The 115,343-nt window shown below is 43.5% G+C and carries 116 protein-coding genes and 1 riboswitch (1 of these 117 running past the window's edge); of the genes, 17 read left to right on the forward strand and 99 right to left on the reverse strand.

Features of this window, described 5'->3' with window-relative positions; all coding sequences use genetic code 11:
* Nucleotides 1–484 precede the first annotated feature (484 nt).
* Entirely contained in the window at nt 485–1,306 is an 822-nt protein-coding gene (locus tag JFU01_RS07705) for a hypothetical protein (RefSeq protein ID WP_195856492.1), read from the reverse strand.
* 63 nt (nt 1,307–1,369) lie between these two features.
* On the opposite strand from JFU01_RS07705, the gene proC reads away from it, so the two are divergent.
* Nucleotides 1,370–2,167 carry a pyrroline-5-carboxylate reductase gene (gene proC / locus JFU01_RS07710; protein ID WP_230086961.1) on the forward strand — a complete coding sequence of 266 codons (798 nt, stop codon included), beginning with the start codon at nt 1,370–1,372 and terminating at the stop codon, nt 2,165–2,167.
* A gap of 120 nt (nt 2,168–2,287) precedes the next feature.
* Here proC and JFU01_RS07715 read toward each other — a convergent pair whose 3' ends face one another.
* Nucleotides 2,288–2,743 (reverse strand): Fur family transcriptional regulator, encoded by a 456-nt coding sequence (locus JFU01_RS07715; RefSeq protein WP_111862395.1) that lies wholly within the window; start codon nt 2,741–2,743, stop codon nt 2,288–2,290.
* A gap of 183 nt (nt 2,744–2,926) precedes the next feature.
* On the opposite strand from JFU01_RS07715, the gene JFU01_RS07720 reads away from it, so the two are divergent.
* The gene (locus JFU01_RS07720; RefSeq protein ID WP_230086962.1) at nt 2,927–3,700 is read left to right on the forward strand and encodes an FUSC family protein; all 774 of its coding nucleotides are present in this window, start codon (nt 2,927–2,929) and stop codon (nt 3,698–3,700) included.
* A 123-nt stretch (nt 3,701–3,823) separates the two neighbouring features.
* The gene (locus JFU01_RS08925; RefSeq protein WP_230086963.1) at nt 3,824–4,042 is read left to right on the forward strand and encodes a hypothetical protein; all 219 of its coding nucleotides are present in this window, start codon (nt 3,824–3,826) and stop codon (nt 4,040–4,042) included.
* Nucleotides 4,043–4,116: 74 nt separating this feature from the next.
* Here JFU01_RS08925 and pulA read toward each other — a convergent pair whose 3' ends face one another.
* Together pulA and JFU01_RS07730 are read right to left on the reverse strand one after the other, a co-directional pair.
* A complete protein-coding gene (gene pulA, locus JFU01_RS07725) occupies nt 4,117–6,120 on the reverse strand; it encodes a type I pullulanase (RefSeq protein ID WP_195856493.1) in 2,004 nt (667 codons plus the stop codon).
* A 188-nt stretch (nt 6,121–6,308) separates the two neighbouring features.
* Nucleotides 6,309–7,523 carry a hypothetical protein gene (locus JFU01_RS07730; RefSeq protein ID WP_195856494.1) on the reverse strand — a complete coding sequence of 405 codons (1,215 nt, stop codon included), beginning with the start codon at nt 7,521–7,523 and terminating at the stop codon, nt 6,309–6,311.
* 150 nt (nt 7,524–7,673) lie between these two features.
* On the opposite strand from JFU01_RS07730, the gene JFU01_RS07735 reads away from it, so the two are divergent.
* A complete protein-coding gene (locus tag JFU01_RS07735; RefSeq protein WP_041705902.1) occupies nt 7,674–8,261 on the forward strand; it encodes a DUF402 domain-containing protein in 588 nt (195 codons plus the stop codon).
* Nucleotides 8,262–8,702: 441 nt separating this feature from the next.
* On the opposite strand, the gene mutY is transcribed toward JFU01_RS07735, so the two are convergent.
* From mutY to JFU01_RS07760, 5 genes are all read right to left on the reverse strand, one after another.
* On the reverse strand, nt 8,703–9,917 hold the full coding sequence (mutY, locus tag JFU01_RS07740) for an A/G-specific adenine glycosylase (RefSeq protein WP_195856495.1): 1,215 nt from the start codon (nt 9,915–9,917) through the stop codon (nt 8,703–8,705).
* Nucleotides 9,914–10,930 (reverse strand): RecX family transcriptional regulator, encoded by a 1,017-nt coding sequence (locus JFU01_RS07745; RefSeq protein WP_195856496.1) that lies wholly within the window; start codon nt 10,928–10,930, stop codon nt 9,914–9,916. The genes mutY and JFU01_RS07745 overlap by 4 nt, the downstream gene beginning before the upstream one ends.
* 49 nt (nt 10,931–10,979) lie before the next feature.
* Nucleotides 10,980–11,837, reverse strand: coding sequence for a hypothetical protein (locus JFU01_RS07750; protein ID WP_195856497.1), 858 nt, complete (start codon nt 11,835–11,837; stop codon nt 10,980–10,982).
* A 368-nt stretch (nt 11,838–12,205) separates the two neighbouring features.
* Complete coding sequence (locus tag JFU01_RS07755) at nt 12,206–12,463, reverse strand: helix-turn-helix domain-containing protein (RefSeq protein ID WP_013669101.1); 258 nt, start codon at nt 12,461–12,463, stop codon at nt 12,206–12,208.
* Nucleotides 12,464–12,722: 259 nt separating this feature from the next.
* On the reverse strand, nt 12,723–13,070 hold the full coding sequence (locus JFU01_RS07760; protein ID WP_060778629.1) for a helix-turn-helix transcriptional regulator: 348 nt from the start codon (nt 13,068–13,070) through the stop codon (nt 12,723–12,725).
* Nucleotides 13,071–13,312: 242 nt separating this feature from the next.
* On the opposite strand from JFU01_RS07760, the gene JFU01_RS07765 reads away from it, so the two are divergent.
* The 3 genes from JFU01_RS07765 to JFU01_RS07775 all read left to right on the forward strand — a co-directional run bounded on the left by JFU01_RS07765 (nt 13,313) and on the right by JFU01_RS07775 (nt 16,801).
* The gene (locus tag JFU01_RS07765; RefSeq protein WP_440201603.1) at nt 13,313–14,584 is read left to right on the forward strand and encodes a uracil-xanthine permease family protein; all 1,272 of its coding nucleotides are present in this window, start codon (nt 13,313–13,315) and stop codon (nt 14,582–14,584) included.
* Nucleotides 14,585–14,745: 161 nt separating this feature from the next.
* Nucleotides 14,746–15,759: a UDP-glucose 4-epimerase GalE gene (gene galE / locus JFU01_RS07770; RefSeq protein WP_195856499.1), complete on the forward strand. Its 1,014-nt coding sequence runs from the start codon at nt 14,746–14,748 to the stop codon at nt 15,757–15,759.
* A gap of 160 nt (nt 15,760–15,919) precedes the next feature.
* Nucleotides 15,920–16,801 (forward strand): LysM peptidoglycan-binding domain-containing protein, encoded by an 882-nt coding sequence (locus JFU01_RS07775; RefSeq protein WP_230086964.1) that lies wholly within the window; start codon nt 15,920–15,922, stop codon nt 16,799–16,801.
* A 110-nt stretch (nt 16,802–16,911) separates the two neighbouring features.
* Here JFU01_RS07775 and JFU01_RS07780 read toward each other — a convergent pair whose 3' ends face one another.
* Nucleotides 16,912–17,907 carry a D-2-hydroxyacid dehydrogenase gene (locus JFU01_RS07780; RefSeq protein WP_013669562.1) on the reverse strand — a complete coding sequence of 332 codons (996 nt, stop codon included), beginning with the start codon at nt 17,905–17,907 and terminating at the stop codon, nt 16,912–16,914.
* Between the two features lie 248 nt (nt 17,908–18,155).
* Between JFU01_RS07780 and JFU01_RS07785 the strand changes: the two genes are divergently transcribed.
* A complete protein-coding gene (locus JFU01_RS07785; RefSeq protein ID WP_195854485.1) occupies nt 18,156–18,689 on the forward strand; it encodes a TIGR00730 family Rossman fold protein in 534 nt (177 codons plus the stop codon).
* A gap of 69 nt (nt 18,690–18,758) precedes the next feature.
* Here the strand turns inward: JFU01_RS07785 and JFU01_RS07790 are convergent, their stop codons facing one another.
* From JFU01_RS07790 to JFU01_RS07815, 6 genes are all read right to left on the reverse strand, one after another.
* Nucleotides 18,759–19,787, reverse strand: a complete 1,029-nt coding sequence (locus JFU01_RS07790) for a lipoate--protein ligase (protein ID WP_195856500.1) — start codon at nt 19,785–19,787, stop codon at nt 18,759–18,761.
* Nucleotides 19,788–19,805: 18 nt separating this feature from the next.
* Nucleotides 19,806–20,678 carry an SIR2 family NAD-dependent protein deacylase gene (locus tag JFU01_RS07795; protein ID WP_195856501.1) on the reverse strand — a complete coding sequence of 291 codons (873 nt, stop codon included), beginning with the start codon at nt 20,676–20,678 and terminating at the stop codon, nt 19,806–19,808.
* On the reverse strand, nt 20,679–21,491 hold the full coding sequence (locus JFU01_RS07800) for a protein-ADP-ribose hydrolase (RefSeq protein WP_195856502.1): 813 nt from the start codon (nt 21,489–21,491) through the stop codon (nt 20,679–20,681).
* 70 nt (nt 21,492–21,561) lie between these two features.
* Nucleotides 21,562–21,894, reverse strand: coding sequence for a glycine cleavage system protein H (locus tag JFU01_RS07805; RefSeq protein ID WP_060778637.1), 333 nt, complete (start codon nt 21,892–21,894; stop codon nt 21,562–21,564).
* A 248-nt stretch (nt 21,895–22,142) separates the two neighbouring features.
* Complete coding sequence (locus tag JFU01_RS07810; protein ID WP_195856503.1) at nt 22,143–23,420, reverse strand: mechanosensitive ion channel; 1,278 nt, start codon at nt 23,418–23,420, stop codon at nt 22,143–22,145.
* A 174-nt stretch (nt 23,421–23,594) separates the two neighbouring features.
* Nucleotides 23,595–24,596: an LLM class flavin-dependent oxidoreductase gene (locus JFU01_RS07815; RefSeq protein ID WP_195856504.1), complete on the reverse strand. Its 1,002-nt coding sequence runs from the start codon at nt 24,594–24,596 to the stop codon at nt 23,595–23,597.
* A 153-nt stretch (nt 24,597–24,749) separates the two neighbouring features.
* Here JFU01_RS07815 and JFU01_RS07820 point away from each other — a divergent pair, with 153 nt between their 5' ends.
* Nucleotides 24,750–25,973 carry an NADH-dependent flavin oxidoreductase gene (locus JFU01_RS07820; RefSeq protein WP_195856505.1) on the forward strand — a complete coding sequence of 408 codons (1,224 nt, stop codon included), beginning with the start codon at nt 24,750–24,752 and terminating at the stop codon, nt 25,971–25,973.
* Between the two features lie 61 nt (nt 25,974–26,034).
* On the opposite strand, the gene JFU01_RS07825 is transcribed toward JFU01_RS07820, so the two are convergent.
* The 8 genes from JFU01_RS07825 to JFU01_RS07860 form a co-directional block, all read right to left on the reverse strand.
* Nucleotides 26,035–27,291, reverse strand: a complete 1,257-nt coding sequence (locus JFU01_RS07825) for an amidohydrolase family protein (protein WP_111862386.1) — start codon at nt 27,289–27,291, stop codon at nt 26,035–26,037.
* A 105-nt stretch (nt 27,292–27,396) separates the two neighbouring features.
* The gene (locus JFU01_RS07830; RefSeq protein WP_195856506.1) at nt 27,397–28,398 is read right to left on the reverse strand and encodes a YhdH/YhfP family quinone oxidoreductase; all 1,002 of its coding nucleotides are present in this window, start codon (nt 28,396–28,398) and stop codon (nt 27,397–27,399) included.
* Between the two features lie 211 nt (nt 28,399–28,609).
* Nucleotides 28,610–29,404 carry a metallophosphoesterase family protein gene (locus tag JFU01_RS07835; RefSeq protein ID WP_195856507.1) on the reverse strand — a complete coding sequence of 265 codons (795 nt, stop codon included), beginning with the start codon at nt 29,402–29,404 and terminating at the stop codon, nt 28,610–28,612.
* Between the two features lie 14 nt (nt 29,405–29,418).
* Nucleotides 29,419–30,195, reverse strand: a complete 777-nt coding sequence (gene phnE, locus JFU01_RS07840; RefSeq protein ID WP_195856508.1) for a phosphonate ABC transporter, permease protein PhnE — start codon at nt 30,193–30,195, stop codon at nt 29,419–29,421.
* A gap of 3 nt (nt 30,196–30,198) precedes the next feature.
* Nucleotides 30,199–30,978 carry a phosphonate ABC transporter, permease protein PhnE gene (gene phnE, locus JFU01_RS07845; RefSeq protein ID WP_195856509.1) on the reverse strand — a complete coding sequence of 260 codons (780 nt, stop codon included), beginning with the start codon at nt 30,976–30,978 and terminating at the stop codon, nt 30,199–30,201.
* Nucleotide 30,979: 1 nt separating this feature from the next.
* Nucleotides 30,980–31,744, reverse strand: coding sequence for a phosphonate ABC transporter ATP-binding protein (gene phnC / locus JFU01_RS07850; RefSeq protein ID WP_195856510.1), 765 nt, complete (start codon nt 31,742–31,744; stop codon nt 30,980–30,982).
* Between the two features lie 61 nt (nt 31,745–31,805).
* Nucleotides 31,806–32,726 carry a phosphate/phosphite/phosphonate ABC transporter substrate-binding protein gene (locus tag JFU01_RS07855; protein ID WP_198434224.1) on the reverse strand — a complete coding sequence of 307 codons (921 nt, stop codon included), beginning with the start codon at nt 32,724–32,726 and terminating at the stop codon, nt 31,806–31,808.
* 333 nt (nt 32,727–33,059) lie between these two features.
* A complete protein-coding gene (locus tag JFU01_RS07860; protein ID WP_195856512.1) occupies nt 33,060–33,980 on the reverse strand; it encodes an L-lactate dehydrogenase in 921 nt (306 codons plus the stop codon).
* A gap of 161 nt (nt 33,981–34,141) precedes the next feature.
* On the opposite strand from JFU01_RS07860, the gene JFU01_RS07865 reads away from it, so the two are divergent.
* The gene (locus JFU01_RS07865) at nt 34,142–34,846 is read left to right on the forward strand and encodes an RluA family pseudouridine synthase (RefSeq protein ID WP_195856513.1); all 705 of its coding nucleotides are present in this window, start codon (nt 34,142–34,144) and stop codon (nt 34,844–34,846) included.
* 765 nt (nt 34,847–35,611) lie between these two features.
* On the opposite strand, the gene JFU01_RS07870 is transcribed toward JFU01_RS07865, so the two are convergent.
* Nucleotides 35,612–36,328: an NADPH-dependent oxidoreductase gene (locus JFU01_RS07870; protein ID WP_195856514.1), complete on the reverse strand. Its 717-nt coding sequence runs from the start codon at nt 36,326–36,328 to the stop codon at nt 35,612–35,614.
* 161 nt (nt 36,329–36,489) lie between these two features.
* Here JFU01_RS07870 and JFU01_RS07875 point away from each other — a divergent pair, with 161 nt between their 5' ends.
* The gene (locus tag JFU01_RS07875) at nt 36,490–37,089 is read left to right on the forward strand and encodes an SOS response-associated peptidase (protein WP_195856515.1); all 600 of its coding nucleotides are present in this window, start codon (nt 36,490–36,492) and stop codon (nt 37,087–37,089) included.
* An 84-nt stretch (nt 37,090–37,173) separates the two neighbouring features.
* Here the strand turns inward: JFU01_RS07875 and JFU01_RS07880 are convergent, their stop codons facing one another.
* The 3 genes from JFU01_RS07880 to JFU01_RS07890 all read right to left on the reverse strand — a co-directional run bounded on the left by JFU01_RS07880 (nt 37,174) and on the right by JFU01_RS07890 (nt 40,820).
* Complete coding sequence (locus tag JFU01_RS07880; RefSeq protein WP_195856516.1) at nt 37,174–38,181, reverse strand: ornithine cyclodeaminase family protein; 1,008 nt, start codon at nt 38,179–38,181, stop codon at nt 37,174–37,176.
* Between the two features lie 129 nt (nt 38,182–38,310).
* Nucleotides 38,311–39,279: an ABC transporter ATP-binding protein gene (locus JFU01_RS07885; protein WP_195856517.1), complete on the reverse strand. Its 969-nt coding sequence runs from the start codon at nt 39,277–39,279 to the stop codon at nt 38,311–38,313.
* Nucleotides 39,279–40,820 (reverse strand): ABC transporter permease/substrate-binding protein, encoded by a 1,542-nt coding sequence (locus JFU01_RS07890; RefSeq protein ID WP_269775746.1) that lies wholly within the window; start codon nt 40,818–40,820, stop codon nt 39,279–39,281. Before JFU01_RS07890 ends, JFU01_RS07885 begins: the two co-directional genes overlap by 1 nt.
* Nucleotides 40,821–41,103: 283 nt before the next feature.
* Between JFU01_RS07890 and JFU01_RS07895 the strand changes: the two genes are divergently transcribed.
* On the forward strand, nt 41,104–42,975 hold the full coding sequence (locus tag JFU01_RS07895; protein WP_195856518.1) for a flavocytochrome c: 1,872 nt from the start codon (nt 41,104–41,106) through the stop codon (nt 42,973–42,975).
* A gap of 334 nt (nt 42,976–43,309) precedes the next feature.
* Nucleotides 43,310–43,972: an endonuclease III gene (nth, locus tag JFU01_RS07900; protein WP_195856519.1), complete on the forward strand. Its 663-nt coding sequence runs from the start codon at nt 43,310–43,312 to the stop codon at nt 43,970–43,972.
* 138 nt (nt 43,973–44,110) lie between these two features.
* Here nth and JFU01_RS07905 read toward each other — a convergent pair whose 3' ends face one another.
* Together JFU01_RS07905 and JFU01_RS07910 are read right to left on the reverse strand one after the other, a co-directional pair.
* The gene (locus tag JFU01_RS07905; protein ID WP_195856520.1) at nt 44,111–45,040 is read right to left on the reverse strand and encodes a diacylglycerol/lipid kinase family protein; all 930 of its coding nucleotides are present in this window, start codon (nt 45,038–45,040) and stop codon (nt 44,111–44,113) included.
* Between the two features lie 90 nt (nt 45,041–45,130).
* The gene (locus JFU01_RS07910) at nt 45,131–46,321 is read right to left on the reverse strand and encodes an oxidoreductase (RefSeq protein WP_198434225.1); all 1,191 of its coding nucleotides are present in this window, start codon (nt 46,319–46,321) and stop codon (nt 45,131–45,133) included.
* A gap of 307 nt (nt 46,322–46,628) precedes the next feature.
* On the opposite strand from JFU01_RS07910, the gene JFU01_RS07915 reads away from it, so the two are divergent.
* Nucleotides 46,629–47,771 carry an MFS transporter gene (locus JFU01_RS07915; RefSeq protein WP_195856522.1) on the forward strand — a complete coding sequence of 381 codons (1,143 nt, stop codon included), beginning with the start codon at nt 46,629–46,631 and terminating at the stop codon, nt 47,769–47,771.
* Nucleotides 47,772–47,975: 204 nt separating this feature from the next.
* Here JFU01_RS07915 and JFU01_RS07920 read toward each other — a convergent pair whose 3' ends face one another.
* Both JFU01_RS07920 and JFU01_RS07925 read right to left on the reverse strand, forming a co-directional pair.
* Nucleotides 47,976–51,695: a YPDG domain-containing protein gene (locus JFU01_RS07920; protein ID WP_326831900.1), complete on the reverse strand. Its 3,720-nt coding sequence runs from the start codon at nt 51,693–51,695 to the stop codon at nt 47,976–47,978.
* Between the two features lie 54 nt (nt 51,696–51,749).
* Entirely contained in the window at nt 51,750–54,359 is a 2,610-nt protein-coding gene (locus JFU01_RS07925) for a Rib/alpha-like domain-containing protein (protein WP_195856524.1), read from the reverse strand.
* A 472-nt stretch (nt 54,360–54,831) separates the two neighbouring features.
* Between JFU01_RS07925 and JFU01_RS07930 the strand changes: the two genes are divergently transcribed.
* Nucleotides 54,832–56,034, forward strand: coding sequence for an MFS transporter (locus JFU01_RS07930; RefSeq protein WP_195856525.1), 1,203 nt, complete (start codon nt 54,832–54,834; stop codon nt 56,032–56,034).
* A gap of 188 nt (nt 56,035–56,222) precedes the next feature.
* Here JFU01_RS07930 and rpsI read toward each other — a convergent pair whose 3' ends face one another.
* The 62 genes from rpsI to JFU01_RS08240 form a co-directional block, all read right to left on the reverse strand.
* Nucleotides 56,223–56,615 carry a 30S ribosomal protein S9 gene (gene rpsI, locus JFU01_RS07935; protein WP_013668580.1) on the reverse strand — a complete coding sequence of 131 codons (393 nt, stop codon included), beginning with the start codon at nt 56,613–56,615 and terminating at the stop codon, nt 56,223–56,225.
* A gap of 13 nt (nt 56,616–56,628) precedes the next feature.
* The gene (gene rplM / locus JFU01_RS07940) at nt 56,629–57,072 is read right to left on the reverse strand and encodes a 50S ribosomal protein L13 (protein WP_013669478.1); all 444 of its coding nucleotides are present in this window, start codon (nt 57,070–57,072) and stop codon (nt 56,629–56,631) included.
* A gap of 139 nt (nt 57,073–57,211) precedes the next feature.
* Nucleotides 57,212–57,373: a hypothetical protein gene (locus tag JFU01_RS07945; protein ID WP_013668826.1), complete on the reverse strand. Its 162-nt coding sequence runs from the start codon at nt 57,371–57,373 to the stop codon at nt 57,212–57,214.
* A gap of 56 nt (nt 57,374–57,429) precedes the next feature.
* On the reverse strand, nt 57,430–58,389 hold the full coding sequence (locus JFU01_RS07950; protein WP_195856526.1) for a serine hydrolase: 960 nt from the start codon (nt 58,387–58,389) through the stop codon (nt 57,430–57,432).
* Between the two features lie 83 nt (nt 58,390–58,472).
* Complete coding sequence (locus JFU01_RS07955) at nt 58,473–58,664, reverse strand: hypothetical protein (RefSeq protein ID WP_013669932.1); 192 nt, start codon at nt 58,662–58,664, stop codon at nt 58,473–58,475.
* 99 nt (nt 58,665–58,763) lie between these two features.
* Nucleotides 58,764–59,558: a tRNA pseudouridine(38-40) synthase TruA gene (truA, locus tag JFU01_RS07960; RefSeq protein WP_195856527.1), complete on the reverse strand. Its 795-nt coding sequence runs from the start codon at nt 59,556–59,558 to the stop codon at nt 58,764–58,766.
* A 102-nt stretch (nt 59,559–59,660) separates the two neighbouring features.
* Nucleotides 59,661–60,455: an energy-coupling factor transporter transmembrane component T family protein gene (locus JFU01_RS07965; RefSeq protein WP_013670109.1), complete on the reverse strand. Its 795-nt coding sequence runs from the start codon at nt 60,453–60,455 to the stop codon at nt 59,661–59,663.
* On the reverse strand, nt 60,445–61,323 hold the full coding sequence (locus tag JFU01_RS07970; RefSeq protein WP_195856528.1) for an energy-coupling factor ABC transporter ATP-binding protein: 879 nt from the start codon (nt 61,321–61,323) through the stop codon (nt 60,445–60,447). The genes JFU01_RS07965 and JFU01_RS07970 overlap by 11 nt, the downstream gene beginning before the upstream one ends.
* Nucleotides 61,299–62,138, reverse strand: coding sequence for an energy-coupling factor ABC transporter ATP-binding protein (locus JFU01_RS07975; RefSeq protein ID WP_195856529.1), 840 nt, complete (start codon nt 62,136–62,138; stop codon nt 61,299–61,301). The genes JFU01_RS07970 and JFU01_RS07975 overlap by 25 nt, the downstream gene beginning before the upstream one ends.
* A 65-nt stretch (nt 62,139–62,203) precedes the next feature.
* A riboswitch (FMN riboswitch) is annotated at nt 62,204–62,329 on the reverse strand.
* Nucleotides 62,330–62,380: 51 nt separating this feature from the next.
* Complete coding sequence (locus tag JFU01_RS07980; RefSeq protein ID WP_195856530.1) at nt 62,381–64,264, reverse strand: acyltransferase family protein; 1,884 nt, start codon at nt 64,262–64,264, stop codon at nt 62,381–62,383.
* Between the two features lie 210 nt (nt 64,265–64,474).
* Nucleotides 64,475–64,855, reverse strand: coding sequence for a 50S ribosomal protein L17 (gene rplQ / locus JFU01_RS07985; protein WP_013669270.1), 381 nt, complete (start codon nt 64,853–64,855; stop codon nt 64,475–64,477).
* Nucleotides 64,856–64,882: 27 nt separating this feature from the next.
* Nucleotides 64,883–65,827 (reverse strand): DNA-directed RNA polymerase subunit alpha, encoded by a 945-nt coding sequence (locus JFU01_RS07990; RefSeq protein ID WP_111852571.1) that lies wholly within the window; start codon nt 65,825–65,827, stop codon nt 64,883–64,885.
* 76 nt (nt 65,828–65,903) lie between these two features.
* Nucleotides 65,904–66,299, reverse strand: a complete 396-nt coding sequence (gene rpsK, locus JFU01_RS07995; RefSeq protein WP_013669034.1) for a 30S ribosomal protein S11 — start codon at nt 66,297–66,299, stop codon at nt 65,904–65,906.
* Nucleotides 66,300–66,330: 31 nt separating this feature from the next.
* On the reverse strand, nt 66,331–66,696 hold the full coding sequence (gene rpsM, locus JFU01_RS08000) for a 30S ribosomal protein S13 (RefSeq protein ID WP_060778667.1): 366 nt from the start codon (nt 66,694–66,696) through the stop codon (nt 66,331–66,333).
* A gap of 25 nt (nt 66,697–66,721) precedes the next feature.
* Nucleotides 66,722–66,835 (reverse strand): 50S ribosomal protein L36, encoded by a 114-nt coding sequence (gene rpmJ, locus JFU01_RS08005; protein WP_013669541.1) that lies wholly within the window; start codon nt 66,833–66,835, stop codon nt 66,722–66,724.
* Nucleotides 66,836–66,858: 23 nt separating this feature from the next.
* Nucleotides 66,859–67,077 carry a translation initiation factor IF-1 gene (gene infA, locus JFU01_RS08010; RefSeq protein ID WP_013669764.1) on the reverse strand — a complete coding sequence of 73 codons (219 nt, stop codon included), beginning with the start codon at nt 67,075–67,077 and terminating at the stop codon, nt 66,859–66,861.
* 99 nt (nt 67,078–67,176) lie between these two features.
* A complete protein-coding gene (locus JFU01_RS08015; protein WP_070558382.1) occupies nt 67,177–67,830 on the reverse strand; it encodes an adenylate kinase in 654 nt (217 codons plus the stop codon).
* Between the two features lie 20 nt (nt 67,831–67,850).
* Nucleotides 67,851–69,149, reverse strand: a complete 1,299-nt coding sequence (gene secY, locus JFU01_RS08020; RefSeq protein WP_060778669.1) for a preprotein translocase subunit SecY — start codon at nt 69,147–69,149, stop codon at nt 67,851–67,853.
* The gene (rplO, locus tag JFU01_RS08025; protein ID WP_013669395.1) at nt 69,149–69,589 is read right to left on the reverse strand and encodes a 50S ribosomal protein L15; all 441 of its coding nucleotides are present in this window, start codon (nt 69,587–69,589) and stop codon (nt 69,149–69,151) included. Before rplO ends, secY begins: the two co-directional genes overlap by 1 nt.
* Nucleotides 69,590–69,612: 23 nt before the next feature.
* On the reverse strand, nt 69,613–69,795 hold the full coding sequence (rpmD, locus tag JFU01_RS08030; RefSeq protein WP_013669956.1) for a 50S ribosomal protein L30: 183 nt from the start codon (nt 69,793–69,795) through the stop codon (nt 69,613–69,615).
* 11 nt (nt 69,796–69,806) lie between these two features.
* The gene (gene rpsE, locus JFU01_RS08035; protein WP_013668649.1) at nt 69,807–70,313 is read right to left on the reverse strand and encodes a 30S ribosomal protein S5; all 507 of its coding nucleotides are present in this window, start codon (nt 70,311–70,313) and stop codon (nt 69,807–69,809) included.
* 20 nt (nt 70,314–70,333) lie between these two features.
* Nucleotides 70,334–70,699, reverse strand: coding sequence for a 50S ribosomal protein L18 (gene rplR / locus JFU01_RS08040; RefSeq protein ID WP_013669422.1), 366 nt, complete (start codon nt 70,697–70,699; stop codon nt 70,334–70,336).
* Between the two features lie 42 nt (nt 70,700–70,741).
* Nucleotides 70,742–71,281, reverse strand: coding sequence for a 50S ribosomal protein L6 (rplF, locus tag JFU01_RS08045; protein ID WP_064292994.1), 540 nt, complete (start codon nt 71,279–71,281; stop codon nt 70,742–70,744).
* Nucleotides 71,282–71,315: 34 nt separating this feature from the next.
* A complete protein-coding gene (gene rpsH / locus JFU01_RS08050) occupies nt 71,316–71,714 on the reverse strand; it encodes a 30S ribosomal protein S8 (protein ID WP_060778671.1) in 399 nt (132 codons plus the stop codon).
* Nucleotides 71,715–71,743: 29 nt separating this feature from the next.
* Nucleotides 71,744–71,929 carry a type Z 30S ribosomal protein S14 gene (locus JFU01_RS08055; RefSeq protein ID WP_041705886.1) on the reverse strand — a complete coding sequence of 62 codons (186 nt, stop codon included), beginning with the start codon at nt 71,927–71,929 and terminating at the stop codon, nt 71,744–71,746.
* Between the two features lie 18 nt (nt 71,930–71,947).
* The gene (gene rplE, locus JFU01_RS08060) at nt 71,948–72,490 is read right to left on the reverse strand and encodes a 50S ribosomal protein L5 (protein ID WP_013669078.1); all 543 of its coding nucleotides are present in this window, start codon (nt 72,488–72,490) and stop codon (nt 71,948–71,950) included.
* Between the two features lie 25 nt (nt 72,491–72,515).
* Nucleotides 72,516–72,824, reverse strand: coding sequence for a 50S ribosomal protein L24 (rplX, locus tag JFU01_RS08065; RefSeq protein WP_195856531.1), 309 nt, complete (start codon nt 72,822–72,824; stop codon nt 72,516–72,518).
* Nucleotides 72,825–72,851: 27 nt separating this feature from the next.
* On the reverse strand, nt 72,852–73,220 hold the full coding sequence (gene rplN, locus JFU01_RS08070; RefSeq protein ID WP_013669368.1) for a 50S ribosomal protein L14: 369 nt from the start codon (nt 73,218–73,220) through the stop codon (nt 72,852–72,854).
* Nucleotides 73,221–73,247: 27 nt separating this feature from the next.
* Nucleotides 73,248–73,514 carry a 30S ribosomal protein S17 gene (rpsQ, locus tag JFU01_RS08075; RefSeq protein WP_013668808.1) on the reverse strand — a complete coding sequence of 89 codons (267 nt, stop codon included), beginning with the start codon at nt 73,512–73,514 and terminating at the stop codon, nt 73,248–73,250.
* Nucleotides 73,515–73,546: 32 nt separating this feature from the next.
* The gene (gene rpmC, locus JFU01_RS08080; protein WP_013670083.1) at nt 73,547–73,741 is read right to left on the reverse strand and encodes a 50S ribosomal protein L29; all 195 of its coding nucleotides are present in this window, start codon (nt 73,739–73,741) and stop codon (nt 73,547–73,549) included.
* Nucleotides 73,734–74,162 carry a 50S ribosomal protein L16 gene (rplP, locus tag JFU01_RS08085; protein WP_013669835.1) on the reverse strand — a complete coding sequence of 143 codons (429 nt, stop codon included), beginning with the start codon at nt 74,160–74,162 and terminating at the stop codon, nt 73,734–73,736. Before rplP ends, rpmC begins: the two co-directional genes overlap by 8 nt.
* 2 nt (nt 74,163–74,164) lie before the next feature.
* Nucleotides 74,165–74,815, reverse strand: coding sequence for a 30S ribosomal protein S3 (gene rpsC / locus JFU01_RS08090; RefSeq protein ID WP_013668835.1), 651 nt, complete (start codon nt 74,813–74,815; stop codon nt 74,165–74,167).
* 3 nt (nt 74,816–74,818) lie between these two features.
* Nucleotides 74,819–75,175, reverse strand: a complete 357-nt coding sequence (gene rplV, locus JFU01_RS08095; protein WP_013669907.1) for a 50S ribosomal protein L22 — start codon at nt 75,173–75,175, stop codon at nt 74,819–74,821.
* Nucleotides 75,176–75,197: 22 nt separating this feature from the next.
* Nucleotides 75,198–75,476 carry a 30S ribosomal protein S19 gene (gene rpsS, locus JFU01_RS08100; protein WP_013668682.1) on the reverse strand — a complete coding sequence of 93 codons (279 nt, stop codon included), beginning with the start codon at nt 75,474–75,476 and terminating at the stop codon, nt 75,198–75,200.
* A 34-nt stretch (nt 75,477–75,510) separates the two neighbouring features.
* Complete coding sequence (gene rplB / locus JFU01_RS08105; protein WP_195854509.1) at nt 75,511–76,347, reverse strand: 50S ribosomal protein L2; 837 nt, start codon at nt 76,345–76,347, stop codon at nt 75,511–75,513.
* Nucleotides 76,348–76,358: 11 nt separating this feature from the next.
* Nucleotides 76,359–76,661 carry a 50S ribosomal protein L23 gene (gene rplW / locus JFU01_RS08110; RefSeq protein ID WP_195854508.1) on the reverse strand — a complete coding sequence of 101 codons (303 nt, stop codon included), beginning with the start codon at nt 76,659–76,661 and terminating at the stop codon, nt 76,359–76,361.
* Nucleotides 76,661–77,284, reverse strand: a complete 624-nt coding sequence (gene rplD / locus JFU01_RS08115; RefSeq protein ID WP_195856532.1) for a 50S ribosomal protein L4 — start codon at nt 77,282–77,284, stop codon at nt 76,661–76,663. Before rplD ends, rplW begins: the two co-directional genes overlap by 1 nt.
* Nucleotides 77,285–77,306: 22 nt before the next feature.
* On the reverse strand, nt 77,307–77,942 hold the full coding sequence (rplC, locus tag JFU01_RS08120; RefSeq protein ID WP_195856533.1) for a 50S ribosomal protein L3: 636 nt from the start codon (nt 77,940–77,942) through the stop codon (nt 77,307–77,309).
* A 44-nt stretch (nt 77,943–77,986) separates the two neighbouring features.
* The gene (rpsJ, locus tag JFU01_RS08125; protein WP_013668846.1) at nt 77,987–78,295 is read right to left on the reverse strand and encodes a 30S ribosomal protein S10; all 309 of its coding nucleotides are present in this window, start codon (nt 78,293–78,295) and stop codon (nt 77,987–77,989) included.
* 430 nt (nt 78,296–78,725) lie between these two features.
* Nucleotides 78,726–80,141: a L,D-transpeptidase family protein gene (locus JFU01_RS08130; RefSeq protein ID WP_195856534.1), complete on the reverse strand. Its 1,416-nt coding sequence runs from the start codon at nt 80,139–80,141 to the stop codon at nt 78,726–78,728.
* A 178-nt stretch (nt 80,142–80,319) separates the two neighbouring features.
* The gene (gene tuf / locus JFU01_RS08135; RefSeq protein ID WP_060778677.1) at nt 80,320–81,504 is read right to left on the reverse strand and encodes an elongation factor Tu; all 1,185 of its coding nucleotides are present in this window, start codon (nt 81,502–81,504) and stop codon (nt 80,320–80,322) included.
* Between the two features lie 136 nt (nt 81,505–81,640).
* A complete protein-coding gene (gene fusA / locus JFU01_RS08140) occupies nt 81,641–83,734 on the reverse strand; it encodes an elongation factor G (RefSeq protein ID WP_060778678.1) in 2,094 nt (697 codons plus the stop codon).
* Between the two features lie 102 nt (nt 83,735–83,836).
* Nucleotides 83,837–84,307, reverse strand: a complete 471-nt coding sequence (rpsG, locus tag JFU01_RS08145) for a 30S ribosomal protein S7 (protein WP_013668505.1) — start codon at nt 84,305–84,307, stop codon at nt 83,837–83,839.
* Nucleotides 84,308–84,333: 26 nt separating this feature from the next.
* Complete coding sequence (rpsL, locus tag JFU01_RS08150) at nt 84,334–84,747, reverse strand: 30S ribosomal protein S12 (protein ID WP_013669654.1); 414 nt, start codon at nt 84,745–84,747, stop codon at nt 84,334–84,336.
* Between the two features lie 340 nt (nt 84,748–85,087).
* A complete protein-coding gene (locus JFU01_RS08155) occupies nt 85,088–86,779 on the reverse strand; it encodes a hypothetical protein (RefSeq protein WP_195856535.1) in 1,692 nt (563 codons plus the stop codon).
* A gap of 319 nt (nt 86,780–87,098) precedes the next feature.
* Complete coding sequence (gene lysS / locus JFU01_RS08160; protein WP_195854505.1) at nt 87,099–88,601, reverse strand: lysine--tRNA ligase; 1,503 nt, start codon at nt 88,599–88,601, stop codon at nt 87,099–87,101.
* 89 nt (nt 88,602–88,690) lie between these two features.
* Nucleotides 88,691–89,740, reverse strand: a complete 1,050-nt coding sequence (gene dusB, locus JFU01_RS08165; RefSeq protein ID WP_195856536.1) for a tRNA dihydrouridine synthase DusB — start codon at nt 89,738–89,740, stop codon at nt 88,691–88,693.
* A 219-nt stretch (nt 89,741–89,959) separates the two neighbouring features.
* Entirely contained in the window at nt 89,960–90,817 is an 858-nt protein-coding gene (locus JFU01_RS08170) for a pyridoxal-phosphate dependent enzyme (protein WP_195856537.1), read from the reverse strand.
* Nucleotides 90,818–90,896: 79 nt separating this feature from the next.
* Nucleotides 90,897–91,778, reverse strand: a complete 882-nt coding sequence (hslO, locus tag JFU01_RS08175; RefSeq protein ID WP_195856538.1) for an Hsp33 family molecular chaperone HslO — start codon at nt 91,776–91,778, stop codon at nt 90,897–90,899.
* Between the two features lie 226 nt (nt 91,779–92,004).
* A complete protein-coding gene (gene ftsH / locus JFU01_RS08180; RefSeq protein WP_195856539.1) occupies nt 92,005–94,152 on the reverse strand; it encodes an ATP-dependent zinc metalloprotease FtsH in 2,148 nt (715 codons plus the stop codon).
* A 65-nt stretch (nt 94,153–94,217) separates the two neighbouring features.
* Nucleotides 94,218–94,751 carry a hypoxanthine phosphoribosyltransferase gene (hpt, locus tag JFU01_RS08185; protein ID WP_195856540.1) on the reverse strand — a complete coding sequence of 178 codons (534 nt, stop codon included), beginning with the start codon at nt 94,749–94,751 and terminating at the stop codon, nt 94,218–94,220.
* Between the two features lie 105 nt (nt 94,752–94,856).
* Nucleotides 94,857–96,275, reverse strand: coding sequence for a tRNA lysidine(34) synthetase TilS (gene tilS, locus JFU01_RS08190; protein ID WP_195856541.1), 1,419 nt, complete (start codon nt 96,273–96,275; stop codon nt 94,857–94,859).
* A gap of 91 nt (nt 96,276–96,366) precedes the next feature.
* Nucleotides 96,367–96,825, reverse strand: a complete 459-nt coding sequence (locus JFU01_RS08195; protein ID WP_195856542.1) for a S1 domain-containing RNA-binding protein — start codon at nt 96,823–96,825, stop codon at nt 96,367–96,369.
* A gap of 17 nt (nt 96,826–96,842) precedes the next feature.
* Complete coding sequence (locus JFU01_RS08200; RefSeq protein ID WP_195856543.1) at nt 96,843–97,295, reverse strand: FtsB family cell division protein; 453 nt, start codon at nt 97,293–97,295, stop codon at nt 96,843–96,845.
* A gap of 76 nt (nt 97,296–97,371) precedes the next feature.
* On the reverse strand, nt 97,372–97,653 hold the full coding sequence (locus JFU01_RS08205) for an RNA-binding S4 domain-containing protein (protein WP_013669260.1): 282 nt from the start codon (nt 97,651–97,653) through the stop codon (nt 97,372–97,374).
* Nucleotides 97,654–97,662: 9 nt separating this feature from the next.
* Nucleotides 97,663–99,288: a putative polysaccharide biosynthesis protein gene (locus tag JFU01_RS08210; protein ID WP_195856544.1), complete on the reverse strand. Its 1,626-nt coding sequence runs from the start codon at nt 99,286–99,288 to the stop codon at nt 97,663–97,665.
* Between the two features lie 2 nt (nt 99,289–99,290).
* Nucleotides 99,291–102,836 carry a transcription-repair coupling factor gene (mfd, locus tag JFU01_RS08215; RefSeq protein ID WP_230086967.1) on the reverse strand — a complete coding sequence of 1,182 codons (3,546 nt, stop codon included), beginning with the start codon at nt 102,834–102,836 and terminating at the stop codon, nt 99,291–99,293.
* Between the two features lie 21 nt (nt 102,837–102,857).
* A complete protein-coding gene (gene pth / locus JFU01_RS08220; RefSeq protein ID WP_195856546.1) occupies nt 102,858–103,421 on the reverse strand; it encodes an aminoacyl-tRNA hydrolase in 564 nt (187 codons plus the stop codon).
* A 468-nt stretch (nt 103,422–103,889) separates the two neighbouring features.
* Entirely contained in the window at nt 103,890–104,879 is a 990-nt protein-coding gene (locus JFU01_RS08225; protein ID WP_060778693.1) for a ribose-phosphate diphosphokinase, read from the reverse strand.
* A gap of 85 nt (nt 104,880–104,964) precedes the next feature.
* Nucleotides 104,965–106,350, reverse strand: a complete 1,386-nt coding sequence (gene glmU / locus JFU01_RS08230) for a bifunctional UDP-N-acetylglucosamine diphosphorylase/glucosamine-1-phosphate N-acetyltransferase GlmU (protein WP_440201602.1) — start codon at nt 106,348–106,350, stop codon at nt 104,965–104,967.
* A gap of 62 nt (nt 106,351–106,412) precedes the next feature.
* A complete protein-coding gene (locus JFU01_RS08235; RefSeq protein WP_195856547.1) occupies nt 106,413–107,726 on the reverse strand; it encodes a DEAD/DEAH box helicase in 1,314 nt (437 codons plus the stop codon).
* 2 nt (nt 107,727–107,728) lie between these two features.
* Nucleotides 107,729–108,841 carry a metallophosphoesterase gene (locus tag JFU01_RS08240; RefSeq protein ID WP_195856548.1) on the reverse strand — a complete coding sequence of 371 codons (1,113 nt, stop codon included), beginning with the start codon at nt 108,839–108,841 and terminating at the stop codon, nt 107,729–107,731.
* Nucleotides 108,842–109,034: 193 nt separating this feature from the next.
* On the opposite strand from JFU01_RS08240, the gene uvrC reads away from it, so the two are divergent.
* Nucleotides 109,035–110,855 (forward strand): excinuclease ABC subunit UvrC, encoded by a 1,821-nt coding sequence (gene uvrC / locus JFU01_RS08245; protein WP_195856549.1) that lies wholly within the window; start codon nt 109,035–109,037, stop codon nt 110,853–110,855.
* Nucleotides 110,856–110,931: 76 nt separating this feature from the next.
* On the opposite strand, the gene JFU01_RS08250 is transcribed toward uvrC, so the two are convergent.
* From JFU01_RS08250 to JFU01_RS08270, 5 genes are all read right to left on the reverse strand, one after another.
* Nucleotides 110,932–112,884 carry a DUF975 family protein gene (locus tag JFU01_RS08250; RefSeq protein ID WP_195856550.1) on the reverse strand — a complete coding sequence of 651 codons (1,953 nt, stop codon included), beginning with the start codon at nt 112,882–112,884 and terminating at the stop codon, nt 110,932–110,934.
* 21 nt (nt 112,885–112,905) lie between these two features.
* Nucleotides 112,906–113,742, reverse strand: coding sequence for a hypothetical protein (locus tag JFU01_RS08255; RefSeq protein WP_195856551.1), 837 nt, complete (start codon nt 113,740–113,742; stop codon nt 112,906–112,908).
* 14 nt (nt 113,743–113,756) lie between these two features.
* Nucleotides 113,757–114,101 (reverse strand): barstar family protein, encoded by a 345-nt coding sequence (locus JFU01_RS08260; protein WP_195856552.1) that lies wholly within the window; start codon nt 114,099–114,101, stop codon nt 113,757–113,759.
* A gap of 11 nt (nt 114,102–114,112) precedes the next feature.
* Nucleotides 114,113–114,559 carry a ribonuclease domain-containing protein gene (locus JFU01_RS08265; RefSeq protein ID WP_195856553.1) on the reverse strand — a complete coding sequence of 149 codons (447 nt, stop codon included), beginning with the start codon at nt 114,557–114,559 and terminating at the stop codon, nt 114,113–114,115.
* Between the two features lie 131 nt (nt 114,560–114,690).
* Nucleotides 114,691–115,056 carry a thiol reductase thioredoxin gene (locus tag JFU01_RS08270; protein WP_195856554.1) on the reverse strand — a complete coding sequence of 122 codons (366 nt, stop codon included), beginning with the start codon at nt 115,054–115,056 and terminating at the stop codon, nt 114,691–114,693.
* A gap of 141 nt (nt 115,057–115,197) precedes the next feature.
* On the opposite strand from JFU01_RS08270, the gene JFU01_RS08275 reads away from it, so the two are divergent.
* A protein-coding gene (locus tag JFU01_RS08275; RefSeq protein ID WP_195856555.1) for a glycosyltransferase family 2 protein crosses the window boundary here: on the forward strand, nt 115,198–115,343 show its 5' end (the start). It continues 799 nt past the right edge of the window; the window shows 146 of its 945 coding nt (coding positions 1–146); the start codon lies at nt 115,198–115,200; its stop codon lies off the right edge, out of view.

The raw sequence follows: 115,343 nt of genomic DNA on the forward strand, positions 1-115,343 counted from the left end.
AGCGTTGATAGCTCATTTGTTTGCTGACTAGTTATAGTCTGGTCTAGACTTATTGTTTGAATTGTTGGTTCATCAACAAAATGTTGATGCCCTACACATTTGGTTCGTCTTCTTTGTTCAGTTTTCAAAGGTCTAAATCTTGCTGCCTTCTGTGACAGCGACTTAATCAGTATACCATAGCTTTCGAACGCTTGTCAACAACTTTTTAAAAGTTTTTTTGAGCAGTTGAAATTGGTTAATCAATTAAGTTTTACCGATCAGTTTTATCTGATCAGCAATAATTATTATAGCTCATTGCTAAGTTGTTTGTCAACAAGTTTTTTGATTTATTTTCTTAAGTGTTTTAAGGGACAAATCATTTCTTGTGAGAAACAACTTTTATAGAATACCAAGTCCCCCATTGATTGTCAATAACTTTCTCCAAGTTTTTTCATAATTTATTACTCTTAGCTGTTCATATCCTACATAAACACTAGTCCTATCCCTATTTAGGCAAGTTCTTTTCCTTAAAACCGGTAAAATGATAAGCCATAATGAGCTGTCCGATACTTAATAGGATCACTAGAAGTGCCATTAGACGATTATTTAAGTGAAAGTAGCCCCATAAGCTTGCCAGGAGGCTAGGTAGAATTAATGAAAGTAAACTGGCGCCGTAGCACTCCTTCAGATTATAAAAATCCAAGCGCTGAGCTAGCCGCAAGCGGTTGAGGACCACAGCAGCTAATAGACTATATAAGATAAGAAACAGTAAAAAGAGAATATGACGCATGCCGACAAATAAGTATTTCTGGTTCTTACGATAATTTTTCTGATAGTTTTGATAGAACTGTTCCAGTAAATCCTGACTACTTAGCTTGGTCTGTGTGTTTCTATTATAAGGAGCGGAAAAGTCATCGCCTTCTCGAGGTTGATAGACCATCATATCTTCTAGAAAGATTAAGGCCGAGGGGTTATTCAGGAAAAGACTGTCTAATTCTTCCAGTTCAGGTAGAATCCCGATACTTATTGCTGGCGCATCTATTTTTTCCTTCTTCTCCTTAGCCCCATCTCGGGGAACTAATTGCCCTTCTTGGAGTTCATAGTCTTTTAGCTTCTGGTCAACACGCTGACTGGGAAAGTCGGCTAATAATTCTTGGTAACTTTGGTCAAAGACTTCATTATTTACCCCCTCAAAGCGCCAAGCAAAGGGTAAGGTTAAAACTAGGCTTAGGGTAAGAATGACTATGACCATTCCAAAAGTGTTGAGTGAGCGTCTTTGTCGATAGACATAGGCAGAAGTAAAAATATTTTTTAAAGAAGAGCGCATGAAGGGTTCCTTTCTGCTATGATATTTTCAGAAAATACTTGTAAGTGATAGGAGTGCGTATCTATGAAAACCATTGCCGTTATTGGAGCTGGGAATATGGGCCAAGCCCTCATTGCCGGCTTACAATCCAGTGACCACCAAGCTCAATTAGAAATTAAGGCCGCTACTGCTAGCCAAGCGAGCGCAGATAAAGTTGCAAAACATTTTGACATTGCCTGCTCAACTGATAACCAGCCCTGTGCCCAGGATGCTGACCTCGTCATTGTGGCAGTGAAACCTTATCTAATGGACCAGGTGTTGGACGAAATCAAGGACAGTCTCAAAGCGGATGCCATTATCGTCACCGTAGCAGCTGGTTATAGCTTAACCCAAGCAAGAGCAATTCTTGGTAAAGAACAAGCCATTGTCCGCATTATGCCAAACACTGCCGTAAAAATCGGCCAAGGGGTGATTGCGATGACCGCTAATGACCAGGTTTCCGCTAAAGACTACCAAGCTGTTAAAGACTTATTCCATGGGCTGGGTTTAGTCGCTGAAGTCAGTGAAGATCAATTTGCCACCATCACGGGACTGTCTGGCTCTAGCCCAACCATTGTTTACATGCTGATTGAGGCCATGTCAGACGCCGGATGTCAACAAGGACTCCCCCGGTCTCAAGCCCAAAGCTTAGCAGCCCAAACCGTTCTGGGAGCAGCAGCCATGGTCGTAGAAACTGGCCAACACCCCGGTCAACTGAAGGATGCGGTCTGCTCCCCTGCTGGCACCTCCATTGAATGCGTTCGTAAGGCAGAGGAAAAAGGCTTACGAACCGCTGCCATGGAAGCTGTCATCGCTGCTTGCCAAAAAGCCAAGGGCAAGTAAGCCAGCTAGCGCGCACATAGAACTCAATTGACAACAAGAAATTAGCTACTTGAAGCAAGAAGGGCTATCCCAGGATAGCCTTTTTTTTATTTTTTCAACTTAAGGCTGCTTAAGCTAAGTCTAATCGATACCTTGGCAGTCAGAGCAGATTCCGTAGAACTCCAGGTGGTGGCCAGTAATTTCAAATTGAGTAGCCTCTACCGCATAGTCTTCCACTTCAGTCAGGGCTTGCTCAACTTTAGCCGCATCGGGATAATAGACATCGACGATTTTTCCGCAGTTTTGACAAATGATGTGATAGTGCTTTTTCAAGAAGAAATCGAAATGGGTGGCCCCATCATTGGCACGCACTTCCTTGACAAGATTAATATCGGTAAAGATGTTCAAAGTGTTATATACCGTTGCTAAACTCACCGATTGATCTTCTTGGGAGAGCTCTTGATAGACTTGTTCAGCAGTAGGATGATGGTCAGCCACAATCAGATGTTTTAATATTTTTTTTCGTGGGGAGGTTAGGCGAATACGGCGTTCACGCAAATAAGCGACCGCATCGACATATAATTGCTCATAATCCATGTGTTGTCTTCCTTTCCATCAGCCCTTTAGCTAATTATAATTGAAAGCCTGTAAAATATCATATTTTTCCCTTAAGTTGTTAAAATTCTCACTTATGCTTATTGAAGAAAATCATGCTATGCTATATAGTAATTCAAGGTCTTAATGGTATCGATTAAAATAGAAAAGGACGATTAAAAACCAATGAAATTAGGTGCTCGCACGATAAAAACCGGCATTGGCGTCATGCTAGCCATGGTTATCTCTAGCCTCCTACCCCATATTGAGATTATGCAACCAACATTTGTTGCGGTTCTAGGGCTGCAACAATCCGTTAAAAAAACCTGGTATACCCTATTTAGGCGGGGAGCTGCTGCTTTCTTAGGTGGCTTAACCGCCGTGGTCATGTCTTACTTCTTTGGAAATAGTCCCATTGTGGTTGGTCTGACCGTCATTATTTTTATCGCTATTATGAATGCCATCCAACTCCAAGACGTGATCTCCTTGGCCACAATTACCGTAGTTATCATCATGCTACAGCCTGTCGGTAACGTCAATGACTTAATCGGCATTGCGACTTCCCGGGTGATTGAAAACATCCTCGGTGTGGTCATCTCCTTCTTGGTGAATGTCTTTATCATGCCACCTAAGTATGACAATGTCCTCTACAAGGAAATTTCGGACACTTCTTCAGAAGTATTGATTCGACTGCGAGCCATCTTGAGAAAAAATGGCGAATATTCTTCCCTAACTTCAGACTTGGACTGGGCCTATAAGCGGATCAACTATATTCGCGATCTCTTCCAACTTTCCAAAGAAGAACCCATTTGGTTTGCCAGTCGCAGGGTATCAAGGAAACGGCAGTTGGTGGTTTATCGGAGTTTCATCCAATCTTTATTAGATATGACTAATTTACTCCATACTATCCACACCCATACGAATATTCTCTTTGTGATTGATGATGACCTGCGGATTTAAATACGTGAGCGGATTGAAACTCTCTGTGCCGCCCATGAGCAGATCTTCCTTAAATTTGACGGCCGCATCTCACCGGCTGAAGTCAACTTCTTCCAGCCTACTAAGATTCGCCGCCAGGAGTTGATGAATCATATCATCAAGGAAACCGACCTCAACCGAGGCCCAGAAACAGAATCCTTGAACTACCGGATTGAGAAGAGCAACTCCCTAATCTTAATCACCGGAGCCATGATCAAGGTCGAGAGTTCTCTCATCCATCTTAATACCCTGGTCCGCTCCTACCATACCCACCACGAAGAAGACCATGACCATTACGCCTTAAAAGATAAATTAGATAGTTAAAAAGACTCGAGCTGATCAGTCGGTAATGACCTGACAATGATAGGCTCGAGTTTTTCTTTTAATCGATAAATTGGCTAAGATTTTTCTGTTCCTTGCTGTTTCAAAATACTTAGCGACAGTTCCTCAACGACAAGGGGGTGTTCATTACTTAACAAAGGCTTTTCTTCATCGGCAGCGAGAAAATGATAATCTTTTGCCAAAAGCTGCCAATCACCATCTGGCAAGGTAAAACGAATGGTATTGGTCTGTCCATTAAATACCAGCAGGTAATCAGCGTCTTCTTCATGGTAAAGAAGAGCAATAATTTGAAAATCAGCCTTCAAAACCTTCACTGCCTGGTCAATGCTTTCGAAATCAGACAGGTGGAAAACTGGGTGAGCCTGGCGAAAAGCAATCAAATCCCTCAGATAGTCCACGGCATTCCGGTGTTTATCGCGCAAGGACCAGTCAATCTGGTTGATACGGTCCCCTTGGCGGTAGGAATTACGAACACCTTGCTTAGTCCGGAAGAATTCCTGGCCAGCATGCAAGAAGGGGATGCCTTGACTTAGGAGAACCAGGCTATTGGCGAGCAGTTGCCGCTTTTGCCGTTTGGCTTGGCTTTCAAAGCTATGGCTAATGGCTAGTTTATCCCATAAAGTCCAGTTATCATGGGCAGCCACATATTTTACCAATTGTAGGGGCGACTTAACATTAATGGCCAACTTATTCAGCCGCTCCCCACCCAAAAAACTGGCTAAGAGGGTCCGCTCCACAGAAAACTTACCACTGGCATAGCCGGTATCCATGCCCTCCCCTTGGTCAGAGCCCTTGACACTGTCACGAAAATGGTCGTCAAAATAGGCAATCCGGGGAGTCTTATAAGCATTGGCAAGGCAAGCCTTGTCTTCATCGGGCAGGGAGGTCCCTAAGTTCCACCCTTCCCCTAAGATAAGGATACTTGGATCAATGGCATCTAAAGCTTGGCGGACTCGATTCATGGTCTTGACGTCATGGATCCCCATTAAGTCAAAGCGAAAACCATCAATATGGTACTCCTTGGCCCAGTAGCATACCGAGCGGACAATATACTCTCGCATCATCCTTCTTTCTGAGGCGGTATCATTCCCCACACCCGTCCCATTACTAATGGTGCCATCGGGGTCGCGACGAAAATAATAATTAGGGACAGTCAGTTCCAAGGGGTGGTTTATGTAATCATAGACATGGTTGTAGACCACATCCATAATGACACGAATGCCCGCTTGATGGAGGGATTGGACCATGGTTTTCATTTCTCTAATCCGGCAGATGGGGTCGGCAGAATCCGTGGCATAGGAACCTTCAGGAACATTGTAATCAGCAGGATCGTAACCCCAATTATAATTATCGCTATCCTCGATCCCTTCAATCACCGTCTTAAAGTCAGCCATGGGCAGGAGCTGAACGTGGCTGATTCCTAAGTCCTTTAGGTAGTCAAGGCCTGTACTCTGTCCTTGGGGCGTTTTAGTTTCTTTTTGACTGAGGCCCAGAAATTTACCCTGCCACTTGGACTTGACACCTGAATTATCCGCACTAGTCAAATCTCTCACACTGGCTTCATAAATCACCGCTTGAGAAAGACTCTTTAGAGCGGGCGCTCGGTCTTGATCCCAATTGGTGGGGTTAGTCCGAGACAAATCAACCACCACACTGCGCTGGCTATTCTGAGTTGCTCCAAGGGCATAAGGGTCTCTCGTAAAATTGGTTTTCCCATTAGGAAAGGACACCTTATAAAGGTAGGCAGTTTTGTGCCAATCACCAGGAAGATCTAGGCTAAAAACACCTCGTTCTTGACGTTGCATAGGATGATATTGGGGTTGCAGATTACTATATAAGTCCTGGAAAATGAGCAGGCTGACTTCATTGGCCAGGGGCGCCCAAAGCCGAAAACTGGTCGCCTCTGGCCGGTAGTTAGCCCCTAACCGGGCTTGACTAGCAAAACAGTCATCGAATTCTGGATCTCTGACTAGGTCATCCATGGCTTGGTCTAAGCTAGAGCCTTGGGGAGGGATCCCCTGGAGAATTTTATCTAAACGTTCTTCTAGTTGATTTTTCACTTAATAACCTCTTCGTATGCTTCTTACTCACTCATCTTCTCCTTCATTATAACCAGGATGGGCGCATTTAGCTATCTTGGCTATTGGAAAGAAGCCATAAAAAAAGCAGTCAGCTTTTCACTAATTGCTAGCTAGAGCTGACTGCTACTGTTAAAATCGCGTTCAAAACGACTGATACAAGGATTAAACTATTGTCCCTGTCCACCATACGGGTTGGCCGGTGCTGGATTATTATTCCCAGCAGCTGGCGCTTGAGGAGCTGGGGCCTGTCCTTGCCCATTGGCTGGTTGTTGGTTAGGGGCCACTTGGGACTGCTGTTGCTGTTGTTGTCTTTGGGCTGCTTGAGCTTGACGGTCCGCTTCCGCTTGAGCCGCTTCTCTTTGCTTAGCCTCTTCTTGTCTTTGTGACTCAGCAGCTTGACTTTGACGAGCAGCCGCTGCTTCAGCCTCAGCTTGGGCCGCTTGGGCTTCTTGAGCCTCCGCCTTCTTCTTATCTCTAATACTTTGACTTTCCTTAGCCATGGATTCTTCTAAGGCAGCCTTGTCATCATTTTTGCCTTGGAAGCCGTGACTTAGGTCAAAGTGTTCTTCCTGCAAGGCTCGACCAAAGAGATCAGCTAAGGCTTTAAAGCCTTGGTCATTGAATAGACCTGACTCTTGGTCATAGATCTTCTCAGGGTCAAAGTTCTTCGCTTCGAAAGCCTTATTGAGGTCCATGATATTTATATGCGACTCTTCTAAGGCTTGAATTAAGCGGACTAAGAAGCTGCCGTATGTGCCCTGGCCATTAGCCGCTTCACTATAAGATGGTAAAGCCAGGAAAACAATATTAGTTTCTGGGGAAGCAATCCGTAGATGGCCATAGACTTGTTTCAAATTAACTAAGGTATCTTCAAGACTTCTTCCTTGGGCAAAGTCCACTTCACTGGTCAAGGGAAGAATTAATAAATGTGGTTTTTCCTTAGCCACTTGGTCAACCAGGTCACTCGTTAATAAGGACTGGCTGCTGTGGCCCGCATAGTCATAAGCTTGAACGTTTAAATCCAAGTCCGCTGCTTGGCCTTTCGACTTAATGAGCTCGCTTAGCCATTGGTCACTTTCTCCTTGAACCTTAACCGTAGCCACTTTGGCTTGGGTTCCTGCTTGGTTAATATAGGCTAAATAATCGCTAAGAGTCGCTTCTTGACGCTTATCTTCAAAACGTTTAGCTGCCTGACTGTGATCACTGGTTTTTGGCGCTTGACTTTCTACCTGGCTACTTGCTTGGCTTTTTGACTCATAGGCGACATTATTTTGCCCTGTTTGTCTTTGCTTACCAATCAGGTAAAAAGCAGCCACTAAGAGGACAGTAATTATTGTCGCAATAATAGCTATCTTACGCTGTTGATCTCTAGATGTGTTCATCTAACTTGCTCCTCTCCTTCTTCTTAAAAGATTGTAACATGAGACAGCTTTAAAAACGAGAAAAAAATATTTTACCTATACACTATTCCTTAAGCTATGTTATACTATTTTTGACTTTGGTTTTTCCAAGTGAAGAAAGTAGGTCATGTGATGTATCATCCAAAAGAAGGAGAATTCATCACAGTCAAAAGTTATAAACATGACGGCTCACTCCATCGGACATGGCGCGACTGTTTGGTCCTAAAAACAAGCGAACAAAGTATTATTGCTTGTAACGACCACACCCTCGTTACCGAATCTGATGGTCGCCGTTGGGTGACACGTGAACCCGCTTTACTCTATTTTCATAAAAAATATTGGTTCAATATTGTCACCATGTTAAGGCAAAACGGTGTCTCATATTATAGTAACCTAGCTTCTCCCTATGTCATTGATGAAGAAGCTTTAAAGTATATCGACTATGATTTAGATATTAAAATTTTCCCTGATGGGGAAAAACGCCTGTTAGATATTGACGAGTATTTAGAACATGGTCATGAAATGCATTATTCTAAAGAATTAGATATAATCATTAAAAGCCATCTCAAAGAGTTAGTACGCTGGATCGAGGAAGAAAAAGGTCCCTTTTCTAAACCTTATGTCGATCTCTGGTACGAACGCTACTGTCAGCTGACCCAACGTCGTAAGCGACGGAAGAAAAGCTACAAATATAAGAAGAAAAAGCGGATTCAGTCGTAATAAGATCATCAGACTGTGATGATTAAGCAGATAGCGTCATACGCTATACCTTTTCAAGTGATTAAAGTCTTGATAAAAAACGTCGACACCATGGAGTGATCGACGTTTTTTTAGATTAATACTATTTATAACAATTACTAAAAATGTTTATTTTGACCATTTAATGTAGAGCAGTAGTGGCGCTTTGAATTTGGTCGTTAGCCATGATCAAGCAAGCGATGTGAAATACGGATAGTAGGTGCACACCGTACTATCCGTTTGAAGCTCGCTAGGTGAGAGAAGAAGAGGAAAACAACGTTGCATGCGCAACCTTGAACTATATCTCTAAGTCGCTTTGCTCCAAGAGCTATAGCTGCTCGAACCGATGCCATGGCTTTTCAACGACCAAATATCAAAAGCAGAACGAATGCTCTTCTATATTGCCTATAAATAGCCTACTTTCTATTGATCAAGATAATCTTTTAAGACTTGCCAGATCTTCATTTGGACGGTGGGATAAGCATGCTGGTTAAGGTCATGCAAGAAAACCCAATCATTATCTTCTTGGTCTTGCCAGACTTTTTCGGCTGCGGGAGATAATTTAGCATAGTAGAGGTCAATCTCCCAAAGTCGGTGAGAAAAGACATGGCGGACATGGCCGATGGATTTTTTCATTACGACTGGTCTAAGATCATAAACTGCCTCTGCTTCAGCAACCAGGTTTTGGTAAGGCTGGCGCTCTTCTCCCCCTTGCTGGTCACTTTCTTCTTGATTAGCTACTTCAAAAAGCGGAACCGTCCACAAATTAGCCAAGAGACCCTGGCTGGGACGCTTTTCAATCAGATACTGACCTTGACTATTCTCCAGCAAAAGTGCTTGGTAGTGAATAGTTTTGGATTTGGTTTTGGATAATTTCACCGGATAATCCAACTCGGTTCCGGTTAAGGTAGCTAGGTTAAAGTCTTTGATGGGACTAATATCACTCAAGGGCTTCTTAGCGGTTTCGTAACTACTCCCCAAATCCATTAGCGCCTGGTTAAAGTCCCCTGGCCGTTCATCGCCCATCACATAAGCCACTACTTCACGGAAGATAGCGTGGTTCTTTTGCCGGCTAATATCAGCGTTAATGGTAAAGAGGCGGCTGAAAACTCGCATGGCATTTCCATCAATGGCGGGGACGGCCTGACCAAAAGCAATAGAAGCAATGGCGCCAGCCGTATAAGGTCCAATTCCGGAAAGTTTCTTCAGTTCCTTAGCAGTTTGGGGAAATTGCCCTCCATAGTCATTCACAATCTCCTGAGCTGCCCGGTGGAGGTTTTTAGCTCTAGAGTAATAGCCTAGTCCGGCCCAAAGTTTCAGTAAGTCATCTTCTTCTGCCGCTGCCAGGTCCTCGACAGTGGGGAAGGCTTGTAAAAAGCGTTGGTAGTAAGGAATAACAGTATTGACCTGGGTTTGCTGCAACATAATTTCTGAGATCCAAATCCGGTAAGGGTCCTTACTCTCCCGCCAAGGCAGGTGGCGACCCTCCCTATCATACCAATCAAACAAGGTTTTTCGAAATGTTTGGTTGGTTTGTTCTCCCCAGACTTCAACTCCCGAGATGGTCGGTCCTAAATCAACAATGGCTGATTGTCCGATCCAATCCTTAGGGGAAAAATCTTGATTACTTCCGCTCACAGTTCTCCTTCTTCCTCTGCCTGCCTTATAGCCGCATCGATGGCTTCACTCTTAAAGCCACGGCCAAAAAGCATGGTTTTTACTTTGAAACGTCGTTCTTTCTCATCCAAATTCCGGTACTTCTTCCAATAGCGCTTAAAATACTTATTTAAAGCCGCACCCTCATCACGGTCGAGCTGGTCAGACTCTTTTAGTTGGGATAAAACTTGGCTAATTAAGTCATTATTGTAGCCCTTCTTATAGAGAAATTGCTGCAATTTCTCCCCTGCCTTTAGGTTGGAATTCTTTCTAAGTAAGCTAGGCAATTTCTTTTTAGCCAAGTGTTGAGCATTTTCCATTTGATCAGCCTCACTATACTCCAGCAAGGCTTGGTCAATGGTGTCTTCACTAAGCCCCTTTTCCTTCAGTTCCATAGCAATCACCTTGGGGCCTTTTCGGTTGATAGTCTTAGCCGTTCGGGTATAGGACTGGCCGTAATAGAGGTCGTTAACTAGGGATAAGTCTTCCAATTTTCCCATGACCTTATCAATCGTCGCTTGGGAATAGTCTTCCTTAGCTAAACGTTGGCTAACTTGCTTTTTTGACCGTAAACTATGGCTTAAATAGTTTAGGGCAATCTGATAGGCCCGGTTATCGCGTTCGCTGGCCAGGATATTTTTGCTTTCCTCTTGGCTTAAGTGCTGCCCCTTAGACAGGGCATAACGAACTAGGGTATCTTCACTAATCCCAAAAGCAAAGTCACCGTCAAGGTAGACATTATAACGTTTCTTATGACGTTTTTGGGCTTCAATCATGGTGATCTTGCCTGCTAAAACCCTCTCCTGGTCTTGGTCTAAGTCTTCTGGGTCAGAGGACGTAGCTGGTTTCTTAGGACGATAACCGCTTTTTTTAGTCTTTCTTTTTGGCCTGGTCAGCTGGGCACTTTCATCGGCTAGGGCTCTGACTCTTTTTGGGCTGGACTTCTTCTCCGGACTGATCTCACTTAATTTTACTGGCTGATTATCTTCTAGCATGTTTCCACCATTCCATACGCTTAGTCTGAGCTAGATTTCAATAATTTTTCTAGATCAGACTTTTTTCACTTTGCTGTTCTTGATAATATTCTTTGAAAAATAAATAAGACTGCATTTTCTCTATCGGATCTTCGATTAAAGGATTCGATAGGAGGTCTAGATAATAACTCTGCCACAAGTGATAGGCAAATTCAAGTTGGGCTTTGATTTGTACATTTTTAACCGGTAAAACTAAGGAAGTCGATGCAACCGTTTCAATGGTCACCGGCCGGCCTCCTACCGGGAAGAAGTGAAAGTATTTCACCAAGTTGAGGTTTAAGTAGCCGTGAAAATTTTGATTGCGATAGCGCAGAGGCATCAATAAGTGCTTCCCCAGAAAGAAAGGCCTAAGCCAAGTATTTCCCAGGTCCACTGGCTCTTGAACCAGTCGATCATTCATTTGCGTTTTTAGGGTTGATTTTAATAATTGGTCCAAAGTACACCGACTCCGGTACAAGAAGCCCTCACTGGTTAAGATCAAAGACCCCTTTAAATAGGCTTTATCTGTGTGATTTTTTAGCAAACGGCCTTTGACTTCTAAAACCATTAGGGTATCCTCACGAAAATGCCCGATACTCCGCGGAACTTCCTGAGCTATCCGATAGGCTCTAATCAGGTCGTCAGCCTCCACTAAAGAAAGGTACTTATGCGGTAAATTCAAGGCATGGTGCTGGCAATGGTCACTATCCTTATTTGAAATAAGGGAAGAATTGTCAGATGACCGAGTTGCTTCTGGGGCCTCATTAGCTAGTGTCGACTTAGCTGGTGACTCTAGTGATTGGGCCTCACTGGTATTTACAGCAGCAGGATCTTCTCCCACTTGAGACGGGGACATATGGCAAGACGTTAGCGACATGTTTTCCAACATTTCTGGTACTCCTTCATTGTATTAGTTCTCAGTTATTGAGAAACCATTTTTAAGATAGCATATATTCTTCCAGTAAAGACTATCTTTACTTAACGCTAATCCATTTTTTACCAGGAATTTACAAAACTTCCTTTTAAACGCTTACATCCGCCTTTTTACCTAAAATTTACCCTGATTTTACAAAAGCCCCCTTGTTTGCCTAGTTCTCTTTGAGCATTTCTTCTGCCTTTACATAGTGGTCGTTGAATAGCTAACTAGCAAGCATATCATTTTAAAGTATTAAAAAACAACAAATCCCTAGATTAGATTCTAGTTATTTGTTGTTTCAAGGTCTTACGCACCTAGCTATTCCGTCTTTGATATCAGTTTTAGAAGTGCACATCGACAACGAGGTGGCCACCTACAGCATTAACAATTTCTTGTAGGGTACCTAAACTAATATTTTGTTGACGTGATTCAACCCGTGAGATATAACTTTGCTTACGCCCAGAAATATCCGCTAATTGAGCCTGGGATAGCCCCTTTTCTTGACGGATTTTTAGCAACACATCAGAAGCCTTAATACTTGCTTGTTGTCTTGCAATATTTTTTTCATCAAGGGATAGGTCTTCTCTATGCGTATCCATATTCATCCCCTCCTAAATATTTCACACAACTCATCATAATATTTTTAATAAACATATATCCTATATTTATATTATACATAAATCATAAGATAATGCATAGATATAAACTTTGGACGAGCTATCTCAAATATTTATAAATTCCCAGCAAAGTGAACCCGTCAAGAAAATAAGGGGAACAGGAAAGCCAACCAATAGATATAAGCGCTTGACATGGCCTAGAAAGTAAATTTATCAAAGTGCTTGTAGGGCTACAAAAGGACTAGTCTTCTTGGCCTAAGTGACTGAGCAAATAGGTCACTAAGCAGCCTGCTCCAAAACCAAGCAAGAGATGACTCCAGTTAAAGCGCTTCACTTCTTCATCATCCAAACGCGTTGGAATTACCCGGCCGGTTGCTTCAGAAATATCCTGGATATCCTCATTTAACAATTCTTCCATCGGTTGATCAAAAATCGATGATAGTAATATTAAGTTTTCCACGTTGGGATAGCTTTTATTATTTTCCCAATTAGACACTGTTTGTTGGGTGGTTTTTAGATAACTCGCCAATTGTCCTTGGGAAATATTATTTAACTCACGTTGTTCTTTAATTATTTGACCAATTTTCATCTTGCCACTCCTCAATAATAGACAATAATTCTCATTCTTTATTAGTATACAAGATTATTGGTAGGAGGACAAATGCTTATTCTTATTCATTAAGGCTTGATTTTCTTAGCTAGCCCTTGTCAAGGCTGAAGAATTGGTGTATAATTTCGAAGATTTGGGCTAAATTAGCCGCTTTATTTTAGCTTAGGGGATTTCCCTTGTGATTTTTGGAAGGAGATACTATGACATCAGCAGAAAATTTTATGAAAATGAATTATGACATCGAGGATCAGCCCCCACGTGGTGAGGGACTGCTCCTAAGTTTCCAACACGTCTTCGCTATGTTCGGTGCAACCATTTTGGTTCCCTTAATCTTAGGCCTACCGGTATCGGTTGCTCTCTTCTGTAGTGGGATTGGTACCTTAATTTACCACTTTGCCACCCAAAATAAGGTGCCTGTTTATCTGGGCTCATCCTTTGCCTTCATTGGCGCTATGGCCCACGCTATTGAACAGTTAGGTGGCGATATTTCTGCGGCTCAAACTGGGGTCATGCTAGCCGGCGGGATCTATGTCTTAGTGGCTCTTTTGGTTAAGATGTTAGGGAGTAGCTGGATTGACCGCCTCCTGCCTCCAATTGTTATCGGTCCAATGATCATTGTCATCGGTTTGAGTCTGTCCTCATCGGCTGTCACCAACGCAGGATTCACTCCAGATGGGACCTGGCAACAAATGTTGACTGCCCTAATTACCTTCCTGATCTGTGCCTTTGTTAATGTTTATGGACGGGGATTTATTCGAGTTATTCCTTTCTTGATTGGTTTAGTTGGTGGTTACATTGTGGCTGCCTGCCTAGGACTAGTCGATATTAGCCCAGTGGCTGACGCCGCTTGGTTTGAAATCCCTGATTTCTATTTACCTTTTAAGACACCATTCTTTAACAGCTACCAACTTAACTTTGGCCCTGAAGCCATTGCCATTTTACCAGTGGCTGTGGTTACCATTTCAGAACACATCGGTGACCATACCGTTTTAAGTGAAATTTGTGGTCGCCAATTTCTCAAGAATCCTGGCCTCCACCGGACCTTGATGGGTGACGGGATTGCGACCTCGGTTTCTGCCTTCCTAGGTGGACCTGCCAATACCACTTACGGAGAAAATACTGGGGTTATTGGCCTCACCCGAGTGGCTTCGGTTTCCGTTATCCGTAATGCCGCTCTCTTGGCAATCATGCTCAGTTGCTTGGGTAAATTCACCGCCCTCATTTCAACCATTCCAGCAGCTGTCCTCGGTGGCATGTCTATCCTCCTCTACGGGGTCATTGCAAGTAACGGCCTCAAAGTCTTAATTGAAGCCCGGGTAAACTTCAACCAAGTCCGCAACCTGGTCATCGCCAGTGCCATGTTAGTTCTCGGTCTTGGTGGCGCAGTGCTTAAATTAGGGGCCTTTACCCTTTCTGGAACCGCCCTCGCTGCTATGGTAGGTATTATTCTTAACTTACTCCTACCTGAAATCAAAACCCTGAAGACGAAATAGAAGTGATTAAATAGCTGGGATAGCTCTTCTCAGCTATTTTTTAATCGTCATTTTTCTAGTAATATTTAAAAAAATCTTTGAAAGAAGCCCTTCGTATCAATGGTATAATAAGAACAATCAGTGAATTTTACCAAGTAATTAAATGAATAAAGGAGAGACTTATGTCCATTTTAGTTACAGGCGGAGCGGGCTATATTGGTTCGCACACCGTTATTGAATTAATCAACTCTGGCTACGAAGTTGTTATTGTCGATGACTTCTCTAATAGTAAGCCAACCGTTCTTGACCGCATCGAAAAAATTGCTGGTAAGCGTCCGACTTTCTATGAAGCAAATATCTTAGATGGGGATGCCTTACGCCAAATCTTTGAGAAAGAATCCATCGATGCTGTTATTCACTATGCAGCCTTTAAAGCGGTCGGTGAATCGGTTGAAAAGCCAATTGACTACTATCACAACAATATGGGTGGACTCCTTCAAGTATTAACAGTGATGAAGGAATTTGATGTCAAAGAATTTGTCTATTCTTCAAGTGCCACGGTCTATGGGATGAATAATGTCTCCCCCCTAACCGAAGACTTGCCAACCAGTGCTACCAATCCATACGGCTATAGTAAGGTCATGGGCGAACAAATCTTAAAAGATACCTACAAGGCTTACCCTGACTGGTCCATTATGATCTTACGCTACTTCAACCCTATCGGGGCCCACGAAAGCGGCCTGATTGGTGAAGACCCACAAGGCGTTCCTAATAATATCATGCCTTATATCACCCAAGTAGCCATTGGTAAGTTAGAAAAATTACATGTTTTTGGTAATGACTACGATACCCATGATGGTACTGGAGTCCGCGATTACCTCCACGTGGTTGACTTGGCTAAGGGCCACGTCGCAGCTATCGACTACGCCAATAAACATCAAGGCCTTGAAATTGTCAACTTAGGCACCGGTCAAGGCTATTCCGTTCTGGACTTAGTCAATACCTTCCAAGAAGTCAACCAAGTTGAGCTTCCTTATGTTATTGACGAACGCCGGGCTGGTGATGTAGCTGAATGTTATGCTGACCCATCCTACGCTAAAGAGCTACTGGGTTGGGAAGCAGAAGAAGATTTAGCTGATATGTGCCGGGATTCCTGGCACTGGCAAGAAACCTGCCCTAACGGTTACGAAGATTAAAAATCAAGAAAGAGTTTGTCTAAATGACAAGCTCTTTTTTCTTGGCTAATTTCCATCAGAAAGCCACTCTTGGATTAAGGAAAGCTTGGCAGTAGCTTGCATGTTTACTCTAAAATGTTTAAACTAGAGAAAACCTGCTTAAATGAAGAAAGGAAAGCCTATGTCAGATTCACAAGGGCCCAGTTTTTCCTGGCACAAGTTGGTCCAGGAAATCCTAGCCACCCTCAAATCCCTCATTAAGATGCTGGCCCGCCTCGTTTATTATCTCATTGATCAGCTGACCCGCATCCTGCTACCGCTCTTTCGAAGAATTGACCGAGTCCTGCCCCAAGGAAATAGCCAAAACAAGGATCAAGGCAGTCCGTTCAAGCGCCAAGTCCAAGAAAAAGTCAATAGCCAACTCCAGCCTGGCTTAAATCCTCTTAAAAACTTTTGGCAAAAACTATCCCTCCCCCTCCAATGGGGAGGAGTCCTTGGACTCTTAGGGCTGGTCTTCTTCCTAGCAAGCCCTAGTTATCAGGGGGCGGCTAGTGATAACCTCTTAGGTCTCAAGGCACAATCCTCACAACTAGCTGGCCAAGACCATTACCAAGCTGATAACTGGGAGATTGACCAAGACGATGTCTCAGTTTATCATGGGCCAGAGGAAAAGGAGCCAGCCGACCAGGCCTTGACCACTAAAGACCAGAACCAAGCCCCAGCTATTCTCGACGAAAAAGTCGCCCAGTATGAGTCTAAACGAGCTCGTTACCCAAGAAGGGTAACAAAAATAAAGCGATCAGAGGAAGAAAAAACGACGGATTCCAAGCTGACACAAGAATCCATTGAGCCAGATAGCTCAAATCCTGGCAGTGAGTATCCCTCCCAGTCTCCTAAGACAGAAGAGAGCCAGGTCCAAGCTGGAGGCAGCTACCAAGTCCAAGCCGGCGACAGTCTCTACCGCATTGCCCAAGACCATGGCATGACCGTAGACGAGCTCATGGACTTAAACGGCATGACTAGTCCTGCGCTTATGCCTGGTCAAAGGATTAAAGTCAAATAAGACAGAAGGCTTCCCCCTCTACTATTTGATAAAGCAAAAAAGACTAGCCACATAGCTTTAACAGCTAGGGCTAGCCTTTTTTATTTTTTCTATATTTTATCTATTACTGATTAGTTAACACGTAATTCAGTATCGCCAGTTTCAATCACTGATTTTGTAGCATTCAAGGCATGGAAGACCATGTTTTGAACGGATTCATCAGTATAGTAGGCAATATGTGGGGTGTAGGATACTGCTGGGTGGTGTAATAAACGTAAGAAAGTTTGGTCAACAATCCCCTTATGTGACCAGTCATGTTTGACATAGTCGAATTCGTTTTCATAGGTGTCTAACATAGCAGCTTGTAAATGACCTGCATCAAGAGCGTCAAGTAAAGCGTCAGTGTCAATTAAAGCCCCACGACCAGCATTGATAATCACAGCGCCTTCCTTACATTGTTTGAGTAAGTCAGCGTTAAATAAATGATAGGTATCATCAGTTGAAGGTAAGTGAAGGGAAATAATGTCGGCTTCTTTCACACATTCTTCTGGTGTGTCACGGTATTCCAATAAGTCCCCTAATTTGTCATTTGGATAGAGGTCGTAACCAAGGATCTTGCAGCCGAAGCCTTTGAAAAGACGAGCAGTTGCTTGACCAATACGGCCAGTACCTAAGATAGCAACGGTCTTAGTCCCTAAACGTTGGCCACGGATATAGAGAGATTCTCTGAAATCATGGTGGTTAGAATGGTCTCTAACGGTATATAATTTACGGATAGCGTTTAAGGCTTGTGCTAGAGTGTATTCAGCAATGGATTCTGGTGAATAAGCTGGCACATTAGAAATGATCACATCATTTTCAGCAGCTAATTCAAGGTTGTAAGGGTCGAAACCAGCCATACGTTGAGCAATGTTCTTAATACCAAAGCTCTTTAAAACTGGGTAAACACTGTCTTCTAGAGGAGTATATTGGTAGGTAGATACCCCATCGTAGCCTTCACAACGGTCAACAGTTGCTTCAGAAAGAATATCTGCGTCAAGGGTCAATTCAACATTGTTGTCTTCGCCCCATTTTTTAGCGAGATCTTCTTCTTGTTCGCTGACACCATACATATAAATCTTAGTCATCACTTTCATCCTTTCATAAGTGTGAACCTTCACATTATTAATCTATTTCGCATAGATTATATATTCACATGGATAATTTTAAAAGAGGCAAAAGCCTTTGTCAAGCGATTTTTAGCGGTTCTTTTTAAATGATTTAAATAAAATATACAATTGTGAATTAATTAGACAATTCGCACTTTTTTACATTAGGCCTGGCTTTAGTTATACTGGTTAAAGCACTTATTCTCATCGATAAAAGGAGATTAATCATGAAAATTACGGTTTACTGTGGGTCCAATTTAGGGATCAATGAACGCTATGAACACCTGATCTGGCAATTAGGTGAATGGATTGGCCAGAACAATCACCAGTTGGTCTATGGTGGTGGTCGGACTGGTTTAATGGGGACCATTGCCACTGCTGCCAGCCAAAGCGGAAGTCAAGTCATTGGAATTATCCCCCTAGTCCTAGTCGAGGCCGAAGTCGCCAATTACGATATCCATCACTTAGAGGTCGTTGATACCATGAATCAACGCAAAGAAAAACTGATGGAATTAGCCGACGCTATGATTGTCTTTCCTGGAGGCTTAGGCACCATGGAAGAACTCTTCGACAGTTTGGTCTGGAAACGACTGGCTAAAAAGCAAACCCCCATCATCATTTACAATGTGGACCACTTCTATGACGTCCTCCACTCCCTCCTCAAGACCATGGTCTCCGAAGCCTTCATGCCCCAAGAAGAATTAGAGCAAATCCACTTTGTTTCTTCCCTAGCTGAAATCGAGACGATTCTCAACCACTAAAAAAAGCGATTTTCTCACTTTTGCTTATCAATCATTTGATAAGGCTTTGAGAAAATCGCTTTTAACTTATTAAGAGAGAATAAGGTCAACGAGTAGTTCAGGCGTCATGTGACTGATATAGTTTTCCAGTTGAACATCTTCCAGAGCCTTTAATAGGTCGTCCCGACGCATCTTCACACCAATTAATTGCTCTTCTAATTCAGCAATATCGGCTTGGCCAAAGAAGTCGCCCCAGATCTTGCATTGGCTAATCTTGCCCTCCTCAACCTCAATAGAAATTTCGACCGTTCCTACTTGGTCGAAGTGGTCATCACGGTTGTAAGTGTATTGCGGAGCTTTGCCATAGTTCCAATCCCAATTCTTATATTTTTCCTTGGCTAATTGGTCAATCCCTTGCCAATCTTCCTCGGTTAATTCATATTGCTTAATTTGTCCGAAGTCCTCTACACCAAAGAGTCGGCAAACTAAGGCCTCAAAGAGCTCATCCATGGACATGGCTTGAAATTCTGGGGCCAAGGCTGGACGAATCGGTGCTACCCGACTCTTGACCGACTTAATCCCCTTAGAAATAATTTTCTTTTGGTTAGGATTTAAGGCCTTCACCATGGCTTCAGCATCAATATCAAAGAGGAGGGAGAAACCACCATAGACCCGGTCACCGACTAAGGTCATGGCAGCGCCCGACACCTTCTTATCGCCTAGGTACATGTCATTACGACCCTTGGTGTGTAAACCTTCGACCCCCATGTCCTCTAGAGCCTTGATGCCAGGTTGGTACATTTTTTCAAAATTACCAAATAAATCATTGGATTTGTGGTCAGCTAAGAAGCAGACATTGATGGCGCCACGGTCACAGTAAACTGCTCCACCACCAGTATCGCGGCGGACCACTTGAATATTTTCTTGGTCGATATAGTCTTGGTTGACCTCAGCCCGGGCATTTTGGTACTTACCAATTTCTACTTTAGGGTCACACATATAAGGAAAGAGAATGTCCTCATCCAAGAAAATATGGCTTTGGGCATAAACTTGAGCTGCCAGGGCCAGGGCCCCATCATAAATCCGTTGACCATCACGTTTTAAATCAATTAAATACATTTTCTATCACTTATCCTTTTAAAGTCCACATAATGTTTGTTGAATATCGTCAGTCAAGCGCAAGCTTTGGTCTTTAATGGATGGTGGAATATGGTAAGGTTTTTGGTTCATCATCACATAAAGGGCTTTGGGATTTTCCTTGGTCCACGCTTGGAAGGGTTGGCGAATAAATTGTGGGGTGGTGTTTCCCACACCAATTTCTAAATAAAGTATCTTGTCATATTGGTTTTTCTTAACAAAGTCTTCATAAGCTGCTTGGTGGACCTGCCAGTCCTTATCCTCTACCATACCATTTTCTGCTGTCCGTTTATTTAACTCCAAGGGGGCCCCACAATTTGGACAATAAGGAACAAGTTCACTAGGAATCCGCATATTTTCTTGTTCCTTAGCCATACGGTAGAGCAAGGCGTCATCGCGGTAGGTCACTGGCTGGCAATGCTTTTTACACTGCATGAGAACATACTTCCCTTGGTAGTAATGCACCTTATCCATGTCATAGCCAGCCTTAGGAAAGGCGTTATCAGCATTGGTGGTAATAATAAAGTAATTTTTACCTTGAAGGTATTGGTTAAAATGTTGGTAGGCCTTACCAGGTTTTTGTTCAATCCCATTCATAATGGCAAAGCGACTGGCAAAAGCCCAATATTCTTCCAAACTGGGGTAATCGTAAAGTGATGCTTGCAGCATATCAAACAAATTAAACTTTTCAATAAAGTCAGGAAAGGCCTGTTCAAAGCGCTCCCCCACATAGGTAAAGCCGTCAGCAGCTGACATACCTGCACCAATCCCCACCAGGATAGCCTGGGCTTCTTCCATTAACCCCCGCAAAAGGTCTGATTCATTACTATGATTTTGGCTTAATGCTTGCCAAACTGTTTCTTTATCACTCATCTACTCTTCCCCTTCTAGTCTGTCAATTAAGTCCTGATATAAATGAAGGTCTTGGTCCAGATAAACATTGAAAATCACTTGCAAGGAGGACCCGCTTTCCTTTAAATAGTCTCTCACTGTATTGAAGGCAATTTGAGCAGCGAGGTCATTTGGAAAGTGGAACTCACCCGTAGAAATACATGGGAAGGCTAAGCTCTTCAATCCCAGTCGATCAGCCTCTTTTAAGCAGGAAAGATAGGACTGCTTGAGGAGGTTTTGGCGGATGGGACTGACCCGGTCAGATTCAATTCTGGGGCCCACGGTATGGAGGATATACTTAGCCGGCAAGTGGTAAGCTGATGTTGTCTTGACCTTGCCAACCGGCTCATTGTGGCCCTGGTCTTCCATGATATCGTTCAATGCTAGCCGCAAACGGACACCGGCGCGGGTTTGGATGGTATTATCAATGCACTTATGGTTAGGGATAAAACACCCTAATAGAAAGGAATTCGCTGCATTGACAATCCCATCAACTGCTAAGCGGCAGATATCCCCTTGCCAGAGATAAATCCGGTCTAAGGCTGGTTCTAATTGGTCCAGACTAACGGTCCCTTCTTGGTCACGCCAACGCTTTAAATACTCATCTTCTAAGTCCAGGTAATCCTCACTAATAGGCCAGGCGGGACGGGTATTAATCAGAGCCCGCCACTTGTCATGCATGGAATAATCCCCATAGTCAGGACTATCTTCAACCTTCCTTCTGAGATAATATTTATCACTTCGCTCGGCTTCTAGGTAATCAATCATTTGCCTTAGCAATTCTTCTGCTGTCAAGATACTCCCCCCAATAAAAAAATCCTATGCTAAAGGTGTGACCTCTAGCACAGAATCATTCAATATCACCCTAAGCTTCTTCTAAAGCGTCAAATTCAGCTGGGTCGACATCTTTTAAGCGAACAATCCAGTTTTCTTCGCTTTTAGCAGAATTCAATAGGGATGGTTGGTCAACCACTTCAGTATGACGTTCAACCACTGTTCCCTTAAGGGGTGATTGGATTTCCATCACGGTTTTTGATGCTTCAATGTTCAATAAGGCAGCATCTTTTTCGACTTGGTCTTCTTGGGCAAATTCCGCATAACCCACCGTACCGATATCATCTTGTAGTTCAGGAGTCATGGATACCGTATAAAGATCGCCATTTTGTTCTACAAATAAGTAATTTCCACGTTTTGTCATTCTTCATTCTCCTTTTTATTTAAATTTATCGTTAGAGCAAATCACTTGTCCAACTTATCCTTAACTATTCTAGCACAGAAGTGAGGGAGACCCAAAAATTTAAATCTCTTTTAAGTGATTAGATAAATGATAATTTTCTTTGTAGAGAACATCGTTTTTATTAAGTAAAAAAAGTCAAATTTTACTTTTAAGGACAGAAAAAAAGACTGTGACAAAAGCCACAGTCTCACTTTATTTATCGCTTATTTTTAGAATTGAGAGTGGTCACCATCTTGGTCCTTCTTGTCTTCTTCACCCTCATGTAATTTACGATCAAGGTGTTCTAATTGCTTCTTAGCAAAGTCGCGGCCACCTAAACCAAATGCTAAGGCAAAGGCAACTGCTGCTCCACCAACAATGAACATGAAACCAGTATTAACAATGGTTTGAGCAAATTGTAATTGGTCAAGAGCCATGAAGATAGCCAGAGCAATTAAACCATATTGAACAATATTAGCTAATATATTGGATCCGGTTGATTCTTTGAGGAATTGGGATAAGAGATTTCCACCCACAACCCCTAAGATCAGAATGATCACAGCGGATAATACTAATGGTAGGTAGGCAATAATTGCAGCACCAATAGTATTTAAGACTTCTAATTGAAGGACATTTAGAGCCTCAACAAAGAAGAAGATTACAATGACTGCTTTGACGATGTTGGCAACGATCGCTGATAATTTCACGTTGACATCGCCACTAGTATTAAGATACTTGGTATATTTATTGATATTAGCTGCTTCCAGTAAGTTTTCGATCAAGTCGCCAACTAACTTAGAAACTAGGCCACCCATAGCAATTAAGATCGCTGCTACCAAGATATTTGGAATAGCCGCTAACATCATATTTAAGACATTAATAATTGGACGGCTAATCGATTCAATACCTAAAACTTCTAAAGCTGCGGTTAATAGTGGGATGAAGAGTAAAACGTAAACAATGGTTGCGCCAACTTTGGCTAATTTATTACCACTTGGTGCAGCATCCACTTGGTCTTGAACCGTTTCACCAACAGCACCTTCAGATTTATTAACCAGTTTATTCATCCAACCATCGATGTCAACCTTTTCGAGCAGGCCTTGTACCAAGTCGCGAACAAATCCGCAGAGGTAGAAAGCCAATACCAAGATAAGTCCAGAACCAATAATATTTGGAATGAAAGCAAAGAACTTATCGAACATATTGGTGATTGGTTCGAGAACGCCACCGATATTTAAACCATTTAAAATCGCCGGTAAGAAGAATACAAAAACCAAGTAATAACCGACACTGGCTACTGTTTTAATAACACCCTTGGCATCTGACTCATTCTTGGCCACTCCCCATTTTTGGAAAGTGCGGTCAGCGTGAATGGCACGCAGGCCTTTGACAATCAATTTACGTACAATTACCGCAATAATCCAGGCAATAAGGATTAAGAGAATAGTCCCTAGGATATTAGGAACTGCTGCGATAATTGGATCTAATAAAGTATGTAAGAAATCCATTATAATCTCCTCCTAATACAAAATATTACTATTTTTATTACCTTAATTATATCAACCTTTAATAATATTTTAAAATAATATGAACTTTCCCTTTAAAATTTACACAAAGCGACAAATATTTTGTACTTAATAAAGATGTTTTATCATTATAAGAAAATATTTTTGTTCCTAACCCTACTTGATCCCCAAATAGTGAGCCAGAAGTTCAAGTGTCTGCATTCGCTTGTCAATTCCTGGAACTAGGGGCATAATCAGAGCTTCGTCGGCATCTAAGTACTTGATCCAGTCCTTCAGCTGGCTGGCTACTTGGCTGGCCTTACCATGGAGCATCCGACTGCGGTTGCTCTTAATTTTTTCAGCCATCTGACTGGTGATTTCGGTTGCTCTGGCCGTTTTGATGGATGGCATCCGTTGGTAGTAAGAAAACTGATCTTGACCTAAAAGCCATAAATCCAGCGACCGGGTCAAGTCTTCCGCCTCTTCTTCTTGGTCAGCAGTCGCTACAAAGGCTGAAAACATGGCCTTAGGTTCCTGTAATAATTGTGAGGCTTTAAAGTGCTTACGGTAAGTGGCAATGGCTTGCCTTCCCACTTCAAGAGCATCCTCTCTGGCATAGGGGAAGATGCCATAGACATAGGCACAGCCTGCTTCAGCGGCCCACTTGGCCCGGCGAACACTAGTGGATAAGAGCCACATTGCCGGTAAGTCTTCCACTTGAGGATTGGCTAGAATCTTAGTTTGCCCATTCTCACTTTGGGTGAGATAGTCATAGACTTGTCTTAAGTCTGCTTCGTAAGAAGGTATCTTGTCACCAGCCCGTTCCAGCGCCTTCCTGACGATTGGTGTCCCCATGTTATTACCTACGCCTAAGTCAATCCGCCCTGGGAAATAAGCCTCCATCACCTTAAAGTTTTCCACCACCTTATAGGGGCTGTAATGGGGCAACATGATGCCTCCCGACCCAATCCGAATACGTTGAGTGTGGTTGAGCAACTGCATCATAATGACTTCAGGACTTGAAGAGGCAAAGGCAGGAACATTATGGTGTTCAGCCATCCAAAAGCGCTGGTAACCCAAGGCTTCCGCCTTTTGAGCTAACTGAATCGTATGGGCTAAGGCCTGGCTGGCGGTTTCGCCTTCATCAATCACTGCATAATCTAAAACACTTACTTTCACCCGATAGACCTCCTTTATTTCATTCACTTATAGTATAACACGGCATGGCTAAGAACATTCACTGGACCCTAGAGAAGATTCACACTTAGCTTGACTTGGCATTTTAAGCTAAAAGCCATAGAATATAATTAATAAAATCATTAGGAGGTTATTATGAAGCAAGCAATGAACCCTAAATACCAAGCCTTATTCCAGCCACTGACCTTGCCCAATGGGATTGAATTGGCTAACCGCTTTTCTTTGAACCCCTTGACGACTAACTCGTCGACTCGGGAAGGTTTTGTAACCGATGAAGACATCAATTACGCCAAAAGACGTAGCCAGTCAGCTCCCTTACAGGTCACCACGGCAGCCTATATTGAAGACTATGCCCAATTGTTTGAATTTGGCCCCAGTGTCCGCGATGATCGTTTTATTGAGGGACTCAGTCAACTGGCCAAGGCCATGAAAAGGGACGGCGCCAAGGCCATCCTCCAATTGACCCATGCTGGGCGTTTCGCTAAGGCTACCCTAAAAGACTACCATGTGGTTTACGGACCTAGCTATATGCATCTTAAGAGTCCAGTCGAACATGACGTCTTAGCCATGAGCCAGCGTAAAATCGACCATGTCATCCAACAATATAAAGAAGCCACCAGACGGGCCATTGAAGCCGGTTTTGATGGGGTAGAAATTTCTAACGCCCAACGGTTATTGCCCCAACAGTTCTTCTCTCCCTTCTCTAACCAAAGAGAGGACCATTATGGCCCCCAAAATCTCGAAAACCGGGCCCGCTTTGGGGTTGAGGCCACCCAAGCCATCCAAGAGGCGATTGATGAATCCGGAGTGAAAAACTTTATCCTGGGCTTCCGCGGCACCCCAGAAGAAACCCGGGGCAATAAAATCGGCTATACTGTCGATGAATTCAATGACTATTTTGACCGTCTCCTAGATGTTGCCGACATCCAATACTACGCCATTGCTAGCTGGGGGCATGACATTTATTTAGAAAAAGTTCGTAGCGACAAGCATAAAGGCGAGTATGTCAACCAAGTGGTTAAAGACCATATCAATGGTCGGGTACCTGTCATTGCTACTGGAGGGATTAATTCTCCTGATAAGGCCCTAGCTGCCCTAGAACATGCGGACATGGTAGGACTATCTTCTGTATTTGTCACTGAACCTGACTTCGTGACTAAATTGGCCCAAGGTCAAGAAGATGCTATCGATATTAGTCTCCACCCTGAAGACTTAGCCGACCTCGCCATCCCCCAAGGGGCCTTTAAGGACTTAGTTGAATTTATGGACTATGGCGGTTCCTTGCCACAAGCCACCCGTCAAGACCTCCGCCAATTAAACCAACAAGATACCACTTCTTACTTTAAGGATTATCAATAAAAGGCAAAGAAAAAGCAGACGCCCAGTTTTAAGAGCGTCTGCTTTTTTAGACTGATCATCATTAAATGTCTAAGCCAATTTCATATTCACGTGGTTTCTTCTTGAAGAGGTATTCGCCGTTGCGAACCGAAGCCAGGCACTCTACCCGGTTACGGACCGCTTCAAATGGGCTTGGCGCATCTAAGACGATGAAGTTGGCTGGTTTATCAGCTGCTAGGCCATATTGGTCTTCGATGTGGAGGGTTTTAGCCCCATTATAGGTAATTAAATCCAAGACCCGTTCAAAGTCTTCGTCAGACATAATTTGGGCGGCATGAATCCCATTATCTAAGATATTCATCATGTTTCCATTACCAGCTGGGTACCAGGGGTCGACAATGGAGTCTTGTCCAAAGGAAACATTAATATCATTGTGGAAGAATTCCGCAACCCGGGTCAAGCCACGACGTTTTGGATAGGAGTCTGACCGACCTTGTAGGTACATATTTTCCGTGGGTTGGGAGGTAAAGTTCATCTTCGATTGTTGGAAGAGTTGCATGAGACGGAAGAAATAAGCGTCATCTGCTGAACCTAGTGAACAGGTATGGCTAGCCGTGGTTCTAGGACCATAACCTTCTGTTAAGACCAAGGCATTAAGTAACTGAACGAAGCGGGACTCAGGGTCATCGGTTTCGTCACAGTGAACGTCAATCAGCTTGTCATATTTCATGGCTAGTTCCACAATTTTGTGGATGGATTTTTCCCCTAATTCTCTAGACCATTCAAAGTGAGGAATCCCACCTAAAACATCGGCCCCCATTTTCAAGGCTTCTTCCATCAATTCTAAACCTTGACCATTACCATCTTTATAGGCAAATACCCCTTCTTGAGGGAAGGCAACCACTTGGATCGTGACCTTATCTTTTAATTCATCACGGACTTCCAACATGGCTTCGATATTTTTTAATTCAGGATCGGTACAGTCCGTTTGCGCCCGAATATATTGGGTCCCGTATGCCATGACGTCGCGGACTGCTTGGTACATCCGTTCCTTAGCTTCTTTTTTGCTTTGTCCTAATTTAATGTGGGACCAGCGAGCAATCCCTTCATAGAGGGTCCCGGTCGCATTTTCAGAGTTATCCGCTTTGCCGGTGAAATAGTAGTCTAAGTGCAGGTGAGAATCCACATAAGGTGGGATAACTAATTTACCCCCTAAGTCAATGACTTCATCTGCTTCACCTAAATCCTTACCAAAAGCAGTAAATTTACCGTCTTCAACCATAAATTCATTGGCATCTGCTTGCTTATAAATTACTGCATTAGTAAATTTTTTCTTCATAGCATAACCTCCATTAATTTAATCGTTACACTTCCATCCTACTCTATTTTCACTCTTTTTGAAAGTTTATTATCCAAAGCTAGTCTAGTCTGGCTCAGTCAGTTCTTAAGCATCCTTGAGGTCAATAATCGTTCTTCCCATATGTTGACCGGCCTTTAGGGCTTCAACCGTCTCCTCAATATCGTCTAGGCCAATACTGTCATAGGATAAAAGGTCAACCACCTTCCAGTCAGTGGCAAGTTTATTCCATAATTCCTGCCGGTAATGGATATCAAGCTCTTGGCTATTAATCCCCAGCAAGTTGACCCCTCTAAGGATTAAGGGAAGCACCGTAGTCTCCAACTGATTGCCCCCTGCATTCCCACACAGGGTCATCGATCCCCACTCACGAATAAAGGTCATGGCTTGGGCAGCAACCTGGCCCCCAACCGTATCTAAGACAAAGTCAAAGCGGCGTTTATTCAAGGGCTTGTCCCCTTCTAAATCCGCTGGCCAGATCACCTGACTAGCTCCTAATCGTTTAACTAATGCCTCTTGGTAGTCCTTCCTTATCAAAGCGCTAATATTTTTGAACCCTAGCTTATGCAGGATGGCTAGGGCGATACTCCCTACTCCACCACTAGCGCCAGTGACCAGAATTTCAGGCTGTTGGTCAAGGTCCATACCGTGTTTGAGCAGACTATCGACCGAATAAGCAGCGGTTAGTCCAGCTGTCCCATAGATCATGGCTTCTTTTTCACTTAGTCCCTCTGGCAAACTTACCAACCAATCATAGGGCACTTTGAGGTATTGGCTATAACCGCCGTTATGGGTCACTCCCGCTTGTGAACAAGTATTAATCACTTTTTCTCCTATCTTGGCCTCAGGATGGCTGGTCTCAATGATTTCTCCACTAGCATCGATGCCGGGAATGAGTGGATAGGAACGAATCACGCCTCCTTGGTGCTGGGTGGCTAGCATATCCTTATAATTCATCGATGAGTAGGACAGTTTGACAACCGTATCGCCCTCATCCACCGGCTGGTCTCCCAATTGGTAATCTTCCAAAGCATAAGAGGTTTCATCGCCATCGCTACGCACAACAACAGCTTTAAAAGTCTCCTTCATCTTAATCCCTCCAGATTCTTATATAGGCTACTATTTTCTACTTGCAGTATGTCAAGAAGGCCATTAAAAATCAAGGGAAGCGCTTTCTTCTTTGGAGGGGGTAAAAAGAGCCTACAAACTAGTCATAGGCTCCTATTCATTCTCCATTGAAATAAGCATCTCTCTATCCTTACAGCAAATACCATTACCAATCTAGCCATTGTTTAAAAAATTAAAACTGAACTTCTTTAATAATTTTTCCTGTATATAATGAATAGACAGTGTTATTTATTATTTTTCGATCTTTAATAGTATAAATATTAGCCCCATAATTTTCATCAAATCGAACTTTTCCATCACTCATATCTTGACCAGCAAAAGCAATAGCATCAGCTGTAAAATAAGGAATACCTTGATAATAATCCGCAAATTGGTGATGAGTATGCCCTGTCAATATCCCCATCGTTGGATTGTCACATAGGATTTGTCGAAAAGCCTTGGGAGCTTCTAAAGCTGGGATATCTGCTTGTCTTTTAATCAAATGATGATGCATCATAAGGAGAGCTGGTTCATTATTTAGCTTTCGATATGTTTCCTTTAACCAATTTAAGCGCTCCTTGTCTATATAACCATTTGATAATCCATATTGAGAATTATCAAAGCTAATGATTGAAAAATTTTCTAAGTTAAAAACTTTACAATAAGGTCTATTGTCTTCTTGATTCAAAAATCCTTTATAAAAATTTTCCTTGATATCATGATTACCTAAAGCAACAAAGTAAGGAACTGCTAATAGACTATCTAACAAAATTTTTAACTGCTGATAATCCTCCACCGTACCATCATCACAAAGATCTCCAGTGATTACTACATAATCATATTCAATGCCTCTATTCTTCAATAAATCAATTAAATGGGTCAATTTCAATTGTGGATGCTGCATCGATTGAAGCATTTGCAAATATTGAGTTGAGGAATCAGAATATTTCACTTTAAAATGAATGTCAGACAAATGCAAAATTTTCATAAATTTACACAACCTTACCGTAGTCTATTCCTTATCATTCCTGCTAATTGATCAATTAGATAAACTGTAATAATTACACCAATTAATATAATGCTTACAGTTGGCCAATTTCGCGCTTGGATAGCAAAAATTAAAGGCGCTCCAATTCCCCCAGCTCCTACTAACCCTAGAGTCGAAGCACTTCTAACTGCAATTTCAAAATGATTCAATACTAGCGAGCCGCACATAGGTAGTACTTGGGGAATTCGTGCATAAAATAGAATTTGCCAAAAATTAGCCCCCACAGCCTCCATCGCTTCCACTGGTGTGTCGTCTGCATTTTCTATTTCTTCAGTAAATAACTTTCCGATCATCCCAATCTGATGAATACCGATTGCCATTACACCGGCAAAGGGCCCTGGCCCTACCATCTTAACAAAAATCATCGCATAAACTAGTTCAGGGAAGGCACGTAAAATATTTAATATTAACTTACCCAATTTAGCTACCCAGGGAGCATTTTTCCAAAAAGCTGAGACACTAAATAAAACAAAAGGTAAGGATAAAATTGTACCAATAAAAGTTCCTAGAAAAGCTATTCCGATAGTAATTAATAAAAGCGAGACTAAATCTTCACCACTACCATCATAAATAAAGGACCAATCTGGCGTCAAAAGCCCACTCATAACATTGCCTATATTGGCAAGTTTAAAATTCTCTAAAGCTGAGTAATCTATAGTTATGGCAGATATTACAAATATAAGCACTAAAATTAAAATATAAATCCAGTTTTTATTTTGACTTTTAATCATTGATTAGCGCACCCGCTTTCTAATTGCTTCGCTGACGGTATCAGTAAGCCAAACAATAAGTAAAATCATTAAAATGATCATGGATACTCTTTCATATTGCAATAGTGCTAGTGATGAATTTAGGATTACACCAATTCCCCCTGCACCAACATAACCTAAAACTGTGGAAGCTCTAACATTAACTTCAAATGCATAAAATGAATAGGAAATAATCGAAGCTACAATTTGAGGGAAAATTGCCCAAAATATCATTTGAATCCGATTTGCACCTACGGCATAGGTTGCTTCAATTGGCAAGTAATCAATTGTTTCGATACTTTCATAAATCAACTGTGACACCATTCCAAAAGTAAAAATAGCAACTGTCATTACACCAGTAAATTCACCTATACCAATTATCGCTACTAGTAATGCAGCTAAAAGAAGATTAGGGATTGTTCGAATAATACCTAGCAAAAACCGAAAAATAGATGTAATAATTTTATTATCTGTAACTACAGTCGTTGCCAGTAAAGAAAAAGGAATCGCTACAAGAACACCAAGAACTGTACCCACAACAGACATGGCCAAAGTTTGAAACATTGGTCCAATTAACTCTGGAATATAGGAAAAATCTGGTTTTAAAAAACGACTTAAAAAGCTCGTCATTTGTTTAGTATTTGTAAACAGACTAGAAAAATCAGCGTCTGTAATGGAAACACTGGCTAATAAACATATAATTACAATAAAGAGGATGAAAAGGTTATGGTAAAGATTATAGTGGACCGTATCTTTAAGCTTCACCCTAAACACTTCCTTCCATCACTTTTGCAATATCTTGCCCATATATCTTTGATAATTGATCATCCGTTAATTCATTTGGACTCCCATCAAAAATAATTTTCCCTTTTTTAAAACCCAGTATTCTAGTGGAAAATTGTTTTGCCAGTTCAACCGAATGAATATTAACCAATACTGTTTTTCCCAAGGTAGTATTAATATTTTTTAAGTCACTCATAACCCGTTGTGACGTTATTGGGTCAAGAGAAGCAACAGGTTCATCCGCTAAAATAATCTTAGCCTGTTGAACTAAGGTCCTTGCAATTGAAACCCGCTGCTGTTGACCACCACTTAGTTCATCACAACGGGAATGCAATTTATCACTTAATTCAACCCGTTTCAAGGCATCTAAACATAACTCATAATCTTCTTGAGTAAATAAACCCAGAATACTTTTCCATGTTGAATAATAGCCTAGACGACCTGATAAGACATTTTTTTGAACAGTGCTTCTTTTTACTAAATTAAAGCTTTGTGCAATCATACCAATATCGCGACGAAGCATACGAAGCTCTTTCTTAGAAGCATTTGTCATTGATTTACCACCAATTATAATTTCGCCTTTAGTGATATCGATTAATCGGTTAATCGAGCGCAAAAATGTACTTTTACCCGCTCCACTCAGCCCAATAATAGATACAAATTCCCCATCTTTTATTTGAATATTTATATTATCTAAGCCTTTTACACCATTAGAGTATTCTTTACTAACATCTTTGAATTCCAGCATAGTATCCTATCCTCCTATAAAAAAACACACCAAATCCATTTGGACATGGTGTGATTCTGAATTATTCTGCTGCTGCTTGAATATATTTTTGAATGGTATCGTAAGCAGCTTCATTGGCTTCAGCATAGCCCTTATGTCCCCATAATGACATCACTTCTTTAGTTTTTTCGTCTTTTGGCATATCTAAAAAGGCTTGTTTAATTTTATCTTTTAACTCTTGATCCATATCTGTTTGAACAGCAATAGCATCATTTGGAATATCACCTTCTGTTAGGTATAAAACACGTAAGTCTTTTAGTAAATCATTATCTGGAAAACTGTCTTGGAAAACGTTTCTTGCACCTTCAAAGACAAAAGCTGCATCCTGTTGACCGTTTAACAAAGCGGTCATTTGACTAGGAATATCATTAACAGTCGTTAATGTGGATTCAACAGTGGGATCGATACCTTCTTGTTTTAATTCTGCAACTGGATAAATATAACCACTTGCTGAGTTTGGACTAAGTGTAGCAATACGTTTACCTTTTAAATCCGTAAATTCTTGTATATCGCTATCAGCTGGTACCAATACTTCACCTTTAAAGCTACTCCGAGTTTCACCTTCCTCTGGCAAACCAGTCTCACGGTTATAAGCACCTAACTCAGACGTTAAAATAGCTTCAGCAGCGCCTTGCTCACGTGCTTGTACATAAGCAGCTGGTGGCATAATACCTAAATCTACTTGCCCAGAAGCCATTGCTTCTACGATCGTTGAATAATCAGTTGCTAAAGTTACAGTGACATCAGCATCTAATTTTTCAGAAAGATATTCTTCAAATGGTTTAGCCTTTGCTTCCATTGATCCATCATTATTAGTAGGTACAAATTGGACATTAATTTCAGGGCGTTCATTGCCAGATTGGTCAGAAGACTCCTGATTTCCACAAGCACCTAAGAAAAAGAAACTCACAAGCAATAAGGTTAAACGCTTCAATTTCTTCACTACATATACATTCCTTTCCTCATACGCTAACATATTATCAACTACGTCAGTATATCAGGACTATGTAATATTCACGTAAATTGTTTGTTAACTTTGAGTAAATACATTGCTTGTTATTTTGTTATTGATAAACTTTTTTCCTTAACTTTGATTAGTAAATAATAATAAAAAAGCACACCAGTTTTTCACTAGTGTGCTGTTAAAACGTGCTCCAGGCGCAGAGCAAGCGCCCGCTTCAGAAAATGGCGACAAGTTCTCTTTAAGAATACTTACTCCATTTTCTTTCAGCGGTCTTGCTCTTTGACGCGCTTGTCGCACTGTCTGTTAATAATTCTAATCTTCGACTTTAGATTTTTCTTTGATGGTGTCAGCGGAATTTTGTAATTTGGCAAGCTCTTCATCAGTTAAGTCTAATTGACTTTGTTTAACAATCCCTGCTTTACCAACGATAGCTGGATAGGAGAGATAGGTGCCATATTCTTCACGGTAGTTAGAAACAGGTAATTCTTCATGACTATCGGAAAGAACCGCATCGACTAAGCGGTCAGCTGCTGCTGTAATCCCATAGTTGGTATATTTCTTACCTGAGAAGACCACGTAACCGCCATCACGGGTTTCTTGGTCGACATCTTCTAAGCTGAAGTCGACTTTTTCTAATAGCTTGTAAATGCTTTGGCCCATGACTTTAACGGTTGACCAAGCCACAAATTGGGAGTCCCCGTGTTCCCCTAAACTGTAACCTTGGACTGATTTAGGATGAACATCAAATAATTTACCCACAGCCCGTTGTAAACGTGCAGAATCCAACAAGGTCCCGGTTCCAATAACCTTTTCCTTGGCTAGACCGGTAACTTCTTGGTACAAGTTACAAATCGCGTCATTAGGGTTAGTAATGACCACTAAGACCCCAGAAAAGCCTGATTCTTTAATCGTTTGGCCAACTTTTTTCACTTGTTCACGGTTGTGTTTTAACTCACCGAAGCGGTCAGGGTTGTCGCCACCAATTAAGCCAATGTTCCCTAAAGCAGAAACAATAACTTCTGCTGATTTGAGGGCTGCTTGATCATTGACATTGATTTTGACGCTGTGGTTTAAGTTACTCATAGCATCTTCAAAGTCTAAGGCATCTGCCTTCACCTTTGCTTCATTGGTATCAAATAAAGTCAATTCATCAACATGGCCATTAAGGATTAATTGATGGGCAACAGTAGACCCAACATTTCCCATTCCAAAAACTGCTACATGACGTGACATCCAATCACTCCTTTCATTTATTGTTACATACTATACCACACTTTTTGACTTTGAAGCGGTAAATTTTCAGAAAATTCTTTCTTTTTGGCTTTTTCTATTCTATGAATTAAAAGCCAATCTAGTATATACTGGTAATTGACCATCAAGGAAAGGAAGAGATCATGCCGATCCCCATTATTTACGAAGACAACCACCTGCTCATTGTGGAAAAACCAATCAATATGCCGGTCCAAGAAGATGCTAGTGGAGACCTAGACCTACTGTCAGCGCTCAAGGTATTTATTAAGGAAAGGGACCATAAACCTGGCAATGTCTACTTGGCCCTGCTCCACCGCCTGGATCGTCCAGTGGGTGGGGTGATGGCCTTTGGGAAGACCTCCAAGGCCGCTAGCCGCTTATCGGATGATTTTAGAAGGCATAGGGTCAAGCGCGACTACCTAGCTGTGGTTCAAGACCAAAATTTGACGCTAAAAAATCAAGAAACCTGGACCGATTACCTCTATAAAAACCGTAAAAAGAATAAGGTCAGCGTGGTTAATAAGGCCGACAAGCGCGGTAAAAAGGCTGTCCTTGACTACCAATTATTGAAACAAAGAAAGCAAGTCGCCCTGGTCAAAGTCCGCCTCCATACTGGACGCTCTCACCAAATTCGCGTGCAATTTCAAAGCCGCCAGCACTCACTCTGGGGCGATCAAAAATACGGTCAAAAATATAGTCACAAGGGCCAACAAATCGCGCTCTGGGCCCAGCATTTAAGCCTCATTCATCCCACCAAAAAAGAAATAATGACTTTTAACAGTACCCCGCCCCTCAGTAAAGAGCCCTGGAATATATTCAAAGACCAGTTCACTACTGATGAAGATTGATATTTCATGACGTAAAAAAGAGCACCCCAGCGATGGGGCGCTCTCCTCGTGTTGTGACTGTCACACTCTCTCAAACCTGCTCCAAGCGCGAGGTGAGCTCCATTTCAGAAGTCCTTGCAAATCCTCTTTGAGGATTTACTGCGTACTTCTTCCAATGGTCTCCCCTCTTTTTGCGCTTGCCGCACTCTATTCCAAACGTGCTCCGGGTGCAGATCGATCTCCACTTCACTAAAGTGCAAGAAATTTTTTCAAGAATTTTTGCTCTTTAGCTCCAGTTGCTATAGCTGTTCGAAGCGTTAGCGAGTTACAGATATAGTATGCCTAGCTCTATCGATCTTTGACGCACTTGTCGCACTCTCTTTAAACGTGCTCCAGTCACAGGACGAACGTCCATTTCAAAAACTGCCAACGCTCAGACTAGCTGAGCTTATGACAGTTTTCTCCAATGGTTTCGTCCTCTATTGTGACTGTCGCACTCTTTATAGTTGAGTTCGGAAGGGTGAGGGGATGTCCTTTCAGAAAAGTTGAACGATCAATCAAGTTGAGTTCGACCGCCAGCCTTGAAGTCACTTCAGAAAATTCCAACGCACAGTCGTGCTGTGCTTATGGTATTTTCTTCCAGTGATTCAAGTCTTTGATGGCGTTCTCACATCCTTATATCTGATCTTATCATCTTTTCTTCCAAGGAATCTCCCTCCCTGGTCCTTCCTCACATCCTTTATTCAATGGGTTGGATATTGAAGCCTTGTTTGCCTAGGTCTTCGATTAGTTCTTCCCGTCGACTTTGCCGGAGGTTGGATTTTTCACGACTTGTTCATAGAAGGAGTCGACCCGCCGGTTAGTGTCACGTAAGTCATAGTAGGTGGTCATTTCTTGGTCATAGGCATCCATGATTTCCTTAGCATTGTCTGGATAATGGTAGGTGTCTTCAAAGATTCGCATTTCCTTAGGAATCCTAGGCTTCAATTGGGGTTCTTGGTTAGGATGACCAAAAGCCAATCCTAAAACAGGCGCCGTTAATTTGGGAAGCTGTAGAATATCAATCATGGCACCCATGTTATTTTGAATGCTACCCAAAAAGACAGCTCCCATGTCTAAGGATTCCACAGCGTTATTCACGTTTTGCGCCATCAAGACAGCATCACTATAACCTTGGAAGAAGCGTTCTAATTGGTGGGAAGAAGCCGTATCTGCGTCGTGTTCCTTTGCAATTTGGGTATTGCGATATAGGTCTACAATAAAAATCCATAGCTCAGGAGCCCGGGCAACATAGTCCTGGTTACATACTTCGGCAATTTGGGCTTTCTTATCAGGATCTTTGACCCGGATAACGCTGGCATACTGCATCCCGGTTGAAGTTGCGGTATGGATCGCTACCTCTTCTAATTGTGAAATCACTTGGTCACTAATCTGGTCTTGGGTAAATTCGCGAATAGTGCGGTGGTTCAATTGTTGTTCAATCAATGAGTTTTGCTTGTTCATCCAAAAACCTCCTTATATACTATATGGTAAAGTTTAGCAATTGGCTTAGTCCTTGTCCACTGAAGAAGTCTATCCGCTCACTAGTAAAAACTTACAGTTATCTAAAAATTGCAATAAATTCGTGGTACTTCATTTAAAATAATCATTGAGGAGGAATCAACATGTGCGGTCGTTATGAATTTAACCAGGAAGAAGCCTTACTCAAGCACTTCTACCAACGGGCCAATGACCCCGACATCCAAACTGGGACCCTCTACCCTGGCCAGGTTGTTCTCACCCTGAGCGCCAACCCGGACCAGTCCGTCCATGCGCGCGGCATGGAGTGGGGTTATGCAGGTTTTAATAAGGGGCAATTATTGATCAACGCCCGTTCGGAAAGTATCGCGGATAAGGCAACTTTTAAAGCCGATTTTCACTATCGTCGCTGTCTCTTCCCTATGTCTAGCTACTATGAGTGGACCAAGGACAAAGAACGCTACCGTTTTTCCAGTAATGACATTCTCTATGTGGGTGGCTGTTATCAAAGGCCAAGATCAGATCAAAGCCATCCCCGGGCCGTGCTCATGACCCAAGCGGCTAATCCGCTGGCTCAGGAAGTCCACCACCGCATGCCCTATTTTGTCCAAGCCAAAGATATCCGGTCTTGGCTCAATGACTATGACTTCGCCCGCCACTACCAGGAGTCTAACGCCCAACTCTTCATGGAAAAGGAAACCGATAATAAAGACTTCCGCAACATGACTCTCAACCTTAAAGATTAATAAAAAGAAAGGCTGCGTAGCCCTCCCTTTAGTCATTTTTCTGACCTGAAAGGAAACTGTCGCAGCCTTTTTGTTGACTTATTATTAATAAGGGTTGAAGGAGAAGGTGGAACCGATATTTTCAGCTTCTGCTTCTTTGGCTAATTGACCAGCAATGGCAATGTCTAAGGCACCGATACCGATTGGTACACAGATAGTGGTCCCCTTACGTAGGCCTGGTAAGGTTAAACGACCTGAAGCTAATTGACCAATGGTTGCGTCAATATCATCTTCATCAATAATTGACTTAGTTGCTGCATCCGCTAAAGCGCCACGGTGTAAGGCTTGGCCAATGTGGTCAACCACAATGTGGTCAGAATAGTTAATCAGGTGGTTACCGATTTCATGACCGGAACCAATTGGAATAATGACCGTGTCACCAGAAACGTCTTGGTAGTCAAGTAAGGCTTCTTGTGATTTGGTTGCTGTGATCACGATATCGGCGTCACAAGCTTCCTTGACATCAGTCACATAGTCAATATCGCCATCCACTAAGTCTTCATGTTCAGCGATAAATTCCTTAACGCCTTTGTCATGGTAGTGCCAGAGGTTAACGTGTTTAATATTAAACCAGTCAGCAATGGCATGGAGTTGCATGGAAGCTTGCATCCCGGTACCGAAGAGGGCTAAGTTAAGGTCAGACCCTTTCTCAAAGCCTAGGTACTTAATAGCAACAGCCGTTTGAGCACCAGTTCTGAGGTTAGTAATTAAGGTCCCATCCATCACTGCTTTAAAGGTCCCTAATTGAGGATCAATTAATAGAATGAGCCCATTAATGTAAGGATAGCCGGCCTCTTTCCGTTTGCCATCGAAACCACCGACCCATTTTAAACCGGCAACATCTAAGCCACCAATATAAGCGGGCATAGCATTCATATACCCTTCATATTCAGGCCAATCACTGTTGTTTCCTAGGTCTAAGGTGACCTTGGTTGGGTTCTTCACCCGACGTTCCCCTACCTCTTGGAAGGTTTTTTCGACAATTTGATTCACCTTGTCCATGGTCAACATTTTCTTAATGGTTTCTTGGTCCAATAATCGTGTTTCTGTCATATAACAACTTCCTTTCTATAACAATATCCACTTATATAGTAACAATAATTCAGAAAAAAGTTATAAAAAAGCCCTTGGCCAATTTCAATGGCTAAGGGTTGGGACAATTTTTGGGTTAAAATTAATCGATTATTTTTTCTCTTCAGCCAGATAAGTAAAGACCTCCGAGCGACTTAAGCAAGCAAGGCTTTTCCCCTCATGAATAATAATTACCGCTTCCTCTTGGGCCAGAAGCTGGTAGAGATCAGTCAGGGAGGCTTGGCTATCGAGCTGGGGCAGGTCTTTAGCCATTGCTCCATTCGCTTCTCTTTTTATCGCTGGCAAAGCCTGTATGAGTGAAGCGACTGAAGTCGGCTCTTCTGCCACTAAACTCCCCTGTTTAAAAAAGTGGCGGACAAATTCATTGGCTGGCTTGGCTTTGATATTTTTAGGGCTATCAACCTGGACTAGGCGCCCGGCTTGCATGATGGCAATCCGGTCTCCCAAGCGCAAAGCCTCATCCATGTCATGAGTAACAAAGACAATGGTGGTTTTGATTTTGTGGTGGAGGTCCAGTAAAAGTTCCTGGAGGGACTCCCTAGAAAGTGGATCTAAGGCAGAAAAGGGCTCATCCATCAGAATTAAAGGCGGTTTAGCAGCAATAGCCCGGCAGATCCCCACCCGCTGCTGTTCACCCCCAGAGAGTTCGTGGGGATAACGTTGACTATATTTTTCCGATTCTAAGCCAACCTGGTCGAGGAGCTCTCTAGTTCGGGCTTGTCGTTCCTGTTTAGCCATGCCGATCATTTCTGGGATAGTTTCGATATTCTCTTCAACCGTCATGGTGGGAAAGAGAGCAATATCTTGCAGGACATAACCCATCTGCCAGCGCATTTTATTCAAGTTATAGGAACGGATATCTTGCCCCTTAAAGTAGACCCTGCCTGATTCTGGTTTGACTAAACCATTAATCATTTTTAGGCTGGTGGTTTTACCACTCCCCGAGGGCCCCACCAGGACAAAGAATTCTCCGCTAGAAATTTCTAGGTCTAAGTGATCGACCACTAACTTATCTTGGTAGACCTTGCTCACGGAATCAAAACGGATAAAATCTTCCATTATTGGCTACCTCCAATCAAGCCTTTGTTGAGAAGAAACTGATGGGCGACGTCTTTAGCTGACTGCCCTTCTTGACTGACCTGGTAGTTCATTTGGATCATTTCCTCCTCAGTAATCATGCCGCCTAAGCGGTTCAGGGCTGCTACCACTTGGGGGTGGTCTTTGGCATAATCGAGTCTTAGCATAGGTGCTCCTTGGTAGTGGGGGAAGAGCCCCAGGTCATCTTCTAAAGCCACCAGGTCGTAGGCCTTGATTTCACTATCGGTCGAATAACCATCCACCAGGTCGACCTCCCCCTGGGCAATGGCTTGGTAGCGTAAGGCCGGTTCCATACTGGAGACTTCACCCAATTGGATCTGATAAAGGGACTGGATGCCTTGGTAGCCGTCTTCGCGGTCGATAAACTCTAAGGTGAAGCCCGCCCTTAACTTATCCGCATAGGGCTTTAAATCGGAAATTTTCTTAATCCCCATGGTTTCGGCTTGGTCGCGGCGCATCAGAATCGCATAGGTATTTTCATAGGCCATGGGCTCTAATAAGGTGAGTTGGTATTCTTCCTCCAGACCCTGCTTAGCTAAGTCATAGGTTTCTTCCTTAGAAAGCTTTCCAGAACTGCTAGTCGGCTTATTCTCCAAGAGGCTGCCAAGGATGGTTCCAGAAAACTCCGGATAGACATCCACTTCTTGGTGGTCAAGGGCCTCAAAGAGAAAGCTAGTCTTGCCAAAATTGGGCTTCAACTCCACTTGAATCTGATCATCTTCAGCTTGAATGAGCTCTTGGTACATGTTGATCAAGATATCCGGCTCACTGCCTAATTTCCCGGCAATCACCACTTTTTGATCAGGGGCTTGGACATTTTGGTAAAGATTGACCCCACCAATCACCAGGAAAAGCCCTAAGAGACTAGTTACCACCACCAGAGGTCGCTTATTCTGCAAGAACTTAATCAAGGCGGAAAAGGTCAAAGCTAAGAGGGCTGAAGCGATCGCCCCCACTAGGGTCAAAAGCGGCTGGTTACGGTCGATTCCTAAAAGGATGAAAGTCCCAAGCCCTCCGCCACCAATCAGGGCCGCTAGGGTAGCCGTTCCAATAATTAAAACCAGGGCCTGGCGGATCCCAGACACAATGACGGGTAAGGCAATCGGTATCTCCACCTTTAATAAGCGACGTAGGGGTGACATACCAAAGGCCACCGCCGCCTCTTCGATCGATGGATCAATCTCTGTGATCCCTACATAGGTATTTTGAAAAATCGGCAGAAGAGCATAGACGACTAAGGCGATTAAGGCTGGCACCGTCCCAATCCCAACTAAGGGAATTAAAAGCCCCAAAAGCGCTAATGAAGGAATGGTTTGTAAAACACCGGTGACCTGCAGAGCCCCTTCAGCGATCCGGGGCTGGGAGCGAAGACCAATCGCTAAAGGAATCCCGATGATAAGGGCAATTAATAAGGCGGTTAGGGACAGGGTCAGGTGTTCCCAGCTGGCCGCTAGTAAGTCACTACCACGTTCTTGAAAAATACTTCCTAATTCTGCAATCATTTGTCCATCCTCTTACTATGCTTAGTTGTCACTATTTACTGGCTGATTTTTCTCCTGGCTAGGTGAGTATTAAAGCTCTCATTAGCTTAAATTAAAGGGAAGCAAATAGCAATTTTAAAGCATGGCTACCAACCCTCGTTATATAACCGTTCAGTTATTAAAGACACCTTAAAAAGGCATAGCTAAAGGCGATTAAAGCAAGTGTAAGCGCTGACAAAAACTGACAACTTGTGCTATTCTTAAGGTGTCAAGAAAATACCGAAGAGAAAGAAGGAATGCAAGCATGAGTGAATTTAAAGAATTAACTTTTAAACCAGGCACCTACCATGTGCGTGCTAATGGACATAACGGCTCCCTCCCCATGACAGTTGAGTTATCTGAACATCGGATCGAAAAAATCGAAGTCGATTCCAGCGGAGAAACTAAGGGGATCGCTAGCCCGGTCTTTACTGAAGTGCCCCAAGACATTATTGCTGGGCAAAGCTTAAACGTGGACACCGTGTCGGGTGCTACTGTGTCTAGCCACGGCATTATCGATGGGGTGGCCGACGCGGTTAAAGAAGCTGGCGCTGATCCAGAAGTCTTACGCCAACGGCCTAAGCCTGAAAAAGCAACCGCCCAGGACGAAAGCTTGGAAACGGATATCGTAGTCGTTGGTGGGGGTGGTGCTGGTTTATCCGCAGCTGCTGCTAGTTTACAAAGCGGTAAGAAGGTCATCTTACTGGAAAAATTCCCGGTGATTGGTGGAAATACCGTCCGTACCGGTGGACCAATGAATGCGGCTGACCCTGAATGGCAAAAAGAATTCAAGGCTCTCCCCGGTGAAGACCACACCCTGGAAGAAATCTATAATCTCGATGAAAACGAAATCGACGAAGAATACCTGGAAGACTTCCGCGAATTAAGAAAGCAAATTAAGGCTTACTTAGACGAAGTTGAGGGTAAGGATGAATACCTCTTCGATTCCACCCTCTTACACCGGATTCAAACCTACCTCGGTGGTAAACGGACTGACCTCAAGGGTAACCAAGTCTATGGGAACTACGACCTAGTCAAGACCTTAACCGATAACGTGCTGGACTCCGTCCACTGGTTATCAGACATTGGGGTGGACTTCAACTATAAGAGCGTGGAAATGCCAGTTGGAGCAATGTGGCGGCGTGGTCACCAACCAACCAGTGATAACGGCTATGCCTATGTCAAGAACCTCGAAAAGTTCATCTTAGACAATGGTGGCCAAATCATCACTGATGCCCGCGTTAACGAATTACTCGTTGAAGACGACCGCGTCGTTGGGGTGAAAGCAGACCACCAAGGTGCTAGCTTAACCGTTAGAGCCAAAGCTGTTGTTTTAGGTTCTGGTGGTTTTGGGGCCAACACCAAGATGCTCCAAGAATACAACACCTACTGGGAACGGATTGACGATGACATTAAAACCTCTAACTCCCCTGCCATCACTGGTGACGGGATTCAATTAGGGGAACAAGTCCACGCTGACTTAGTCGACATGGGCATGATCCAAATGCTCCCAACCTGTGACCCAGAAACTGGAGCACTCTTCACCGGTCTCCAAGTTCCGCCAGCGAACTTCCTCATGGTCAACCAAGAAGGTAAACGTTTCGTTAATGAATTTGGCACCCGGGATGAAATTTCCAAGGCAGCCATCGCTAACGGCAGTCTCTTCTACTTAATTGCTGACGATGAAATTAAGAAAACGGCTTATAATACCAGCCAAGAAAAAATCGACCAACAAGTCGAAGACGGCACCCTCTACCGGGCTGATACCATTGGCGAATTAGCCGAACAAATTGGGGTCGACCCTAGTGTCTTAGAAGAAACCGTAGCGACCTATAATTCTTATGTGGACCAAGGGGAAGACCCTGATTTCCACAAGAATGCCTTCGATTTAAAGGTAGAAATCGCTCCATTCTATGCGACCCCACGGAAACCAGCTGTCCATCACACCATGGGTGGCTTGAAGATCGATACCGATGCCCATGTCATCAACCAAGATGGTGAAATCATCAAGGGCTTATACGCTGCTGGTGAAGTAGCTGGTGGTGTCCATGCTGGTAACCGTTTAGGTGGTAACGCCTTAGCTGACATCTTTACCTATGGCCGAATTGCCGGTAAGAACGCCAGTCAAGAAGCCTAGCTAAAATACCTCTAAAAACATAACGACTTAAAGAGGCTGAGTGTGACAAGCGCGTCAAAGAGCAAGACCGCTGGAAGAAAAAGGTGTTAAAATTCTCAAAGAGAATTTATCACCTTTTTCTGAAGCGGACGCTTGCTCTGCGCTTGGAACACGTTTTGTTAAAAATACTTGTATCAGATATTAAGGCTGAGCACTTTTGTCTCAGCCTTTTTCTATTGCGGTTGTCAAGGCAGCGAATTCCCTCTAGTCATGGTAAAGTATAGTTATCGCTAGCAAAATTTTCTTTCGAAGGGGAAGAAATTCTTGCTGAATTCCACTTAGAAAGGTGACCCTTATGTTATCTGACCAAAATGCCTATTATCTCCTCCAAGAGATGATCAAGTTCTATCCCCATGTGACCACTGAATTAAACTATGAGACCAATTTCCAATTGCTAATTGCTGTGATTCTCAGCGCCCAATCTACTGACCAAGGAGTGAATAAGGTCACAGCCAAATTATTTAGGGACTACCCCACTGCCGAGAAGATGTCCCAAGCTGATCCTAAAGACCTGGAACCCTATATCCAACCCATTGGCCTCTATAAGAATAAGGCCAAATACATCCAAAAAGCTGCCCAACAAATTATTGAAGATTTTGACGGCCAGGTTCCTAAAGACCGTAAGGCCATTGAAAGTATTTCTGGGGTCGGGCGTAAAACGGCTAATGTGGTGCTCAGCATCGCCTACGATGTCCCAGCCTTTGCGGTCGATACCCATGTTCAAAGAGTCTGCAAACACCACCGCATCGTGGACCAAGATGCCAGCGTGAATGAGGTCGAAAAGCGGGTCACTGACTTACTCGACGAATCCCAATGGCGGCAAGCCCACCAAGCCTTAGTCCGTTTTGGCCGTTACATTTGTACCGCTAGAAATCCGCAATGCTACGCCTATGAGCAATTATTTCACCTGCCTGACCCTAGTGAAGAAGATCTACTCCCTAAAGCAGGCGAAAAATAATAATAAATTAAAAAGCGAGCAGGTCCAGCAAATGGTCTGCTCGCTTTCTTGTACCCCCACTAAGGAAGTCAGTACTTTTTAAAATTTGATAGGCACTTTTTATGTTTTCTAGTCTCATTCGAGGACAATAGACTGCTATTACAGATAAAAATCTTGTTGACCTTGCCAGACACGGACAGGATATTGGTCAATCATTAAACTTTCCCCATCGACTTGGCTAATCATCGGCCCATTAATCGCCACTTCAACCACTTTCCCGCTTAAATGAGTCATATAAGGAGAGGACTCTTGCTGGTGACTAATAAAAATACGGTAGAGGAGGTCTAGAATTGCCTGGGGCTTAATATCATGAATAACAATGGCAGATACTTGGCGGTCCTTGATTTTTTCCAAGGGGTAGAGATGAATGCCCCCGCCAAAGTAAGGGTTATTCATAAAGACCACTAAGGCACAGCGGTCAAAATGATAGGGCCGGCCATCGATCCTCAACTGACAATTAAAAAGTGATAGCCGGGGAAGACTCTGAAAAAGCCCCACGAGATAACGTAATTTATTGCCCCAGGGCTTGTCAAAGATCCCCTGACTTTCTTTGAGCTTGATGGCTTGCTCAATGACTACACCATCAAAACCCAGCCCTAAACTATTGACCAACGACCGCCTTCGCCCCTCTTGGCCCAATTGATAGTGGTAGATGGGCAGAGTTTGAGGGGATGATCCTTCCACTAAAGGAGCTAGATAGTCAGACAAGCTGCTCTTATCCTGCTGGAAATAACGTGAGAAATCATTGCCAGAACCCGCTGGTAAATAGGTCAGGGGAATGTCGACTTGCTGATTCTGGAGGACGGCGACTAGTTCATGAAGAGTCCCATCGCCACCAATCACCAAGAGGCGGCTATCCTTTTGAAAATTATCCAGGAGCTCTGGCACTAAGTCAAAGATATGGCCCGGATAAGCGGTAGTATGCACGCGATAGCCCTGCTGGTGGTCATCAAGATAAGCTTGAACCTGGTCCAGTACTTTCCTTCCCCGGCCTAATCCAGCCTCTTCATGGCAAATAATCTCAATCACAGTCATGTCCCCTTTTTGTCTAATGAGTCCTTGGCTTGTTCCTTGCCGTCCTTCTCTCTTGGTCTTTGACCAGCTTATAAAAGCTGACGACTAATAGCCTTCGCGGTAATAGTCGTCTCCCTTATAGAGATCATGCAGATGGTAAATCGATTCACGACCTGGCATTTTCAGTGGCATTTGTGGGTCTGAGAAGAGGGTTATCAAAGCGGGTGGTAGTTTCGAAATTTTCACTTGTTCTGGTGAAATGGCAGTAACAATTTCATCGCCGCGGCCTTCTAAAATTTTCTTTCCAAATTGAGGATCAATCAAAGTTCCCCGGCCGACTGCTGCTAGATCAGCATAGTTCAGGGCATCTTGGGCTTTTTCTTCATCAGTGATCCCACCCACGACAATCAACTTCACATCGTCAGGCAAGACTTGACGGTAAAATTGGGAATAGGTCTTGTCTTGACCAGCGGGTTTACCCTTATAGTTTAAGTTAGAAACATGGATATAGTCAAAGTCATAATCCTTACCTAAGTCTTCCACTAGGCGGGTAGAATCTTCATAGGTGTAACCCACATTGTCTCCGTGAATTTCTTCTGGACTGATCCGGTAACCAATAATGAAGTCAGCAGGGGCTTCTTTTCTAACCACTTCAAAGACCGCATCATTGACTTCGCGGATAAAGCGCGTCCGGTTTTCATAGGAACCGCCCCACTTATCGGTCCGTTGGTTGGACCATTTGGAGAAGAATTGTTGGTGGAGGTAGTGGTTAGCCCCATGGATTTCTACCCCATCAAAACCGGCTTTAATGGCGCGGCGGGTAGCTTCCCCAAAGGCTTTAATGGTCGCTTCAATTTCTTCTTCAGTGATTTCTTGGACTGGATAGTCTAGGAAAGAAAAGTCAATGGCACTCGGCGCTAAGGCACGGCCACCGTGGCGGGCTGGGAAATTCGATTCCCGACCAGAGTGGTTCAATTGAATAACGGCCTTGTTACCCTTTGCTTTTAGACTTTTGGCAATTTTACTTAAACCTTCGATGTGGTCATCGCTTTGGATCCCTAACTGCTCCTTGTTGGCTGCCCAGGTATGGGAGGGACCACCATCCTTAATCACATAGCAATATTCGACAATCACTAAGCCAGCTGACTCTGAACGCGCTGCGTAATAATCGAGGGTGTCTTGACTGACAAAACCTTCACTCAATCCACTATTAGTTAACATTGGCGGTTGGACAATCCGGCCCTTTAATTGAGCCCCGTGCCGCAAAGTAACGGTATCAGTTAATTTTTTAGACATAGTAAGTATCCTTTCGCTAGCAAGCCAGTTTTTTATAATTCTTATTGAACCAAAAAAACGGCCTGTTTTGTTTTTTCCTTTGGACATTATTTTAGCAAAATTCGCTAAAATTTCCAGAAAATGATGAATTTTACTTCTGTTCAATCGTGAACATTGATTAACTAGGCAAAAAATTCGCTATTTTTAGTCCCTTTTCTTGAGTGAAATTCTCAATTCTTTTGGCTTAAATTTTCTTTTATCCCCTTACTTTCGTGATATGATAGCAATGGTTATATAAAATTTTATTAATAAAAGAAAGGACTGTTTTATGAGTACTAAGCAACTTCCTTGGAAAAATTTATTGATACTAGCTTTTATCGCTTGTATTGCCATGATTTCAGAATTACTGCCTTCAGGATTCTTGCAAGAAATGGCCAGTGCTTTTAACGTGCCTTTAGGACGAATGAGTCTCTTTATTGGAACCTATGCCATTATGTCGGCCGCAGTTGGTATTCCCATTACCCGGGCCTTTTCACAGGTCAACCGGAAAAACTACTTGCTATGGGTCTGCGGCTTCTTCGCGGTCAGCAATTTATGCATTGCTTTTGCTCCCAACTTTCTCATCGCCTTTTTGGCACGGATTATCGCCGGAGCAGCTGCGGGAGCACTCTGGGCCATGTTAGGATCTTACCCTATTGGCTTTTTACCCTTGCACTTAGCAGGACGTGGGACTGCCATTGTCCTAGCGGGAGTGACTTTTGGATTGAGTGTCGGCCTACCTCTAGCAACGCTTTTTGCTAAGGCCTTTGGTTGGCGGATGGGATTTGTTCTCATTACGCTCTTATTTATTGCCTCCGCCCTCCTCGGTTTGAAACTCTTCCCTCCAGTAGAAGGTGAAGAATACAATGCCGATAACAACTACGGCAAGCTCTTAAAAAATAAAGGAATTTTGATCGCCAGTTTGGCAACGATTCTGATCGTGATGGCCCAATATATTTCCTACATTTTTATCCAACTGATTGCCCAAACAGCAGGCATTGCCGTGGCCTCTGCTCAAGCGGCCTTTGGGGTTGGTGCCCTACTATCGATCGTCATCGTTGCCCGCTTTATTGACCGCTATCTCTTCAAGTTAACCCTAGCCATTTCGGCTCTAACTGCCATCGCCATTTTTATCTTAGTGGTTAACGTCCCTAGTCCCTTAATTAATTACCTGGCTTTTGCCCTCTGGGGATTAGGCTTTGCACCGATGACGACCCTCCTGCAAACTGCAACCACCAAACAGGTTGACCATGGCAAGTCCTTAGCCAATTCCGTCAGTGCGACTTCCTACGACTTAGCAATTATGCTATCTAGTTTACTGGGTAGCCTAACCATCGCTTCGCTCGGGCTCAGCGGAACCCTTTGGATTTCTATCGGCTTTGCCTTAGCCGTCTTCTTTTTGGTTTTCTTTAACCATACATATTTTACTTAATGCTAGCGATTCATTCCTATAGATAACTATTCCTTAAGGTGTTGGGTGAAGCCTTGTGCTCCTCAACACCTTTTTATTTCCAAATTAAAAACCGATCTCCCCTAGCTAATCAGAAATCTAGCTAGGAGAAATCGGTTTTCTTTTAAGCTTTTTTCACATCAAGTGATTGGTTGGTAAGAATTATCTAGTGATGGTTAAAAGCTTTTATTTGTTTTTCCGTTTGCTTGGAAGGGCTAGGATTGCTCCTGCGGCAACTAACAAGAGTTCCAAGGCTACTGGTGCTGCAACCACACCGGTCTTAGGTAGGCTGGTGTTGGCATTTTCAGTTTGAGCGGCTTTTTCAGTTTGAGTTTCTTTCTCTTCCACTCGGCTGAGCTTTGGACTTGCTGTAGCAGCGGTTTGAGTGTCTTCCTTAGCACTGGTTTCAATAGATTGATCAGTCGTTGCTTGTTGACTATGATCAGTTACTGTTGGTTGACTTGGTTGTTGAATGTGATCACTTTCTTGACTTGGGTGATCGTTATCTTCTACCTGAGGAGCTGAAGGATGACTAGGTTCTGGACTTGGAGTAGCTGGTTCTGGACTTGAAGGACAAGGTAGCGGTGAAGTTGGGATTTCTTCCACAATCACTTGGCCAACTTTTGAGACTTTCTTATCCTTGCCTTGAGCAATAGCGGTGATCTTGTCCTTAGCTTTCAAAGTCACGCCATCAGGAACTGGAACAAGGAAATTGCCGTCTTCATCAGCAGTTACTTCAACTGGCTTATCTAGACCTGGAATCGTCACAATGACCTTAGCGAAGGCTTCCGTCTTACCACTGATTTGCTTGTCTCCTTCCTTCACTTTATCGAAGACTGGTGGCAAGGTGGTTTCACGTTCAGCAAAGACTTTAGCTTTTTCAATGAGATCTGTGGTGCCATCTGGATAGGTAAAGACCGCATTACCGTCTTTATCAATGGTGATCACCGTGTCCTTAGGTAGATCTTTATTAAAGTCTTTCAACGATTTGACTGCTTGATCTTGCTCTTCCTTAGTGATCTTATTCAAGTCATCCACCAAGGTAATCACTGGTTTAGGTGTGTATTTTTGACTGTGATCGCTGACAGTAACTTTAGCTTCCACAGTGTCTGTGGTCCCATCTGGATAAGTTACAGTCACTGGAACAGTGATCACATCCCCATCTTTGGCACCTTCTGGAACCTTAACGGTTAAGCTACCATCTGGTTTTACGGTCACGCCTTGTGGAGCATCTTTACCGAGTTCGTACTTAGTACCTTCTGGAGCTGGAGTGGTCTTGCCGTCTTTATCGGTGAACTCTGGTTGGTCCACTTTCACTGATGAGCCTGGAGTGCCCACTTGGTCCTTGTATTTTGGTTCGACGGTTTGGCTTTGAGCCTTAACAGTAACCTTAGCGTTAACTGTGTCACTTGTGCCATCTGGGTAGGTAACCTTGACTGGAACGGTGATCACATCACCATCTTTGGCGCCTTCTGGCACTTTGACAGTCAAGCTACCGTCTGGTTTAACCGTTACCCCTTGAGGAGCGTCTTTACCAAGTTCATACTTGGTGCCTTCTGGCGCTGGAGTGGTCTTGCCGTCTTTTCCAGTAAATTCTGGTTGATCGACTTTCACGGATGATCCTGGAGTACCCACTTTATCCTTGTATTTTGGTTCAACGGTTTGACTTTGATCGCTAACAGTCACTTTGGCGTTGACGGTATCGCTTGTTCCGTCTGGATAGGTAACCTTGACAGGAACGGTGATCACATCACCATCTTTGGCGCCTTCTGGAACCTTAACGGTTAAGCTGCCGTCTGGGTTCACAGTCACACCTTGAGGAGCATCTTTACCTAGTTCATATTTTGTACCTTCTGGAACTGGAGTTTTCTTGCCGTCTTTGTCGGTAAAGGTTGGTTTTTCAACCGGAACTTTTTGGCCTGGAGTTCCTGTCTTTTCGCCATACTTAGGTTCCACTTTTTGACTTTGGTCAACTACAGTAACTTTGGCATTAACCGTGTCTGTGGTCCCATCTGGGTAGGTTACTTTAACCGGAACAGTGATGACATCGCCGTCTTTGGCGCCTTCTGGTACTTTCACGGTTAAGCTGCCGTCTGGTTTCACGGTCACACCTTGTGGGGCGTCCTTGCCAAGTTCGTACTTGGTGCCGTCTGGTGCTGTAGTTGGGTTACCATCTTTATCGGTGAAGTTTGGTTTTTCTACCTTAGCTTCTTGACCCGGGGTGCCGGTCTTATCACCATACTTAGGTTCCACTTTTTGGCTTTGATCAACGACGGTCACTTTGGCTTCAACCGTGTCTGTGGTCCCATCTGGGTAAGTTACCTTAACAGGAACGGTAATCACGTCGCCATCTTTGGCGCCTTCTGGAACTTTCACGGTTAAGCTACCGTCTGGGTTGACAGTCACACCTTGTGGGGCATCCTTACCTAATTCGTACGTGGTGCCTTCAGGAACCTTGGTTGGCTTATTGTCCTTGTCGGTAAAGTTTGGTTTTTCAACTGGAACTTCTTGACCTGGGGTGCCGGTCTTGTCGTCGTACTTAGGTTCTACCTTTTGGCTTTGGTCAACAACGGTCACTTTGGCTTCAACAGTATCTGTGGTACCGTCTGGATAAGTGACCTTCACTGGAACAGTGATCACGTCGCCATCTTTGGCACCTTCTGGCACTTTCACAGTTAAGCTACCATCTGGGTTCACGGTCACGCCTTGTGGGGCATCCTTACCGAGTTCATACGTTGTGCCGTCTGGCGCTGTGGTTGGGTTACCACCTTTATCGGTGAAGTTTGGTTTGTCTACCTTAGCTTCTTTACCCGGAGTCCCTGTCTTGCCCTCGTACTTAGGTTCTACCTTTTGACTTTGGTCAACGACGGTCACTTTGGCATTAACCGTGTCTGTGGTCCCATCTGGGTAAGTGACCTTAACAGGAACAGTGATCACGTCGCCATCTTTGGCACCCTCTGGTACCTTCACGGTTAAGCTACCGTCTGGGTTGACAGTCACACCTTGTGGCGCGTCTTTACCGAGTTCGTACTTGGTGCCTGCTGGCGCAGTAATTTTCTTGCCTTCTTTATCGGTGAAGTTTGGTTTTTCTACCGGAACTTCTTGACCTGGTGTCCCTGTCTTGTCGTCGTACTTAGGTTGAACTTTTTGACTTTGGTCAACGACGGTAACTTTGGCATCAACGGTATCGCTTGTGCCATCTGGGTAAGTTACCTTAACAGGAACCTTCACTTCAATGCCATCTTTGGCATTTTCTGGAATCTTCACATCTAGACTACCATCTGAGTTCACAGTAACTGGCACCTCAATGTCAGAACCATCTTTGGCACCATTTGGAACTTTGACAGTAAGGGTGCCATCTTCTTTGACAGTCACACCTTTTGGCAAGTCTTTTGCATCTTTGTCTGGAGCTGTGTACTTAGCGTCTTTTGGTTCATCTACTTTTTGACCATCTTTATCTGTGAAGTTTGGTTTTCCTACCTTAGCTTCTTGACCTGGAATCCCCGACGTATCCTTGTACTTAGGTTCGAATTCTTCTTTTTGTTGTTTAACGACTTGGGCGGTAAATTCCTTATCTTCGGTAATTTCTTTACCGACTTGGTCATATTTATCGTAAGCCCAAGTTGTGGTTTCATTAGCAGAAGGTTTGTGATAGTTAACCTTATATTTTTCATCAGGAGAAACTTTTGGCAGAGCAACTTTTTGCTCTTTACCATTCTTGTCCTTGCCAACTAAGTTCGCGCCATCTTTAGATTCAGAAATTTTGACGCCCGCTTTTGGATTGACGAAGTAAACCTTATCAGCATCCGCTTGGTCTAATTTGCCGCCTTCAACATCCTTAAAGGTTACCTCAACATAACCATCAGGCTTGCCTTGTCCGGAGTCAGCCGGAATGATATCGTCAATTTTTCTATAGACAAGTTCTAAGGTTGCATTCTTTTGAGGATTAAAGCTTTGGTTTTAGCCGTTAACTTGTGGTCTTTCAAAGGTGTAACCAACAAACTTAGGCGCAACAAAGTCTTTTTTCTCCGTGTATTCGATCACTTGAGCATCGCGTTTGCCTTCGATCTCACTTGGATATTTGTCTTCAGCTTCTGCTCGGAACTTAGGATCAATATCCTTGCCATCACTTGTGACATATCTCACTTTGGCGTAGCTTGGACGTTGAACGTTGATCTTGTAAGGTACCTTTGTAATATGGTTTTCTCCTGGGAGCTGCACATTTACTGAACCCTCTAGAGAAATCTCTTGGTTATTTTTAGGCACCTTATAGCTGATTTCACCAGTCTTAGGATCTAGAGTCACGCCTGCTGGAGCATCTTTTGGAAGTTCAAATTTAGAACCTTCTGGGAAGGTAAAATCTTTTCCAGCTTTTGTCCCTTTAATTGGCGCCTTAATGGTCTTATCTTCGTTTTCACGAACGAGCTCTTCTTGAGGTTCGTATTTTGCTATTACTAAGGATGGTTTAAAGGATTTGGTTCCTAGTTTTTTACCACCACGAATAAAGGTAATCGTCACTTTACCATCTGGTCCAATTTCAACCTTATCCGTAGGAGCGAGTTTGCTGGCTTCCTTCACCTTAGAAGCAATATCTGCCTTCTCTTCTGGGTTTAGGTTCTTAGGATCCTTGACAAGAATTTCGCTATTCAGTTTTTCAGTATAGTAAATAACCGTAGAGGTTACTTCACCGGAATAGTTACCTTCTGGTGTTACTAATTTCCCAGTAAAGCTTCTTGTTCCAACCTCATGCTTAAGGTCACTATATTCTGAGCCCTTGTCCCATTCACGCTTCAGATTCTTATTGATATCTTCCTTTAATTTCTTCATATCAACGCCATTATCACCACCAAAACGTAATGGTCTCAAGCCGATATCCAAGGAATTATCAAACTCTTCTTTAGTGACATGATTAGGGGTTTGATCGACACAGCGAATAATGGTACTGCCATTTGGGAAGAGTTGGCGAATCTTAAACAGATTAGACCAGGAAGAAAGATAGTTATAGTCTTTATCATCAGGGCCATATTTCTTATCTGGAATTTGATCACCGCTCCACACCTTAAGGTAGCGGCCTGTTCCGCCGTCTTCACGATCTAATTTACCCGAAATGATTAATTTGCCATCTTTTTGGTCCAATGTCATCCCGTTTAATTCATCTTTTGCTTTCTTCTGATTAGCTTGGATAGCGTTGTTCCCGCGGGCATTGAGGATATGTTCTCCATCCATTAGGTCAACAACGACCGGATGGGTCAATGGAATCGAGCCGGAATTTTTAGGGTCTTTAAATACGATAACATCAGGAACTTTAGCGATGACTGAAATAAATTGGGTCTTAGGGACAACAGTGGTCCAGTGATTAGGATCATCTGGCTTGCTCGTAATAGTCAGATTTCCATCATCTGCCATAGACAACTGCGACTTATCTAGACCGAGTTTAGTATTGGCCTTTAAGAAATCGTTGATTAATTTCTCTTTTTGATCACTTGTTAAAGAAATATGGTCTGGATCATCTACAACTAATTTTCCTCCATTGTGGTTGGTATGGTTAGATGGATTCTCACCACCGTCAGTCGCATGGACAGCATAAGGTGACTTGTAATAGATCCCTTTGAGCTTGATTGGCTTCGATTCTTTATTGTTGTATTTCAACCGAATTAAAATGTCAGCAGCTCTTTCTTCACGGTTAGGACCATAAGTAACAGAATGAATCTGTGGACCATGCACTGGATCAATCCGCGTATTTGTCAAAGCGGAATCATCAACTTCTAAACTGATATTGGACCAGTCAATATTGTTAGCTTCTAAGGCTTCTTTAATTGCAGGGTTGGCCTTGATGAAGTCCATCAGCTTAGCCCCTTTAATACCTTCTTCAAAGAAATTATGCGACAAGGCGCCAGCATATTCTGGAAATTCAATCTCATTAATTGGCTTAGGAGTGCCAGTATTCACAGGAGACCCATTACGATCATCATAATAGCCCGCTTGAGTACGGTCATCTGTTGATTTGCTGTCTTCTGGCTTAGTTGGAGCTGTTTCTGTTGGCTTTGGCGCTTCTGGCGCTACCCCATCTACGGAAGCTGTATCCTGTTTGGGGGCAGGTTTTTCAGCCTGTGGAGAAGCTGTCTTCTCTACATTACTTACTTTATTCTCTTTTTCGTCAGATACTGGTTGAACTTCAGCTGTGTGGTCAACTTTAGCAGCTTTTGCCGCTTCTGCTTGAACCTTATCTGCTTGACCAGTTTGGGCTGGTTTTACCGCTTCTGGCTGAACCTCAGCTGGCTTGCTGCTTGCTTGTGTATTAGAAGCAGGCGTTTCAGCGTGAACAGCTTCAGGTTGTACTGGACTATTTTTATTTTCTTTTGCATTCTCATCGACAACAGTAGCAGAACTTGGTAGCGTGTCAGCAGCTTGGAGTTCTGCGGCTTGGACAATAGCCCCTTGCCCTAGAAAACTCAATCCTACCGATACAGCTACTGAAAATACACCTATTTTAAGATTCTTGATAGCATAGTGATAGTTCCGTTGACTACGCTTACGTATCTGCTCATGTTGATTATTTTTACTTAACATAAACATTCCTCTTTTTAATAAATAATATTTTCTAACATGTTAGCGCTATTATTATAAAGGATTTTTAGCATATATTCTATAATAATTTTTCTTTTTAATAATTATAATAAAATATATGTAAATATACAAAATTGTTTTTCTTTAAATATTATTTTATAACTTTATAAGGAATTTTTTAGTAAGTAGTCATTCTTCCGATAAAATCAATAAAATCCACTCTCTCCGAGCTATTATTACTAGCCAGGAGAGAGCGGATGTTATGAAAAGTTTAGAAAATTTCCTCCAAATCAAACAGTAAATTATTTATAAACGATCGCTAGCTATCTATAACTTATAAATAGATTAACATCGATATAACACAACTTCTCTCTAACAATCTTTCAATTACTTATCAACTTGACTTTTATACTCAAAGAGTTAATATTTATAAAATATTTTTAGTTAAATGATAGTTAGCAAGAAGGTGTAAGTGATGAACCTACTTAAAAACAAAAACATTAGAATTTATCTTCTATCGATTTTTTTAACCACCATTTCATATGCGCTGCCCCATTCCATTTTAACGGTGCTTTTGCTGGCTAAGGGAGTATCCCTCTCTCAAATCGCTCTTATCCAAATGGCCTATAGTGGTGGAATGATTCTTTCCGAATTTCCTAGTGGGGTCATTTCAGACTTGTGGTCGAGGAAATCCTTATATCTATTGTCTAAAGTCTTATTAATAGTGATGTTCTGTTTAGTGCTATTCACTTCAAATTTTTGGACCCTTGCACTTGCCTGGTTTACCTATGGCATAGCCTCTGCCTTTGATAGTGGTACTTTAGATTCAGAAATTATCGTTTCTTTAAAAGAAAGTGACCGCGCCCTGATTCCTCAATTTGTTTCGATTGATAATAATACCCAAACCTTTGCCTTGCTATTAGGCAGTGTATTAGGTAGCTTTTTATATTTTAAAATAAACATCTTTATATATTTACTAGCTATTCTATTAACCGGCATTGCTATTTTCTTGGTTTACTGTCTTTACCAAGAAAATCCTAGAAAAAATGAAGACCTTATTTCCATCAATACGGTCTTAATGAAAGAACAAATTAGAGAAAGTTTTTCCGAACTCATGCATAATGCTAAACTACGAAAAATATTCTGTGTGGCTTTGATCAGTCAAATATTCTTTCAAACTCATTTCCAACTTTGGCAGGCTTTTTTACTAGAAAAATCAGTTAAAGAAGAACATTTTATTTTCTATTATGTCATTTTTCAAATAATCACTATGGTCGCTTATAGTGTACCCATTGATCAAGTGAAAGAACGATTAACTAAGAGACATTTTTCTACCCAGCTATTGATACTAATAATGGTCATTCTTCCCTTTTTACTCTTATCCAAACACTTCTTTTTATTTAGTTCAGCCTATATTATATTCGTTTTTCTCTTTTTCCTAATTGAATATATGGTCAACTCCTATTTTAATGATGCCGTTTCAGAAGATAATATTTCTTCTCTAGTTTCCTTAAAATCAACCGTATCACGTCTATTTTCAATGCTCTGCTTACTGGCCATGAGTCTACTCCTCAATCGATTTCCAACCAGTTTAATTGTCTCCATGAGTTTTCTGATCTCAATCCTGCTGCTTTTAGGCTTCTATTATTGGAGCAAATTAAGTACCACGACCAAATAGAAACTGAAAAAGCCTCTCAACCAGTTAAAAATGTTGAGAGGCCTCTTTTGTTATGAAGTAATTCTTTACCTTCAAAACTAATGGTGTGAATTTGGTGTGAAAAGTGGCGTGAACTTTGAAAAAAGGCAAGAAAAAACACCCCATGGTGTGAACCAAGAGATGTTGTAAATGCTGTAATGACGCCAATTCTAACGTTTGGAGAATTGAGGTGCCTTACGCGCTTTCTTAAGACCTGGTTTACGACGTTCCTTCATACGTGGGTCACGTGATAATAAACCAGCTTCTTTTAATGGTTTACGGAAGTCAGGATCTACTTCCAATAATGCACGGGCAATACCGTGACGAGCTGCACCAGATTGGCCAGCAAAACCGCCACCTTGAACGTTAATATGGATGTCATATTGACCTTCAGTTTGTGTTACGGCTAATGGTTGTTTAACGATTACGAATAAGGATGCGTATGGTAAGTATTCTTCCATCGCTTTACCGTTAAAGAAGATATTACCAGTACCAGGTACTAAGCGTACGCGGGCAGTAGAATCCTTACGGCGTCCTGTTGCTTGATAACTTGCTTGTGCCACTGCTGTTCCCTCCTTAAATTAATTCTGTAATATCGATGGTTTCTGGTTGTTGCGCTTGATGTTTATGGTCGCTACCACTGTATACATGTAAGTGGGTAAATTGTTTACGGCCTAAACGATTCTTAGGTAACATACCACGAACTGCGGTTTCAATTAAACGTTCAGGTTTTTCTGCACGTAATTTACCAGCAGTGGTTTCTTTAATCCCACCTGGGTAACCAGTGTGGTGGTAGTATTTCTTATCTTGGGCTTTATTACCAGTTAATTTTACCTTGTCAGCGTTGATGATAATCACGTGATCACCAGTATCAACATTAGGGGTAAAAGTTGGTTTATTTTTACCACGTAACATATTTGTTGCTACAGCTGCTAAACGACCTAATGCAATATCAGTCGCGTCAAGAACAACCCAGTTACGTTCAACTTCGCTAGCTTTTGCCATATAAGTTTGACGCATGTTTATTTCCTCCGTTTACTTTACGATTGTTGCGTATCACAATTGGTTTCCGGGGCCGATCGTGGGGCAAACAATACCGTCTAATATCATAGCTATAATTTTACCTAAAGTCAAGTCTTTTTTATTTTTTAGCCGCCAGTTAACCCAAAAAATAATAGGCCGATAAAACCACCATGGCCGCCAGTAGGAGAAAACCAATCAAAACGAAAAGGAGGTAGAAACCTCGCCCTTCCCGCTTGTAAAAATAGTAAGACGACCCAATTAAACCCAGGGCCACTAGAAAACCTAAAAAGATCAGCATTGCTCCGCTCCTTATCCTTCATTTTCCATCTGTCTATAGCCTCTCTCCTTGAAACTTTACTCCCCATACAAGTACTGGTTAAAGACCTCAGCTAATTGCTTAAACCAGTCCGTTTTCTCACTGTCACTGGCTAACCAATCGGACGTCATCACGGCCAGGTAATAACTTTTTCCCTTAGCGTCTTTATAGATCCCACTTTCATTATAGATGCCGGTGAGCAAGCCATACTTGTTCCAATAATTGTCCTCACCAGCCAGGGCCTCGTCAAAGGGGATTGGCTCCTGGGACTGCTGCAATTGCTCGATTAAGAAGGCCGTATGCTCGCTATTCAATAGTTTGCCCTGCTCCAGTTCCTGGTAAAAACGGGCCAGATCTTCAGGAGTAATATGTAAGGAATAGTCCCCAGAGGTTTCAACACGAAAAGTCTGAAAACCCCAGTCATGCATAATTTGGTTAAAACGATCATAATCGACAATATCGCGCCCCAAAGTAATGGCGCGCTCATTGTCAGACCACTGGATAGTAGGGATAATAAGCTGCTTAATCCGCTCTTCTTGACTGGCAGTAATTTCCCCTTCTTCTAAAAGGTAAAGGGCCGCAGCGGCTAGAAGGGGTTTATAGGTAGAGGCGGTAATAAAGTCGGCTTGGTCGTTAATACCGGCGATTTTCTTGCCTTCTTGGTTAAAAACCGCTATGCCAACCTGGCCATCTGTTAACTGGCTGACTAAGTTTTGCAAGGCAGATTCTAGCGCCTTGGATTGACTAGCCCCGCTTTCCTTATCCAGCCAGGCTAGGTATTGGTCAGCCATGTGGTCGATTTGTTGCTTTTCTCCCGCAGCCTGCTGGCGGATAATTGAGACCGCCAGGCCCAGATTAAGTGCAAATAAAAGCAATGTAATGACTGCCAATACTTGTTTGGTGGCCTTTAGCTTATCTAAACGAATGGCCCGCACCAGTAAATAAGCAAAGCCGCCTAGGATGATCAAGCCTATTAGCAAGAAAGTTATCTTTACCATCTTTTCCTCCACAATTCCTTGTATTATTTACCGATCAATAGTATACAGTATCTTTCAATTGGAATAAGCTATACCAAGGCTAACTAAAATATCCCCGCCAGCATGAGTAAAATCGGTATGGTGATGAATAAAGTCAATAAGCAGCCACAGCCTTGAAGACTGGCCCCACAGCCCTGTAAGGTGTTGCCGAATTCTTCTAGCTCTTCTCCCTTTGACTTTTCTTCAACAATAATCTCATTGCCCTCTTCATCATACAACTTGCGGTATCTTGGCATGGAATCCTCTTCCTATAACAAAGGTTATTTTACAATATTTTTACAAATAATAAGTACTATCATCATAGCAAAAATGCCAGTAAAGGCCTAGTTTTTTCTCTAATAGAAGCCGTTCGCCTCTGACTTAGCAATGCGTTCTGCTCGACTGGGATAGTCCACATGGTGCAAGTAGAGACCATGTGCCTTGGCAGTGGGTCCCGCGGCGTTCCTGTCTTGAATCCTTAACAAGTCACTGAGATTCTCCACCGGACGCAGGCCATCGCCAATCTGCAAGCAAGTCCCCACAATAATCCGCACCATATTGTAGAGAAAACCATTGCCCTCAAAATAAAAAGTCAAAGCCTGACCGTCCTCAGAGACCTGACATTCCGCCCGGTAGATCTCCCGGTCAAAGACGGTTTTATCCGTTTTAGTGGAGCAGAAACTCTTAAAGTTATGCGCCCCTATTAAGGCCGGCAAGGCGGCTTGAATCCGAGAAACATCAGTACGATAGGGATGGTGGAGGACATAGTGGCGGTCAAAAGGCGAAACAAAGGGGGCTAGAGACACCTTATATAAGTAAGCTTTTCTCAAGGCATGGTAGCGAGCGTGGAAGTGTTTTTCCACTGGCTCAACTGCCTTCACACAAATAGCGTCATCTAAGATACTATTCAAAGCCCGTAATAGGCCCTCGGTTTCGATCTCTGAAGGGTAGTCAAAGTGAACCACTTGCCCCAGGGCATGGACACCAGAATCGGTACGGCCAGACCCATAGACAGGAATCTCTTGTCCCTTAGTCATTAATTTCAGGGCCTTTTCTAGGGCAGCCTGGATACTGGGACCATTGGGTTGGACTTGAAATCCCACATAGGGAGTACCATCATAAGCAATCGTCGCTTTATAGCGTTGTGGCATAATTATCAAACGCCTCTCTCCTTATATAATCACAAATAAATAGGAAAAGCCGGCCATCACTGCCAGCTTTTCGCTCTTGTCATTCTTTACTTGCCTTGGCCATTAGGACCTAAAGATTAATATTGCTAGGCAAACGCAAGCCACTAGCCCGATAGCCATGGTATCGCGTTGGTGCCAGTGGAGTAAACGATACTTGGTCCGTCCTTCGCCCCCTTGGTAGCCACGCGCTTCCATAGCAATGGATAAGTCGTAGGCGCGGTCAAAGGCCGAGACAAAGAGGGGCACCAAGATGGGAATAATGGCCTTGATCCGGCTCATTAAGGAGCCCTCGCTAAAGTCAACCCCACGGGCCCATTGAGCATCCATAATCTTGTCCGTCTCTTCTAATAAGGTTGGTACAAAGCGTAATGCAATGGACAGCATTAGGGCAATTTCGTGGACTGGAAGAATATTCTTTAAGGGCTTCATCAAACTTTCCAAGCCATCGGTAATATCCAGGGGTTTAGTGGTTAAGGTAAGAATGGTAGAAATGAAAATAATGTAAACGAAACGTAAAAAGATAAATAAGGCGTTCCATAAGCCTTCATCAGTGATAGCTAAAAAGCCCCATTGCCAGTAAACTTCCCCTGTCCGGGTAAAGAATAACTGCAAGGCCACCGTAATGAGGATCAATAGGATCATGGGCTTTAACCCTTTGAGAAAAATTTTCAAAGAAATTCCGGTAAGCCAGACAAAGGCCACCACTAAGAGTCCTAAGATCCCATAAGTCAGGCCATTATTGGCGAAGAAGATAAAGATCAGTAAGATGAACATGATGATCAATTTGGCCCGTGGATCCATTCGGTGGACCAGGGAATCCCCGTTCAAATAACGTCCCATAATAAATTTATTCTTCATCTTGAACCTCCCCTAGTTCAAAATAGTTAAGAATACTATCCGCAAGTTGGTCAACGGTTAGCGGATTGTCTTGGAGTTGAATCCCTGCTTTGTCAGCTAAAACCGCCTTAAATTCTAAACTATCAGGTAGTGACAGGCTATGGTCTCTGAGCCAGTCAGCATCAGAAAAGATTTCTTCTGTGGGCCCTTGACGGACCACCGTTCCTCGGTTCATCACAACAATATGATTGGCATATTGGGCAGCATCATTCATTTGATGGGTCACTAAAACCACCGTTAACTGGCGTTCCTTATAGAGTCGGTAGAACATGGCCATCATGTCCCGGTGCCCTTTAGGGTCCAAGCCAGCCGTGGGTTCGTCCAAGACTAAGACTTGGGGTTCCATGGCAAGGATCCCAGCAATGGCTACCCGACGCATTTGTCCACCCGATAAGTCGAAGGGCGATTGGTCATATAATTCACTTGGCAAACCAACCAGGTCCAGAGCTTCAATGGCTTTTTGACGAGCTTCTTCCTCACTAGCTCCGTAGTTTAAGGGGCCAAACATGACATCTTTAAGGACGGTTTCTTCAAAAAGTTGCGATTCAGGAAACTGAAAGACAATCCCTACTTGGCTACGAATACGGCGTAGGACTTCTCCTTTAGAGTTCTTGGTCACCTGGTCTGGCCCAATTTGAACGGTACCTTGGGTAGGCTTCAAGAGGCCATTAAGGTGTTTGATGGCGGTTGATTTTCCACTACCGGTATGGCCAATAAAGGCGGTAAAACTTTGGTCGGGAATGGTTAAATTCACATCATGCAAAGACAAGGTTTCAAAGGGAGTACCTGCCCCATAGGCATAACTTACGCCTTGGAATTCAATTTGCATAACCAGTCCACCAACCCTTCTTCAGTATAATAATCTGTTTCAAATGAAAAACCACCTTGGGCTAGGGCATTTTTTAATTGCACACTAAAGGGCACGCCCAGCCCCATATCGATCAACTTATCCCCATAAGAAAATATTTCTGCCGGTTTGCCCTCATTAACGATTTCTCCCTGACGAAAAACCAAAATCCGGTCGGCACTGGCCGCTTCACTTAAATCATGGGTAATGGATAGGACGGTGAGCTGGCTCTTTTCCTTCAGGCGGCGGATAACCTCCATCACTTCTTCGCGCCCTTCTGGATCCAGCATGGAGGTGGCTTCATCCAAAATAATCACCCGGGGCTGGAGAGCAATAATACCTGCAATGGCTACCCGTTGTTTTTGCCCTCCTGATAAGTTACTGGGTTCATATTGGCGATAAGCCGACATGCCGACCTCTTCTAAGGCCCAATTGACCCGCTCGACCATTTCATGGTGTGGTACCGCAGCATTCTCTAAGCCAAAGGCCACATCGTCTTCAACCGTGGCTCCAACGAATTGGTTGTCAGGATTTTGAAAGACCAGGCCGATATTTTGCCGGATCGTCCAGACATTGGCTTCATTAAGTGTTAAACCCGCCACGGTAATCTGGCCGGATTCCGCTTCTAATAACCCATCAATTAGTTTGGCCATGGTAGATTTTCCTGAGCCATTATGACCGATAATGGCTACCCATTCTTGGTCAAAGATATCAAAAGAAACCTGTTTGATGGTTTGTTTGTCTTCTTCCTTATCATAGCGAAAGCTAACATCTTTGACAGAGATGATCGACTCCAAGTTGTCTCCCCATTTCTAAAATAAAACCCTCCGTTCTAATTAACGGAGGGGCTATAGTTATCGTATTCACTCTTCTCCTATCAGACTTTACTGTCGGTACTAGAATTACACTAGTTCATTCCTATCAATCCCTTGATAGCTTGCGGACTTTTACCGCCGGTCGGGAAACGCTCCCTGCCCCGAAGATATCTGTAAATCTCTTATTAGTGTAACGGAACCAGTGCTATATTTCAACTGATTTATCACTTATTATCTTCAATTAGTGCCCGTCCCACATAGTCTGTCCAAGCCTTGACCCCTGCTTTTGAGAAGTGGATGCCATCTTGGCTGAGCCAATCGGCTTGGGCATTTTGATCATAGTAACCAGACCAATCAATTAATTGACAGTCCTTCCTGCTATCAGCGGTTGCCTTCAAGGCCTCGTTGACTTGTTGGCGCCAAGGCCGGTTGACATGGGTATTGACCAGGTAAATCTTCTTACCTTCAAAGCGTTTCAGTAATTGGTTGATTTGTTGGGAAGTAAAGCCACCATTGGCGCCTAAATCTACCACCACTTTATCCTGGATCTCATTATCAGCGCTAAAGCTATCAATCAGTTCACCAGCTTGGTAGACTTGGAGTCCCACCTTGGCACAGATATTTGACCGTGGGAAGAGAGCCGTAATCCCCTTAGAGACATCGATGGTTAAGGAGTCTCCTAAGAAGGTAAAACTGAGGCCGTTAGCCTGATAGAGGACCCCATTAGAGAAGTCACTCACGATGGCCTGTTGGTCTTGGCTGAGCGACTGCCGGTATTTTTCAATATCTTCGTCATTATCACTAGCAATGGTATGCTTTTCCCGGTTGGCTTGTTCGATAGCTTCTCGGGCCTCCCGCGCTTCAGCCTCGGACTTGAGCACCACTTCTCCCTTGGGTGCTGTCACTAGGGCAAAGAGCGCTAAGCCTAGGACCAGGGTAAAGCCCCAAAAGAGGACTTTTTGGTACCAGGGAGTCTCCTTAGCCCGGACTTGACGAAAACCAGTAATTAAACGGAGCGGCTCCCCTTTAGGTCGTATATAAATCGGTATTGTCACTAAGCGCTGGTTAACTAGGGCGTCTAGGAGTAGACCAATCACAAAGATCGCTAAGACCTGTAACCAGGGTTGCATGGTAAACCAGTTTTGTTGACTGGCATGGGCAGTAAAGACAATATAGATGGGATAGTAGGTCAGATAGACGAAATAATTCTTCCGCCCGATAAAGGCCAAGGGCTTAAAGCGAAGAGCCTTACCAATAAAGGACTGGTCTTGGACAATAGCTAAAACAAATAAGACTACCAATAGGTCAAAGACCAACATGCCCCCATAATAGGTCCACAGGGATGAATCGGTCAAGAACTTCATCAAGACTGCTAATATACCAGCAGTCACTAGGGCAATTAAGTCTGGCGTCCAAGACGTCTTAAGCAGCCGATCTGAGAAGCCTATGATTTCTTCCCCCATCAAGAAAGCGATACTCCCTAATAAAAAGGAAAATAAGCGGCTATCGGTCCCATAGTAGGCCCGACTGGGGTCTTGACCCGGAGTAAAGAGAAAAGCCATCCAGGCCACTGACATCAAGGCTAAGACGATCAAAAAATAAGTAAAACGCTGTTTGGTCAGTCGCCGTCTCAGTAAGCCATAGATGAAATAAAAGACCACCAGCGACTGTAGGTAGACTCCCAAGTACCAGAGATGGGTCAAAAGCGAGGGGTGGAGAAATTCAGCAAAATAGGAAGACCCGATGGCAATCTGATACCAGTTATTGACAAAGGCCAAGCTGGAAAAGACCACTGGGCGGATATTGGTTAACAGCTCAGCTTGAAAAAGGAGTAAGAGCGCTAGTAAGAGAATAATAAAAAAGACCAAGGGCCAAAACATCTTCCCTAAGCGCCTGAAAAATTGCCAGCCCAGTCTGAAGGACTTGCCCTCCCTTAAGCGGCGTTCTAACTGACTGGTCACCAAATAACCCGATAGGATTAAGAATATATCCACCGCTAAAAAGCCACCCGGCAAGGAATTGGTGAAGAAATGATAACAAATGATGGCAAGCATGGCAAAGAGCCTCAGGGTATCTAGCTGAGGTAAATATAGCCGTTCTTGGCGCATGGGGAAACCTCTTCTCTATGAATGTTCATTAACATTATTATTATAACAAATATTCTCTATCGAAAACTAAAAAAGCGCAAAAAAAAAAGACATATAAAATGTCTCAATAAAAAACAAACTTTTTCACCCCTAGACTTCTGCCTAGGGATGAAAGAGCTAGACTCGAAAAGAGACAAAGGTCTCCTTCCATCATCATAACACTCAAAAGTTTTATACTAATTCGATAATCGCCATTGGAGCGTTGTCGCCGCGACGTGGTTCGGTTTTTAAAATACGAGTATAACCACCTTGACGGTCAGCGTAACGTTCACCTAAGTCATTGAATAACTTTTGAAGAACGGTTTCAATAACGATTTTTTCGTCTTCAACACGAACATCGCTCACTTCATTACGTAAGTAACTTGCTGCGCGACGACGAGAAGCCAGATCGCCTTTTTTACCTAAAGTGATCATTTTTTCAGCAGTTTTACGAATTTCTTTAGCGCGAGTTTCAGTCGTGGTAATGCGTTCGTTGATTAATAAGTCAGTAGTTAAATCACGTAATAAGGCTTTACGTTGGGAGCTACTACGACCTAATTTACGGTAACTCATTCTTAGTATTCCTCCTTCTTAAAGATATTAGTCATCATCTTTTAAAGATAAGTCTAATGCGTCGAGTTTGCCTTTGACTTCGTCTAATGATTTACGTCCCAGGTTACGGACCTTCATCATTTCTGCTTCAGTCTTTTGAGTTAATTCTTCAACGGTGTTAATCCCTGCCCGTTTCAAGCAGTTATAGGACCGTACCGATAAGTCTAATTCCTCAATGGTCATTTCGAGCATTTTTTCTTTTTGTGTTTCTTCTTTCTCAACCATGATTTCAGCTTCTTGAGCTTCATCAGTTAGGCTAACAAAGATTGCAAGATGTTCCGTTAAGACTTTAGCCGCTAAGCTTAAAGCTTCCTTAGGGGCAATCGTTCCATCCGTCCAAATATCGAAAGTCAATTTATCGTACTCATTGACTTCACCAATCCGGGTATTTTCTACTTGGTAGTTAACCTTCTTAATTGGTGTATAGATTGAATCGACCGGAATGACACCAATAGGCATGTCGTCCGTTTTGTTGTTTTCAGCACGAACAAAGCCACGTCCATTCTTAACATGCATCAGCATATGGATTTTGGCACCTTCAGCCAAAGAACAAATATGTAGATCTGGATTCAAAACATCGAAGTCCGCATCAGCAGTAATATCTGCAGCAGTTACTTCAGCTGGTCCAGTGATATCAAGTTCAATGTCCTTTTCATCGACATCGTATAATTTAAGCGCAAGTTGCTTAATATTAAGAACAATTTGGGTAACGTCTTCACGTACTCCTGGAATAGTTGAAAATTCATGTAAAACATTTTCAATCTTTATCGATGTAACAGCTGTCCCTGGTAATGAGGATAAAAGTACACGACGAAGGGAATTACCTAAAGTCGTCCCATAACCTCTCTCTAGTGGTTCGACAGCGAATTTACCAAACTTATTATCTTCGCTGGTTTCAATGGTTTCGATATTTGGCTTTTCAATTTCGATCATCTAGTAGTTTACCCCTTTCAAAACGTGAAAACTTGCACCTTTAAGTAAGTCCAAATGCATCAATCGTTTTAAAACATTAAACACGACGACGTTTTGGAGGACGACAACCATTATGAGGAATAGGTGTTACATCACGAATTGCAGTAACTTCTAATCCTGCAGCTTGAAGTGCACGAATAGCAGATTCACGACCAGAGCCAGGACCTTTTACCGATACTTCTACGGTTTTCATCCCATGATCCATTGCTGTTTTAGCAGCTGTTTCTGAAGCTAATTGTGCAGCATATGGTGTTGATTTACGGGAACCTTTAAAGCCAAGAGCCCCTGCAGAAGACCAAGAAATCGCATTTCCTTGTTCATCAGTAATCATCACAATAGTATTGTTGAATGTTGAGTGAATATGTGCGACGCCTGACTCAACATGTTTCTTGACACGACGTTTACGTGATCCTTGACGTTTTGCTTTTGCCATCTGTATGCTAACCTCCTTTATTTTAAATTAATTATTTCTTCTTAGCGATCGCTAAGCCACGTTTACCTTTACGGGTACGTGCATTGTTTTTAGTGTTTTGTCCACGAACTGGTAAGCCACGACGGTGACGCATACCACGGTATGAACCAATTTCTTGTAAACGTTTGATATCCATATTGATATCGCGGCGTAAGTCACCTTCAACTTTGATCTTGTCCACTTCTTTACGTAGGCGGTCAAGTTCATCGTTAGTGAGGTCACGAACACGAGTATCTTCGGAAACATCACAAGCTTCACAAATCTTTTCAGCTGTGGCTTTACCAATACCGAAAATGTAGGTTAATGAGATAACCACGCGTTTATCTCTAGGAATATCTACTCCTGCAATACGTGCCATTTATCTGGTCCCTCCTATCTATTAATTAACCTTGACGTTGTTTATGTTTAGGGTTCGCACAAATAACCATAACACGGCCACTACGGCGAATTACCTTGCATTTTTCACAAATAGGTTTTACTGATGCTCTAACTTTCACTCTTTTACCTCCTTATACCACCATTACTTGAATCGGTAGGTAATACGTCCTTTACTTAAGTCATAAGGAGACATTTCTACCTTTACACGGTCGCCAGGTAAAATACGGATATAATTAACACGCATTTTTCCTGAAATATGCGCTAAAACTTCAAAGCCGTTTTCGAGCTCGACTTTGAACATTGCATTTGGTAACGATTCAGTAACAGTACCTTCAACTTCAATCATATCTTCTTTAGCCACAATATATCCTCCCAGTCTATCCAAGTAATAGCTTCAAACAGTAGGTGTATCTTTCGACTAACTCGAATATTTTACCACAACAAAGAATAGTTATCAAGTCTAATCTTCGATAACTTCAGAAATGCGGTTAAAGACATTTTCAATGCCAATGTCGCCAGGAACCTTGTAAAGCTTGCCCTTAGCTTCATAGAATTCAACCAGGGGCGTGGTTTGTTTTAGGTTTACCTGGATACGATTTTCGACAACTTCAGCTTTGTCATCCTCACGTTGGTAGAAGTCATGACTACCACAACGGTCACAGGTGTTTTCTTCTTTTGGTGGGTTAGAGTTAACATTATAAGTTGCCCCACACGAACGACAAATGATTCTGCCGGTTAAACGTTGTTTTAACACGTCAGGATCAACATCAATGTAAATAACTGCATCAATGGGTTGATCAATACTTGCCGTAATCTCTTCTAAAGCTTCAGCCTGGTTAATGGTTCTTGGGAAACCATCTAACATATAACCCTCATCATCTTTGACTTGAGCTAAGCGGTCTTTGACAATGCCGTTGGTTACTTCATCAGGGACTAAAGAACCAGAATCCATGTAGGACTTGGCTTTTTTCCCTAATTCGGTGCCGTCAGCCATAGCTTGGCGGAACATATCACCAGTAGAAATATGAGGAATTTTATAAGCTGCTTCAATGCGTTCAGCTTGGGTTCCCTTACCTGCACCAGGTAAGCCCATCAAAATAATATTTCTTTTCATCTCTATGCACTCCCAATTTCCTATTCACGAATGAATCCAATATAACGATGTTTAATTAAACGTCCTTCAATTTGCTTATAGGTATCTAATGCGACTCCGACAACGATCAACAAGCTTGTCCCACTTAAAGCGACTCTTTGTGACATATCTAAGACATATGATATCACTAAAGGCGCGGTTGCAATGGCCATTAAGAACAGTGCACCAAAGAAACTTAAACGATTGAGAACCGTTGAAATAAACTGTTCAGTTGCTAAACCAGGACGAACACTAGGAATGTAGGCCCCTGATTTTTGGAAGTTCTCAGCCACACGTTCTGGATTAATCTGAATATGGGCATAAAAGAAGGTGAACAGAATAATCGTCACCGCATATAGGGCAATCCCTAAAGGATCTTGTAATGAAAAGATCCGTGAGACGAGTTTAAACCATTCAGCCTCTCCGTGAGAAGCTCTAAAGAAATTCAAGATCGTTTGCGGAACCATGATTAAGGAACTGGCAAAGATCACTGGGATAACACCAGCTGAATTGATTTTTAATGGTAGGTGGGCACGTTGGTTAGCACTATTGGCCCGTTTAGAATAGCGCACCGGAATCCGGCGTTCAGCCTGGTTGATAAAGACCACAAAGGTAATGATAAGGATCATTATCAGGATAAAGGCCAATGCCAATAAGCCGTTTTGAACCAAGGCGTTGCCTTCTGCTTTGAGAAGTTTGGAACTCACAAAAGCAACAATTTCTGTAGGGACGCGTGAAACGATCCCTGCAAAAATAATTAATGAAGTTCCATTACCTACCCCATATTGCGTGATTTGCTCCCCAATCCAGGTAACAAACATGGATCCAGCTGTCATAATCAAGGCAATGAATAAGTAAGTTGTCGTACTTGGGTTTTGAATTAGGCCGAATTGGGCTAATGAGTTAAACCCTAAAGACAAGGCTAATGATTGAAAGAAAGCGATCGCTACTGCAAAGTAACGCGTCCATTTATTTAACTTCCGACGCCCTACCTCCCCTTGCTTGGACCACTCAGTGAATGATGGAACAATTTCCATCTGCAAGAGCTGGATAACAATCGAAGCAGTAATGTAGGGTGAAACACCTAAGGAGAAGATGGAGTAACTCGCTAAGGCTCCACCACCAAAGGTATTTAACAAGCCGAATAGGCCCGAATTTGCTAAAGTTGATACCGCTCCAGCATTAACAAAGGGAACGGTAATATGTGAGCCGATTCTAAAGACAATCAACATCCATAGAGTAAAGAAGATTCGACCTCTAATATTTTTGTCCTTGAAGGCTTGTTTCAAGGTGCTAAACATTAGATCACCTCGCAAACTCCCCCAGCGGCTTCAATAGCTTCTTTTGCAGACGCTGAGAATTTAGCAGCTTTTACTGTTAACTTACGTTCTAAGTTACCTTGTCCTAAAATTTTAACGCCAGCTTTTTCCTTCTTGATTAAACCTGCTTCAGCTAATTCATTGGCTGAAACTTCTGAGCCGTCTTCAAAAACATTTAAGTCTTCAATATTAACAATCGCATATTCCTTACGGTTAATGTTGGTGAAACCACGTTTAGGGATACGACGGTAAAGTGGAGTTTGTCCACCTTCGAAGCCTAGACGAGTACGTCCACCGGAACGTGCTAATTGTCCTTTTTGACCACGGGTAGAGGTTTTACCCCAACCTGACCCTGATCCACGACCTACACGTTTGCGTGAATGACGAGATCCTTTTGCGGGTTGTAATTCATGTAATGCCATCTAGTCTGCACCTCCTTTAGAAATTATTTTACGTCTTCAACAGAGACTAGGTGGGCTACTTTATTAATCATACCATTAATTGCTTCATCACGTGTCTTAACAACACTGTAGCCAACATGTTTTAAACCTAGTGCTTTAACTGTTCTAATTTGATCTTCTTTGCGACCAATTAAACTTTTCTTTAAAGTAATTTTTACTTCTGACATGGTTTGTCCCCCTAACCTAATAGTTCTTGTACGGATTTACCACGTAATTGAGCAACTTCTTTAGGGTCTTTTAATTCAGCAAGACCTTGGATAGTTGCTTGAACCATATTAATTGGTGTATTGGATCCGAGAGATTTTGAAGTAATATCAGCAATACCGGCTAATTCAACAACGGCACGGATTGGACCACCAGCGGCAACCCCAGAACCGACTTTAGCAGGTTTAAGCATAACACGACCACCATTGAATTTACCAATGACTTCATGTGGAATAGTTGTACCAGCAAGTGGAACCGCGATCATGTTTTTCTTACCATTTTCAATCGCTTTATTAATTGCTGCTGGCACTTCAGAAGCTTTACCAGTACCAAAACCAACGTGACCTTCACCGTCACCAACAACCACTAGGGCTGCAAAGCGCATACGGCGACCACCTTTAACAACTTTGGTTACTCGATTAATAGCAACAACGCGATCTTCAATCTTTTTGTCATCAATTTGAACGAAATCTTTTGCCATGTTTAGGTATCCTCCTTTGCTTAGAATTCTAATCCATTTTCACGAGCGGCTTCTGCTAAAGCTTTGACACGGCCGTGATATTGGTAACCCCCACGGTCAAAGACAACTGCAGTAACTCCTGCTTCTTTACCGCGTTCAGCAATGGCTTGGCCAACTGCTTGGGCATTTTCAGTTTTGCTTCCTTTGTTTAATTCTGAATTGGCATCAGAGGCACTTGCAAGCGTAACACCCGCTACGTCATCAATTAATTGAGCGTAGATGTGTTTATTTGAGCGGTAAACGCTCAAGCGTGGGCACTCTGCTGTTCCAGAAAGATTACGACGAATACGTGCATGACGTTTTTGACGTAATGCATTTTTATCTGGTTTGCTAATCAATTTTGTCACCTCTTAATTGTTATTTTTATTAGGTAAAGTACTGTAAGCTTATTACTTACCAGTTTTACCTTCTTTACGGATAATGTGTTCGCCAGCGTATTTAATCCCTTTACCCTTGTAAGGTTCTGGTTTACGTACTTGACGGATTTTAGCAGCTAATTCGCCAACTTTATCTTTGTCAACACCATTAATCTTGATTTCAGTATTGCTTGGAACTTCAAAGTCAATACCTTCTGGTGCTTCAAATTCTACTGGATGGGATAATCCCACTTGTAAGACAAGTTTTTTACCTTGTAATTGAGCACGGTAACCAACCCCGGATAGTTCCAATTGTTTAGAGAAACCTTCGTGGGTCCCTAATACCATGTTATAGAATAATGAACGAGACGTTCCATGCATAGAACGGGCTTCTTTTGATTGGTTAACTGGTTCAAAAGTATATTCATTTTCTTCGTTTTGAGCGATTTTAATCAATGGATTGAATTCGCGTGTTAATTCACCTTTAGGGCCTTTAACAGTAACAGTAGAACCGTCAACAGATACGGTTACGTCACTTGGTACGGCAACTGGTTTATAACCAATACGACTCATCTAGGCTGCACCTCTTTCTATAATGATTTCTCTCTTACCATACGTAGGCAAGAATTTCGCCACCAATGTTCTTTTGGCGTGCTTCTTTGTCAGTAACAACACCTTCAGATGTTGAGACAATGGCAATCCCTAAACCGTTCAACACTTTAGGAATTTCATCACTTTTTGCGTAAACACGTAATCCTGGTTTAGAAATACGGCGTAAGTTTGTGATGATACGTTGGTTATCGGCACCGTATTTCATGAATACGCGGATAATCCCTTGTTTGTCGTCTTCTAAGACTTCATAGCCTTTGATATAGCCTTGTTCTTCTAAGATTTTAGCAATTGCTTCTTTCATTTTTGAAGCTGGAACTTCAACTGTTTCATGACGCACTAAGTTAGCGTTACGAATACGAGTTAGGAAGTCCGCAATTGGATCTGTCATGACCATCTAAGTACACCCTCCTTTATATTACTTGATTACCAACTAGCCTTCTTGACCCCTGGAAGTTGTCCTTTATGGGCAAGTTCACGAAGACAAATACGGCATAATTTAAACTTACGGTAAACAGAGTGGGGTCTGCCACAGCGTTCACAACGTGTGTAAGCCTGTGTTGAATACTTAGGTTTACGTTTATTCTTTTCGATCATTGCTTTTTTAGCCAAACCGTTCGCCTCCTTGTACTATTTTTGGAATGGCATTCCTAATTGTGCCAATAATTCTCTTGATTCTTCATCAGATTCTGCGGTAGTTACGATAACAACGTCTAAACCACGAACTTTATCAACTTCATCAAAGTCGATTTCTGGGAAGATTAATTGTTCACGAATACCTAAGGTGTAGTTACCACGTCCATCAAAGGAACGTTTGCTAATTCCGCGGAAGTCACGAACACGAGGAAGTGAAACATTAATTAACTTGTCTAAGAAGTCATACATACGTTCACCACGTAAGGTAACTTTGGTACCAATAGGCATACCTTCACGTAAGCGGAAACCAGCGATTGATTTCTTCGCTTTGGTGATAATTGGTTTTTGACCAGAGATCTTGGTTAATTCTTCAACTGCATTTTCAAGATTTTTTGAGTTGGAGACTGCGTCGCCGACACCCATATTTAAAACAATCTTGTCAACTTTTGGCACTTGCATTGGAGAAGTATAGTTAAACTTTTCAATTAAAGCGTTCTTTACTTCGTTATTGTATTTTTCTTTTAAATGATTAGCCATAATCTGTTAGTTCCTCCTTCCTTGATTAATCTAAGGCTTTGCCAGATTTTTTTGCCACACGAACACGCTTGCCGTCACGTTCTTCAATGGCAACACGGGTCTTTTCGTTGGTTTCTGGATCAATTACTTGGACATTTGATACATGAATTGCAGCTTCTTCTTCGATGATGCCGCCTTGTGGATTTGCTTGGGATGGACGTTGGTGTTTCTTCACTAAGTTTGCGCCTTCAACGAGTACGCGGTCTTTCTTAGGGAAAGTTTTTAAAACTGTTCCTTGAACGCCTTTGTCTTTACCAGCAATAATTTCTACTTTATCACCTGTTTTAATACGCATCTTTTGGACACCTCTCTTTCAATATGATTAAAGTACTTCTGGAGCGAGTGAAATAATACGCATATAGTTGTTTTCACGTAATTCACGAGCTACTGGTCCAAAGATACGAGTTCCACGTGGTGTTTTGTCATCACGAATAATTACACAGGCATTTTCATCGAATTTGATGTATGAACCATCAGCACGACGTGTTCCACTCTTGGAGCGAACAATAACAGCTTTTACCACATCACCTTTTTTAACAACGCCACCGGGTGTAGCTTGTTTTACTGTACATACAATAACGTCACCGATGTTAGCTGTTTTACGACCTGAACCACCTAAAACGCTGACACATAGGACTTCACGTGCTCCTGAGTTATCAGCAACTTTCAAGCGACTTTCTGTTTGAATCATCTTCTAGTATCCTCCTTCCAGTTAGCGTTAAATAATAACTGATTTTTCAACAATTTCAACTAGACGGAAATATTTATCCTTAGATAGTGGACGGGTTTCCATAATTTTAACGGTGTCGCCTACTTTTGCTGAATTCTTTTCATCATGTACTTTATATTTCTTGGAATACGAAATACGTTTTTTGTATGTTGGATGGAATTTAAATGTGTCTACTTGGACAACGATCGTCTTATCCATTTTGTCGGAAACAACGCGTCCTTGTAGAACTTTACGGTGATTACGTTTTTCTGCCATTTCTTTAATATCCTCCTTTACTGATTAACGTTTTACGCGAGTTCTTGTTGACGCAATGCTGTTTTAATACGAGCAATTTGTTTACGAACTTGTTTAATACGCGCAGTATTTTCTAATTGACCGGTTGCCAATTGGAATCGTAAATTGAATAACTCTTGTTTGTATTCTTGTTCCTTTGCGTTTAATTCAGCCACGGAAAGATCTTTTAATTCAGAAAATTTATTCATTCGATTCACCACCTACATCACGTTTGACAATCTTACAACGAATTGGTAATTTGTGGGCAGCAAGACGTAGCGCTTCACGAGCAACTTCTTCAGGCACCCCTGCAATTTCAAATAAAATTTTTCCGCGTTTAACAGGAGCTACCCAGCCTTCTGGAGCACCTTTACCGGAACCCATACGAACACCAATGGCTTTGGCGGAGTATGGTTTGTGAGGGAAGATTTTAATCCATACTTTCCCTCCACGTTTCATATAACGTGTCATCGCGATACGGGCTGCTTCGATTTGGCGGTTGGTGATCCATTTAGAATCTAATGCTTGTAAGCCATATTCACCATAGGCGATTTCTTTACCGCCTTTAGCTTCTCCACGCATTTTTCCGCGGAACTCACGTCTATGTTTAACACGTTTAGGTACTAACACGATTATTCCTCCTCTTGATTATTAGTTGTTGGAAGAACTTCTCCACGGCAAATCCAAACTTTAACACCAATTTTACCATAGGTGGTGTCTGCTTCTACCCAGGCATAATCAATGTCAGCACGTAGGGTATGTAGTGGAACAGTTCCTTCGTCTAATGCTTCGGTACGAGCCATATCAGCACCGTTTAAACGGCCAGATACTTGGACTTTGATACCTTGAGCGCCTGCTTTCATGGTGCGTTGAATGGCTTGTTTCATTGCACGACGGAAAGCGATACGGTTTTCTAATTGTTGAGCGATGTTTTCGCCGACTAATTCTGCACTTAAGTCAGGTTGTTTAACTTCGATAACGTTGATGTGTACGCGTTTACCGGTTAATTGGTTAAGGTCTTTACGGAGTTTTTCGACTTCACTACCGCCTTTACCGATAACCATACCTGGTTTAGCAGTATGCACATTGATGTTTACCTTGTTAGCTGCACGTTCAATTTCAACTTGTGAGATTGAAGCATCTTTTAGCGCGTCTTCAATATAATCACGGACAGCTAAGTCTTCATGTAACGTGTTGGCATAATCTTTTTCTTCAAACCAGCGTGCATCCCAGTCTTTAATGACCCCGATACGTAAACCGGTTGGATTAATTTTTTGACCCACTAATTACTCCTCCTCTGCTTCTTTTACCACAACGGTAATGTGGCTGGTGCGTTTATTGATACGTGAAGCTGCGCCTTTAGCACGTGGACGGAACCGTTTCATGGTTGGTCCTTCGTTCACATAGGCTTCACTGACATATAATTTAGTTACATCTAAGTCTGAATTGTGTTCTGCGTTAGCAACAGCTGACATTAACACCTTTTCAATCACAGGACTAGCTGCACGAGGGGTGTTTTTTAGAATAGCGATTGCTTCGCCAACGCTCTTGTTGCGAATTAAGTCAATTACTAAGCGCGCTTTACGGGCTGGAATTCTAACTGTTTTCGCAGTAGCTTTTGCAGATAAAACTTGTTCTGCCATTATTTATTTTCCTCCTCTCGCATTAACGACGTGTCTTCTTGTCGTCTGCAGCATGACCATGGTAAGTACGGGTAGGAACAAATTCACCTAATTTGTGTCCAACCATGTCTTCTTGAATATAAACTGGAACATGTTTACGTCCATCGTGAACAGCAATCGTTAAACCAATGAAGTTAGGAAAGATTGTTGAACGACGGGACCATGTTTTGATTACTTGTTTTTTATCGTTGTCTTGTTGTTCTTGAACCTTTTTCATTAAGTGTTCGTCACAAAAAGGTCCTTTTTTAATACTACGGCTCATTTACTCTGGCTCCTTTCGTCAAGATCTAGTTAGTTTAACGTTTCTTGCTACGGTGACGTACAATTAATTTATTGCTACGTGCGTTCTTATCACGAGTCTTAATACCACGAGCTGGTTTCCCCCATGGGGTCATTTGAACCTTACGTCCGATTGGTGCACGACCTTCACCACCACCGTGTGGGTGATCGTTAGGGTTCATTACGGAACCACGAACAGTTGGGCGTTTACCTAACCAGCGACTACGTCCAGCTTTACCGCTGTTAATCAATTCGTGTTGTTCATTACCAACAGAACCAACTGTAGCCCGGCATGTCCCTAAGATAAACCGTACTTCACCAGAGTTTAATTTTACAAGGACATATTTGTCTTCTTTACCTAAAACTTGAGCACTGGTACCAGCGGCACGAACTAATTGGCCACCCTTACCAGGTTTGGTTTCGATGTTGTGGATCACAGTACCAACTGGGATATTCTTAAGTGGTAAAGCGTTACCTACTTTGATATCAGCGTCAGCGCCAGATTGGATCCGGGTACCTACTTGTAAGCCTTTAGGTGCGATGATGTAGGTTTTAACCCCGTCAGTATAATGGATTAATGCGATGTTAGCGGAACGGTTTGGATCGTATTCGATAGCCTTAACCACGCCTTCAACGTTGTCTTTATTACGTTTGAAGTCGATTAAACGGTAAGCTTGTTTGTGTCCACCACCATGGTGACGAACAGTGATACGACCTTGGTTGTTACGTCCAGCTCTTCTGGATTGTTTAGCTAATAAGCTTTTTTCAGGTGTTTTCTTGGTGATTTCGGAAAAATCGGAACCTGTCATATTACGACGTCCGTTAGTTGTCGCTTTATAAACTTTAATCGCCACGTTAATTCCTCCTATTCTTCAGAATCTTCATCAACAGTTGGGAAGATTTCAATTGATTGACCTTCGGCAACTTCGACAATGGCTTTGCGACGTTTGCGGGTATAACCTGCATAACGTCCCATACGTTTTAACTTGCCACGTACATTAAGGATGTTTACTTTAACAACTTTTACTTGGAAAAGTTCTTCAACAGCTTGTCTCACTTGAGTTTTGTTAGCGTCAGTAGCTACTTCAAAAGTGTACTTGTTGTCATCCATAGCTTCCATTGAAGCTTCAGTAATGATTGGGCGTAGAATAATATCTTGAGCACTCATTATGCAAGTACCTCCTCTACGTTAGAAAGAGCTGATTGAGTCATAAGCACTTTCGCATGGTTTTCTAAGTCGTAAACGTTCACGTTATCTTCATCAACTACGGTAACGTTGTTTAAGTTACGTGCTGATAAGTGAGCGTTAGTGTTGTCTTTGTCAACAACTACTAAAACTTTTTCATTAACGTTTAAGTTTTCGAGAATGTTTTTGAATTCTTTGGTCTTTGGTGCATCTAAGCTAAGTGCGTCAACAACCACTAAGTTGTCTTGGCTCACCTTACGTGATAATGCAGAACGTAAAGCTAAGCGACGTACCTTACGAGGTAACTTGTAGCTGTATGAACGTGGGGTAGGACCAAATGCGCGTCCACCACCAACCCATTGAGGAGCTCGGATAGAACCTTGACGAGCACGACCGGTTCCTTTTTGACGCCATGGTTTACGTCCACCACCACTAACAGCGGAACGGTTTTTCACTGCGTGGGTTCCTTGGCGACGGGAAGCGCGTTGCATCAAAATAACATCAAAGATTGCGGTTTCGTTTGGTTCGATAGCGAAGATGTCGTCTTTTACTTCGATTTCGCCGTTTTGTGAACCATCTTGTTTATATAAGTTGATTTTAGCCATTATTTACTTCCTCCTTCCTCAATTATTCAGCTGTTTTAGCAGCTGTCTTGATTTCAACGAGTGATTTCTTGGCGCCTGGAACATTACCTTTTACTAAGATAACATTCTTGTCTGCCATCACTTTAACGATTTCTAAGTTTTGAATGGTTACAGTGTTGCCACCCATTTGTCCTGGTAAGTTTTTACCCTTGAAGACTTTGGAAGCATCTGAAGCCATACCCATTGATCCAGCAGCACGGTGGTAGTGAGAACCGTGAGACATAGGACCACGTTGTTGACCATGACGTTTGATCGCGCCTTGGAAACCTTTACCTTTAGAGGTTCCAGTTACATCAACGATGTCGCCTTCTTGGAAAATATCCACCTTTACTTCGCTACCTACTTCGTATTCTCCTAGCTCAACATCTTTGAATTCGCGAATGAAGCGCTTAGGAGTAGTTTCTGCTTTTGCTACATGACCTTGTTCAGGTTTATTGGCAAGAACTTCACGTTTGTCGTCGAAACCTAATTGAACAGCTTCGTAACCATCGTTTTCCAAAGTTTTCACTTGTAAAACAACATTAGCTTGAGCTTCGATAACAGTAACTGGTACTAATTCGCCAGATTCAGTGAAGAACTGAGTCATACCTACTTTTTTACCTAAGATTCCTTTAGTCATGATTACACCTCCATAAAATTATTTTTTAAAATTGGTTAACTAAATTAAAGTTTGATTTCGATGTCCACACCACTTGGTAAGTCGAGTTTCATTAAAGCGTCGACTGTCTTAGGTGTTGGGTTAACAATATCCACTAGGCGTTTGTGTGTACGCATTTCGAATTGTTCCCGTGAGTCTTTGTACTTGTGAGTTGCACGGATCACGGTGAAGATTGAGCGTTCAGTTGGTAGTGGGATTGGCCCTGCTACTTGTGCTCCTGTACGTTTAGCGGTATCTACAATTTTTTGTGCGGATTGATCTAACGCACGATGTTCATAAGCCTTTAAGCGGATACGAATTTTTTGTTTTGCCATTATATTTCCTCCTCGTCATAATTCTACGATTGACTAGCTCCATATGAAAGACCGGCTCCACCCTCTTGGCAAAGCTCCCGGGTGTGTCGCAACCTCATACTTCAAAGCTTGGGCTGTTTTGACTCCAGGGCATAGTAACCCCTGGAATTTACAGCACTCTTACAATTATACAGACATGTCGATGTGATATCAAGGGTTTTCGCTTACTTTTTTAAAAAAATCGCCAAAAACTTTCATAAGCCCTTTCTTGTTTCCAAACCTTCCCCTAATAGCTATAAGCATGAGCTAAATTGTCCAAGTGACGCTGTATTTGTTCGACGGCTTCCACTTAGATAGACAAAAAGAAACCGAGACTTTCTATCTGCTAAGACTCGGTTTCTCTTCTATTATATATATGTTCATTTTCGGTGCTATTAAATGCCCTGCTTCTTTAATGAAGAGATTCTTCATTAAAGATAACTACTGGCATGCCCACATAGGATTTAGCAAAGATGGTTGGCATGACATTAATTGAGGTATTGACACAACCGTAGGACCCTGCCATGTTGCGGTAGAGTTGCCCCCCAAAGGCTGGTTGCCACTTAGCGTCATGGATACCTTCCGCATGGTAGTCAAAGGCCATCCAATAATCCACTGGTTGCTCGTAAGGAATCCCAGTGATTGGTGAATTGGCTCTTAAGATACTTGGTGACTCCATATTCCAAATTTCATTGGCACCCGGAATCGTTGGTGACTTGTCTTGGCCAGTAATCACATCGGTTTCCAGACTCAATTGCCCATTTTCATAGAGGAATAATTTTTGGTTAGGGATATCTACTTCAATATAAGTATCCCCAAAGAAATTATCTACCTTATAGCCTTGACCGGCAATACTTGGTTCAAAACTCTTATCCTCACCGGCTAAGACCGCTTGGGCCACTTCTTCTACAGCCCGGTCACGGTCAATATACCAGCCATAAATTCCAGGGAAAATGGTCACGGTCCCTGACATGGTCGACTTAAATTCGTGTGGATTCAGTAAGCCCGACACTTTTTGGTTGAGCTCTTGTAGGTAGGCAGAAATCTTAGACCGGTCAACATCTAGAGAAGAATCCGCTTGAACAATCAGCCAACTTTGAATGGTGGCGGGATCAATCGGATAGTCTTTATCTTCGATATTAAGGGCTAGCTTCATCGAAGAAATCTTATTGAATTGCTCCATTTGCTTTTGTATTTCGGGGTCATCGGACTTCACTTGAGGCTCCAAGTAAGCATCCTCCAACTTCACCTGATCTTGCCCTTGGTCGATGGCTGATTGAATCAATTGGCCTAATTTTTCCTTTGAAACTTGGTTCCCATTGCTTTCTTTTTTGATGCTTAATTGGTTATTGGCCTGGTCCACTACCACTTGGGCATTAGTGGGGGCTTGGCGCTCAGCATTATTAATGGCTAAGTCATTAACCAAACCCTTAAGGGCAGCTTCATTATTCTTACTTTCTTCAACTGCTAGGACGCCTTGGTCTTGGTTAAACCAAGCTAAAGGCCAAGCCCAAGCATTTTGTTGGGCTAAGACCTGTTCTAAGGAAGAATTGATATTAAATTGAATCCCAACATCTTGGGGTTTGACTTCCTTAATGACTTGATCTTTTTCCGTGACCTTAACCCCTAAGTTGGATAACTTATCCTTGAGGCGACTTTCTGCCTCTTCCGGGCTTTGGTGGCTAATATCTGTTGCAGCCATCACCGTTTCTGGCAAGAAGTGTCCTTGATAATAGTAGCTCCCTCCTAAATAGACCAGTGCTAAGACACTGATCACCGTTACCAGAGCAATTAAAAAGCCCTTTTTTCCATTATGCTTACTAGCCATATCTTTTCCTCCCCGACAAGTTGCTTTCGTTTTTTTCCTAACAATTTGTCTAAATTTAGTAAATAACTATTAATAAAATACCGACAATTACCTGTTTTGTAAACCATTTAGTTCTAAAATTATTTTTAAAATAAAAAAAGAGCTCGGATGAGCTCTTTTTCTTGGCATGTTCTAAAAATTAAAGAATTTCAGAAACAACACCGGCACCAACAGTGTGGCCACCTTCACGGATTGAGAAGTTAGTACCTTCTTCAATAGCGATTGGGTGAATTAATTTAACTTCCATAGTAACGTTGTCACCAGGCATTACCATTGGTGTGTCTTCTGGTAAGATAACTTCACCGGTAATGTCAGTTGTACGGAAGTAGAATTGTGGACGGTAGTTGTTCATGAATGGGGTGTGACGTCCACCTTCTTCTTTAGTTAAAACATAAACTTCAGCTTTGAATTCGGTATGTGGAGTAATGGTACCTGGTTCAGCTAAAACTTGACCACGTTCGATGTTTTCACGGGTAATACCACGTAATAAGGCACCAACGTTGTCACCTGCTTCAGCGTAGTCAAGTGTTTTACGGAACATTTCAAGACCGGTAACAGTTGTTTTTTCAGGTTTGTCAGCTAAACCAACGATTTCAACTTCTTTACCAACTTCGATCTTACCACGTTCAACACGACCAGTAGCAACGGTACCACGACCGGTAATTGAGAATACGTCTTCAACTGGCATCATGAATGGTTTGTCAGTGTCACGTTCTGGAGTTGGGATGTATTCGTCAACAGCTTCCATTAAGTCTAAGATCGCTTGTTCAGCATCTGCGTCGCCTTCAAGAGCTTTTAATGCAGAACCTTTAATTACAGGAACGTCATCTCCTGGGAAACCATATTCACTTAATAAGTCACGAACTTCAAGTTCAACTAATTCAAGTAATTCTTCGTCGTCAACCATATCACATTTGTTTAAGAATACAACGAAGTAAGGAACCCCAACTTGACGAGCAAGTAAGATATGTTCACGAGTTTGAGCCATAGGACCGTCAGTTGCGGCAACAACTAAGATCGCACCGTCCATTTGAGCAGCACCGGTGATCATGTTCTTAACGTAGTCCGCGTGGCCTGGGCAGTCAACGTGAGCGTAGTGACGGTTAGCTGTTTCGTATTCGATGTGAGAAGTGTTAATAGTAATCCCACGTTCTTGTTCTTCAGGTGCGTTATCGATCGCAGCGTAGTCTTTAGCTTCACCGAAACCATTTTTAGCTAAAACAGTAGCGATAGCTGCTGATAAAGTGGTTTTACCGTGGTCAACGTGACCTAAAGTACCGATATTTACGTGTGGTTTACTACGATCAAAATGTTCTTTTGCCATTGTATAATTTTCCTCCTAAAAGTTAACACTAAATTTCTATCTTATGTATATAGATTCAGTAGTTTAATTATATGAGATAGGCCTTGATAAAGTCAAGGACTCTACCTCATCTTTCCTTGATTTTTAAGCCTTTAGACTAATCTTCAGAACCTTTACCATATTTGGCAATGATTTCTTCACTGACAGATTTTGGAACAGGTTCATAGTGGTCAAAGGTCATGGTAAATGTCCCACGTCCTTGGGTTGCAGAACGTAAGGTTGTTGCATACCCAAACATTTCGGATAGTGGCACAAATGAGTGTAAGGTTAAAGCGTTACCGCGTGGTTCTTGTCCTTCGATACGGCCACGACGTGCGGAAACATGTCCCATAACATCGCCTAAGTAGTCTTCAGGAACAACAATATCAACCTTCATCACAGGCTCAAGGATTACTGCGCCAGCATCTTTAGCTGCATTACGTAATGCAAGAGAAGCGGCAACCTTGAAGGCTGCTTCACTGGAGTCGACATCGTGGTAAGAACCATCATAAAGTTTAGCCTTCACGTCAACTAATGGGAAGCCTGCTAGGACACCATTTTCCATAGCGTCTTTCAAACCAGCTTCAACTGAAGGGATGTATTCACGAGGAACAACCCCACCAACGATAGCGTCTTCGAATTCGAAACCGGCACCTTCTTCGTTAGGGGTAAATTCGATCCATACGTCCCCGTATTGCCCTTTACCACCAGATTGACGAACAAACTTACCTTGGGCTTGTGTTTGTTTGGTGAAGGTTTCACGGTAAGACACTTGAGGAGCACCAACAGTTGCTTCAACGTTGAATTCACGTTTCAAACGGTCAACGATAATGTCTAAGTGCAACTCACCCATACCGGCAATAATGGTTTGACCAGTTTCATGGTCGGTACTTGCACGGAAGGTTGGGTCTTCTTCAGCTAATTTACCCAAAGCAATTTGCATCTTGTCTTGGTCAGCCTTGGTGTTTGGTTCGATAGCCACTTCGATAACAGGTTCTGGGAATTCCATTCTTTCCAAAATAATTGGGTTCTTGGTATCACAGAGGGTGTCACCAGTTGTGGTGTTCTTCAAACCAACCGCAGCAGCGATGTCACCAGAGAAGACTTCTTCAACTTCTGAACGAGAGTTAGCGTGCATCAATAAGATACGACCGACACGTTCACGGGTGTCAGAAGTAGCATTCAGCACGTAAGAACCAGCTTCAAGAGTTCCTGAGTAAACGCGGAAGAAGGTTAAACGACCAACATAAGGGTCTGTCATAACCTTGAAGGCTAAAGCTGAGAATGGTGAGTCATCGTTTGCACGAACTTCAAAGGTTTCATCTGGATTGTTTGCGCGTTCTGCTTCAATTGGAGGAACGTCAGTAGGTGCAGGTAAGTAGTCAATAACTGCATCTAGCATTAATTGAACCCCTTTGTTCTTGAAGGCAGATCCACATAATACTGGGAAGAATTCCAAGTTCAAGGTTGCTTTACGGATAGCAGCTTTTAATTGGTCTTCAGTGATTTCTTCACCTTCTAGGTAAGCAATCATTAAGTCTTCGTCAGTATCTGCAACTGCTTCAACAAGGTCAGTACGCCATTTTTCAGCAAGTTCTTGATATTCTTCTGGAATATCTTCTTCATCAATCACTTGACCCATTTCGTCTTCATAAATTTCAGCTTTCATCTTAACTAAGTCAATGATTCCAGTGAAATTATCTTCAGCACCAATAGGTAATTGGATTGCGTGAGCATTTGCTCCTAAGCGGTCTTTGATGGTGTCAACAGCATATAAGAAGTCAGCACCGATCTTGTCCATCTTGTTAGCAAATACGATACGTGGAACATGGTAGGTATCAGCTTGACGCCAAACAGTTTCTGTTTGAGGTTCTACCCCGGATTGGGCGTCAAGAACGGTTACGGCACCGTCAAGAACACGTAAGGAACGTTCAACTTCAACTGTGAAGTCCACGTGCCCTGGGGTGTCGATAATGTTTACTCGATAACCCTTCCATTGTGCAGTTGTTGCTGCAGAAGTAATCGTAATCCCACGTTCTTGTTCTTGTTCCATCCAGTCCATTTGGGAAGCCCCTTCGTGGGTTTCACCAATTTTGTGGATTTTACCGGTATAGTACAAGATACGTTCAGTCGTGGTTGTCTTACCGGCATCGATGTGGGCCATAATTCCGATGTTTCTTGTTTTTTCAAGAGGGAATTCTCTTTTAGCCATCTTTGAATAACTCTCCTTTACTTTAAAATAGAATAAAAACTTGTCCTCACTTATAATACCTGCCGTACTAGGAAATTTCCACTAATAAAGCAGGAAAATTTATTACCAGCGGAAGTGAGCGAAAGCTTTGTTGGCTTCAGCCATACGGTGGGTTTCTTCACGTTTTCTAACGGCAGCACCGGTGTTGTTAGCAGCGTCCATGATTTCACGCGCTAAACGAACGTTCATGGTTCCTTCACCACGGTTACGAGCTGCTTGAACGAGCCAACGAAGAGCTAAAGTTTGACGGCGTTCTGGGCGAACTTCCATAGGTACTTGGTAGTTAGCACCCCCAACACGACGCGCTTTAACTTCTAAAACTGGAGAAATGTTTTCAAGCGCTTCTTGGTAAACTTCCATAGCGTCATTTCCAGTTTCTTCTTTAATAATATCAAAAGCATTGTATAAGATGGTTGCTGCTTTACCACGTTTACCGTCAACCATGATTTGGCTGATTAGGCGAGTAACCATTTTTGAATTGTAAATTGGGTCTGGCAATACATCACGTTTTGCAACATGTCCTTTACGAGGCATCCAATGCCCTCCTTTCTGATTTAATCTTAGTCTCTAGGTTTTTTGGTTCCGTATTTAGAACGACTTTGACGGCGGTTTTCAACACCAGCGGTATCTAAAGCGCCACGAACAATGTGGTAACGAACCCCTGGTAAGTCCTTAACACGACCACCACGAATAAGTACGACACTGTGTTCTTGAAGGTTGTGCCCAATCCCTGGAATATAAGCAGTAACTTCAACCATGTTGGATAAACGTACACGAGCGTATTTACGTAAGGCTGAGTTAGGTTTCTTAGGTGTCATCGTCCCTACACGAGTACATACTCCACGCTTCTGAGGAGAGTTGGTACGGGTAGGTTGTTTTTTCATTGAGTTATAACCTCTGTTCAAAGCAGGTGAATTTGATTTTGCCTTGCTAGATTTACGAGGTTTACGTAATAATTGGTTAATAGTAGGCATTTACTATTATTCCTCCTTCCAATTCTTCTGTTTTCATTTTAAAGCCACACATCCTGGTGTGTCATCTACTACAAAAAAGAAATAATCGACACCTAGTGAATCGATTATTGGTGATTTATGTTGTGCCATGATGTATCAGTCAGCACGACTGTATTTTGTTTACAGGAATCTGTATACAAAAAGCACCTTAAATACTCTACCACCCTTTGGATTTAATGTCAACAAATTCATTTAAAAATTCCTCTTTTAGATCACTACAGATAGAAATAAGAGAAAATAAGTAGCTAAAACAAAAAGAAAGCCGGAAATCCGGCTTTCCCTTCATTCTTGATTTAATCAACTAATCGACGACTTCCATTTTCTCTACCTGGCCGTCCTCTTTGACTTGGAGTTTAACTGCCGTATCAGGCACCAGGAAGGGAAGCTCTTCATTAAGTTGAATAGGGACTTGGTAGATACTGCCATCGATCTTCAAGTAATAGACCGAATTGCCCTCTTTGACTACGGCAGCGATTTGGTCTAATTGCCCTTCAATGGTTTTAAGTTCTTCCAATTGACTAACTTCTTCAAAATGGGCCCCACTAGCCTTGGCATACTCTTCAATCAAAGCAGGCACTGACTGAGCGATGATCACATTTTGATAGTTATTGACATCAATTAAGGCATACTGCTTAATCAACCCAGCCTGGTCCTTTAGAGACAAGATATACATGGGATTGTCCTTTAAATTGATTAAGAGTGGGAAAGTCGCTTGGTAGCCTTTTTCTTGGACAGAGCCTTCCGAGGACTTCATGGCTGATATTTCTTCCGCCGCGGTCAAGGGGTAGAAACTGGTCTCCTTGGTCCGCATATTAACCAAGACAAAGCCGATATTTGAGGCATCTTGGGCTACCGAAGTGACCCCAGTATAAAGGAAGATGTCATCGTTCATGGGCAGGTAATTATAGCCTGCTGTGGGCTTGGTCACCCCCGTCTTGGCAAATAAGGCATTCCAAAAGCCGCCCCGGTATTTCCCGTTCATCTGCAGTTGGTGGAGGATAATGTCGGAAGAATAGACCCGATCAATCCAGCCAGGCACTTGGTCTAATTGATAGTGCTGGGTCTCCCCACTTACCGCATCCAATAAGACCACTCCTGTAGGTTCAGGCTCCTTAACTATAAAATGCTTACCATAAGTGGTCGCCACATAGTAGGGATGGCCTTGGTCATCGACCTCAAAGGATGGCTGGTTAAAAATGGCAAAGGGATAGCGTAGGCGCAAGACCCGCTTAGCATTGCGGAAGAAGAGGTCATCATTGGTGTACTTCATGGTGTGTTCCAAGTCCACTAGTTTAGTGTCTCCTGAGACCATATCGACTTGGATATAGTTAGGAATCCCCTGTCTAAAATTATTCAACCACTTGAAAAACCCAGCATATTCCAAGGGGGAGACCCGATAGGGATGGCCTTGAATGTTAATCTGCGTATAGTCAGGGGCCGCTTCAAACTGAGAAACTAATTCAGACAGCTCGCCCAGGCGTCGGTTCCCTAATAAGGCCGCCGTATCGCGGTCAATCAAGGGGATCTGACTCACATCGGTTTCTGGGAAGTCTTTTTTGAAATCTTTCTTATCCAGTTCGATCATGTGGGCATAGCGGTCAGCCATGAATAAGGGACTATAAATCACCTGGATAGCCAGATAGGCAAGGAGTACCAGCCCTACTCCAGCAAAAAGAATCCGATATTTACGCTTAGGGCGGTCTTTTTGACTAAAGGCGGACCGCAAACGCTGGCCCAGATTAGCTTGCCGAGCCTTCTGGCGGTGAGTTCGTTTTAGCTCACTATCATAGATCGCTTCAGCAATAAAGAAAAGTAAGGCCCCGAGGCCAAGAAAGGCCCAAAAAGCCATGGAGGCATAGTTCAAAGGCGGTAGGTAAAAATAATAGTAGCCTAATAAGATTAATAAGGCCCCAGCATGTAAGCCCAAGCGCAATCTTTTCAGCTGACTGTTTTTCTTTTGGTCTTCTTTTTCTGAATGGGTGACGTCTTTCATAAGCTTTCCTCCTCAAGTGACTTGTCTGCAGGCGTCTCTTCATCGTTATGTATCTATAAGTATGTTTGATTTAATTATATCAATAAAAAGGCTGCTTCATCTTCCTTCTAGTGAAAATCAAGCAGCCTAAGACTTATGGTAGATCAGCTGGTGCAAAAGACTCAGCATCTATTTAAAATAAGAACTCTCTAATCAAAATGTGCTCCAGTCACAAGACGAACGTCCGCTTCAAAAACTGGTAACGCTCAGCTTCACTGAGCTTATCCCAGTTTTCTCCAGCGATTTCGTCCTTTGGTGTGACTGTCGCACTCTCTTGCTTTTATTTATTTCGCATGGTTGGGAAGAGTAGGATGTCGCGGATGGAGTCGGAGTTGGTAAAGATCATTACCAAACGGTCAATCCCAATTCCTAATCCGCCCGTTGGTGGCATCCCGGTTTCTAGGGCTTCCACGAAGTCCTCATCCATATGTTGGGCTTCATCGTCACCAAGTTCTCTTTCCTTGACTTGGGCTTCGAAGCGTTGCCGTTGATCGATAGGGTCAGTCAATTCAGTAAAGGCGTTCCCTGCTTCCGCTCCGGCAATAAAGGCCTCAAAGCGGTCGGTGAAGCGGCTATCTTCTTCATTAGCCCGTGCCAATGGTGAGATTGACTTCGGATGACCATACACAAAGGTTGGTTGAATGAGGGTTTCTTCCACAAAAGTTTCAAAGAATTCGTTAACCACCTTACCAAAGTCATCCGTATCTTTGACTTCAACATGGTGGTCTTTGGCTAGTTGACGCGCTTCTTCATCGGTCATTTCTTGCCAGAAGTCGACACCGGTAGCCTCTTTAATAGCGTCAACCATGTGGACCCGGCGCCATTGACCAGAAAAGTCTAATTGGTGGTCCCCATAAGGAATGGTGGTTGATCCCACCACTTGGCTAGCAATATGGTGGTATAATTCTTCGACTAAGTCCATCACGTCCCACATATCGCTATAAGCAGTATAGAGTTCCAACAAGGTGAACTCAGGATTGTGGGTGTGGTCAATCCCTTCATTTCTGAAGACCCGACCAATTTCATAAACTTTTTCCATTCCGCCGACGATTAAGCGTTTGAGATGGAGTTCCAAAGCAATGCGTAGGTATAAATCAATGTCTAAAGCATTATGGTGAGTAACGAAAGGACGGGCATTGGCTCCCCCAGGAATGTTATGTAAAACTGGGGTCTCCACTTCCAAGTAGCCACGTTGGTCGAGGAAACGACGGATTTCACTGATGATCTTTGACCGGGTAACAAAGCGGTCATAGCTCTCCCGGTTAGTAATCAAGTCCAAATGACGTTGACGGTAGATTTGTTCCTTGTCTTGTAAACCATGGTACTTGTCAGGAAGAGGACGCAGCGCCTTGGTTAGATGTTTTAATTCTTCTGCCTTAACCGATAATTCACCGGTATTGGTCCGCATCACATAACCTGAAACAGCGATAATATCACCGAGGTCAGCCTTCTTCCAGATATCCATATAGTCCTTGTCGCCAATTTCGTCTTTACGGACGTAAATTTGAATTTGACCAGAGCCATCTTGGATATGACCAAAACCGGCCCGACCCTTCCCTCTTTTTGTCATGAGGCGACCAGCAATATTAACAAAAACTGCCTTATCAGCCAGTTCGTCCTTGTCAAAAGCTTCATACTGGTCATGGATTTCTTGAGCGAGGGCATCGCGCTTAAAGCCTTTCGCAAATGGTTGGTAGCCATTTTCTATTAATTCATCTACTTTTTCGCGACGGACTTGCATTTGGTCATTCATCGCTTCATGCTGTTGGTTTTCCTTTGCCATTATCGACACTCCCATACTATTTTATTTCATTCTATTAAAAACAGCCCTTCAGGCATGCTTTTTGGGTCTTCCCTCTTATTCTATACTATTTAACGGTTTTTAGCAGCTTCTCTTTGTGCTAAACGTTCTTCCCGTGATAGGCGTTGGCGTTTAGGCGCTTTTTCACGCTCTTTAGTCGCCTTAGCGAAATCGTTTAACAGATCGACGACTTCTTGGTAGGAATCAGCCTGGGTGCAGGCCACCTTGACCTTAGCCGAACGAGGGATTCCTTTGAGATAATAAGCCACCATGGAACGAAACTCCCGGACCCCAACACTTTCTCCTTTTAAGTCAACCAGTCTGGTCAAGTGGTCCTTGCAGGCTTCAATCCGTTCTAGGCCCGTTTTTTCAGGTAAGAGTTCGCCGGTCTCCACGTAATGAACCATACGGTGGATTACCCAGGGGTTACCTAGGCAACCCCGTCCCACCATGACACCATCAACCCCATAATTGTCGAGGGCGTACTTGGCTTCTTCGGGAGTCCGGATGTCCCCATTGCCGTAAAAAGGCACAGAGAGCTTTTGACTGACTTGCTTGATAATATTCCAGTTAGCCTTACCGGTATACATTTGCTCCCGGGTTCTGCCGTGCATAGCAATCATCTTCGCGCCAGCTTCTTGGGCAGCCAGGGCATTTTCCACGGCCAGGATATGGTCGTCGTCCCAACCTGTCCGCATTTTCACTGTGACTGGGATGGAGACTGCATCGGCAACCGTCTTTACCCGATTATAGACTTCATTAGGATCTAAGAGCGCCTTAGATCCCGCATCGGTCTTCACCACTTTATTGACCGGGCAGCCCATGTTGATATCAATGATGGCAGCCTTGGTATTGGCTTCAATAAATTGGGCTGCTTCCGCTAAGGAGTCGGCTTGACCGCCAAAGATCTGCACGGAAAGCGGCCACTCTTCATCCTCAATATGAAGCATAGATAGGGTCTTTTTATTTCTAAAATGAATTCCTTGGTCAGAAATCATTTCACAAACAACCAGTCCCGCTCCCTGGGCCTTAACAATGGTTCGAAAGGCGGCGTTAGAGACACCAGCCATCGGAGCGACCGCAATGGGGTTAGTGATTTCAATATTGCCGATTTTGATCATAGTACTCCCTTTCTAATTATAGACACACCAAATGATTCTATCAGAAAAAACGGCAGAAGAAAAGAGCAGAGACAAAAGCCTCAGCCCTTTTTCTAAATGCAAACTCTTTTTTCACTGTTGTTCCAGTCACAGGACCAAGAAGTCTCCGTCACTGATCCTTTCCTCACAGCCTTACAGTTGAGCTCGGAAGAGTGAGGGCGATTCCTTCCTCACATCCTTCTACCGCCCATTGGCTATGGTAACTACCTTATGCCCCCGGCCTAGGCGTTCGGCAACGGCAATCGCTCCGGTAATGGCTAGGGCTGATTGAAAGTCGACTTCAAGGCCTTCATTGACCTTTAGCCACTCTTGTTCTTGGTAAGCGCGGCTGTCTTGGACCCGGATAATCTCAGTAAAGAGACTGGTATCTAGGAGGGGGAAGTCGCTAGCCGCGTCGAGATCATTTAAGCTTGATTGACTACTTGCTTCCACAGCATAAATAGCGGTCTTATCCGATTTGTCTTTGAGGGCCCGGCCAACACCAGAGAGACTGGCTCCCGTTGATACTGCAGAAACAAAGGCACTCGGAGCTTTCCCGCCTAAGGCCTCAATAATTTCTGGCCCCGTAGTCAGCTGGTGGACCACCGAGCAGGCATAGTCACTATCAGGATGAAGCAAGAATGCTGCTTCTTTTTGTCCACTTTCAATGGCTGCTTGTCTTTGCTCAGTGATTTTGTCAGGATCGCTGAGAGGATGAATGGTCATACCGTATTCACGCAGGGCTTTCAAGTCAGCCTCACTGACCACTTCGTTGAGGAAGAAGTCGCCATCATAACCCTTAATAGCCGCTAGACAAGCCAAGGAACGAATAGTAACAAAGTCAGCGCAGACCACTAGCGTAGTCCCACTAGCTAGGTCGCCTTTTTCCTCATAGACTTCCAACATATTTAATAGGGAACGGTCTTTGATATGACCAGTGGGATTTTGTCTTTCTAATTTGACATAAACATCCGCTGCTTGATAAGGAACCGACCGCTGTAATTTAATCAATGGAGTCTCTCCAATGGTCAAGAGCAAATTGTCCAGTTTTTCTACCATTTTACACACCTCTTCATCAGCTTCTGGCATTTATTATTACCATTTTAGCATAATCAACTAAGCAACTAAAGGTAAAGGACTAGGCTTCAGCCTCCTCTAGAAGTTTTTCCAAGTCGTCCTTACTGTAGTGGTAATGACTATTACAGAAATGGCAAACGGTTTCTGCCTGACCATCTTCTTCAATAATGGCTTTGAGTTCCTGACTGCCTAGGCTGACTAAGCCCTTAGCAAAGCGTTCCTTGGTGCAGTCACAAGTAAAGCTTATCGGATGGGTAGACAAGATATTGGCTTGGCCTTCACCTAAGAGACGTTCAATAATTTCCTCCAGGCTGGCATGCTGACTGAGTAATTTAGTGATGTGAGGGAGGTCTTGGACCGTACGCTCCAAGCGGCTAATGGTTTCTTCACTCGCTCCCGGCAGGACTTGTAACATCCAACCGCCCGCCTTGTTGACTGATTCATCCGGATTGACCAAAATCCCAAGGCCAATGGCAGAAGGGATTTGTTCCGAAGCTGCTAGGTAATAGGTAAAGTCCTCGGCAATCTCACCCGAAACAATCGGGGTTTGTCCACTAAAAGGTTCCTTCAAACCCAGGTCCTTAGTGACTGAAAAAGTTCCTTCAGTGCCAACCACTTTACGGACATCCAACTTACCTTGGTCATTCAAGTCAAGAGAAACATGGGGATTGTCAATATAACCTTTGACCTCGCCCGCTCCATTAGCGGTGGTGACAATTTTTCCACCCAAGCCATTGCCCTTAATTTGAACCGACATTCTGGCATCGTCTTTAATATCGCCAGCTAAGAGCAAAGTCCCGATTAGAGTCCGTCCTAAAGCGGCTGTGGCTGCGCTCCAGGTATCATGGCGTTGGTGGGCGTCCTCCACTAAGTCACCGGCATCGATCACACTACAACGTACAAAACCATCTTTACTAATTGCTTTAATTAACTTATCTGTCATTTTTTAATTCCTTTCCTTAATGCCTTTTTATTATGCCTAAATCACCTATCAATAGCAAATGATTGATTTTATGGGTTCATGGCTAAATGGCCTTGAGCATCTGTTCTGCTTTTGAATTTGGGTCGTTAAAAAGCCATGGCAATGTACCAGACTCTCATTAATTTCTCATGAAAAAAGGACTGCGTCTTTTGGCGCAGTCCCGATTACTTAACCGATCAAGTTAAGTTTATTCTTGGTCATCATCATTTGATTCTTGGGAAGGGACATTGTCATTTTGAGTTTCATTTGCATGATCCTCATGACGGTCTTCCTCTGGAGAGCTAATGGTCTCTTCCTTGGAATCATCGACCTCTTTTTGAACCTTCTTTTGACGTTCAATTTGAGATTTCTTCAAGTTCTCTTTGGCTTCTTCATAAGAAATCGGTTCATTTTCATGACCACTTTGTTGACTTTCATCATCTGGTAAATGACCGTTCTCAAATAGACTCTTAATTTGTTTAGCATTTAAGGTCTCAAGTTTTAAGAGATGTTCAGCAATCACACGGACTTGCTCCTTATGCTGACTTAAGATATCTTTAGCTTCTTCCAAGGCTTGGTCCATGACCTTGCGGAGTTCTTGGTCAATTTTAGCTGCTGTTTCACCTGAATAGGATTTTTGTTGGTAAGGGTTGGTGCCTCTCATGGAGTGGTTTCCTTCATAAGAAATCGGACCTAATTCCTCACTCATCCCATATTCAGTAATCATGCTACGGGCTAAAGAGGTTGCCTGTTCAAAGTCATTGGATGCCCCAGTGGTCTGAGTATCAAAGAAGATTTCTTCTGAAGCACGTCCTCCAAGCAGCCCCACAATTTGTTCGTGAAGGTTTTTCTTGGAGTGCATGGTTTGATCTTCCTTAGGTAGCATCACTGCATACCCCCCTGCTTTACCACGAGGAACAATGGTCACCTTATGAACGACCCGAGCATCGCTTAAGACCATACCACAGACGGTATGTCCAGCCTCGTGGAAGGCGGTTACCCGGCGTTCTTCTAAGCTTGGTTGGCTGTTTGGTTTAGCAGGACCAGCGATCACGCGGTCTTGGGCTTCATCCACATCCACCATTTCGATTCTCTTCTTATCTAAACGGGCGGCCAATAAGGCGGCTTCGTTGAGGACGTTTTCTAATTCCGCCCCGGTAAAGCCTGGTGTTTGTTGGGCCACCACTTTGAGGTCGACATTTTGAGCTAGTGGCTTGTTGCGGGCGTGAACTTTCAGAATGGCTTCCCGGCCTTTCACATCTGGACGGCCCACTAGGATTTGGCGGTCAAAACGTCCCGGACGTAATAAGGCTGGGTCTAAGACATCAGAACGGTTAGTAGCTGAAATCACGATCACATTATCCTTTTCTTCAAAACCGTCCATTTCAACTAAGAGTTGGTTCAAGGTTTGTTCACGTTCATCATGGCCACCGCTTCCTGAAGCTGCGCCCCGTTGCCGACCAACCGCATCAATTTCATCAATGAAGATGATAGCAGGCGAATTTTTCTTGGCCGTATCAAACAAGTCACGCACCCGGCTAGCCCCGACACCGACAAACATTTCCACAAATTCTGACCCCGAGATGGAGTAGAAAGGTACATTAGCTTCCCCGGCTACGGCTTTAGCTAGTAAGGTTTTACCGGTTCCGGGAGGGCCTTCTAAGAGGACCCCTTTAGGAATCCGAGCACCAATATCGTGGTATTTCTTGGGAGCACGGAGGAAGTCAACCAGTTCCACTAGTTCTTCCTTCTCTTCCTCACAACCAGCAACGTCAGAAAATTTCACCCGTGATTTCTTAGAAACATCTTCTACCCGGCTTTTACCCATTTGCATGGGGTTGTTCCGTCCCCCACCTTGGGTTTGTGAGAACATCATATACATGATAAAAACGAAGAAGATTAAGGGAATGGCGCTCATGATCAAACTAATCCACATATTCGTTTGATCTTCCTCTTGGGCCACGACTTCGGTTCCTGAATCTTCTGCCGCTTGGTTAATGGCTGAGAGGGTTGAGTCATTAGGTAATACATGAACAATGAATCCCTTAGCTTGGTCGAGTTCAGTATTATTTAATATCGGAATATTATTGGAAGTTGATGACTCGCTTCCTTCCTTGTCTTCCCGGTACTTCCCGGTGATTTCATAGGCGCCTGCGCGAGGTTTAATTTGAACCGTTTCAATTTCTTTATCCTTTAGTTTTTGAATAAATTCGGATTGGTTAATTTCCTCTGAAGCAGCCGAATTTCCTCCTGACGAGAAGAAATTCACTATTCCTAGTAGCGCCAAGAAAATGACAATGATAATTAGACCACTGGAAAAAAAGTTATTGGGTCTCTTTGATCCTTTTCTTTGCATACATTAGCTCCATTTCTAATTTTAAACTAAATCGGTCTTATCCAGATAGGTAAGTATAACACAGATTAAGCCTGATCGCTCTTTAAAACCCCTACATAAGGTAGATTACGATACTTTTGCGCATAGTCCATGCCGTATCCCACTACAAAGGCGTCAGGAATTTCTTTGCCGAGGTAATCAGCCTCAACTTTTACCTGTCGGCGGTCAGCCTTGTTCAAAAATGCACATATTTTAACCGATGCAGCCTGGCGTTCTTTGAAGAGTTCACCTAGGTGTTCCAAGGTATAGCCTGTATCGACAATATCTTCTACCAATAAGACATGCCGGCCTGCCACTGAAGCCTCTAAGTCTTTGAGGATCTTAACGTCCCCGCCTGATTCAGTGCCATTGCCGTAACTGGAAACCGCCATAAAGTCCACTTCTAGGGGCACATTAATTTCTCGGATTAAATCAGCCATAAATAAAAATGATCCCTTAAGGATTCCGACCACAAGTAGGTCTTGGTCTTGATAATCTTTGGAAATTTCCTCGCCTAAGCGCTTATTAATGGCTCGGATTTCCTCCGTACTGATTAAGATATCGCTAATCTCTTGGTTCATGTATAGCCTCCGTGTTATATAAGTTCAATTATGTCCTTAATTGTAGCAAAAGCAGCTACCTGTCTGCAACATTTTCAGCCCTTTTAGACAATTTTTAAGGAATGCTTAGACTCGCTGAATTTGGCTAAAAGCTGCCTCCCCGTTCAGAGGATAGCGGTAGAGCCATTGTCCCTTTTGACTTAAGATCCCAAGGACCCAAGACTGACCTCGGACGATCAGCCATGCCGTCTGACGGTCTGCTTGAGCAATCTTCTCATTAATAAAGAAACGGCGGATTTTTTGCTGGCTTCCTGACGGGAGTTTGAGATAGTCACCAGCTTGCCGGTGGCGGATAGTCAGGGCTTGGTCACTTAGGGATTGAGGCAAGTAAAAGCTTCGGCTGGTGTCCTGAAGCTTTTCTTGACCAGCCAAAGTCCAGCTTAAGGAGAAGTCTTCTAGCTGAATCGCTTCTTTTTCTAATTCAAGCGGCCTCTCTGAAAGCTCTGGCCCGGTCTGATAGTAGCGAGCTGGGCTGGTTTTCAAGCGGATAAAGGCGGCCTGGTAGACCTTATCCAGGACATAATGCCCTGGCAAGGCCCATTGGCCCTGGGCAGCCCCCTGGTTAAGAAAGTCGACCAATTCCTCCATTCCCGTCCGAGTAAAGGCCAAGAGTTCTGGAATCTCACAGCGCTGAAAAATCATCTCCATTAGTAAGACTTGTTCCGCCTGAGAATACTGACCCAAGGCTTCCAGGTCGATGCGAAAACAGCCCGCTTCCTGGTCAAATAAGTTAGTCAGCAGCTGGTTGAGCTGGGGTTGGGCCAGGTCCAATAAGGCTTTGAGGTCGGTTTGAAAATGACGGAAATGTGCCTTGAAGTTAACTGATTCCCGCTCTAGATAGGGAATAATCTCTTGACGGAAACGATTGCGTTGGAAGTGCTTATCCCAATTGGTCATGTCTTCCTGGTAGGGAATCCCTTCTACTCTTGCTATGTCATATAAGCTGGCTTTCTCTACCTCTAAAAGAGGTCGGAGAATTTGGGCCTTGGGATAGGTGTAAAGCGGACTAAGGGACTCCATACCCTTAAAACTAGGTAAGTGTCCGCCATGGACTAGGCGCATTAAGCCGGTTTCTACCTGGTCATCACTATGGTGGGCCGTCACCAAACGCAAGGAGGCCTGGTCTTTGAGAATTTTTCCAAAGGCGTGGTAGCGGAAGGCCCGGGCTTTGGCTTCTACATTGCCAGCTAAATCAGCTCCATGCTGCCAAATACTCACCTTGAGATCCAAGTCGTGTTCTTGGCAATAGGCCACCATCATTTCCTGCTCGGCTTCTGACTCCAAACGCAAGCGGTGGTTAATATGGATGACAAAGAAATTTAGCCCATGAGTCGCTTGCAGTGTCTCAAAACACCTTAAAAGGACCATGGAATCCACGCCACCAGAAACCGCCAGGGCATAGGGCTTGTGACTAGCTAAATAGTCGCTATCTTCTGCCACTAACTTTTGGTAAATCATTTGGTCAAGTTGACTGAGCTCTAACATCTTCCACCTTCCTCATAAAAATAAAGAAAGAGGCTGTGACCAGCGTCATAACCTCTTGGTAAAATCTTTTTCTATTCTTCATCTCTTGTCATTAGCCGCGACGGCCACCGCGGCCACCACGTTTGCCTTCGGTATTACGCTTCAAGGAAGTTAAGCGATCATCACTTTCCTTTAAGAAATTATTCATCATGGCGTCAAAGTCACTGGTTTTTGCTTGTGGCTTACGGTCAAATTTCTTATGGCTATTGTTGGCCTTAGCTGGCTTAGGACCACTATTGCCATGCTTAGCATGTGCTTTGGGCTCAGCTTGCTTGTGATCCTTGGCGTCCTTCATGGATAAGGCAATCTTTCCATCGGGTTGAATTTTAGTGACAATCGCAGTCACCTCATCGCCTTTTTGTAGATAATCATTGATATCTTTAATATAGCTATCGGAAATTTCAGAAATGTGGACTAAACCACTGGTTCCATCACCGAGATCGACAAATACACCAAATTTAACAATTCCTGTAACCTTACCAGTTACTTTTTCCCCAACTTCTACGGTCATGAAAGCTTATGATCCTCCTAATTTTTTTCATTATTTACTTTGTTTTGATTATTTTGCGCTTCTAGGTATGCCTTGTTAAGACTTTTTGCCTTCATGGAATCATTATCCTCAGGAGTGGAGAAAATAATTTCGCCCTCTTTGCTGAGATAATATTGGGCCCGGGCTAAGCTCGCCAAGTAAGACTCATTATGCAATAAGGTCACTTGGTTCTTTAGGGAGTCAACAATTTCTTGTTCACTCTGTCTTTGTTGCTTAGCCTGCTCAGTTTGTTCGCTTAAGGACCGGGTCTTAATTTGGGCATGGAAGACGCCAAACAGACATAATAGGGAGCCTAGTAAACAAAAGCCTAAGAGCGAGCGCATGATTAAGTCATGCCATTTCTGTTTCTTAGTATCTTCTTGCTCCTTCTTGCCAGCGTAGCGTGCAATGGAAGTAATTTTATTCTTATTTTCCTTGCCTTGGTCGCCCATCTTTAGCATCCTTTCACAAAATAGTACCCTTCCTATTGTACCTTGCTTCTTTTAAAAAGTATAGCTCCTATTTCAATTAAAAAAATTCAGGTTCGCTAGCCTTTTCCTTCCATTCTTCATCGAGAATGGTATACATTTTGCTGGCGTCTTCTTTTTTAGTCGAATTTTCTAGGGCATCGACTCTCAAAGTCAGCCACTTATTACCAAACTCGATCTTAACCGTATCCCCCACTTCCAAGTTGGTCCCTGACTTGGCCGGCCGCCCATTGACAGCAACCCGACCTTGGTCACAGGCCTCTTTGGCCACGGTACGTCGCTTAATAATTCGAGCAACTTTTAAAAATTTATCAATTCGCATAGACTCTTCCTAACTCTCCTTATTTTTGATCCAATATTTAGCCAAGGGAAGCTCTTGCCACTCAGCCGGATTAAGTATCGGGTATCTTCTTACTACTAATAATACGACACCTGCTCCCAAAAGGACAGCCAAGCCCACAAATAAAGTAGCAAAGGCCCGACCTTTAGGGAAATTTAGCCAAAAGAGCCAGCGCAAAGCCATAATGGCTAGCCACATGAGAAGAACCACTAGGCCAGTGTCTCTCAGTAAAATTCCCATTTGACTCTCGGTTTTAATCGAAAGGGGGATAAAATGGTGCATCAAAATCAGCATCATCACTAGGGCGAGTAAACTGGACCAGACGCCCCCCACTAGGCCAAAGCGGCTAACCAGCAAGTGGGCAAAGACCCCTTTAACTAATAATCCCAAGCCCAAGGCCATGGCCGAATAAAACCACTGGTTCTGGCCCAGGAAAATATTATGGTAGATCAATACCCAGCTGGCCAAGACAATCATCAGTAGATACTGTTCTAAGACCCCGCTGCCCTTAGCATCACTAAAGAGCATCACATTGAGTTCCGGTAAGATTGCCATTATCCCCGCCGTGACCAATAGACTAATAAAGAAAGTTAAGCGGCTAAAGCGAGCCGCCGCTTCCCTAAATAGAGCCTTTTGCTTTTTGACAAAGGCCTGGGAAAGCAGGGGCAAGTAAGAGGTCTGGAAGGCCAGGGAAAAGACCATGCCCAATTGAACAAAGGGCTGGCCGCGATCATAGACTCCCTTATAAACCTTAGCCAGTTCGCTATCCAAACCAAAATCCAGTAAACCGTCATAAAGGGTAAAAGAATCAATCAATTGAAAGAAGACCAATAAGGCTGAAAAACTACAAATCACCAGGCCATCGGTTACAAAGGTTCTTAAAATCTGGGGCCAGGTCAAGTGATAAGGCGGATCTTCAGCCAGGGCTCGACTTCTTTTCGATTCTTGGAATAGGCGCTGGGTGCCCCTGGATTGAAGCAGGGCCAGGATTAGGTAGCTAGCTGCCGTAAAACCAGCAATCCCAGCCGAGGCCATAGCCCAGGCCCCCATCTCATAGAGGGACCAGTCCTGACTAAAGCCCTGGCTATAGAGATAAGCCACCCCTAAGATTACCCCAACCCGGACCACTTGCTCGATCACTTGGGAGACGGCGGTATGCTTCATATCATTGCGGCCCTGAAAGGCTCCCCGAATGAGGAGGAGAAAAGGCATGGCTAAGAACATATAGGAAACGCTCCGAATCACCACTGCCAAGTTGGGATCAGCCATTCCCTGGGCTAAAAGCGGGGCTAGAAAAAAGGTCAGGCTAAAACACAATAAAGAAAAAATGACTACTAGGAGACTATAACGCCGCAAAAACAGGCGGCGGTGGGCCAGGTCAACCTGCCAGCTAATTTGTTTACCCACGTAATTAGGTAAGCCGCTCAGGGCGAAGGTCATTCCAATCCCATAAATGGGGTAGACTTGCTGGTAGACATAGAAGCCCGTGTCGCCCACTAGGTTTTGAAAGGGAACCCGGTAAACCGCACTGAGAATCTTAGCGATAATGCCGGCCAGGGTCAACAAGCTGGCTCCCTTTAAGGCTTGTTGATTGCGGCGGTTTTTACTCGACACCATCCCTAGTCCTCCCCTTCCACTTGGTCAGCATCCGCCTTTAAATCCTTACTGAGCTGGGTTAAGAATTGGAGGAGATAGTCTAACCACTGATCAGTTGAGAGGTCTTTAGTGTTTAACTGCATGACTAATTGGTCATTAGCCATTTTGATTTGTAATTTCATGGGGATATCTTCTAAGGCTTGGAAAATGAGCGGAGTCAATTGGCTAGGGTCTTGTTGCTTGGTAAAGACCAGCTCAATCGCCTTCCCCTTACGCGTGATTTTCTCTACCTCTATTGCAGTAGCATAGGACTTCATCGCCCCGACTGCTAAGAGCCATTGAACTTCTACCGGAGGCTCACCAAAGCGGTCCAATAATTCGTCATCCAAGTCCCACATGGCATCGACATCCTCCAGCAGGTTGAAGCGTTTGTAGATTTCCACCTTTTGATTTTCGTCCTGGATATATTCTGAAGGAATATAGGCGTCAATGTGCAATTCAATTTCTGTCGGTGACTGAGGCCGCTTGGCTGCCTTGCCTTGCTTCTTACGGATGGCTTCATCCAGCATCTGTTGAAAGAGGTCATAACCTACCGAATTGACAAAACCGTGCTGTTCTTGCCCCAGGAGGTTGCCGGCTCCACGAATGGAGAGGTCGCGCATGGCGATTTTGAACCCTGCCCCTAATTCAGTAAAGTCTTTGAGGGCGGTCAGCCGTTTTTCGCTGGCCTCATTGAGGGCCTTGTCAGGCCGGTACATAAAGTAAGCATATGCTACCCGGTTGGACCTGCCTACCCGGCCCCGTAATTGATAGAGGGTCGATAAGCCCATCCGGTCAGCATCCTCCACTAAAAGGGTATTGACATTAGGCATATCAATCCCCGTTTCAATAATGGTGGTAGTGACTAAGACATCGTCATCTCCGGCCAGGAAGTCCATTAAGACTTCCTCTAATTGATTCGCATGCATCTGGCCATGGGCAATGGCTACCCGGGCTTGGGGGACTAATTCCTCAATAAAGTTGGCCTTTTCTTGGATATTTTGCACATTATTAAAGAGGTAAAAGACTTGACCATTGCGGGCTAATTCACGTTCAATGGCATCCCGGATCGCCCCATAGTTTTGTTCCATGACATAGGTCTGTACCGGAAAACGGTTAGCCGGTGGCGTTTCAATCACACTCAAGTCCCTAACCCCCATCATGGACATGTTCAAGGTACGAGGGATCGGCGTTGCCGTTAGGGTAAGGACATCGACATTTTTTCGCAAGGCCTTTAATCTCTCCTTGGCCTTGACGCCAAAGCGTTGTTCCTCATCAACAACCAATAAACCCAGATCTAAGAACTTAATATCCTTGGATAGGAGTCGGTGGGTACCGATCACTAGCTGGACACTGCCCTCTTTTAAGCCCTTAATGACATGCTTTTGTTCGGCCGGGCTCCGAAAGCGGCTCAATAAGTCTATAGTAAAGGGATAGTCCTTAAAGCGCTCTAGCATGGTTTCATAGTGTTGCTGGGCTAAGACAGTCGTTGGCACCAGGAAGGCGACTTGCTTACCGTCTAGCATAGCCTTAAAGGCAGCCCGCATAGCAACTTCAGTCTTTCCAAAGCCCACATCCCCAACGAGGAGACGATCCATAGGTTTTTCTTTTTCCATGTCGGCTTTAATTTCCTGGATTGAGCGAAGCTGGTCATCGGTTTCAGGATAAGGAAATTCGTCTTCAAAGGCAGCCTGGTCTTCGTTGTCAGGACTAAAGGCATGACCCTTTCTGGTCTCTCTTTCTGCATATAAGTCCACCAAGTCATCAGCAATATCTTCGATTTTTTTGCTGACCCTTTGCTTGGTTTTTTGCCATTCGGTTCCGCCCATTTTGTTGAGTTTAGGGCTCTTGCCTTCAGCCGAGACATATTTTTGTACCAAGTCAATTTGGTCAATGGGGACGTGGATAGAGGCATTATCAGCATAGACGATACTGAGATAGTCTTTGTGGTTTCCCGCTACCTCGATGGTCTCTACCCCAACGAACTGACCAATCCCGTGGTTCACATGGACCACATAGTCGCCGGGTTTTAACTCTTGGTAGCTCTTCAAGCGTTCAGCGTTAGAAAGGTTATTAGTATTTTTACGACGGCGGCGCTTGGCCTGGTCAAAGAGGTCACTTTGAGCTAAGAGGACCACTTGACTGTCCACAAATTCAATCCCGCCCGACAGCTGGCCAGCAATTATATTAATGGCTTCAGGGATAATCTGATCTGCCTGGGTCAAGACTGCCTGAAAGTCCATGGCCTTGAGGTCTTTTTCTAAGTCGCGGGCCTTGTCTTCTTCTTCGATAAAGATCAGTAAAGACCGGCCCATTCTCAACCAGGCTTCAAATTCCAGCTTAATGGCTTCTTTATTATGGTAAAAAGGCGTCACCGTCCGAGTTTGGAATTGGTAGAGGCCGTCAAAGCGCATATTGCCGTAACCCTTCTGCCACTGGGCCAGGTAAAACTTCCGCCCCGAATAAGACATCACTTGGTCGTGACTATCTAAATAGATCTGGTCAATTGGGGGCAAGTGGCCAGCCTCCACCTTACCTTGAAGATAAAGGGCTGCTCGCTGGTCAATTTCCTGGGATAATTCAATCAACCGAGTCATATCATCCAAAACTAGAGTCTGCCCCTCTCCCACATAGTCGAGGAGGCTGCAGGAATCTGGATAGAGGATCTGACTAAAATAATGGGTCCGTTCGGTGGTTTCTCCAGCTGACCAGGATTGGATTTCATCCTGGAAGATGGCCTGGACTTGTTTTTTGATGGCTTCATCTTGGACTTTCTCAGCTTTTTCCTGGGCCACTTTTTCTAGATTAGCCACGCCAGCTTTTAGGCGGTCAGGGCTAAACAAGAGGTCCTTAGCCGGTAAGATGGTAACTGCTTCTAAGTCCTCTTGGCTCTTTTGGCTGTTAACGTCAAAAGTCGTGATACGTTCCACTTCATCGAAGGCTAAAGACAGTCGCAAGGGCTGGAAACTGGTTAGGGGAAAAAGGTCAACAATATCCCCACGGACACTCATTTCACCAGGTCGTAAAACGGCCTCTACCCGTTCATAACCTAAAAGCAATAGATCTGCTTTCAGCTGGTCAACTGCGAGTTCTTGGCCCCGTTGGATGCTTTTAACTAGGTGTTTCCACTCAGCCACAGGCGTCAGGGCGCGCTTTAAGCCAAAAATAGGGCTAATTAAGATCCCACTACTGTCTTCATCAAGTAACCAGTCTAAGGTCGCCAAGCGATCCCCCAGAGCTTCCGGGCTTTGAATGGCTAAGTCTTCAGCCACACTTTCTGGACTGGAATAGAGGTGGAGGTCGGCTTCTGGATTGAAAGTTTGCAGGTCTTCATAAAAACGCTCCGCCTGCAAGAGGTTATTGGTCAAGACCACGGTCTTTTTATCGGGATGGCTGGCTTGAATTTCAGCAATCATATAGGCCTTACTAGCCGCCTGTAAACCCAGGTAGAGAACACTCTGCCCCGTCCTCAAGGTGTTTTCTAGCTTGCTGTCAATAATTTTCTCATTGAGATAATTTTCTAAGTTCATTTCCACGTCTTTCTCTCTTTATTAGTTATTGAAACGATTCATAGTGTTTTCAAAGCTATTGCCCTCTAACCAGTAAGAAATGGCATCGGCTGCCGCTTGACTGCTTTCTAGCATCTTCCCCTGGTCTTCCTTAGAGAATTTTCCCAGGACATGGTTGACCACCGAACCCTTAGCTTTAGGATGACCAACGCCCAATTTGATCCGTTGAATGTCTTTAGAATTAAGCATTTTAATAATATCTTTCATCCCGTTATGACCGCCCGCGGAGCCCTTTTTCCGTAGGCGGAGACGCCCAGGCTCCATGTCCATATCATCATAGACCACCAAGAGATCTTCTAAGTCGATGTGGTAATAATTCATAAAGCCAGATACACATTGACCGGATAGATTCATAAAAGTAGTGGGTTTGACAAAGATCACCTGGTCATTAGCCACCCGGCGTTTAAAATAGACCCCATTGAAAGCGGAACGATCAAAGCTTTCATGGTAGCGGTAGGCCCATTCATTAAGGACAATAAAGCCAATATTATGGCGGGTCCCTTCGTATTCTTTTCCTGGATTTCCTAATCCAACCACTAACTTCATATCGATCATCCTTTTCTTTTTAACGCAACAAAATCTGTACACCGCCCACAGCGAGGGGGATGTACAGATGACTTGCTACTAGTAATTTTCTTCATTTTAGCGAAAAAAAGCTACCCTCACAAGTTTTTTCGCCTAAATGGAAATAGAGTGTGACAAAAGGCATAGGAGCCCTGAACCGCTGGAGCTAAAAGGCGAAAGAATTCTAACAGAGAATTCGTCGACCTTTAGTGAAGCGGACGTCAGGGCTGCCTTTTGGAACAGATTTGGACAGAGTGTGACAAGCGCATCAAAGAGCAAGATCGCTGGAAGGAGTTCGCAGTAAATCCTATAAAAGGATTTACAAGGACTTCTGAAGCGAACGCTTGCTCTGCGCTTGGAACAGATTTTTGATTGCATGCTATTAAAAAGAAGCTCGGACCTAAGTCCCAGCTTCTTTTCCAGTAAGATTATTCTACTTTAATTGCTTTACTAATCTTTGGCTTCCATTCCCTTGAATTGTTCGCGGAAGAGCGGACTCACTGATTTGTTATTTTGAATCCGATAGATAGCTTCAGCAATCAGTTCAGAAACAGATACTGTGGTGATCTTATCAATTTTCTTTTCCTCAGGGAGGTTGATTGAGTCGGTGACCACAATTTCATCAATATTAGCGTTTTCTAAACGTTCAATGGCTGGACCAGATAAGACAGGGTGGGTACAGCAGACAGTCACCGAAACAGCGCCTGCTTCTTCTAAGGCATTAGAAGCAGCGGTGATGGTGCCGGCGGTGTCGATCATGTCATCGATAATGATACAGTCTTTGCCTTTGACCTCACCAACAATATTCATGACTTCGGCAACGTTGGCACGTGGGCGACGCTTGTCGATAATAGCAATTGGCGCATCCAAGAATTCCGCCAATTTTCTAGCCCGGGTCACCCCGCCATGGTCAGGAGAGACAACGACAATGTCTTTACCTTGATAAAGGTCCTTATCAAGGAAGTAATTAGCCAGTAGCGGAGCTCCCATAAGGTGGTCCACCGGAATATCAAAGAAACCTTGAATTTGGCTGGCGTGTAGGTCGAGAGCGAGCACTCGGGTAGCGCCAGCATCTTCAATCATATTAGCGACCAATTTGGACGTAATCGGTTCACGTGGCTTAGCCTTACGGTCTTGGCGGGCATAACCAAAGTAAGGAATCACCACATTGATTTGATCAGCGCTGGCCCGGCGGCAGGCATCGATCATAATCATTAGTTCCATTAAGTTCTCATTGACTGGTGCAGAAGTCGATTGCAAAATATAAATATTATCCCCACGAATGGATTCTTCAATGTTAATGTGAATTTCTCCATCACTAAAGTGGTTAACATTTATTTTTCCCAATTCAATTCCCAAACAATCAGCAACCTTCTGTGCCAAGGGTTTGTTAGAATTTAATGAGAAAAGCTTAAAGTTTTTATCTTCATGTTCTGACATTGTCATAAGTTCCTCCTAAAACCTAAATGTTAAAAAAACTAAGTCCCTACCATATTATCTTACCATAGAAGTAAGCTCTTTAGGGTTAACTTTCCGGCTTATTTTTAGAAATAGGTAATTTATGCCAATAATTTTCTTTATTACTTTGCCGTGACCGGGCAATGGCCAGGGCCTCCTTAGGAACGTCTTCAGTAATGGTTGATCCCGCAGCAACAAAACTATGATCAGCCAGGCTAACCGGGGCAACAATATTGGCATTAGAACCGATAAAGCTATAGTCGCCCACCTGACTACGGTGCTTACTATAACCATCATAGTTACAGAAGATCACCCCGCAACTGAGGTTAATATAGCTGCCCAAGTCAGCATCGCCGACATAGGTTAAGTGGCCGGCCTTGGTGTGGTCCCCGAGACTAGCGTTTTTAATTTCAACGAAGTTACCAATATGAACGTATTCTCCCAAGACTGATTGGGGTCTGAGATGGGCCATGGGACCAATCGAGGTATGAGAGCCGACCTGGCTACTTTCAATTTTAGAAGAATCCACCGTCACTTCATCGCCAATTTGGCTATCCACGATCTGGCTGTTGCCTAGAATATGGCAGTTCTTGCCGATACGGGTCTGTCCTAAGAGATTGACCTGACCTTCAATAATGGTGTCTTGGCCGATGGAGACTTCCGCATCGATTTTGGTTGTTTGGGGATCTAAGATAGTTACACCATTATCCATCCAGTAGCGGTTGTTTCTTTGATAGTAGAGCTGGTTGGCTTGGGCCAGGGCTTGCCGGTCATTAACCCCCAATGATTCACCAAAGTCAGCCATTTGGTAAGCTGAGATCCGTTCCCCCTGACCGCGTAAGATTTCAATCACATCTGGGAGGTAATATTCCCCTTGGGCATTATCATTGCCCACTTGGTGGAGGGCTTCAAAAAGGGCCTGGTTATCAAAGACATAGGTTCCGGTGTTGATTTCCTTCACTGCCTTTTCTTCTGGCTTGGCGTCCTTTTCTTCAACAATTTTAGCCACCGACCCGTCTTGCTTACGGATAATCCGGCCGTAGCCACTTGGGTCTTCGGCCTTAGCGGTTAAGATACTGGCCTTAGCCCCCTCAGCTTCATGGACATCGAGTAAGTCTTCCAGGGTAGCCTGGGTAATTAGGGGCGTGTCTCCACAAATCACTAGGGTAGAGCCTGCCTTATCCGCCAGTAAATCTTCCGCTTGTAAAACCGCATGGCCCGTCCCTAATTGTTCTTCTTGGAGGCAGAATTGACTTTGCCCTGCTAAGACTTTTTCGACCTCTTCGGCCCCAAAGCCGACAATGGTAATGACCTCATTAAAGCCGGCTGCCTTAACATTGTCTAAGACGTGAGCCACCATGGGCTTATTAGCGACCTCATGTAATACCTTATACTTATTTGATTTCATCCGGGTTCCCTTACCAGCAGCAAGGATAATCGCATAACGATCCATTATTTTATATGCACTCCTTCATTTTTAGTCCTCTATTATTCTAATGAAGTTTTTCTTGGGCTTCAATTCTTTTTTGCTTTTTTACGCCGGGCACCCTTGTTCTTTTGCTGGCGTTTTCGATTTTTCTTTTTCTTCCCTTTGCCTGCCGCCTGGCCAGCTGAATGGGTAGTCCGCTTTGAAGCTTGAGATTTTTTCGCCTTTCTGGCTGCCTGGTCATGGCCTAATGGCTTGGGCTGGCTTGTGGCATTGACCAGTTGGCCTTGGTAGAGATAGTACTCCTCCAGTGGGGTTCCTTCTGGTAAGACTTGCTTTAATTCTCTTAGGGTGCGGTCATTATTGCAGAAAGTCAAGACCAAGCCTTCCTTCCCCATCCGCCCAGTCCGGCCACTGCGGTGGACATAGGTAGCTTGGTCTTTGGCCAGGTCGTATTGGATCACACAGGCTAAGCCAGGAATATCCAAGCCCCGGCTAGCCAAGTCGGTCGTGAATAAATAAACCAACTGCCCCCGGTTAAAGGCTTGGATGACCCTTTGCCGGTCTTGACCACTCATTTCCGCATGCAAGGCCGCCACGGGTAACCCATGGTAGCTTAACTTTTCTTCCAGTAAATCCACATCAGCCTTGGTACGGACAAAGACCAAGGCCCTAAAGTCGTCCAATTGGGCCAGACTGCGCAGGCGGTCCACCCGTTTGCGGACCGGAGTGAACAGGTAGCCATGGTGGAGATTGGCCTGACTGGATAGGTCCTGTCTAAGGTCAATGACCTGGTCAATGGCTAGTAATTCTTTAGCCTTGGTCAAGCTATCTTGGGTGATGGTAGCTCCAAAGGCGATATTTTGCCGGTGTTTGGGGAGGCGTTTGATTAAATCTGTGAATAGGGGAAGGCTGTCAGCTTTTAACAAGTCATCGACTTCATCACAAACCAAATATTTGACTTGGTGGACTTTTAATTTCCGTTGTTCAATCAGTTCATTAATCCGCCCTGGACTAGCCACTACGATTTCCGGCTTGGCCTTCAATTGGTCAATCTGGCGCTTAATGTTAGCCCCACCAATGACTAGCTGGAGTTTTAGGTCAAGCGACTGGGCCCAAGGGCGAGCCACACTAGCAATTTGACTGGCTAATTCCTGGGAAGGGGCCAGGATAATTAACTGTAAACCCGCCTGGGCTTGGACTTGAGTGAAGCTAGCTAAAAGATAAGCTAAGGTCTTTCCGGTTCCCGTTGCCGATAAGGCTAAAAGATTGTCCCCCTGTAAAATACGGGGCCAGGCTGCAGCTTGGATGGGGGTGGGCTGGTCAAAGCCTTGTGCTTCCCACTCTGCCTTAAGGGGCTGGGCTAGGTGACTAGCAACTAAACTGTCTTGCTCTGCTTTCAAAATTAAACCTCATCGCTCTCTTCTTTAATACTTAAATACTTGGTGGATTGATCTTGGTCAGGGCCAGTAATGGCTAAAGTTTCAGCTTCTCTTGCTGACTTGGCTGGGACTAGGTCAGCCTGTGCGGTTTGGCCAGCTAATTGTTCATCGACTTCATTATTGAGGATGGCCTTGGCTTGTTTCCAGGACAAGCCCCCATAAGCGGCAATTTCGCGGTCGGTTTCCGCCAGTTCCCGTTCTAGGAAAGCTTCTTTAGAAGCAGTTAATTGCACCACAACCAGTTCTGCTTGGTTATTGAAACGGACATGCCACTTAGGCGCTCCAATCCCCCGTGAAATCACTAGGCACTTATATTGGTCCCCAGGAAGGCGGAAAACGCCTTCGGTATATTGGGGCAAGTGGCCTTGGTCAGAAGCGTAGAGGCCGCCTAGTCCTGGTATCCGAATTTGGCCGCCTTGGGCATGGCCCGAAAGTACCAGGTCGGGCGATTTTTCGATCGATTCATGGTAGCGTAAGAAGGCTTCAGGATGGTGGGCGAGTAAGATCTTAGGCAGGGCTAATTGGTCTGCTTCAAGCGGCAGATAGCGTAAGGCGTCCCCTTTTAAGAAGTGGCGGCCTGGTTTTTCCGCTAGGCCCATGACGACCAGGTCTTGACCATGAAGCGTGATGGTTTCCGCTTGGTCATGTAAGACCCTGACCCCTGCTTGTCTTAAGAGCTCTTCCATTAAATGGCTATAAGGGCTCTTCACTTCATTGGAGCCGCTGACATAGAATACTGGGGCCAGGTTGGCTAATTGCTTGATAAAAACAGCCAATTCTTGGCGGTCAAAGGCCTTTTCCGGATGGATGAGATTACCGGTAATAGCAATGAGGTCAACCTCCTCCTCTTTAACGGCCTTCAAGATATCGACCACCTTAACCCTTTGGTCAGGGAAATTAAGGTCGGACAAGTGGGCAATTTTTACCCCTTCCAAACCGCCAGCATAGCGGGGACTTTCAACTAAATAATGGGTTTTCCCCAGTTGATAATTTTGAACATAAAGATAGGCCAGACTGCCCCCAATGACGGCAGCAGATTGCAAGCCCTTCTTCAAGAATTGATTCTTTTGACTCATATGATTGCCTCCCTTTGACTAAATGATCTCAGTGAGCTAAGTACTCCTTATATTTTAGCATAAGCCGCCCGCTTTATCCCACTTAAGCTCACTCGCCAGGCGGTAGGAATGGATTTTTTAAGCGGGATTGCTATAATAGATAGATGAGTTTAAAGTAAATAAACATTATGGATTAGAAAGGAGATGATTCTTGGTGGCCAACCAACTGATCGAGAACAAACTGAAATTAGTTCCTAAGAAACCAGGTTGCTACATTATGAAAGATCGCAACCAACACATTATCTATATTGGAAAAGCCAAGAATCTCTTTAACCGGGTTCATTCCTACTTTCGCAGTCAGCATAGCGGTAAAACCGCCCAATTAGTATCAGAAATCGCTGACTTTGAAGTCATTATGACCAATACCAACAAGGAAAGTCTCTTGTTGGAAATTAATCTTATCAAAAAATACAAACCCCACTATAACATTATGCTCAAGTATGGGACCATGTATCCCTACTTGAAAATCACCAACGAAGAGGACCCCCAACTAATCATCACTTCTGACGTCAAAAAAGACGGTGGCAAGTACTTTGGCCCTTATCCCAATGTCAATGCCGCAACCAGTACCCGGGACCTGCTTCAAAAAACTTATCCCTTGAGGAAATGCGGTAAAAATAAAAAACGGGCCTGTTTCTACTACCATCTCGGCCAATGTATCGGCTGCTGTGACCACGAGGTGTCAGCTCAAGAATATGCCCAACAGATTAAGCGGATTACCCGCTTTTTGAATGGGGACGTCCAAACCATTAAAGAGGATCTTCAGAATAAAATGGTCCAAGCCTCGGAAAACATGCACTATGAGCGGGCCGCTGAATACCGCGACCAAATTAACTACATTGAGCAAACCGTTGAGCCACAGAATGTCATGAGTAAGCAATACAATAACCGTGACGTCTTTGCTTATTACTATAACCATGGCTGGATCAGCATCCAAGTCTTCCTCCTGCGCCAGTTTTCCATTATCAAGCGGGATTCGGCCCTCTTCGCCTGTTATAACGATCCCGCAGAAGAATTGACTTCCTATATTGTTCAGTTCTACCAAGAGCAGAACCACACCCTGCCTAAGGAAGTACTGGTACCAGAAAATATCGATACCCATCTCTTGAGTGATGCTCTGGAGATATCAGTAGTCAACCCTAAACGCGGGGACAAACGCCATATGCTAGACCTGGCTACCGAAAACGCCCAATTGGCTCACGAACAAAAATTCCGCTTGTTAGAAATGAATGAGAAGAAGACCCGGGGAGCCGTTGAAGAGCTTAGTGCCGCCTTAAATCTGCCCTATCTCAGACGGATGGAAAGCTTTGACTTTTCCAATATTTCTGGAGTGGATAATGTCTGTGGGATGGTGGTCTATGAAGACGGCCGCCCCAATAAGAAGGCCTATCGCAAGTTTAAAATCAAGTCCTTCCAGGGAGCCAATGAATACCAAGCCACCCAAGAAGTCATCCGCCGTCGCTATAGCCGCCTCTTAAAAGAAGGCAAGGACCTCCCCGATATCGTTCTCATGGATGGGGGCAGTATTGAGGTTAATGCCGCTCGGGATGTCTTGGTCAATGAACTGGGCCTCAACGACTTACCGGTTGCCGGCATGGTCAAAGATGACAAGCACCGGACCTCCCACTTAATCTATGGCGATGACCATGCCATTGTGCCCCTAGATCCCAAGTCCCAGGCCTTCCACCTAGTTCAGAGAATTCAAATCGAAGTCGACCGCTATGCCAAGACCTTCCACCGGCAAGTCCACCACAAGAATTCTTTCCAATCCCGTCTTGATAGTGTCAAAGGGGTGGGGCCGAAAACCCGGCGTAAGGTGCTCAGCCACTTTAAAACCATTAAGGCCATCCGCCAGGCTGATCTTAGTGAAATCCAAGGTCTGGGTATTCCTGAACAGGTCGCCGAATCCATCCACCGGCTGGCTTGGGAAGGCCACAAGGGGTCACCCTACTCAGACCAAGATAAAAGTTCTTAGGCCTCTTTCATAGTTAATTGAATAGCAAAAAACGGAGTAGCTTGAGGCTTACTCCGTTTTTTCTTATGCATTTTTACTATTTATCGGTTGAATCTTGGTCTTCTTGATCTGGAGTCAAAGGATCGCCATCGAGGAAATCCGATTGATTCACAATAGACTTGTCATAACTGCTTTCCGTGCTGCGGTCAGCGGCGAGGAGGATATCGTCCTTATGCTTGGCTTGTTTAAAGTTGGTCTTCTTAGGGGTGTTATAGCCATAAGGGTCATAAGGTTTCTTCTCGACAGCTTCACTGGCTGGGTCAGCCTCAGTCTCCTCTTCAACAGTTGCTTCTGAATCAGCTTTATCTACTGATGAATGACTGCCTTCTGATGGGGTTGATTCTTCCAGAACTGGAAAGTCAAAATCGCTTGTTTCTTCTTCCTCTGGACGGGTCTCAAATTGATCTGTTTCTGCCGCTTCACTTGCTTTATCTTGAGTCTCTTCCACTTGGTCTGGGACAGTTTCCGCTTGATCTGGAAGAGTTTCCTTATTAATAGGACTTGCTTCAGGCTGACTATAATCTTCAGCCAGGTCGAAGATATCCGAGGCAGGCAGGACTTCTTCCTGTTGACGATCATCGAGGACATAACCTGGGTCAGCATAGTCATAGGCCGTCTCATCCGGCTGATCAGACTCATTATCCCTTTGCGAATCAGAGCGAGCAGACTCATCTTGACTGCCAGCTGGTGCCATCACCATAATCTCATCATCGTTCTCTTCAGTGTCGAATGAAGCGGGGTCAGAATCTGAACTCTCCTTTTCTGGATAAGTGGATTGGGTTTGACTATAGCTGTCTTCACCATCTGCCTTAAAATCATCTTGGTCTGGACCATAGGTTTCTCTAAAAGCTGCTTCAGAGAGATAGTCGTCACTGGAACTGGCTGAATCATCCAGAGCATTTAATTCAGAAGCATCGATGGCCATGGTATCCGCGGTAAATTGAGGACGATCTTCTGTGTGGTATAAGTCAGCAATATTATCGCTAGCTTCAGCGCCAAAACCAGAAAAATGATCATTGAGGTAGAGGGCATATTGCTTGGTTTGTTCCCGGTAAAAGACCGCTTGAACCACCATGAACTTAATTAAATTACCAAATAAGAATAAGATTACTAGCGCTCCCAAGCCTAATTGGGCCCAGAAGTAATAGTCAGCTTGAGGGAAGGCGGTTCTAAAGTAAGCCATTAAGAGGCTCACTGCCCCACCAATAATTAAGGGAAGAAAGACATAGCCTAAGCCCATCTTGAAGAGGCGCCACTTATTGCCCCGCATCAGTTGCCAGCTCATTCTCAAAGACCGGAAAACCCCGGTTTCTTCGTTATCGTAAGTTGGAAACATAATGAAGTTAAAACCATAGTAGAGCCAGCTGGTCAAGAGAGCAACTAAGAACAGTAACAATAGCGCAATCAACAGATAGAGCACATGGACCGCGATTCCGGTCACCTGGCCAATGGCTGCCCGGGCGGTGGAAAGAACGACCACATAATAAAAGAATAAAATCGTGGCTAAAACTAAATAAAAAACAAAGGCAGAGAACCAGCGTACAATAGCAGCCAAGAAATTGGTCATATAGTGGCGGATAGGCCGATGAGTAAAGGCTGACCACACCCGGCCAATATGGTGGTCTCCCTCATCAACCATTTCTAATAAGGACCAAGGGGTACCATAGACCCAGACCTGAACCATGAAAAAGCTGATTAAGAAACTCACCAATAGAGTGATTCCTAAAGCGATGGGGTCGGTACTTTGTCCGACTTGGTTGATCATTTCACCAATCAACCCCGGCGTATCTAAAAATACCCGGTTAATCGAAAAAGATTGGATACTAAGGGGTTTCAACCAATTGGCTAAAAAGCCCAAGAGGCTGGTAAAAACAAAAGTAATGAATAGATTAAGTAAAAACATCCCGGTTAAAGACAAGCGATTGCCAGAAATGGCTGACTTGGCTTTATCTTTAAGCTCGCGGTTGCTTTGATTAAGTTTCAGCTGCATGTATATCCTCCTTATGACTCCTTAAACACTAAGAGCATTTTCCTCACGTTCCAATTGTAAAACAATAGCCGCTGCATAATTACGTTCAGCGGCAAAGCGTCCTGATTTGAGATGATAATCCACGTTTTGTCGGCTCGTTTGGTTCATCTTGGCTATGGCACTGGCATAGCCCTTTTCATAGAGACCAGTCACATAAAAATGGTCACTCTGTATTTTAGCATGTAAATCAACAATTTTTAAGGGCTTTCGCGCTTGAAAGTCAATGGTCTGGTAATCCTGTAACTTCTCCTCCATGGCATAAACCGGCATTTTTAAGATTTCCAAGGCTTCGATCTCTTGAAAAGGCCATTCACTGGTCATGGCATAGGCGGTATAGAGAGGAAATTGGAGTTCATAGGACAGTCGCAGGGCTCTTTGGATCTCAGACTGTCCTTTGATAATCTCTTGCCAGGCCAAAAGTAGCATATTGGTCAGCTGGTCCTCTAAATAATTAGCGTTATAGAGTAAGACCCCTTCTCCCAAGGACTGGGCCTCCAGGAGGGCTTGACTCGCATAGTGGTAGGCCGGGCTGGCGACTAGTCCCGCTTGTGTATCAAGACTGCCATAAGCGATGCTGGCATTGACCTGAATCGGATACAGGAGCTGCTCGAGCAAGCGGTAGGCCAAGAAGGCTGACGCAGTATGGTTAAAGGATAAGAGCCATTGGTCCTCACTTAGGGCATAGGGCGACTCCCAACGATCTGGGGTAAAAATTTGGGTCACAATCTCAATTCCCCGCTCTAATAATAACTGTAAATCGGCCTTGTCTAAGTCAGGGTAATGACCAGCAATATAAAGTAAAGTCTTCCTGGCTGTCACATGACTCTTCCTTTCTAGTCAATAATTTCAAGCTGGGGATTTGCCGCTCTTGCCGCCTTAATCATAGTAAAAAAAGGCTCGGCCTTACTTGCCAGATTGCTTCTTAAGTCAACAGGGTGCTTCAGGATAAGCTTGAGAGGTTTAGCGTTGGCGGTCAACACATCATATAGAGCGTCCAAGTTGCCAGCAAAAGTCACGCTCTTATCCATCCCCTGGGCAAAGGCCCGGTAGAGGTCCTGGCTATCCTTGATCAAACGGCCATCGAGAACCACCTGATAGACCCGCGATTGACGATTCACCTGGCCCTGGTAGCGTTTAGGAGATGTTTGCATCTTCCTAGTATTATTTTTCCCATTCATTGTCCTTCACCTCAATACAACTGTTTAAAGCTTTGGTAGTGGTCATCCGTATAGTAGATGTCGCCAGATGAGGAATACACTAGGCGGTCATCGCCCCGATAGCCCCCATAGTAGTTAACATCGGCCTCTCGGTAAGTCTTATCAGCCGGTAGCTTCTTTTCGAAGTTACCAAAATGGTCGCCACCAATGGTTTTCTTATCGGTCACTTCCCATAAATTGCCCTTATCACTTTCCCAACCAGCCGCCTGAGCTTCTTTTTTAGTGATATAATTTGGCGGAAGTTCCTGGTAGGCATTGAGATAGGCACTGACCTCTTCGTCAGAACGGTAAACCTGACCATATTCCACCTGGTCTCCTGCTTGCTGGGAAACTTGATCCAGAACCTGGCCCAAGTCTTGGCAACCCGCTAGGCAAAAGGCTAAAATTCCCGTTAAGAGAAAAGTTAAAAACCGCTTCATTGCAATAATCACCTACTTCATTTTTCTCTATTATAGCAAAAGCCTAGCTAAAAGAAAAAAGGTGTCCAATCCAACATTGACACCCTTTTCCAGAGACTTGCTCTTATTTTTATTTTGTCGCCAATGAGAAATTATTGGGCGATTTTCTCTCTAATGCTTTCGATTGAATCTGAGGAATCAACCCCTAAATTTTCTAAGCGTTTTTCCCCACCGATACGCACTAGGGCAGGCACTGTTGTCACTTGAGCTTGTTCTCTAAATTCCTGGATAGCAACGCTTTCTGCGGTAGCCGTCGAATCCAGGTAGGCAAGTTCTAAGTCATCGCTTTCAATGATTTCAATTAATTTTGGTAGGAACTTGCGGCAATAAGGACAAGTTGGCCGACCCACAAAGACTAAGGATTCTTCCTTACTATCTAGATGAGAGAGCAGGTCCTTGGCGTTCACACGGTTTAATTTTTCAACAGCTTCATTAAATTCACTTTCACTATAAGCCATATTTCCACAACCTTTCTCCCCTATAATAACTTAAATTTCATAAAAATTAAAATAAATGAATTATAAAAGTCCTGACTTTTGCTATACTCAAGGGTGTAAGCACGAGAACCAGACTTGTAAAGTAAATATGAGGTGACCCCATTGAAGTCAATTTCTATTATTATCCCTTGCTACAATGAAGCCGATAATATCCGCCCCTATTACCAGGCCATGTTAGCGACCATGGCTCACTTCCCTGACGAGTTGAACTGGCAGCTCCTCTTTATTGATGACGGATCAACCGACCA

The organism is Aerococcus sp. Group 2 (genome assembly GCF_905125285.1).
GTDB lineage: Bacteria > Bacillota > Bacilli > Lactobacillales > Aerococcaceae > Aerococcus > Aerococcus urinae_E.

What these genes read in the sequence shown, in the direction of transcription:
- JFU01_RS07885 (WP_195856517.1), bottom strand. Translation starts at nt 39,279, where the DNA reads ATGGAAGATTTTATCCGTTTTGATTCCGTGAGCAAGGTCTACCAAGAT.
- JFU01_RS07790 (WP_195856500.1), bottom strand. Translation starts at nt 19,787, where the DNA reads ATGTATTTAATTGATTTAAAACGTGATGGTCAACGGATTTATGATGGG.
- JFU01_RS07755 (WP_013669101.1), bottom strand. Translation starts at nt 12,463, where the DNA reads ATGGATACGCATAGAGAAGACCTATCCCTTGATGAAAAAAATATTGCA.
- JFU01_RS08130 (WP_195856534.1), bottom strand. Translation starts at nt 80,141, where the DNA reads ATGGCTAGTAAGCATAATGGAAAAAAGGGCTTTTTAATTGCTCTGGTA.
- JFU01_RS07835 (WP_195856507.1), bottom strand. Translation starts at nt 29,404, where the DNA reads ATGAAAATTTTGCATTTGTCTGACATTCATTTTAAAGTGAAATATTCT.
- JFU01_RS07760 (WP_060778629.1), bottom strand. Translation starts at nt 13,070, where the DNA reads ATGAAAATTGGTCAAATAATTAAAGAACAACGTGAGTTAAATAATATT.
- JFU01_RS07895 (WP_195856518.1), top strand. Translation starts at nt 41,104, where the DNA reads ATGAGTGAATTTAAAGAATTAACTTTTAAACCAGGCACCTACCATGTG.
- rplF (WP_064292994.1), bottom strand. Translation starts at nt 71,281, where the DNA reads ATGAGTCGTATTGGTTATAAACCAGTTGCCGTACCAAGTGACGTAACC.
- galE (WP_195856499.1), top strand. Translation starts at nt 14,746, where the DNA reads ATGTCCATTTTAGTTACAGGCGGAGCGGGCTATATTGGTTCGCACACC.
- JFU01_RS08270 (WP_195856554.1), bottom strand. Translation starts at nt 115,056, where the DNA reads ATGGCTTATAGTGAAAGTGAATTTAATGAAGCTGTTGAAAAATTAAAC.
- JFU01_RS08170 (WP_195856537.1), bottom strand. Translation starts at nt 90,817, where the DNA reads ATGGTAGAAAAACTGGACAATTTGCTCTTGACCATTGGAGAGACTCCA.
- phnC (WP_195856510.1), bottom strand. Translation starts at nt 31,744, where the DNA reads ATGCTGGAATTCAAAGATGTTAGTAAAGAATACTCTAATGGTGTAAAA.
- tuf (WP_060778677.1), bottom strand. Translation starts at nt 81,504, where the DNA reads ATGGCAAAAGAACATTTTGATCGTAGTAAACCACACGTAAATATCGGT.
- JFU01_RS07795 (WP_195856501.1), bottom strand. Translation starts at nt 20,678, where the DNA reads ATGAGTGATAAAGAAACAGTTTGGCAAGCATTAAGCCAAAATCATAGT.
- JFU01_RS07820 (WP_195856505.1), top strand. Translation starts at nt 24,750, where the DNA reads ATGAAGCAAGCAATGAACCCTAAATACCAAGCCTTATTCCAGCCACTG.
- lysS (WP_195854505.1), bottom strand. Translation starts at nt 88,601, where the DNA reads ATGGCAAAGGAAAACCAACAGCATGAAGCGATGAATGACCAAATGCAA.
- rpmD (WP_013669956.1), bottom strand. Translation starts at nt 69,795, where the DNA reads ATGTCAGAAGTAAAAATTACTTTAAAGAAAAGTTTAATTGGTCGCAAA.
- JFU01_RS07860 (WP_195856512.1), bottom strand. Translation starts at nt 33,980, where the DNA reads ATGTCACGTCATGTAGCAGTTTTTGGAATGGGAAATGTTGGGTCTACT.
- JFU01_RS07805 (WP_060778637.1), bottom strand. Translation starts at nt 21,894, where the DNA reads ATGACAAAACGTGGAAATTACTTATTTGTAGAACAAAATGGCGATCTT.
- dusB (WP_195856536.1), bottom strand. Translation starts at nt 89,740, where the DNA reads ATGATCAAAATCGGCAATATTGAAATCACTAACCCCATTGCGGTCGCT.
- JFU01_RS07810 (WP_195856503.1), bottom strand. Translation starts at nt 23,420, where the DNA reads ATGGATTTCTTACATACTTTATTAGATCCAATTATCGCAGCAGTTCCT.
- proC (WP_230086961.1), top strand. Translation starts at nt 1,370, where the DNA reads ATGAAAACCATTGCCGTTATTGGAGCTGGGAATATGGGCCAAGCCCTC.
- mfd (WP_230086967.1), bottom strand. Translation starts at nt 102,836, where the DNA reads ATGAACTTAGAAAATTATCTCAATGAGAAAATTATTGACAGCAAGCTA.
- JFU01_RS07910 (WP_198434225.1), bottom strand. Translation starts at nt 46,321, where the DNA reads ATGTCTAAAAAATTAACTGATACCGTTACTTTGCGGCACGGGGCTCAA.
- JFU01_RS07785 (WP_195854485.1), top strand. Translation starts at nt 18,156, where the DNA reads ATGAAAATTACGGTTTACTGTGGGTCCAATTTAGGGATCAATGAACGC.
- rpsM (WP_060778667.1), bottom strand. Translation starts at nt 66,696, where the DNA reads ATGGCACGTATTGCAGGAGTAGATATTCCTAGAGATAAACGCGTGGTT.
- rplD (WP_195856532.1), bottom strand. Translation starts at nt 77,284, where the DNA reads ATGGCTAAAATCAACTTATATAAACAAGATGGTTCACAAAACGGCGAA.
- rpsL (WP_013669654.1), bottom strand. Translation starts at nt 84,747, where the DNA reads ATGCCTACTATTAACCAATTATTACGTAAACCTCGTAAATCTAGCAAG.
- rplE (WP_013669078.1), bottom strand. Translation starts at nt 72,490, where the DNA reads ATGGCTAATCATTTAAAAGAAAAATACAATAACGAAGTAAAGAACGCT.
- rpsS (WP_013668682.1), bottom strand. Translation starts at nt 75,476, where the DNA reads ATGAGCCGTAGTATTAAAAAAGGACCTTTTTGTGACGAACACTTAATG.
- JFU01_RS08200 (WP_195856543.1), bottom strand. Translation starts at nt 97,295, where the DNA reads ATGGGCGACCAAGGCAAGGAAAATAAGAATAAAATTACTTCCATTGCA.
- pth (WP_195856546.1), bottom strand. Translation starts at nt 103,421, where the DNA reads ATGAAGTTAGTGGTTGGATTAGGAAATCCAGGAAAAGAATACGAAGGG.
- JFU01_RS07705 (WP_195856492.1), bottom strand. Translation starts at nt 1,306, where the DNA reads ATGCGCTCTTCTTTAAAAAATATTTTTACTTCTGCCTATGTCTATCGA.
- truA (WP_195856527.1), bottom strand. Translation starts at nt 59,558, where the DNA reads ATGCCACAACGCTATAAAGCGACGATTGCTTATGATGGTACTCCCTAT.
- rplV (WP_013669907.1), bottom strand. Translation starts at nt 75,175, where the DNA reads ATGGCAGAACAAGTTTTATCTGCAAAAGCTACTGCGAAAACAGTTAGA.
- JFU01_RS07750 (WP_195856497.1), bottom strand. Translation starts at nt 11,837, where the DNA reads ATGTTGGAAAACATGTCGCTAACGTCTTGCCATATGTCCCCGTCTCAA.
- JFU01_RS07890 (WP_269775746.1), bottom strand. Translation starts at nt 40,820, where the DNA reads ATGATTGCAGAATTAGGAAGTATTTTTCAAGAACGTGGTAGTGACTTA.
- JFU01_RS07880 (WP_195856516.1), bottom strand. Translation starts at nt 38,181, where the DNA reads ATGACAGAAACACGATTATTGGACCAAGAAACCATTAAGAAAATGTTG.
- JFU01_RS07980 (WP_195856530.1), bottom strand. Translation starts at nt 64,264, where the DNA reads ATGCGCCAAGAACGGCTATATTTACCTCAGCTAGATACCCTGAGGCTC.
- JFU01_RS08205 (WP_013669260.1), bottom strand. Translation starts at nt 97,653, where the DNA reads ATGCGAATTGATAAATTTTTAAAAGTTGCTCGAATTATTAAGCGACGT.
- ftsH (WP_195856539.1), bottom strand. Translation starts at nt 94,152, where the DNA reads ATGCAAAGAAAAGGATCAAAGAGACCCAATAACTTTTTTTCCAGTGGT.
- secY (WP_060778669.1), bottom strand. Translation starts at nt 69,149, where the DNA reads ATGTTTAGCACCTTGAAACAAGCCTTCAAGGACAAAAATATTAGAGGT.
- JFU01_RS07930 (WP_195856525.1), top strand. Translation starts at nt 54,832, where the DNA reads ATGAACCTACTTAAAAACAAAAACATTAGAATTTATCTTCTATCGATT.
- rpsG (WP_013668505.1), bottom strand. Translation starts at nt 84,307, where the DNA reads ATGCCTCGTAAAGGACATGTTGCAAAACGTGATGTATTGCCAGACCCA.
- JFU01_RS08265 (WP_195856553.1), bottom strand. Translation starts at nt 114,559, where the DNA reads ATGAAGCGGTTTTTAACTTTTCTCTTAACGGGAATTTTAGCCTTTTGC.
- rplN (WP_013669368.1), bottom strand. Translation starts at nt 73,220, where the DNA reads ATGATTCAAACAGAAAGTCGCTTGAAAGTTGCTGATAACTCAGGAGCA.
- JFU01_RS07765 (WP_440201603.1), top strand. Translation starts at nt 13,313, where the DNA reads ATGAAAATGAATTATGACATCGAGGATCAGCCCCCACGTGGTGAGGGA.
- JFU01_RS07865 (WP_195856513.1), top strand. Translation starts at nt 34,142, where the DNA reads ATGCCGATCCCCATTATTTACGAAGACAACCACCTGCTCATTGTGGAA.
- JFU01_RS07915 (WP_195856522.1), top strand. Translation starts at nt 46,629, where the DNA reads ATGAGTACTAAGCAACTTCCTTGGAAAAATTTATTGATACTAGCTTTT.
- JFU01_RS07825 (WP_111862386.1), bottom strand. Translation starts at nt 27,291, where the DNA reads ATGAAGAAAAAATTTACTAATGCAGTAATTTATAAGCAAGCAGATGCC.
- rplO (WP_013669395.1), bottom strand. Translation starts at nt 69,589, where the DNA reads ATGGCATTACATGAATTACAACCCGCAAAAGGATCTCGTCATTCACGC.
- rpmC (WP_013670083.1), bottom strand. Translation starts at nt 73,741, where the DNA reads ATGAATAAATTTTCTGAATTAAAAGATCTTTCCGTGGCTGAATTAAAC.
- rpsH (WP_060778671.1), bottom strand. Translation starts at nt 71,714, where the DNA reads ATGGTCATGACAGATCCAATTGCGGACTTCCTAACTCGTATTCGTAAC.
- rpsJ (WP_013668846.1), bottom strand. Translation starts at nt 78,295, where the DNA reads ATGGCAAAACAAAAAATTCGTATCCGCTTAAAGGCTTATGAACATCGT.
- JFU01_RS07715 (WP_111862395.1), bottom strand. Translation starts at nt 2,743, where the DNA reads ATGGATTATGAGCAATTATATGTCGATGCGGTCGCTTATTTGCGTGAA.
- rpsK (WP_013669034.1), bottom strand. Translation starts at nt 66,299, where the DNA reads ATGGCAAAAGCAAAACGTCAAGGATCACGTAAACGTCGTGTCAAGAAA.
- JFU01_RS07875 (WP_195856515.1), top strand. Translation starts at nt 36,490, where the DNA reads ATGTGCGGTCGTTATGAATTTAACCAGGAAGAAGCCTTACTCAAGCAC.
- rplQ (WP_013669270.1), bottom strand. Translation starts at nt 64,855, where the DNA reads ATGAGTTACCGTAAATTAGGTCGTAGTAGCTCCCAACGTAAAGCCTTA.
- rplC (WP_195856533.1), bottom strand. Translation starts at nt 77,942, where the DNA reads ATGACTAAAGGAATCTTAGGTAAAAAAGTAGGTATGACTCAGTTCTTC.
- JFU01_RS07950 (WP_195856526.1), bottom strand. Translation starts at nt 58,389, where the DNA reads ATGGTAAAGATAACTTTCTTGCTAATAGGCTTGATCATCCTAGGCGGC.
- JFU01_RS07775 (WP_230086964.1), top strand. Translation starts at nt 15,920, where the DNA reads ATGTCAGATTCACAAGGGCCCAGTTTTTCCTGGCACAAGTTGGTCCAG.
- JFU01_RS07955 (WP_013669932.1), bottom strand. Translation starts at nt 58,664, where the DNA reads ATGCCAAGATACCGCAAGTTGTATGATGAAGAGGGCAATGAGATTATT.
- JFU01_RS07730 (WP_195856494.1), bottom strand. Translation starts at nt 7,523, where the DNA reads ATGAACACATCTAGAGATCAACAGCGTAAGATAGCTATTATTGCGACA.
- JFU01_RS07780 (WP_013669562.1), bottom strand. Translation starts at nt 17,907, where the DNA reads ATGACTAAGATTTATATGTATGGTGTCAGCGAACAAGAAGAAGATCTC.
- fusA (WP_060778678.1), bottom strand. Translation starts at nt 83,734, where the DNA reads ATGGCTAAAAGAGAATTCCCTCTTGAAAAAACAAGAAACATCGGAATT.
- rplW (WP_195854508.1), bottom strand. Translation starts at nt 76,661, where the DNA reads ATGAGTGCTCAAGATATTATTCTACGCCCAATCATTACTGAAGCTTCA.
- JFU01_RS08225 (WP_060778693.1), bottom strand. Translation starts at nt 104,879, where the DNA reads ATGTCAGAACATGAAGATAAAAACTTTAAGCTTTTCTCATTAAATTCT.
- JFU01_RS07970 (WP_195856528.1), bottom strand. Translation starts at nt 61,323, where the DNA reads ATGCAAATTGAATTCCAAGGCGTAAGTTATGCCTATGGGGCAGGTACT.
- JFU01_RS07870 (WP_195856514.1), bottom strand. Translation starts at nt 36,328, where the DNA reads ATGAACAAGCAAAACTCATTGATTGAACAACAATTGAACCACCGCACT.
- JFU01_RS07735 (WP_041705902.1), top strand. Translation starts at nt 7,674, where the DNA reads ATGTATCATCCAAAAGAAGGAGAATTCATCACAGTCAAAAGTTATAAA.
- JFU01_RS08250 (WP_195856550.1), bottom strand. Translation starts at nt 112,884, where the DNA reads ATGCAGCTGAAACTTAATCAAAGCAACCGCGAGCTTAAAGATAAAGCC.
- JFU01_RS08155 (WP_195856535.1), bottom strand. Translation starts at nt 86,779, where the DNA reads ATGAAAGACGTCACCCATTCAGAAAAAGAAGACCAAAAGAAAAACAGT.
- rpsQ (WP_013668808.1), bottom strand. Translation starts at nt 73,514, where the DNA reads ATGGCAGAAAAACGTAATCACCGTAAAGTTCTACAAGGACGCGTTGTT.
- rplM (WP_013669478.1), bottom strand. Translation starts at nt 57,072, where the DNA reads ATGCGTCAAACTTATATGGCAAAAGCTAGCGAAGTTGAACGTAACTGG.
- JFU01_RS07990 (WP_111852571.1), bottom strand. Translation starts at nt 65,827, where the DNA reads ATGATCGAAATTGAAAAGCCAAATATCGAAACCATTGAAACCAGCGAA.
- JFU01_RS08210 (WP_195856544.1), bottom strand. Translation starts at nt 99,288, where the DNA reads ATGGTGTCGAGTAAAAACCGCCGCAATCAACAAGCCTTAAAGGGAGCC.
- tilS (WP_195856541.1), bottom strand. Translation starts at nt 96,275, where the DNA reads ATGTTAGAGCTCAGTCAACTTGACCAAATGATTTACCAAAAGTTAGTG.
- JFU01_RS07745 (WP_195856496.1), bottom strand. Translation starts at nt 10,930, where the DNA reads ATGCTAGAAGATAATCAGCCAGTAAAATTAAGTGAGATCAGTCCGGAG.
- JFU01_RS08260 (WP_195856552.1), bottom strand. Translation starts at nt 114,101, where the DNA reads ATGAATGGGAAAAATAATACTAGGAAGATGCAAACATCTCCTAAACGC.
- JFU01_RS08240 (WP_195856548.1), bottom strand. Translation starts at nt 108,841, where the DNA reads ATGAGTCAAAAGAATCAATTCTTGAAGAAGGGCTTGCAATCTGCTGCC.
- hslO (WP_195856538.1), bottom strand. Translation starts at nt 91,778, where the DNA reads ATGACAGATAAGTTAATTAAAGCAATTAGTAAAGATGGTTTTGTACGT.
- rpsE (WP_013668649.1), bottom strand. Translation starts at nt 70,313, where the DNA reads ATGGCAAAAGATTTCGTTCAAATTGATGACAAAAAGATTGAAGATCGC.
- JFU01_RS07945 (WP_013668826.1), bottom strand. Translation starts at nt 57,373, where the DNA reads ATGCTGATCTTTTTAGGTTTTCTAGTGGCCCTGGGTTTAATTGGGTCG.
- JFU01_RS07925 (WP_195856524.1), bottom strand. Translation starts at nt 54,359, where the DNA reads ATGTTAAGTAAAAATAATCAACATGAGCAGATACGTAAGCGTAGTCAA.
- JFU01_RS07965 (WP_013670109.1), bottom strand. Translation starts at nt 60,455, where the DNA reads ATGAAGAATAAATTTATTATGGGACGTTATTTGAACGGGGATTCCCTG.
- hpt (WP_195856540.1), bottom strand. Translation starts at nt 94,751, where the DNA reads ATGAACCAAGAGATTAGCGATATCTTAATCAGTACGGAGGAAATCCGA.
- JFU01_RS08195 (WP_195856542.1), bottom strand. Translation starts at nt 96,825, where the DNA reads ATGACCGTAGAAGTTGGGGAAAAAGTAACTGGTAAGGTTACAGGAATT.
- JFU01_RS08015 (WP_070558382.1), bottom strand. Translation starts at nt 67,830, where the DNA reads ATGAAAAGAAATATTATTTTGATGGGCTTACCTGGTGCAGGTAAGGGA.
- nth (WP_195856519.1), top strand. Translation starts at nt 43,310, where the DNA reads ATGTTATCTGACCAAAATGCCTATTATCTCCTCCAAGAGATGATCAAG.
- JFU01_RS08925 (WP_230086963.1), top strand. Translation starts at nt 3,824, where the DNA reads ATGAATCATATCATCAAGGAAACCGACCTCAACCGAGGCCCAGAAACA.
- rplX (WP_195856531.1), bottom strand. Translation starts at nt 72,824, where the DNA reads ATGCGTATTAAAACAGGTGATAAAGTAGAAATTATTGCTGGTAAAGAC.
- phnE (WP_195856508.1), bottom strand. Translation starts at nt 30,195, where the DNA reads ATGATTAAAAGTCAAAATAAAAACTGGATTTATATTTTAATTTTAGTG.
- JFU01_RS07830 (WP_195856506.1), bottom strand. Translation starts at nt 28,398, where the DNA reads ATGAAGGAGACTTTTAAAGCTGTTGTTGTGCGTAGCGATGGCGATGAA.
- JFU01_RS07720 (WP_230086962.1), top strand. Translation starts at nt 2,927, where the DNA reads ATGAAATTAGGTGCTCGCACGATAAAAACCGGCATTGGCGTCATGCTA.
- glmU (WP_440201602.1), bottom strand. Translation starts at nt 106,350, where the DNA reads ATGGATCGTTATGCGATTATCCTTGCTGCTGGTAAGGGAACCCGGATG.